This is a genomic window from Thalassomonas sp. RHCl1, from assembly GCF_947387555.1.
GTDB lineage: Bacteria > Pseudomonadota > Gammaproteobacteria > Enterobacterales > Alteromonadaceae > Thalassomonas.
In genome coordinates, this window is the sequence record NZ_CANDNZ010000002.1 from 576,714 (window position 1) to 692,056 (window position 115,343).

Below are 115,343 nucleotides of genomic sequence, written 5' to 3' on the forward strand. Positions count from 1 at the left end.
CTGTGGCAAGCAAATCTGTGTAGCAATCACTTGCTTCATCAAAGTGGCTGTCTATCACGCTTTTGATCACGGAAGACGGTGTCATTTTGGTTTATCCCATAATGTTTTTCTTGTTGTGAAACAGTGTATCTCCCAGGCGGCAGACATTCTTACCTTCAAATTTTACATCAAAGGAATAGAGCATAAATTCACATTTTCCCTTGGTGACGCCGCTGACAACGCCGCCGACGGATCCTGCTTCATCTCCCATGGAGGTGGAATAGTTTGCCCCCTTTACCATGGCCATCTGACCGTCAACTTTTACTTTTCTTGTACCTGAGCTGGTATCGGATGCCTTACCGGTATTGGGGTAGGGGATAGGTACGGGTCCTCCGGGAGTCGGGGTTTTACAGACATCGGGAAAGACCAGGCTCATGCCGCCGCTTTGCTTGTGTACTACCCCTCTGCCGTTGGCAAATACAGTAGTGGCCATGGCTTTGTTCCGAAATATTGGGACTCATGTATATCAATAGAAGAGATTTTTTGTTTATACCAGCGTAATTACAATAAATTTCCCGCACTTTGGCTATTGTTGTGGCGATAGCGCTTTGCCTTGATCAGCTTAACCCCAAAAAGTGCTGGGCCCTGGTTAGCGCAATGTCGATTTCATTTAACAGCAAGGGGTTTTTATGGCAGTTGATCTCTGTTTTCCACACTAAACAAAAGCGGTTGAGCTCTGGCTCTAGTAATAGGGTTTCCAGGACCAGTTCGGCTTGGGAAGTTTCACCGTTAAAGATCGCCTCTACCTTAAATTCACATGCGGGTAGTATAAAGGTGATCAAACCTTGTTTTGCCAGGTTGGTAAGTGCAACTTTTTCCCCGCCGCAAAGGGAGCCGGGGGGCAGGTTGCAGCCACAGGCACCACAGAGAAAAAATTTTCGCTTAAAATCCAGCGGCAACAAGGGGCTGCGCTGCTGCTGCCATTGACTGTCATAAGTGCCGCTATATTCTTTTCTCGGGGACCAATGGCCGGGAATATATCCCAGGCTCCAGGGCATTACAGTGTCTTGAAAATCGGCGATAAGTTTTTCCGGGTTTTCCAGGTTAGGTAAAGGCAGCCCCTGGAGCTCGCTTTTTTTCCTGCGTCCGCAAAACCCTTTTCCTATGGGGTTTTGCGGATAATAGACGGCAGATTGTGGTGACAGTTCTTGCTCGGGTAAAAAGTGATGACAACCGCCGTAGGCATTTTCATAAATTAAGGGCACGGAAAGTACCGGGACCGGTGTGCTGATATTGCCCTTATGCCAGTGGCGATCACCAAAGACACGGATATTTTTTGAAAACTTGCCTATGCTGATACCGCAGTCAAACTCAGGCTCGGCTTTGCCCGTGGGAGACCAGGCGCTGCCGTTGACTACGATATCCTGTCCGGGCTTGGCCAACAGGCATTCACTTGCATATAGCAGGCTGGAGGTTTGCGGGTCGCCGCTAAACTCATCGCTGAGGATTACCGGGAGTTGCTCTGGTGCCAGTATTACTTCAGGCAACAAGTTGAAGCTGGCCTTGATGCACAGTACGGCAATATCTTCCCCCTCAGGATTGGTAGTGATCAAAAGCTGAGTGGTAAAAGGAGTATGGTTGACCAGCTGTAACATAACCTGCCCGGTAAAACTGTGATGTAAAGGCGATCGAATCAGGTTAAGTTTAGCCGAGATTTTACCGAAAAAGCCTAAAAAATGAATTAGTTCATTTACCTGATTAGACTAGCGGATCTGTTATATTGTGCTAGATTTTTAAAGGGTGGTAAGTGCCACTTTTATACGTCAATTAAGGCTTGCGGCAATTCTGGCTTCTAAGGCCTGTATATCGGATATCAGGCCAAGTCGTTTTTCATGCATCTACCACCAGTGATTGAATAACTAGGCTGGAAAATCCATGGCTGTCACTTTAGAACTTAGCGTCGTTAATACCCAAAAGCCTCAAGTATCGGCGCAGGTGATTAATATAGGTGAAGACGGAGCGACCATAGGCAGGGGAGCAGGCAATACCTGTGTGCTTGAAGATGCAAAACGTTTTATTTCCTCCAGACATGCGCAGATAGATTATTTCCAGGGCAGCTTTTTCTTTACCGACATCAGTACTAATGGCTGCTGGTTAAAGGAAGCCGGCGAGGCTATAGGCAAAGGCAATAGAATAAAGCTTGATAATAGTACGGCGGTTATTATCGGTCCTTATGAACTGCATTTTCTGCTCAATGAAGATGGAAAGCCTGCTATCACTTCAAGTACTGTGCAGGAAGAACAGGCCAGCGATATTTCACGGGATGAAGGGCTGTTAATCGATAATGAGCTAGATCCTGTTCAGCAAATATTAAACGGTGTTAATCCTTTGGCCGAGACAACTCCCGGTGAGGGCGATGCTATTGCAGGGACAGGCTCTGGCTTGAGTGAACAAGCTTTTACCTCCCCCGGGATTAACCAACAAAATGACCTTCCGTTAAGTGATGGCGCCGATAGTGCCCTCGATGGCTATTTTAAGCCGGATAATGTCGCGGTGGAGAAAATTCCTACCGATTGGGATTTCAATGAAGCCGTTACAACTTCAAATGAGCAAGAAACATTTGAAGCGGCGCCTGAACCGGGTAAGGTTTTAAACAAACAGCAGGCTATTGCAGAGCTTGATGCTGAAAAAGCTCCTGTTGAAGGTGCAGCAGATTTTTCTGCGAATATAGGCGCTGAAGGCCAGGTTAATGAAGGTGATGACAGCTTTGATGCTGTTGCCGCTTTAAGTCGCCAATTGGGGCTGGCACTTCCTCCCGAATTGTTGCAAAACCCCGAACCCTTTGTTGATGACATTGCCGATGTTGTCAATGAAGCCACAGCCGGTATTATCAAGTTAATCAATGGCCGGGCTGTCTTTAAGCAAAGTTCAAGGCTGTCGATGACCACCATTCAGCCCAGATCCAATAATCCGCTGAAATTTTCCGTTGATAAGCAAGATGCATTAGAGCATTTATTTACCCGCAGAAAGCCCGCTTATCTTGGGGCGAAAGCAGCGGTCGGCCAGGCGATCACAGATTTGCAAATTCATGAAATGGCTTTTGTTGCCGGGCTACAGGCAGCCTTGCAACAGGTACTGCAGACCCTGTCGCCGCAGCAGATAGAAAAAACCGCTGCCGCATCTCCCAATAAATTGCGCAGCCTGTTGGCCAGCCCTAAATACTGGCAGCAGTATAAAACTACCCATCAGCAGCTTGAGAGCAAGATCACTGAAAACCTTAATGAATTTTTAGGGCAGGATTTTGCCCGGGCCTATGAGCAACAGGTGTTAAAACTTAATCAGGAACAGCAGGAGTCGAGCAAATAATGGCTATATTACCTAAACTCATTTCTTTTACCGCCTTATCTTGGCTGCTTTTAACCGCCTGCGTTTCTCCTGTGGATAAAGAAAGAGGCTTTGTTTATGAAATTGAAGCGGTCAAAAATATCAATCCCAACTTTTCCGGTGATCCGTCACCGGTACTGTTAAGGGTGTTTCAGCTTACCAATGATGCCAATTTCGCCAATTCCGGCTTCACTGATTTATTGGCAACAGACCTTGGCGGTTTGGGCAATGAGTTGATCCAAAGCAATGATTACCTGGTGCAGCCGGGCAGTACAGAGACCATTAAAATTGATATTTCCAAAAACACGAAATATTTTGGCCTGGTATCTGGCTTTATGGATATTGAAAATGCCTCCTGGCGGCAACTGGTGGCGGTACCGGAGGAAAAGATGTACATCTTTGGCAGGGGCAAGCTGTTGATCCGGGTAAATAAGTTAAGTATCAACGCCCAGATCCGGGAGTAAGGGTTATGCCCGGGCAAAAAAGAGTGGTCTGGAGCGAGGGCATGCTGATGCTGCCTCAGCACTTTCAGCAGCAAACCCGTTATTTTGAGCAGCTTATTCAAGGCCAGCAAAATTATGATCAATTCCCAAGGTGGGGAGTGGCAAACCTTGAAATTGACAGTGCCTTACTTAATGCCGGTAAAGTCAGTCTGGTAAAGGCATCGGGGTTTTTCCCCGACGGCAGTTTTTTTGAGATCCCGGACCGGGATAACTTGCCGCCGGCGCTGGAAATCACAGGTCAGGACCGCGGGCAGATCATTTATTTATGTTTGTATCTTTTTCACGCCAACAATACCGAAGTTAACCGCGACCGGGAAAAAGCCAGTTATTGCCGCTATTTGCTCGAAGAAATAGCGTTAAGGGACACCAGCTGCGATCACGCGGAAAAAAATCATGTTGAGGTCTGTGCGTTAAATATAAGGCTGCTCAGGGAAAAAGAGGACAGGGCCGAGTATCTCTCTATTCCGCTTGCCCGGGTGCAGGAAGTGAAAGGGGACGGCAAAGTGGTGCTTAGCCATGACTTTATTGCCTCTACCATCAATATTAAAAGCTGTGCGTATATCTGCAGTGCGTTGGAGGAGCTTGAAAGTGTTGTCCGCCACCGGGCCGAGGCAATTGCCAACCGGGTCTCGGTAGAAGGCAAGGCGGTAGCAAGTGAAGTATCTGATTTTTTGATGTTATTGTGCCTGAACCGTTATTTGCCCCGGCTAGTGCATGTCAGCTCTCAACCTTGTGTGCACCCTTATTTCCTCTACCTGCTTTTTATCGAGATCATTGGTGAATTCTCAACCTTTACCCATGCCGGTAAATTAGCGCCTGATTTGCCTGTGTATAACCATCAGCAGCTGAGTGAGTGTTTTTATGCGCTGATCAGTGAGCTAAAAGCTTCCTTTAGTGCCGTACTTGAACAAAAGTCCGTCAATATCGCACTAAAAGACGGCAAATATGGCGTTAGTGTCGGCGTACTGCCGGATAAGCGGCTATTAACCAACAGTGCTTTTGTGTTGGCGGTGAGTGCGGACATGGGCCTGGATGAGTTAAGGAAATTTTTCCCGGGCCAGGTCAAACTTGGCGCAGTAGAAGAAATTAAAGAGTTAGTGAATGTCCAGTTACCCGGGATCCAAATTACGCCACTGGCGGTGGCTCCCCGGCAAATCCCTTATCAAAAGGGGACAGTCTATTTTGAACTGGTGCAGCAGGGACAGTATTGGCAAAGCCTGGAAACATCAGGGGGACTTGCCATCCATGTCGGCAGCAAATTCCCCAACCTGAAATTAGAGCTGTGGGCGGTAAGGACCAGTTAACGTGTCTAACCATGATGATAACACCATAGGCATGCCGAACCCGGGGGGAAGACGGGGGACGAGCGAGGGCAGTGAAGAAACACAAATTGCCGGCGTTGATTTTGCCCGCCGTGTCAGGGCCAGGCTGGATGCAACACAGCCGCTGTGCCTTGACAGCCTGAAAAATCCTTTATTGGCTGCGGCGAATGATATTTTAATTTTTGTCGGCAGTGCTGCCGTTATTGCCCCGGGCACCACAGCGGAGCAGCTCAGGCAGGATATAGAAGATAAGTTACTGGCATTTGAATCCCTGGCGTTGCAGGCAGGGGAAAGCAGGGAAACGGCAGTGACGGCACGTTATCTCTTGTGTTGCCTGGTGGATGAGATTGTCTTGACTACCCCCTGGGGCAATGACAGTCATTGGGCGCAGCTGACTCTGCTGGCTAAACTGCACAATGAAACCTGGGGCGGTGAAAAGTTCTTTTTGTTAACGGGCAAGCTGCTGCAACAGCCGGGGCAAAACATTAACCTGTTGGAGCTGGTTTATGTCTGTTTGAGCCTGGGCTTTGCCGGCAAATACCGCATCGCTAAAGATAATGGCGCAACCCTGAGTAACATTAACCAGCAACTGGTGGCAGCTATCTCTGATGTACGTCGTGGGGAAAATACTCCTTTGTCTCCTGCCTGGCAGGGAGTCTCCGGAGCCGGTGGGCAAGCATTCAGGTATCAGTCCCCCTATCTGCTCTTTTCGCTGATGTTCATTATCCTGGCCATTGGCTATTTTTCATTTTTCTTTTTATTACGCGGCCAGGTTGAACCCGTATACCGGCATTTGTCGGATGTCGCCTGGCAAGAATTGATCAGTTGGGAAAAACAACAGGCTCCCGATAATAAGAGAGTTATAGAAGCTGGCAAGGAAACCGGGGAGTGGGGAAATAGCGACGTTGCACTGGATAATGTCAGGGAGCTGTTTGCACAGGATATCAGGCAGGGTCTGGTCAGCGTTGACGTGACGCAGGGGTTTGTCGTGATCCGTTTAAAGCACGCAGCACTGTTTGCCAGCGGCAGTTTGCAGCCGGACAGTCAGTTTCTACCGGATAAACTGGCTTTTAAAACTCTGCTTGACGGCTATCAGGGCTCGGTGCTGGTGGTAGGGCATACCGACTCCACCGGTAAAGCGGATTCAAACTGGAGTATCTCCCTAAGCCGGGCCAATGCCGTGAAAACCTGGCTGACATCCCTGATGGACCGGCCGGGGCGCATATATGCCCGGGGCGTTGCAGACAGTCAGCCGCTGGTGGCCGATACCAGTGATGAAAACAGAAGCCGCAATCGCAGGGTAGAAGTGATGTTACTGGCTAAGGGGTTGACACCATGGGACAGGTAAAATCAGCAATGAAAAAACTTTTCTCCCTGAGCTGGTTTAAACCTTTGGTACTGGTTATTTGTTTATCCGTGATCATCTGGTTTGCCGGACCCTATATTGCTTTTGCCGGTTACTATCCTTTATACCAGGCTTCACAGCGCTTTTTAGTGATTTTATTGATATTGCTGGTCTGGGCGGTGAGCAGCTTTTATCGCTACCATCAAGAGAAAAAAAAGGAGCAGCAGCTGAACCAGGCGCTGGCCGGTGACGGACAGGAGCAGGCAGATAAAGATGCCGAAGCCCTTGAGCTCAAAGAAAAGTTCCGCCAGGCTTTTACCCTGATCAATAAGAATACCGGCGGGCAGCAGCTGCTCAGCCGTTTACCCTGGTATATGATCATAGGCTCGCCGGGCTGCGGTAAAACCACCTTGCTGGCCAATTCAGGTTTAGAGTTTCCCCTGGCCGGCCAATTAGGTGAAACTGCGGTCAAAGGGGTTGGCGGCACAAAAAATTGTGACTGGTGGTTCAGCCGGGAGGCGGTATTGCTCGATACCGCCGGGCGTTATACCAGCCGGGATAGCCATAGTGAGCTTGACCGTGCCGCCTGGGAGCAGTTTCTGGCGCTCATTTGCAAGTTTCGCAAAAAGCCCATTAACGGTGTGCTGGTGGCCATCGGGGTTGATGAACTGTTAACGGCAAGCCCGGGGGGGCTTAATGAGCAGATAAATGCTGCCAGGCAAAGGGTGAGTGAGTTAAATGCCTGCTTTAAGGTGAAATTACCGGTCTATCTGCTGCTGACGAAAACAGATCTGTTGCCGGGGTTTAGCGAGTTTTTTGAAAGTTATGGCTATCGCGAGCGCGAGCAGGTATTCGGGTTGACCTTTACCGACACCGATACCGGGGTGATGGCGGAGTTCGAGCAGGCATTCGCGGCGCTGATGCATTCCTTGTGTCATCAGCAGTGGCGGCGGATGGAGCAGGAGCGTGACAGCGGGCGCAAGAAAAGCATTTATTTGTTTAGCCACCAGGTGGCGGCATTAAAAAATGCCTTGAAGGAGTTAGTCAGCGCGTTTTGCCATCAAGATGACTTTACCCGGGGAGGCATAGTCCGGGGCGTCTATTTCACCAGCGGTACCCAGCATGGTGCTCCCATAGACAATTTGCTGGCAAATGTCGCCACCAGTTTAGGGTTAAACGCTAAAAATACCCTGAGTTTTCCCCTTGAAGCGCGCAGTTACTTTATTAAAAATCTGTTGCAAGAGCTGGTTTTTAAAGAAGCCAATGCCTTTGGTGTGTTCACCGCCTATGAAAAACGCAAAAAACGCCTGTTAACCGGCGCTTTTTCCCTGGCCGGCGCCATGACTTTGTTATTGCTGGCTGGCTGGTATTTCAGTTATCAGGATAATAAAACCCTGATCCGGCAAACCGACCGGCAGCTGCTGAGTTGGCTGAAACAATATCAACACAGCGGTAAGGAGGCTATGGCAGTGCCGCAGGGCTTGCAGCCGTTAAATCAGCTGACGAATATGCTTGCCAGCTTAAAAGCGCAGCAGGGCGGTTTTCTTCAGTTGGGACTGGGTCAGGCAGGAGCGCTTAATGATGCCGTAAATGAAAGCTATCAGCGGCTGGCGAATGTGATCGTAATCCCCTGGGTAAAAACCTTATTCGAAAGGCAATTAACGCGCAGCAATGTCGACAGCGGGGTTATTTTTCAAAACCTTAAGGCTTATTTGATGCTGGATCGTGAGCAGGACAGGGATATCGATTTTTTAATGGCGCAGACAAGTATAAGCTGGCAGCAACAAAACCGGCTCTCAAAAGAACAGCTTAATTCACTGTTGAGTCATTTTCAGCAGTTGCTGCATGAACCCGGGCTAAGGGTTAATCTGGATCAGCAAGTGATCACCCGGGCACAAAACAAGCTGAAACAAAGCCAGTTAGCCGACTTATATTATCACCAGTTTAAACAGAGCTATCTTGGCAATACCAGCTTTATGCTTACCATGGAAGATATTGCCGGACCGGCGTGGCAGGATGTCTTTGCCGCGCCACCGCAGCCGGAAAAAGTATTATCTTTGTTTTATAGCCGGGAGTTTTTTGAAAAAGTGGAGCAAGAGCTGCTGGAGGCCTTTTTACATGACCATGGCCGCTATAGCTGGGTATTAGGGGAGCAGGAACAAGAGCCGGATCTTCGCCGGTTAAAGAGCGACATTATGGACCTTTATGCCCATGATTATATCAAGGCATGGAAAAGCTTATTGGGGCAATTACACATAGATGCCTTTACTGAACTTTCCAGAGGGATCCGAGCCCTTGAAAGTGCCAGCGGCAGTCATTCCCCCTTTATTTACCTGCTAAACACCCTTGAGTTAAATACCCGGTTGAGCAAACCCGGTTTGATGGATAAAACCCAGGAATTACTGGGCAAGGGCTTTTCCGGGGAAAGCCGGCTGCAGCGCTTAGCCGATCAGGGGGCTGGGCTTGGTAATGAAAAGCTCTCTCCAAAAGAGCGGGTGACACAGGCGTTTGCTACCATCAATGGCGTAAATGATGAAGCAAGTAAACTGGCTTACCAGGATAAATTGCTCAATGCTCTTTCGGAGCTTTTTGTCCATTTATCGCTGTTAAGTCAGCAAAGCGGCCAGGGCATTGTGTCTGAGACCAAACAAGAGCATAAACCGGTTAAGGGGTTAAGAACGTTTGCCGTCAGGCAAGCTATGCCGTTAAAGCGTTGGCTGGTGCAAATCAGCCAGGAAACTGAAAATGCTTTATGGTATGGCGCCAGCAAGGAAGTGGCCCGCGTCTGGCAACAATCTTATTTAACACAATGCCAAAAGATCACCGGCCAAGGTTATCCCTTTATGCCTTTGGCCAGGCAGGAGGTTTTACTGCAGGACTTTAGTGCGCTTTTTGCCCGCTCGGGGCTGTTGCAGCGTTTTTATGATAAATACCTGGATAAGCTGATTGATAATGTCAGTGCGCCCTGGCGCTGGAAAGGGGAAGTACCGGCAAAATTATTATATTCACAGCAGGCGTTGAGATTTTTTGAGCAGGCAAACCTGATCAGGCAAAGTTATTTTGATATCAGCGGCGACAATCCCTTTGTTGAACTGGAGTTTACCCCGGTATATCTGGACCCCAGAGTGAGGCGTTTCAGTTTGAATATTTCCGGTCAGCCGGTAACTTATCAGTTTGGTCCGCCGATCACTAAAAAGATCGCCTGGCCCGGCAGCAGGGGCGTTGAACACATTACCATGTCTTTTACCCGGCAAGATGGCAGCGAGGTGGTGCACAGGGAGGAAGGTACTTTCGGTTTATTTCGCCTGTTGGCAAGTAGCAAGGTCAAACCTCTGAAAAAAAATAGTTTTCAACTTACCTTTACCCTGGATGGCTATCAGGCTATTTATGCCGTGGCTTCCAGTCGCAGGGTACACCCCTTGGCGATTCCCGCCTTAGGTCAATTTGTCTGCCTGGAGCGCTTATGATCAAGGGCATAGGTTTTTATGGCAAATTACCGGCATTTGGTGATTTTATCCGCCGTAATCTAAGTGCGGTTTTTATTGAGCGCTGGGACAACTGGCAAATGCGCGCAATGGAAAGTGCCGGCTGGCAGCTGAAAGACAAGTGGCAAAAGCTGTATCTAAATGCGCCGGTTTGGCGATTTTACCTCAGTGAAGGTCTGTTGGATGACAATGCCTTTCTGGGGATCACTATGCCCAGTGTCGACAAGGTTGGCAGGTTATACCCATTTACCTTAGTGGCGGAGTTGGACGGGCAAGATAATCCCCTGGCTTTATTGTGCTGCCTAGACAGTGAACTGACTAGCCTTGAAGATTTCTTAATCGCCTTACTTGATGAGACAAGCATAGATCTTAAAGCATTACTGGAGCATTTGACCCGGGAAACCGAGGCAGCACTTAGCGGGCGGTTGATCCCTGAGGCATTGGTTTCACCCTTAACCGGTGGGGAACTTTTTAGCTGTGAACTCACTGATTTGCAGGATCTGACACCGGCAGTATCTGCTATGGCCTGTAATTTTATTAAGCATCAAACCGCTAAATATAGTTTTTGGTGGTCATGCGGCAGCCAGAGGCGCGCGCCGCAATTTAGGGTGTTTGACGATATGCCGCCAGCACAGGCCTATATCAGCTTTTTGGAAAGAGAAAGTTGATGTTGACGCAAAACTGGCAAAGTCAGGCCATCAGCCACCAGGGACGTGTTCGCAGTGAAAACCAGGATGCCTATCTTAGGGATGATAACAATCAGTTATGGTTAGTGGCAGATGGCATGGGGGGAGGAAGGGACGGAGCCTTAGCCAGTCAAATGCTTAAACAGACCTTTAAAGGTGTCCAGCTCAAAGAAACCTTGGTGGAGCGGGTTGAGCAACTGGAGCAGCTGGTCTTTAATGCTAATCTCAAAATTTATCACTATGCCAGGGAAAACTTTGCCGGAGCCTATATGGGCACGACTTTGGTGTTGCTTAACCGCTGGCGTAATCTCGGTATTCTTATTTGGGCGGGGGATTCCCGTTGTTACGGGCAAGATGCCCGGGAGCTATTCTGCCTGACCTGGGATCATAACCAGGCGACTGAGTTGATGAAGTCAGGGCAGCTTAGTGAAGATGACATGAAAAAAATGCCTAAAAGCAATGCCATTACCCGGGCAGTGGGGCTGGATGTCGAGCTGTGCCTGGAAATCAAACTGGTGGATATGACCGCCTGGCAGTTATTTTTATTATGCAGTGACGGTATTTATAGCGAAGTGAGTGACAGTTTGATGTTTAACTGTTTTTCAGCCGATATCAGCATCTTGGATAAACTGGATGACATACAGGAAAAGGTATTAAAATCCGGGGCCCATGACAATCTCACTCTGGTTTGTGTTTATCCGGACCAGCAGCGAGAGACAGAAGTTTCCACCGCCTATTTACACCCTTGGAACAAGGATATTGAGCAACTGCAATTTGATTATTATCTCGGCAATATTGCGTTGGTGCAGCTGTTAAATAAACGGGGGAAATTGCTTGATAATCTGGTTGAGCTATTACCTGAGCCTAGTGATACCACCCAGACATTGCCAACAGGAGATATTAAGGCCTTATACCAGCTATCAGAACAAATAAGAGATAAGCGGGATCCGGTATACTTTATTTTTGCCGGTATCATAGTGTTGATTTTACTTGTCTTTATTTATATATTTTTTGATTTTAGCGATAAAGTGTAAAGCCGGGCTCTGACCTAAGTTATCATTTGTTGCCCGCTAATATAAACAGGGCAGCTCTAACAGCAGGCATTGCAATAAGGATAATGCCGAGGGCTTTTTAGCTAACATATCTGCTTTCCCTGAATATGATTTATGTTGTTACTGTCTCTATCATTGTTTTTATTACAAGTTATCTGACATGGTCTTTTGCATGGTTTTGGCCCAGCTGTCGATTAAAGGTTTGACCTTATTTAAGGTCAGCGGGGTTTTATCGTTATCCAGGGTTGCACCTTTACCGCTTTTTACGGCTGCGGCCATTAATTCACCGGATAATGAATCCACTACTTCCGCTTCTACCTGAAGCTGAACCTCGACGTCACTCATGCCGCCTGAAGCGGCGGTGACAAGAAAGGCAATAGGTATGTATTGGTAGGCTGCCAGGGATTTATCCGTGACTTTAACACCGGTAATCGCCATTTTCATGCGCAGGGTCTTTTCCCCGGGTTCATTAACGACCTGGATATTTTTGGCTATGGCCTGTCGGAACCGGCGGTTAAAGTATTGGCTGATCTCGGTTAATACTTTTTTTGATATGGTATCGGTAGCCGGTGGGGCGGGGTAATAGGAAATAGGATCTAGTAATACCTTGGAATAGCCTCTGGCTTTGACTTGTTTGCTGATAAAACGCTGCAGCTGGGAATCATCATGTACATCAACCGGTTTTAACAGGGAATAATCACTTAAAAAACCGCTGAATTGATTGTTTTGGGCTGTTTGGCTTTGCTCTGTGCCGGTTGAGCCGCAACCCAACAATAGCAGTATTAATAACTGCGAAAAATACTTCATTGCTACGCTCCTGATAACCAAAAAACTAAGAAAATGATAAGTTGGCTTTAGCCTAGACGATGTTTTTGGGATTATCTAGGCGACTGATTTCTGCCCTGGGCTTTTACACTTCAACTTACCCCGGTGAGCATTTATTGAATAATGAGCACATTGGATATATCGATAAGAAACGCACTGGGACAAAAGCTACAGCGATGCACCGTATTCTTTGATGAAGGTGGTGAATTTTTCCGTGCGGAATTGATGAAAAATGGCGGTGTCAGAGGTTATTCTTGGCCAGTTTAATATTGTCATACCCATACTCAGGCTGGTGAGTTTATATGGAATGAAAGCCTTGGATTAATTGTCCAATGTCGTAACTTAATGATAGCTGCAGTTGCTGTTAAACCGTTTGGTCAAATAGGCTGCCCTGGCGATTATCCAGTTGGCTGACAAATTCGCTGCTGATGAAAGCATTGCGCCTTTGCGCCTGACTGGCTTGTGAGGATAGTTCGACAAAAGTCTCATTTGGGGCTGCTACTGCGTTGCTATTGCTTGTTGGTTGTTCCGTTTGAGCACTTTGAGAAGTCTGGGCGCTGTTTTGAATCTCTTGCTGGTTTTCATTAAATTGCTCGATAGCGTTTTCGGCAAGCTCTGCCTGTTGCTGCTGTCCCGCAAAATTGACAGCGGTTGATCTGACGTCATCGGCAGAGGCGTCGGTGGTATTAACTACTGCGGCAGCCTGTCGGGGAGAAATATTTAACTGCTCTTGTTCACTTTCATCCCGGCTTGCCTGAGTAAAAGTTTGTGCCTGCTGTCTCTGACTATTTTGTTCAAGACGGTCTACTGCCTGCTCCCGGCTGATATCGACGGAAACCGATCGGTTGTTGGTATTGAGTTCAACATTCGTCCTATTTTGCGATCTGTCGCCGTTGTCGACATTATCTTCGTTTGGACGCACGGAAACATTATTATTGTTGGCAGGAGTGTTGCCGTTGGTATTGTTATTGCCGTTATTTTGCAATCTGTTTGCGCTGGTTAACGGTGAAAAACTGCTGGAAATGGGGCCCATGAGAGTGTCCGCTGGCTGGTGTCACTTAAGCTAATTATACCCCAGGGTGTGGCTGAAAAATAGTCAGAATTGCCTGTTATTGATCAGACTCAAGGGATATTGTAAAAGAATATTAACATTAAAAACTTTTACTAACAGCAACAATAGCTTTCATATAAGCTGGATAATATGGGAAGCCCTTAATTAGCCATAGGAGTGCTGATGAGAAAAAGCGCGCAATTTTGTTTATTATTATGTTCACTTACCCTGACGGCTTGTCAGAGCACTAAATTTGAGTCGCCGCCGGCTACTCAGGTAGACACCAGTTTCTATCTTGATGAACAATTTCCGGATTATCACCTGGTAGATGTCGAGAGTGCTGAAGAGATTTTTGCTATCGATGATGAAATGCGGCTGATGGTCGCCGAGCAGGTGGCGCCCGAGCATAATTTTAAAAAACGCGCGATAAAATTACTGCGTCAAATCTTTAAAAAGGATAATTTAGGGCTGGCTTATCAAAGCGGCGCCAATGTCATTGCCACTGATGCCTACCATAAAAATATCGCCAACTGCTTATCGTTAACTATCATGTCTTATGCCCTTGCCCGTGAGGCGGAGCTTAATGTCACTTTCCAGGAAGTGCTGATCCCGGAATATTGGGTGCGTCACGGCGAGCATAATATGCTTACCGGTCATGTCAACCTGCGGTTGACGGCGGATAAGAGACCCAGTGAAACCATTATTTTCGGCGGCAATGATATTGAAGTCGACTTTGATCCCTTTGTGATGAAAAAATCATTTCCAAAAAGAGCCATTACCAGAAATACCGTGCTGGCGATGTTTTATAACAACAAAGGCGCCCAGGCGATGGTAAACTCCGATTACATCGGTGCTTATGCCTACCTAAAAGCGGCGACTTTGAGCGATCCCGGTTTTAGCACGGCCTGGGGTAACTTGGGGCTATTATACAGGTATAACGAGCAAAGGGAGCTCGCCAAACGGGCCTATCGCCATGCGATCAGTTTGAGCAAGCGTAACTTCACCGCCATGAGTAATTTGGCCTTATTGCTTAAAGGCGAAGGTCAGTTTGAGGAAGCGGAGAAGATTAAGCAGGGCATTGTCAGAAAACGTGAAAAAAATCCTTATTATCATGCCTTGCTGGCGGATGAGGCTTTCCATGACGGTGATGCCGATTTAGCCGTGCGCCTCTACAAAAAGGCCATCAGGCTCGACAACAAGGCCCATGAGTTTTATTTTGGCCTGGCAAAGGCGTATTATCAACAAGATAGGCTGGACTCGGCAAAACGGGCGATGAAAAAAGCCATCGCTTTAAACCGGGTGCCCAAGACAGAGCATGAATATTTGTCAAAATTAGACTTCTTAAAATCGGCAGGAAAAGAGAATCGATAACCTGAGCAAAATCTTATCGTTATGGCTGGCACTGGTATTTATTCCCGGTTATGTCATGGCGGTTCAATTGCCAGCTTCCCAGGCGCTGCTCTATAACCAGGAGCAGTTACTCTCGCATGTACAGACCCTGGCCTCGGATGAGTTTTCCGGGCGTGAAATGGCAACCCGGGGCAATGAAAAAGCCCGTGTCTATATCATTAATGCTTTAAAGCGGTTGGATGTGGCGCCGCTAGGTCAGGATTACCGCCAGGTATTTAACCACAAATCTGATGTGAGCGGCGCTAATGTGATAGGGGTTATCCCGGGAACAGAGTTTCCGCAGCAATATATTGTGCTTTCAGCCCATTTTGATCATATCGGCAAGGGGGCGAGAGTGATATATAACGGCGCCGATGATAATGCCTCAGGCACTGCGGCCTTATTGAGCATTGCCGAGCAGGTTAAACAGGCCCCTTTACGCTACAGCCTGATTTTATTGTTTAGCGACGGTGAGGAGCTTGGTCTGGTGGGCGCCCATGCTTTTATCGACGCATACCAAAATTTAATTGACGATATCAAGCTCAACATCAACCTGGATATGATCGCCGGTGATCGCGGCACAAAAAAATTAAGGTTTATCAGTAAAGGCATAGAAACCTTACTCGATGAGCAAGGGTTAAAGATGTGGTCTGCGCTAAGGGATTCGGCTGAGATCCAGGTGAAAAAAGGCTTTAAATCAGGCTCGAGCAGTATTACCCGCGGGGCAAGTTCGGTCAATAACCGTATCAGGTGGCGGGCTGCCAGTGATCATTATGTTTTTTATAAGGCGAAGATCCCCTTTGTTTATTTTGGCGTCGGCACCCATAAGAATTACCATACCGGCAATGACGATTTTAACGGTATCAACCAGACATTTTATTTAGGTGCGACCGCGTCGATTTGCCGGCAAATCTACCTGCTGGACCGGTTGATGATAAACTGACAGCACTTTTCCTGCGATATCTCAGTGTGATTTTTTAGGGAAATTCCATCCTCAGGCATTATCAAATGTTATCTATGGGGTTATAATTGCCCTTTGGTATTAAGCAAGCGCTTAAATAGGCGCCTCAACAAGGTTCTGTCATAAATGGATAAACATTTTATCACTGCCCAGCAGTTGCTGGAAGATTCGTTTCGTCTGGCGGCAAAAGTATATGAAGATGGTTTCCGTCCTCAGTTTATTGTCGGTATCTGGCGCGGCGGTGCGCCTATCGGTATCGCTGTGCAGGAATACTTTGATTTTAAAAAAGTTGAAACGGACCATATTGCGGTGCGAACTTCTTCTTACTACGGCATCAATCAACAGAGTAAAGAAATTAAAGTCCATGGTCTGCATTACATCATTGAAAATGCCAATGCCGATGACGGATTATTAATTGTCGATGACGTTTTTGATTCCGGCCGCAGCATCGAAGCTTTGATCAAACAGCTGAATTTGTTGACCCGTCGTAACATGCCGCAAGATGTGCGTATTGCCTGTCCCTGGTATAAGCCGAAAAACTCTAAAGTAGATTTGGTACCTGACTATTATATTCACGAATCAGAAGAATGGCTGGTGTTCCCGCACGAGCTTTCCGGATTAACACCGGATGAGATCATCGCAGGTAAAAAAGATCTGGGCAATATCCACCATTTATTGGTGTAGGGTGTTAAGCGCTGTGTTTATTTTGTGCTTGGTAAACGGCTTTACTCAGGCCTTAAGTTAAGCATTTATGTTAAACGTCGATTGTGTTGCCACATTCGGCGTTTTTTCTTTTACGGCCAGCGAGTTTGGCCTTTTCGGGCAATACATGGCAGCCGAAAGAGCAGGGGGCTAATATATGGTTAAACCGGCAAAGACGAAACTATGCCGTTATCCTTTTACTGTGGTGCCGGGTTATGGCGTGGCATCGGGCCGGGCAGACGATACTCCTTATCCCGAAGGGGCGATAGCCTTGCAAAAACCTTTTTTTTCGGCCTTAGGGTTAGATCTCAGCCGCTGTTTTAATGGGACCATCAATGCCGCCTTTGATTGCGCTCAGGTGAGCCTGAAGCGCTGGGATCAGCAATTTTCACGGGTAAACTGGTTTGCCGCCTTGCCTGCGGAAGATTTCAGGTTTGTCAGTTGTGCGTTGCTCAGACAAGACGCTTTTTCGGAAGAACGCTACCCGGCCTATATTTATCAGGTGGTTGCCAGCAGTAAAATTGGCCATGTTCAACCCGGCAATGTGTTAGAATTACTGGCGCCTGAAATTACCGGTTTAGCTTACGGTGATGTCATGGTGCTGGAGATAAAAGAAAATACTCTGATGTTTGCTTGATGTCATGTTATCAAGCCCGGGTATTGCAACCATGACTTTCCCGACAGCGCCTTAGCTATCAGGTGGTAAAAATTAAGGTGTAAGCAATGAAAAAAATTGATCTGTCTAGTTGGAACAGACGAAATCATTATGAATTTTATAAAGACTTTACCGATCCTTGTTTTAATCTCTGTGTCAGCGTTGATGTGTCAGATGCGGTGAAGTATGCCAGGCAACATCAACTCTCGGTTTTTCTGACGCTGCTGTATTTATCCAATAAAGCCAGCAATGCTGTTGAAGCATTTCGAAGACGTTTAGACAGCGAAAAAAATGTCTGGCAAGTGGATTGTATCCAGCCTTCTGCCACTGTGCTCAAAGCAGATGAGACCTTTAATTTTTGTGATTTTACTTATACCGAAGATCTGCAGGAGTTTGTGCGAAAAGGCAGGGAAAAAATGCAGCAGGCAAAATCAGAGCCGGCGTTAGCGAATGTCAGCAACCTGCCGGAGCAGATTTTCTATTCGGTGATCCCCTGGCTGGAGTTTACCAGTTATAAGCATGCCGCTAATGCCGGTTTTAATGATGTGCCGAAAATTGTCTTTGGCAAAATAACCGCTAAACAGAGTTCGCCAGCCGATGGAGAGCGCTTGATGATGCCGGTATCGGTTGAACTTAACCATGCGCTGGCGGACGGCTTGGATATCGCCAGATATATCGCCGCTTTTGAGAAAAACATCGCAAGTTTATCTTAATTTACTCTACTGGTTTCTTGCTTTACGCCGGGGAAAAAAACAGCACTTTTTCCGGCGCCAGGCCCCGTGTTTAACGGATTACACAAAATTACAAAACCTTACCCTGTGTTTACATGAACGTGCACGTAAATTGCTGATAGTTAGCCGTAATTAAATAAATCCTCAGATTTGGAGCTAACAAATGAATATTAACAGCACAAGCCCGTCACTGGTAACCAGCACACATTCCTACATGGATTATCAAAAAGCAACCCAGGAGCAAATTGAAAAGTTCCAGGCGACCATGCAGGAAAAAACACAGGATAAAACCCTGGATGTCAGCGATAAGGGCAAAATTCACAACTATATGTCAGGCCTGAGCGCGGAAGAAAGAACCGAGGCGAAAACCTTTCTCGATTCGGTGAAAAGCGCGAAAGAAAACGGCAGCTTCGATGCCGCAACCTTTGCGGGCCAGGCGCCTGAGTCCATTAAAAACATGGCCAGTGAGTTTGGCGTTAATTTAGAAGACATGATCGGCAAAGCGCCAAAAGATAACCCCTTGATGAATGCCCAGGGAACCTTTAAAGGCGGTACAAACCTCTACCAGCAGGTTTCAAGGTTAAATTCAGGGCAAGAGCAAACGGCATCGATCATGGATATCTTAGCCGATGAGCAGGTTTAAGGGGCAACTATCTACTGTTTTGCCATACGGCAATTTATTACCGCATGGCAATAAATTGCCGCATGGCCGGCGACCTTTGCCCCATACTTGAACTCAGGCGCTAATTCATCCATTATTAAGCAAGTAACTACCACTGACAAAGATTGCAAGGTTTTGTTATGAGCAAGGATGAATTTGAACGGATGAATTTATTATCGGAAAAGGCCCTCCATCAAACAGCAAGCTCAGTTGAAATGGAAGAATTTCATCAGTTACTCCAGCAGTGGAATGTGCCAAATGACATTAAACTGGCCGGTAATCTTATTGATAAAGATAAAGACGATTTTTTAAACTAGTCCAAAATAACTTTCATCAGCTCAACAAGCTGGCAGAGCTTGTTAAGCCGGGTTTTGTTATAGCCCGCTTAGGAGCAAAGATCAGGGCCGGAGAAAGTATCACTCGCTTTCGTGATCAAGCTGGGCTAGGATAAAACAACAAGCAGGGCAGCGTAAAAAGGTCCGGGTAAAATGCACACCGTCGTCGTATATTGCTTCTTTTAAATAAGTGTTTTTCAATAGGGTATCGCATGGCTACCGCAACCTTGTGGTTTTAGATTTCACTGTCAAATGTTTCCTTGGTTTATTAACTGCCAATCAGGCACTAATAAATCGTTAACAACAGGGAGTGTTTTGATGAATATTGAAGAGTTCGACCGGTTAAACAAACTATCTGAAAAGTTACTCACCCATACCGCGGCATCCATTGAGAAGGAAGAGTTTTATTTCTTGCTGAGCCAGTGGAATAATTCCAAGTATAATCTGCTGCGGGAAATCACCGAATTTAATCATGATGAAGATGCTTTTTATTAGCTGAGCCCGTTATCTGTGATGCTGCCAGGGTGAGCAATGAGCAAAAGATGAACTTACGCTCACCCGGCAGATCTTGGACGGTAACGCTGTTTGCCCGGTATTAACGTGACGCAAAGCGGTGATCGCCTGAATCCAGTACTTGCTGTAACTTGGGCAACAATTTGTGATGAGCGAAAACAGCCCTGAATCTTGCCGGGAACAGCGAGCTATTGAAATGAGCAAAATCGTTCACCCGGTTTAGGGGACGGGTGAGAAGCAGGCATGTTTTAATTAATTTTCAATAGTTTTCATCAGATATTTAGTACTCATGGCTTTCTCAGCTATAGTTATTTTAAGCTAGCGAAAAGGATATTTGATCATGGATAAACTCCCCCCGGCCCTCGTTCAAGTTTGGTTAACCATGGCACATACCGAACAAACCCATTTTCAGGATACCAAAGATAAAGCCATTAAAAAGCTGATCCATCATTTTGGCAATGTTGACATTGCCCAGATGTATGTGGATGAATTTAAAAAAAGAAATGAAGAAGTGGTTAAGCGCAATTAATCAGCAGGGCACTTGTTTGCCAATATCGGGGACGTTTTACCAGAAGTTTTCGTGTTAATATCCGGGCGATTTTCCCCGCCCGGATATTGAGTCGCTAAGGTTTAGCTTTGCTCGGTTAGCCACATATCAACAGGTTCATAATGGAATTTCTTATAAACCTTCTTCGTGGTATCCGGATTATCGGTTTTCTTGTCTATGTTATAGACGGTCCAGAATAACTCGTTTTTGTTGAATTCAAGCAGGGCATAACCGTGAATAGCGCTGTTGAAATCTTTAATATGCGGGTTGTTTACCTGAACGCCGCCATTTAACATGGCCTTAAATACCGAGCCGACATCAATATTTTGATTTACGGTATCCTGCAGGTTAGGGGATGAAATCGCCGGTGTCATCAGTTCAACCCCCACCAGGTTGGAGTAATCCCAGTTGTTGATATTACCGTAATCGACTTTCAGGTAAGAGGTGATACTGGTGTGCAGATCGCCGGTAAGTACCACGAAGTTGGACACATTATTGTCTTTCACGGCAGTCATGATTTTCTCACGCTCCCATTGGTACCCGTCCCAGGCATCATAGTTGGCATAAACCAGTTCAATACCCGCCACCGTACCGGCCAGTTGTGCCAGCAGGGTCTGGTTACCCCAGACTTTCCATTTGGCATTGGAAGTGGTTAAGCCGTTGATCAACCAGTCTCTTTGCTCATGGCCAAGCATGGTTTGCGAGCTTTTTTCATAATCGGTACACCAGAAGTTCTGCCAGGCGCTGCCGTCTTTACAAGGCTCCTTGGTACGGTAGGTACGGCTGTCGGTCATATAAAGATCGAGCAAATCGCCAAATTTGAACGAGCGGTACAGGCTTAAATATTCAAAGGCATGGCTGGCGCTTTCATTGACCTGAACCCGGGCCGGCACATATTCAATCCAGGCTTTTTGCGCGTCACGGCGCAGCTGGCGTAAATTCTCGGGATTATTACCGAAACGATCATCCGTAGTATAAGGATGATGAGGCACGCCCAAGGTATCACGGTCATAATCCCAGTAGGCATTGTCTGCGGTTTCATGATCGTCCCAGGTGATGATAAAGGTATGGTTTTCCATCGCCCGCTGCAGGTTAGGATCTTTACGGTATTCCTTATAGATATAGCGGTAATCCGCCAGATCCATGGCAACATTTTCACCGCTGGGTAAATTCATCGGGTGGACGATTTGCGACTCGAAACCTTCGTATTTGGCATATTCGTAGATGAAATCCCCCAGGTGGATCACAAACTGAATATCTTCATTGGCAATATGGTTGTAGGCATTATAAAAGCCTGTGGTGTAATCCTGACAGGTAACCACTGCCATTTTTATATTATCCAGTTCACCGTTGGCTAAGGTAAAGCAGCGGCCGGTGCGGCTGATAACATCGCCGTAAACAAAGCGATAGTAATAACGGTTACCGGCGCTTAAATGGCCTTCGATATCCATGTTAATGGTATAGTCGCGTTCGGCGCTGATATTTTCAGCCAGTACTTCTGCGGAAAAGACCACCTGGTTAAAGGCATCGTCGCTGGCAACCTGGACAAACAGGGATTGCCCCTGGACATAACTGGCCGGGTTGATATGGGTCCAGAGAATCACACCGGTTTCGCTGGGATCGCCGGAGGCAACAGATAAGTCAAACACTTGCCCTTGCTCATCAACCGTGAGTCCTTGCGGGGTAGCGCCTAACAAAAAGTCGGCATAAACAGGGCTGGTATTGCTGGCTAAGGTGCGAACGGCAAAGGGAGTTAATAAAGTTAAACCTAAAGCTTGTACAAAAGTACGGCGGGAGATTGACATAAAATCACTTTTTCCTTGTCAAAAAATTAAATAATAGGGATATCTAAAAAAGGGGCGGGATAATAATAGAATAAGGGGTAAAAAAACAGCTTTATTTGCGTTTTCTTTGTTGTTATTTGTAATCGTTCGGTTTTTGCTTTGTTTGATTAAAGTTATGGTTACTTTAAGCCGATTTGAAAGTCAGGCCTGAGAAAAAGTTCGAAGGTATCGCAATAAAAATTCATTGTAAAATAACAAAAATCCCCGCCGGGATGAGCGGCGGGGATTTTTAAAACAGCTGTTATTTAAAGCATACTAGAGGTTGTGCTTACCGCCGGCGGCGATGATCTTACGCGCCATTTCATCGGCGACCCGGCCGGTGGGTTTGTTTTGCTCATCGGCGGTGTTAAAGATTTCGAGCAGGGTATCGTAGATCTCTTCCACCTTACGGGTTGCCCGCTCTTTATCATAGTCTTCTTCGAAGGAAACATTGATAATGCCGCCGGCATTGATGACATAATCCGGCGCGTATAAGATGCCGCGGTCAACCAGCGCCTGGTCATGGCGGGGCTCTGCCAGCTGGTTATTGGCACAACCGGCAATGATGCCCGCCTTGATGCGGTCTATGGTGCTGTCGTTGATGGTGGCGCCTAAGGCACAGGGGGCATATATGTCGGCGTCTTGATCGTAAATGTCATTTAAGCCGACAACTTCGGCATTAAATTCTGTCGCCACTTTATCCAGCGCCTCCTGGTTCAGGTCGGTAACTACCAATTTGGCGCCGGCCTGATGCAAATGCTCGCATAAATAATAGCCGACGCTGCCCAAGCCCTGGATAGCGACCTTTAACCCGGTTAAATCATCGGTTTTAAGCTTATGTTTAACGGCGGCTTTGATGCCAAGGAAAGTGCCTAAGGCCGTGAACGGGGCCGGGTTGCCGCTTTTTCCTTCGGTGCCGGTAACATAAGGGGTTACCGTATTGGCAATGGCGATATCGTCTGTGGTGATATTCACATCTTCTGCGCTGACATAACGTCCGCCCAGGCCGTTGAGGGCATTGCCGAAGGCCTTAAACAGCGCTTCTGATTTTATTTGCTTAGCGTCACCGATAATCACAGACTTTCCGCCGCCCATGGCTAAGCCCGCCATGGCATTTTTATATGTCATGCCGCGGGAAAGACGTAATACGTCGATGACCGCTTCCTCGTCGCTGGCGTAGTCCCACATGCGACAACCGCCAACGGCAGCACCTAACTTAGTACTGTGTACGGCGATGATCGCTTTTAAACCTGTTGCTTTATCACTGCAAAATACCACTTGTTCGTGGTCATCGAAATCTACTAAATCAAAAATTGCCACTGTTATTTCTCCGCGAATAATGAGGCTAGTTCAATTGCTGTTTTTATAAATGAACTATGGTTGTAATATTTCGCTGCGCACAATAGCATTTCACTTATATCCAGGCTACTAAACTGTTAAAATATCTTTCATTAAAAGTGTGAAGTTATGAATACAAGCTCTGACTTTACGTGTATCTTAGTTAATTGATGTGAAATAAATAGAAGTAAAAAATGACCAATCAAGTAAATATGAACGAAGAACAGCAAAGTCAATGGGTGCGTGACCAATACCAGGTAGCGACCAAATATCTGGCAGATAAAGGTTTAATTACCGAATCTGTTGCCGTAGAAGAAAGCCGTTACCTGGTGCCGCTACTGGCGGTTTGGAAACTGAAATTACTCGATGGCACCAAAACCTGGGTGATCAGCGGTGACCTGCCCACAGACCATTCCAATGCCGATGTGGCCCCGGATGCCCGAGATGCTATCCGTCACTTTTCCCTGAAATGGCAGTTGCAGGCGGAGAACCTGTTTAAAGCCGGTGAAGCTGAGCAAAATAAGTTTGCTGAAATGCTGGTCAACAGGGCGGAAGGCTTATACCGTCTTTATGAAGATGAAAAAATCTGGGAGACAAAACAAGGCTAAATTACTTGGTAAAACTTGCCCTGTAATCTTCCTGCCGCCAGATTTGGCAGAGGTAAGCACCCGTGCCGGCTGCTGCCGGCATTTTTATGTGCTTTAACGATTAGCTTTTTGTCATAGCAGCTCTTATCTGCTGTTTGACTGATGTCTCAGTCCAGTTGGAATATGTTATGACTTAGATGCTAATGGCTAAGATAGTAATGGGCACTGCTGACATCTTCAATCGGGCATGCCATTCTTTGCCTGGGAATACCGGCTTCCATAAATACCGTACCCACGACATTAAAATGATGCTTGCGAAAGTATTCGACCGAATCCAGCGGACTATGGATAAACACTTCGGTCAGTTTGAGCTCTTTGGCGACTTTAAGTAAACCGTCGAGCACCAGCTTGTCGACATCCTTATTGCGAAAGTGCATCAATACTGCCACCCGGCTGATCTCCCCCGTGGGCAGGATCCTCCCTGTGGCAATCGGCTCTTGCGTTCCATCGTCACAGACGAGCATGTGATAGGCCAAAGGATCCTTTCGATCAAATTCGATCTTTCGCGGGATCCGCCATTCACAAACAAAGACTTTTTCTCGGACATTTTTCAAGAGTGGGGCTGCCTGCTCCCATTGGACACGGCAAAAACTATACGACATCGGACATTATTCTATAAACCAATAACCCTTGTTTAAAACACTAGTTAACAATTGAGCGTTAAGCAAACAGCTGGTGAAACTTTTTATTTCTTGTGTTGTCAAAGGCAAACTTTGCGCCAATTTTATCGCTAAAGCGAAAGTTTTTTCCTCGAGTTTCCAGGCTTCACCGTTGATGTAAAGGCAAGGGTAAGGTTCGGATATAATAAGAGATTTAATGCCTGATACCGGAGTGAAGCGGATTTCTTCTTCCGACAGGATATCATCGAGCTGCTCTGTAGTGATCGGGGTTACCGGCACCAAGATTTCCATGGCATGGTGGCACTGAGTCAGGAAGCTGGCGATGAAATTATTAAACAGGGTCTCATCATTAAGCTGGGCCTGCATAAAGTTTTTGATTTGTGCAATATCTTTACTTTCCAGGTGCTCCGGGTTTTCGGTAAGCTGACGGTTTGGATCATCCAGTCGCCGGGTACCTGCGTCAAGGTCGAGCAGTTTATCGGCAAAGGCTGACCACAACTCCTGATTATTGGGGGCTTGAAAACCAACGGAATAATTCAGGGAGTTTTCCAGGGCAACACCGTTGTGGGGGTGATTTGGCGGTATATAAAGCAGATCACCCGGCTCGGTGACTTCATCGATCACCGGGGTAAAATCCGATACCTGCTTCAGATCCGGATGGGGTAATAGCTGTTTTAAACTTTCATCCGGTAAGCCTACCTGCCAGCGTCTTTTACCTTGCCCCTGGATAATGAAGACATCATATTGATCCAGGTGAGGGCCAACACCGCCACCCGGGGTGGAAAAGCTGACCATGACATCATCGATGCGCCAGTTGGGAATAAAGCGAAACGGGGTGAGCAAGTCATGGGTCTTTGCCGACCAGTTATTGGTGGCCTGCACCAGCAAGGTCCAGTCCTGCTCGCCGAACTGTTCGAAGGCGCTAAAAGGACCGTGCGCGACCTGCCAGTCTTCCTTGTTTTGCTGGCTGATGATGCGGGATTCAATTTCTTCTTCCATGGCAAAGCCTGCCAGTTCGTCGGCATCGACGGGATCGCTAAAATTGCTAAAGGCATTTTTGATCAATAAAGGTTTTTTTTGCCAGTATTCTTTTAAAAATTGCTCAGGGGTTAGATCCTGCCAGTTGATTTGCATCATGATATTTTCGCTTCGCTGATTATTTCGGGATTTATCAAGTGTAGTAAAGGAGAAAAAGAAGGCTGTTGCCTTCTTTTTCCGGTCGAAACCCGGGTAGAGCAGGTTTCGTTGAGCTGTTGTATGACTTGTTACTCTATCCGTATTACAGGATAACTAGTCAAGTTCAGCGATAAAGGATACCGCGCGGCCAATATAACCGGCCGGTGTCAGCGCTGATAATTCAGCCTTAACCGTCTCAGGTAAGTCCAGGGCATTGATAAAGGCATGCATAGAAGCCTGATCAACACGCTTGCCGCGGGTGAGTTCTTTTAACTTCTCGTACGGCTTTTCAATGCCGTAGCGGCGCATCACGGTCTGGATCGGCTCCGCCAGTACTTCCCAGTTATTATCAAGCTCGGTCAGTAAACTGTCTTCGTTGACTTGTAACTTGCTGATCCCCTTACGGGTAGCCTGATAGGCGATCAGCGAGTGGGCAAAACCTACGCCTAAGTTACGTAATACCGTGGAGTCGGTCAGATCGCGTTGCCAGCGGGAAATCGGTAGTTTCTGCGCTAAGTGCGTCAATAACGCATTTGCGATGCCCAGGTTGCCTTCCGAGTTTTCAAAATCAATCGGGTTGACTTTATGGGGCATAGTAGATGAGCCGATCTCTCCGGCGACGGTTTTTTGTTTGAAGTGACCCAGGGCAATATAACCCCAGATGTCGCGGTCAAAGTCGATTAAAATGGTATTGAAACGGGCGATGGCATCGAACATTTCCGCGATGTAATCATGGGGTTCGATTTGCGTGGTATAGGCGTTCCAGCTCAGTCCCAGTGAAGTAACAAATTCATTGGCAAATTGATGCCAGTTCACTTCCGGGTAGGCGGAGAGATGGGCGTTATAGTTACCGACGGCGCCGTTGATCTTACCCAGTAAAGCAATCTCGGCGATTTGCTGGCGCTGGCGCTTTAAGCGCACATAGACATTGGCCATTTCCTTGCCTAAGGTGCTGGGGGAGGCCGGTTGTCCGTGGGTGCGGCACATCATGGGAATCGCCTGGTATTCAACTGCCAGTGCTTTGATGTCGGCTAAAATGGCATCGATTTCCGGTAACAGTACCTGCTCGCGGCACTCTTTTAACATTAAGCCGTGGGAGAGGTTGTTGATGTCTTCCGAGGTACAGGCAAAATGAATGAACTCGGTCACGGCATTTAATTCTTCATTGCCGGCCACCTGCTCCTTGAGGAAATACTCAACGGCTTTAACATCGTGGTTGGTGGTGGCTTCTATGGTTTTAACCCGTTGTGCGTCTTCTTCTGAAAAATTGGCAACAATGGCATCCAGTACCGCATTGGCCTGGGCGCTAAAGGCCGGTACTTCTGCTATCTCAGCCGTGGCGGCCAGCTTTTGCAACCAGCGTACTTCGACGGTAACGCGATATTTTACTAAGCCAAACTCACTGAAAATAGGGCGTAACGCTTTAACTTTACTGCCATAACGACCATCTACCGGTGAAATTGCGCTTAACGCTGAAAGTTCCATAAAATGTTCCCGTGTTAAAATTAATAGTTAAGAAAGTTAAATTTGCTCAAGTAATTCTTGTCCGCACGCAAGCAGCTTGGTACGGCCAAAAAGGATATTTCTTCGTTTACCACCCACCTGGCGCCACAGTACCGTGGCGCGGATCCCGGCCAAAAGCAGTGCCCGGATCTTATGCTGGTTGATCGGCTGTTTTAATATTTCCGGTTCGCCGGCGACCTGGATACGGGCGCCGAGGGGGCTGACGATGTCGCTGTAAATACTGGCCAGGCTTGACAGTAAAGTGTCGCTGGTGATCTCATAGTGATCCAGCTGGCGTTGCGCCTGTTCGATACGACGGGCCAGCTGCTGCATGTTTTCCGGCTTTTTCGTCAGGCGCCGCTCAAGGTTAAGCAGGCCGACGATATAGCGGGTTAATTCCGGGTCTTTATGCTTTGACTGGTTCCCCAGGTGGTTGGTTAATACCGTCAAACCTGTTTTCAAATTGCCGATTCGTCCGCCATAAACCGCCAGGGTGTTTTCCGGTGAGGTAATGGTAATGCTTTTTAACAGCGTCACCAGCTCCTCTTCGTCAATTTGTCCGGTACGTGATAATTGCTGTACCAAGTGCGATACCTGGCATATTGCCGCGAACGTTAACGTTTGTTCTTTCATCATGAATAATAGTGCTACTTAACGGATAAGGATATCGATAATGCCGCCGCCGAGGCAGACTTCATCCTGGTAAAAAACCACGGATTGTCCCGGGGTAACCGAACTTTGCTCTTGCTCGAACATGACTTCGAAATTACCGTCCGATAAAGGCTTGATGGTGCAGGGCACATCTTGCTGGCGATAACGGGTTTTTACCGTGCAGCTTAATGTATGTTCAGGCACTTGACGCGATACCCAATGTAATTGGTTGGCGATCAGTCCTTTGGAAAAAAGCCGCGGATGATTGCTGCCTTGCCCGACGATCAGCACATTGCGTTTGAGATCTTTTTCAACCACGTACCAGGGGGCTTCGCCGGCATTGGCCAGGCCGCCGATGCGCAGGCCTTTGCGTTGTCCCAGGGTATGGTACATCAAACCGTCGTGCTGGCCGATTACTTCCCCTTCGGGGGTTTCGATATCGCCTGGCTGTGCCGGTAAGAACTTCGCCAGGAAGTCTTTAAATTTACGCTCGCCGATAAAACAGATGCCGGTGCTGTCTTTTTTATCATGGGTGATCAAGTCGGCTTTTTCCGCCAGGGCCCGGACCTCGGGTTTTTCGATGTTACCCACAGGGAATAAAGTGCGGCCCACTTGTTCATGGCTTAAGGTATAAAGGAAATAACTTTGATCTTTATTGTTGTCCTTGCCGCGGATCATGGTCCACTTATTATCGCGAAATTCACGGCTGACATAATGGCCGGTGGCGATATAATCGGCGCCGAGATCTTCACAGGCAAATTCTAAAAAGGCCTTAAACTTGATCTCTTTATTACACATAATGTCCGGGTTGGGGGTGCGGCCGGCTTTATATTCTGCCAAAAAGTATTCGAAAACATTGTCCCAGTATTCGGTGGCAAAATTAATGGTGTGCAGTTTTATGCCCAGCTTATCGCAAACGGCCTGGGCGTCGCGTAAGTCTTCGGCGGCCGCGCAATATTCGTCATTATCATCTTCTTCCCAGTTCTTCATGAACAAGCCTTCGACCTGGTAGCCTTGTTCTTTTAATAAATAGGCGGAGACGGAAGAGTCAACACCGCCGGACATACCGACGATGACTTTAGTTTGCTCAGGTGATTTATCCGAGCTGCTTGAATTAGTAGTCATTAACATACTGCGAATCAGGAAAAAAGGCGCGAAATTATAGCATGCGCCTTTAACAGGTTATAGATTAAATATCGCTTTTTCATTGGAAAATGTTATTTAGCTGACTGCGGCCTCCTTTGAGCCGGTTTTTTCCGCTTGATTGTCTTTAAAAAGCTGTGAAAGAAAAGCGGGGCCCATTGAAGAAAGAAACAGCAAGTCAACGTTTTACAACACCTTATATTCCCCCGAGGCAATGTTGTCTATGGTCCACTGGCCGATGCGGTAGCGAATGAGCCTTAAGGTGGGAAAGCCTATGTTGGCGGTCATGCGTCGTACCTGGCGGTTTCTGCCTTCATTGATGGTGATGCTGAGCCAGCTGGTGGGGATGTTGGCCCGCTCACGTATCGGCGGAACCCGGGGCCAGAGCTCGGGCTCTTTCATCAGTTGCACTTTAGCGGGCAGGGTCAGGCCGTCTTTTAAGGTCACGCCGCAGCGTAACTTATCAAGATCCGACTCTTGCGGGCTGCCTTCTACCTGCACCCAGTAGGTTTTATCGGTTTTTTTCTTTGGGTCGGTGAGCTGGTGCTGAAACTTACCGTCATTGGTGAGCAATAATAAGCCCTCGCTGTCTCTGTCCAGGCGGCCGGCGGCATAGACCTCTTTAATATCGATAAAATCTTTTAATGTCTGCCGTTTCTGATCGTCGGTAAACTGGCTCAATACATCAAATGGTTTGTTAAATAAAACAATTTTTCTATTTTTTACAGGTGGTCTGACCTTTCTCGGTTTTCCCCGTCCAGGGCCTGTTTTTGCTTTGTTAGTGTTAAATGTCACGTTTTCTTGCCTTGAAAAAATACCAAGTGATTATTGCCAGCTATTTTAATGCGCTTTGAATTCCTATACTATGCGCGCGCAAAATAAATTTTTACGCTTAGGTCAAAATCAAGCCAGAGTGGCTTGGAACACTCTTTTCCCTAAGTGCTTGGCAATTGAAAGTAGGAAACTAAATGACAACTGATACCTCGAAAATTATTTATACAATTACCGACGAAGCACCTGCGTTAGCAACACAATCTTTATTGCCAATCATTAAAGCGTTTGCGGCAACCTCTAATGTTGAGGTCGATACCCGGGACATTTCTTTAGCCGGCCGTATTATCGCCAATTTCCCGAAATATCTAAGCGAAGATCAGCGTATCGATGATGCCCTGGCAGAGCTTGGCGTATTGGCGACAAAACCTGAAGCCAACATTATTAAATTACCTAACATCAGTGCTTCCGTGCCTCAGCTGCACGCTGCCATTAAAGAGCTGCAAGGTAAAGGTTACCCTCTGCCGGACTACCCGGAAGAGCCGCAAAACGATGCCGAAAAGTCAATCAAATATACCTACGATAAAATCAAGGGCAGTGCGGTTAACCCGGTATTGCGTGAAGGTAACTCAGACAGACGTGCACCGGCTTCGGTTAAGCAGTTTGTGAAAAAGAACCCCCATTCCATGGGTGAATGGTTGGCAAGCTCTAAGTCTCATGTTGCCAGCATGTCTGACGGCGACTTCTTTAGCAGTGAACAATCGGTCACGGTTGAAAAAGCCACCGACGTGAAAATTGAATTTACCGGTGAAGACGGCGCGGTAAAAGTATTAAAAGAACATGTGGCGCTTCTGGATAAAGAAGTTATCGATGCTGCTGTGCTGAGTAAAACAGCGCTGGTAGAATTTTACCAGCAGGAAATCAAGAGCGCCAAACAAGAAGACGTGCTGCTTTCCCTGCACTTGAAAGCGACCATGATGAAGGTTTCCGACCCTATCATCTTCGGTCATGCTGTAAAAGTATACTACCAGGATGTTTTTGCAAAACATGCCGATATCTTCGAGCAGTTAGGTGTAGATGCCAATAACGGTATCGGTGACGTTTACGCGAAAATTGGCCGTTTACCGGAAGCTAAAAAAGCGGAAATTGAAGCTGACTTGCAGGCGGTTTACCAGGATAACCCGGCACTTGCCATGGTGGATTCCGATAAAGGCATTACCAATTTGCATGTACCAAGTGATGTCATCGTTGATGCTTCTATGCCGGCGGCCTTGCGCTCTTCCGGTCAGATGTGGGGACCGGACGGTCAGTTAAAAGATACCAAGGCGATGATCCCGGATCGCTGTTATGCCGGTGTTTACCAGGCGGTTATTGATTTTTGTAAGAAAAACGGTGCCTTCGATCCAACCACTATGGGTACGGTCCCTAATGTTGGTTTGATGGCGCAAAAAGCCGAAGAGTACGGCTCACACGATAAAACCTTCACTATGACAGGTAAAGGCCAAGTGCGCGTTATCGACAACGAAGGTAATGTGTTGCTTGAGCATGCGGTTGAAGAAGGCGATATCTGGAGAATGTGCCAGGTAAAAGATGCGCCGATTCAGGACTGGGTGAAACTTGCGGTAAACCGTGCCCGTGCCACCGGTGTGCCGGCGGTATTTTGGTTAAACGAAGACCGTGCCCACGACAAGCAGTTAATTGCTAAAGTTAATGCCTATCTGCCAAACCATGATACTACGGGTCTGGATATCCGTATTCTGTCGCCGGTAAAAGCGACTGAATTCTCGTTAGAGCGCATTGTTAAAGGTGAAGATACAATTTCTGTTACCGGTAACGTTTTGCGTGACTACCTGACGGATTTATTCCCGATTTTAGAACTGGGCACCAGTGCAAAAATGCTGTCAATCGTGCCCCTGATGAACGGCGGTGGCTTATTTGAAACCGGCGCCGGTGGCTCTGCGCCAAAACACGTGCAGCAGTTCGATAAAGAAAACCACCTGCGTTGGGATTCTTTAGGGGAGTTCTTAGCTTTAGCGGCTTCACTTGAGCACTTAAGTGTTGGCAGCGGCAATGCCAAGGCGAAAGTATTGGCTGATACTTTAGATCAAGCTACGGCCAAGTTCCTGGAAAGCAACAAATCACCGTCACGTAAAGTGGGTGAGCTTGATAACCGTGGCAGTCACTTCTATCTGGCTCTTTATTGGGCACAGGCACTTGCCGAGCAAGATGCTGACGAAGATCTGAAAATGAACTTCTTCGCTGTTGCCAAGGCGCTGACCAAACACGAAGATAAAATCGTTGCCGAATTAAATGCCGCCCAAGGCACTGCGCCTGAGGTGAACGGTTATTACAAGCCTGAACAGGACTTGGTAGAAAAAGCCATGCGTCCGAGCGAGACCTTTAACTTTATTCTGGATATTTTATTATAATTCCTCAATAGAAAGTTGTTTGAAGGGCTAAGTAGCAATACTTGGCCCTTTTTATATGCAGGAGTAGATACTCCTAAAAATGAATGGGCTGTTTATTACCGTCAGATAGGCCATCTTGATATTAAGATAAACAAGCTTTTTACGTGCGCTGAGTCGATAAAATATTTGCAGTCTGCAAATTAATATGCGATGAAATTCCTATTAAGCTAAGTTTATCAGCCATCTTTCCTGTCAAATTAATTTACACTTCACCTTTCTCCCTATTATTCATAATATTTATATTTATTATCACTAAAAAATGATTAGTGTAATTACTCCTTTTGCTTTAATTTAGCATAAGACACTTTACAGGTTGCAAAACAAGTAATAATAACTAAGGTTTATTAAATACTTACCCTGAATTCATTCAATCGGCTCTAAGCCTGTATCTTGTTTGATTTAGTTCTGGAATTATCCCTTTATGACTGGAGAGTCCTATATGTCTAGTAACATCGTAATACCCAGCTCAGGCGAAAAAATCACTTTTGATAATGGAAAATTAATAGTACCGGCTAATCCTATCATCCCCTTTATAGAAGGCGATGGCATCGGGGTTGATGTTACGCCGCCAATGATCAAGGTGGTCAATGCCGCAGTAGAAAAATCTTATGGCTCGTCGAGAAGCATCCACTGGATGGAAGTGTATGCCGGGGAAAAGGCAACGCAAATGTATGACTCAGAAACCTGGCTGCCGGACGAAACCCTGGAGATGTTCCGTGAATATAAGGTGGGTATTAAAGGGCCGTTAACAACGCCTGTCGGCGGCGGTATGCGCTCATTAAATGTGGCCTTAAGACAAATTTTGGATCTGTATGTTTGTCAGCGCCCGGTACAGTGGTTTACCGGGGTACCGAGTCCGGTGAAGCATCCGGGGGAAGTGGATATGGTGATCTTCCGTGAAAACTCAGAAGATATCTATGCCGGCATTGAATACAAGGGCGGCAGTGAAGAAGCGCAAAAAGTCATTGATTTCTTAACCAAAGAAATGGGGGTGACAAAAATTCGTTTTACCGATGATTGCGGCATCGGGGTAAAACCTGTTTCTAAAGAAGGCACCCAACGTTTGGTACGTCAAGCCATTCAATATGCCATAGACAATAACCGGGATTCGGTCACCTTAGTGCACAAAGGTAACATTATGAAGTTTACCGAAGGGGCATTTAAGGATTGGGGCTATCAGCTGGCAAGAGAAGAGTTCGGCGCCGAATTGCTCGATGGCGGCCCCTGGTGTAGCCTGATAAACCCCAACACAGGCAAAGAGATCATCATCAAGGATGTGATTGCCGATGCCATGTTGCAGCAAATCCTGTTGCGCCCGGCGGAATATAGCGTGATCGCGACCTTAAACCTTAACGGCGATTATTTATCGGATGCGCTGGCGGCACAAGTAGGCGGCATAGGGATTGCGCCCGGGGCTAACTTAAATGATGAAGTGGCCATTTTTGAGGCCACCCACGGGACGGCGCCTAAATATGCCGGCCAAAACAAGGTCAACCCGGGCTCGGTGATTTTATCTGCTGAGATGATGCTGCGCCATATGGGCTGGTATGAAGCGGCAGATTTATTACTTAAGGGCATGTCCGGGGCCATTGCGGCTAAAACCGTTACCTATGACTTTGAGCGCCTGATGGATGATGCCACCTTAGTGACTTGTTCGGAATTTGGCGACTGTATTATTGAGCATATGTAATTATTATTTATTCTAAGCAATAAATCAGGCCAGGGACTTTTCCCTGGCTTTTTTATACATGGATGTAAAGGTGCAGTGGATATATGAAGCGATACTGTGAAGAGCAGACATAAAAAAACACAGCATAAATGCTGTGTTTTTTATAGATTATCTTTTGATACTACATAAGATAACTATATCTGAAGTCGGCTTATTCGCTTTCTTCAGGATCTTGCGGTTTAATGCTAGCTGCGTGGTGTCCTTTCGGTCCTTCATTCAGCTCGTAATTAACATCTTGTCCAGCTTTCAACGTGCGGTATCCATCCATTTGAATTGTTGAGTAGTGAGCAAAAATGTCTTCTCCGCCATTATCTGGACGAATAAAGCCAAAACCTTTCGCATTATTAAACCATTTAACTGTACCGTGAGCCATACATCAACTTCCTTCTAAATCCTTCAGTAATTAGGTATGCTTCCCTAAAAGCATTTGCACAATGAGCGCGGTGACTAATAATCAGTCACTTATTGAATCGTAGATAAATTGATGTAATAGTCAAGTTGTTTTTGAAATTTATTTATTTTTTTGTGCTGACTTTTTAAAAAACTTTGCAGCAAAATTAATTCGTAGAGACTAATATAATCTTATGAGTAGTAGGAAAGAACTAACCCAAAACCAAGAAGTCATGGAAGAGGTGGTTAAGGAGAGAGAAAAGCTCGAAAAACCGCCCATGTACACTGTTGTCTTGTTAAATGATGATTACACGCCGATGGACTTCGTAGTTGAAATTTTGCGTAGATTTTTTAATATGGATTCAGATACAGCAACTGAGACCATGTTAACAATTCACTATAAAGGTAAAGCTCGATGTGGCATATATACTGCAGAGGTAGCAGAAACCAAAGTTGAACAAGTTATTCGTTATGCTTTCGAACATCAGCACCCGTTACAGTGTTCGATGGAAAAAGTATAGACTCGCAAGATTTTGATATGGAGTAACATATGCTGAATAAAGATTTAGAAATATCACTAAATTTAGCTTTTCGTCAGGCCAAAGAATCCCGCCATGAATTTATGACAGTAGAGCACTTGTTGCTTGCATTATTGGATAACCCCTCGGCAACCGAAGCATTAAGGGCTTGCGGAGCGGATATGATTAAGTTACGGAAAAGTCTGCTCGATTTTATCGGCGAGACAACCCCTATGATCCCCAGCGATGAAGAAGAACGAGAAACCCAGCCGACATTAGGCTTTCAGCGGGTATTACAAAGAGCGGTGTTTCATGTCCAGTCTTCAGGTAAAAGTGAAGTTAATGGTTCAAATGTCTTGGTGGCCATTTTTAGCGAGCAGGAATCCCAGGCCGCCTATATCCTGAAAAAGTCCGATATCAGCCGCTTGGATATCGTCAACTATATTTCCCACGGCATTGCAAAAGTTGATCAGGCCGATAGCCATAATACCGAAGAGCAGGAGCGCCAGGCAGAAGAAGAACCGCGTGTTATCGAGAACTTTGCAGTCAACCTTAATGAAGAAGCGACAAAGGGCAATATAGACCCGCTTATTGGCCGTGATGATGAATTAGAACGTACCTTGCAGGTATTAAGTCGTCGCCGTAAGAATAACCCGCTGTTTGTCGGCGAAGCAGGTGTCGGTAAAACGGCAATTGCCGAAGGGCTGGCTAACTTGATCGTCTCTGAAAAAGTGCCGGATTTTTTAACAGATGCCACTATCTACTCCCTGGATATGGGGGCCTTGTTAGCAGGAACTAAATATCGCGGAGATTTTGAAAAGCGTTTTAAAGCCCTGCTGAAAGAATTGGAAAATGACAAAAGTGCCATTTTGTTTATCGATGAAATCCATACCATTATTGGCGCCGGTGCGGCTTCCGGTGGTATGATGGATGCCTCCAATTTGATCAAACCGCTATTATCCGGCGGTAAACTGCGTTGTCTTGGCTCAACCACTTACCAGGAATACCAGAGTATTTTTGAGAAAGACCGTGCCCTGGCCAGACGTTTCCAAAAAATTGATATTGCCGAGCCAAGCATCGACGATACCACTAAGATTTTAGTGGGTTTAAAAGATAAATATGAATCCCACCACGGTATACGCTATACCAATAAAGCCCTTAAAGCAGCAGCTTCGTTATCGGCTAAATATATCAATGAACGTTTCCTGCCGGATAAAGCGATAGATGTTATTGATGAAGCTGGTGCAAAGCAGCAGTTGATTGCACCATCAAAGCGCAAAAAAGTGATCAATAATACTGATATCGAAACCATAGTGGCTAAAATGGCCCGTATACCGGAAAAATCTGTTTCCCTGACGGAAAAAGATAGCCTGAAGAACCTGGATCGGAATTTGAAACTTGTGGTCTTTGGTCAGGACAGTGCAATTGATGAATTAACCTCAGTGATCCGCCTCTCCCGTGCCGGTTTAGGCAGCGAGTTAAAACCTGTGGGCTCATTCCTGTTTGCCGGCCCTACCGGGGTGGGTAAAACGGAAATTACCCAACAACTGGCAAAAATATTAGGCGTTGAGTTATTACGTTTTGATATGTCCGAGTACATGGAAAAACATGCCGTCAGCCGTTTGATCGGGGCGCCTCCTGGTTATGTGGGTTATGAGCAGGGCGGTTTGCTGACCGATGCAGTGATCAAACATCCTCACGCTGTGGTGCTGTTGGATGAAATCGAAAAAGCCCATGAAGATGTTTATAATATTTTACTGCAGGTGATGGATCACGGTACCTTAACGGACAATAACGGCCGTAAAGCGGATTTCAGAAATGTTATTTTAGTTTTAACCACCAATGCCGGTGTTGCCGAAACCACCCGCCAATCCATAGGTTTTAAACAGCAGGATCACAGCGTTGATGCCATGAAGGAAATCAACAGCGTCTTTTCTCCTGAGTTTAGAAACCGTTTGGATAACATTGTTTGGTTTAATCATCTCACCACAGCTATTATCCAGCAGGTTATTGATAAATTTATCGTCGAGCTGCAGGCGCAATTGGATGAAAAAGGTGTTTCTTTAGAATTAACTAAAGAAGCGAAGAACTGGCTGGCGAAACACGGCTATGACAAAGCCATGGGGGCACGGCCAATGGCCAGGGTCATTCAGGAGCATGTGAAAAAACCGCTTGCCAATGAGTTACTCTTTGGCGAACTAACTCAAGGGGGAGTTGCCAGAGCCGGAGTCAAGAAAGATAAGCTGGTCTTTAGCTTTGAACAGAAAAGAGAGTTAGTTGAGCATTAAGCACAAAGGATCTTTTAATAAAGCCGGGTATTTCACCCGGCTTTGTTTTTCTAAATACCGGAAAAGCTGTGAATTTATGTTATAGGTAATAAAAGTTGCGCAATAAAAAGCCCTGTCGAGCAGGGCTTTTACTTTTTAATCTTTAACCCGTCAGGTTTTATCTAGCACGGAAAATAATGCGGCCTTTTGATAAATCATATGGCGTTAATTCAACGGTAACTTTGTCACCAGTTAAAATACGGATATAATTTTTGCGCATTTTACCGGAAATATGTGCAGTTACTACGTGGCCATTTTCTAATTCAACACGGAACATAGTGTTAGGTAATGTATCTAACACGGTACCTTGCATTTCAATATTTTCTTCTTTCGCCATTGGGCGCTAAACCTCTAATGTTGTGCATAAATAAAAAGCTGCGCAGATGATGCCCAATTGCACGGCTAATGTAAAGGCATACAGGCTATTTATTTACGATTAACCAGTTATTTTCCGTTAATTTTTCATATGGAAAGTATCTATCCTTATAATTCATTTTTTGGCACTTATCTATTTGGTAGCCTAAATACAAATAGGGCAGGTTGATTTCTGCACAAATCCTGATCTGATTGAGGATAGAAAGTATGCCTAAAGCCGATTTTCTATAGTCAGGATGGTAAAAGGTATAGACAGCCGACAAGGCATTTTCCAGTTTATCGGTGACCGCAACACTGATTAATTCTTCTTTATCCCAGGTTTCTATGAACAGCTGCTCTGATATCTTACAGGAAAGAAAATTTTTAAATTGCTGGTAGCTGGCGGGGTACATGGCACCGTCGGCATGTACGGTATTGATATATTTCTCATATAAGGGGTAATACTCGTCCTTTAGTTCGGTTGATTTCTTCAATACGAAGTGACTATTTCGCTTGAGTAATCGCTTCTGGCTCCTGGATGGGGAAAAAGAACCCACCAGTACCCGGATTGACTGACAGGCATTACAACTGGGGCAGTGGGGACGGTAAATCTGGTTACCGCTGCGCCGAAAGCCCTGGGTCATTAGCCAAGTGTAACTGTCGTTATTCTGGAATCTGTCGTCAACGGCGATTAATAGCCTTTCTTGCTCTTCGGGTAAATAATTACAGGGAAAAGTTTTGGTAATACCGAGTTTGAAATCTGAGCTACTCATAGTTACATCAAGGTGCGCTGCTGCCAAAAATCGTGGGCAATTACCTTATTTATAGCAGTTTCTTTTAATTCAACAAAGGCTTGGCGGGAAATTTCAACGGCGCCCATTTCCTGTAAAAAAGGGTTGAGGATTTGGCAATCGATAAAGGTAACCTTGATTTCTTTCAATAACTTCGCAAGCGATAACAGGGCGACTTTTGAGGCATTGCTGCGTTTGTAAAACATCGACTCTCCTGAGAAAAAGCCATTGATGGCAACACCGTAAAGGCCGCCGACCAATTCATTTTCCTGCCAGACTTCTATCGAATGGGCATAACCTTGCTGATGCAGAGCGATATAGGCAGCCTTCATCTGAGGAGTGATCCAGGTACCTTCTTTTCTGAAAGGGGCGTGGGCGCAAAGTTCGAGCACCCGGGTAAAGTCCCGGTTTAAGGTCACGGTAAAGGTTTGCCGGTTGAGAACTTTTCTTAAGGTCCGGTTGACCTTGATATCTTCTACCGGAATGATAGCACGGGGATCCGGTGACCACCACATAATAGGATCGCCTTCATTAAACCAGGGGAAAATCCCGTGAGTATAGGCATTTACCAGGCGCTTTAGTGATAAGTCCCCGCCAAAGGCAAGTAATCCGTTGGGATCGGTTAATGCTTGGTTAAGCGGGGGAAACGCCAGAATTTCCGGATGGAGCTGAGGGATCATCTGGCGCTGAACTTACTTATTAGCAGTAGCGTTTTTCGCATCTAAATAACGCTCGGCATCAAGCGCAGCCATACAACCGGCACCGGCAGAGGTGATGGCCTGGCGATAGATATGGTCGGCAACATCACCGGCCGCGAAAATACCTTCAACACTGGTCTGGGTTGCATTGCCGTTCGTACCGCTTTCTATGGTCAGGTAGCCGTCTTTCATGTCTAACTGATCTATGAAGATATCGGTATTGGGTTTATGGCCGATAGCAATAAAAGCGCCGGAGACTTCAAGTTCTTCGGTAGCATCAGATTTAGTATCTTTTAAGCGGACACCGGTGACGCCCATGTTATCCCCTAATACTTCATCTAAGGTACGGTTTAAGTGAAGTACGATATTGCCGTTTTCCACTTTATCCATCAGGCGCTTGGTCAGGATTTTTTCTGAGCGGAAGGTATCACGACGGTGAATTAAATGAACTTCTGAAGCAATATTAGCCAGGTAAAGCGCTTCTTCAACAGCGGTATTACCACCACCGACAACGGCAACTTTTTGATTGCGGTAGAAAAAGCCGTCACAGGTAGCACAGGCGGAAACACCGCGGCCCATAAAGGCTTCTTCAGATGGCAAGCCTAAGTACTGAGCTGAAGCGCCGGTGGCAATAATGAGTGCATCACAGGTATATTCGCCGGAGTCGCCTTTTAGTTTAAACGGGCGTTCTTTGACATCAACTTCATTGATATGATCAAAAATGATCTCGGTATCAAATTTTTCGGCATGTTTTTGCATGCGCTCCATTAATACCGGGCCGGTTAAATCATCAGCATCGCCGGGCCAGTTTTCCACTTCAGTGGTTGTGGTTAATTGTCCGCCTTGTTGCATCCCGGTGATCATTACCGGATTTAAATTTGCTCGTGCGGCATAGACTGCTGCGGTATAACCTGCAGGGCCAGAGCCCAAAATCAATAAAGGGCAATGTCTTGCTTCGCTCATGATTACTCCAAAAAATATAATTTATCAAACTCAATTGATTGGGATTCTAAGGAAATAACTCAAGGGGGTAAAATAAATTTTAATTAAAAAAAAAGTGCGCTTTTTCCAAAGCGCACTTTTTATTTTACACTCATGTTTAAAATATGAGCTTTTTAGAGTATTTTCAAAGCCTTTAGTTGATCAGAGCAACTGCCGGATCAACATATTCAAAGCCTAAATTCTCGGCAACACTTTGACAGGTAACTTGACCGTCGATAACGTTAAGACCGTTTAACAGGTGTTTGTTATCCAGTAATGCCTGTACATGGCCTTTATTGGCGATTTGCAGGATATAAGGCAAGGTTGCGTTATTTAATGCAAAAGTAGAAGTGCGAGGTACGGCACCCGGCATATTGGCAACACAATAGTGAACGACATCATCAACAATATAAGTTGGCTCGGCATGGGTTGTCGCTTTTGAAGTCTCGATACAACCACCCTGGTCGATGGCAACATCGACAATTGCCGCGCCCGGTTTCATGCTCTTGATATGCTCTTTGGTAACCAGTTTAGGTGCAGCTGCACCAGGAATAAGCACGCCACCGATCACTAAGTCGGCATCCAGTACATGTTTTTCCAGGGCATCGGCAGTAGAGTATATCGCTTTTACTTTATTACCAAACTGGGCGTCTAATTTACGTAATACATTGGTGTTACGATCTAATACGACAACATCGGCGCCCATACCAACTGCCATTTGTGCGGCATTGTTACCAACCATACCGCCGCCGATAATCACAACTTTGGCCGGCTCAACACCCGGAACACCACCAAGCAGCATGCCGCGGCCGGCATTTGATTTTTCCAGTGCCTGGGCGCCTGCCTGGATAGACATACGACCGGCAACTTCAGACATCGGCGCCAATAATGGCAGGCCGCCGAAATCATCGGTTACGGTTTCATAGGCGATACAGATAGCTTTGCTTTTGATCAAATCTTCTGTTTGCGGCAGATCCGGGGCCAGGTGCAAATAAGTGAATAATATCTGACCTTCCCTTAACATGGCGCGTTCTACCGCTTGTGGTTCTTTTACTTTAACGATCATTTCCGCCTGGGCAAAAACGTCGCTGGCCTGGTTGATGATGCTGGCACCGGCATCAACATAGTCCTGATCGGTAAAGCCGATACCAATACCTGCATTTGTCTCAACAATGACTTCGTGACCGTGATTAATCAGCTCACGGACACTCGCCGGAACCATACCTACGCGATATTCGTGATTTTTAATTTCTTTTGGTACACCAATGATCATATTTGAATACTCTCTGTTTGTTATCTAGTTGCTTCTATCACTTAGTCTGATGACTAAGTTTTATAGCTTGTTGTATATATCTCTAGTATAAAACGCTTTTGGCAGAGTAACATGTCGTAATTATCTTGTTCTTAGAATATAATCCTGTAAAAGGGCTAATTAATAGATAAATGTATAATGAGTGACAGTAAAGGGAAAAAACTTGACCGTATTGACCGTAATATTTTATTTGAACTGCAACGGGATGGTCGCTTGTCCAATATCGAACTCTCCAGAAGGGTAGGGCTGAGTCCGACCCCTTGTCTGGAGAGGGTCAAACGCCTTGAAAATGAAAATTATATTACCGGCTACCGGGCGACCCTCAACCCCCATAAACTGGACGCGGCTTTATTGGTCATCGTTGAGATCACCTTAACCAAAACCAGTCCGGATGTTTTTGATGACTTTTCCAAAGCCGTAGACGAACTTGATGTTATTCAGGAGTGCCACCTGGTTTCCGGTAACTTTGACTTTTTGTTAAAAACCCGGGTGAAAGATATGCTGGCATATCGGGAGTTGCTCGGTGATACCCTATTAAGGTTGCCTGCGGTCAGCGAAAGCAGAACCTATGTGGTGATGGAAGAGGTGAAATCCTCGAATCTGATCGCAATTAAACGTTAAAACGTTTTCACAGGGCCAATAATTTGGTATTTTAAGGTCAAAATAATGAAAATTTTCCAATGGTTGCAATATTGTCTTCACAATCTCCTAAATTAAGCGGTGTCCAGCGGTTACTCGAAGCCGGTTTATTATTCTCATGTGTCTTTGCCATGTTTACCATGTTGGCATTAGTAAGCTTTGACCCGGCTGATCCCGGCTGGGCGCAAACCGGTTACCAAACCCCGGTACGAAACCTTGGCGGCGCGGTTGGCGCTTATTTGTCTGATCTGTTGCTGAACCTTTTTGGCTGGATAGCTTTTACTTTACCTATAGTGATCGCTATTACCGGTTGGCTGCTGTTTCAAAAATTCCATCGCCTGATGCAGTTAGACTATTTAACCCTGGGATTAAAGTGTATCGGCTTTTTCATGCTTTATATCGGCATTACTTCCCTTGCCAGTATGAATTTTGATGATGTCTTTTACTTTTCTGCCGGCGGCATCCTAGGGGATGTCTTGAGTAACAATTTCTTGCCTTATTTTTCTTTTATTGGCAGCACTTTGATTTTTTTGATGTTTGCCTGTGCGGGTTTTGTGTTGTTAACCGGTTTTTCCTGGCTTAAAGCGGTTGATTATATCGGCCAGTATACCATTGCCGGCGCCCTGTATTTATTTGAATTACCGGCAAAGCTTAAAGAGCAGTTTTCTTCCTCCCCTGAAAAAGTCAGTAAACAGAGTGATACTGCTTTGCTCTGCGAGCAGTTAGAGCTAGCTGAGGACAAGAATGACAACACCAAAGAGGAAAGTAATGCTGTTGCGGAAGAGGCAACTGAGGCTGCTCCCGGTTTTGATGAGTTAAACGAACCTTTACCTGAAGTAAATATTCCCATTGAACTTGATGATGTGCCCTTTACCTATAACGGTGAAGATCAGCCGCAAGAACCTTATGTTAATATCGACGAGTTGATGAACGGTCCGTTGGAAATGAATGTTCAGGAGCATGTGGATGATGAAGAAATTGCCGCGGCATTTGAACCGGTTGAATCCATAGACTTGCCGCCGGCCCTGGTTGATGAACAGCCGTCGCAGTTCCCGCCGGTATCTGAAGTGCTTGCCCAAGCCGCGGAAGCTAAAAATGCTCCGCCGGCAAATAAATATGAAGGCATGCCGTCGATTGAACTGCTTGATCGTCCTGATAAAGCAGAAAACCCTATCAATCAGGAAGAGCTGGATCAGGTCAGTCGTTTGGTAGAAGCAAAATTACTGGACTTTGGCATCCAGGTACAGGTGGTTTCGGTATTCCCCGGCCCTGTGATCACACGTTTTGAGCTGGATTTGGCTCCCGGGGTAAAAGTCAGCAAAATTTCTAACCTGTCCAAAGATTTGGCGCGGGCACTCTCGGCTATCAGTGTGCGTGTGGTGGAAGTGATCCCAGGTAAGTCGGTGATCGGTTTGGAATTACCGAACAAGTTCAGGGAAATTGTCCGATTAAGCGAAGTGATTTCCTGCGATGCCTTTGCCAACTCAACTTCGCCGTTGACTATGGTGCTGGGTAAAGATATTGCCGGTGACCCTATCGTCGTTGATTTAGGTAAAATGCCGCACTTATTGGTCGCCGGTACCACGGGTTCTGGTAAGTCGGTGGGGGTCAATACCATGATCGTCAGCCTGCTTTATAAGTCGACCCCGGAAGATGTCCGCTTGATTATGATCGACCCGAAGATGCTGGAATTGTCGGTTTACGAAGGTATTCCCCATTTGCTGGCGGAAGTTGTTACCGATATGAAAGAAGCAGCCAATGCGCTGCGCTGGTGTGTCGGGGAAATGGAGCGTCGTTATAAGCTGATGTCGGCGGTCGGGGTACGTAACCTTAAAGGTTATAACCAGAAGGTATTAAAGGCTATTGAAGACGGCTCGCCCCTGGTTGACCCGTTATGGAAGCCGGGTGACAGCATGGAAACCATGCCACCACAACTGGAAAAACTGCCCAGCATTGTGGTCATTGTCGATGAATTTGCCGATATGATGATGATAGTGGGTAAAAAAGTTGAAGAACTTATTGCCCGTATCGCACAAAAAGCACGGGCAGCGGGTATTCACTTGGTACTGGCAACCCAGCGTCCTTCGGTGGATGTTATTACCGGTTTGATTAAAGCCAATATTCCTACCCGTATGGCGTTCCAGGTATCTTCACGTATTGACTCAAGAACGATTTTAGATCAGCAGGGCGCCGAACAATTGCTGGGACAGGGGGATATGCTTTATCTGCCGCCGGGCTCAGGCGTACCTACCCGGGTCCACGGTGCTTTTGTTGACGATCATGAAGTCCATGCCGTGGTGAAAGACTGGCAGTCGCGTGGTGAGCCAAATTATCTTGATGAAATCCTTTCCGGCGATAGTGAGCAGGAAGTCTTGCTACCGGGCGAGCAAAGTGAAGGTGAAGAGTCAGAATTAGATGCCCTGTACGATGAAGCCCTGGCTTTTGTTACCGAGACCCGCAGGGTGTCAATCTCCAGTGTCCAGCGTAAATTCCGTATCGGTTATAACCGGGCGGCGCGCATTGTTGAAGAAATGGAAATGCAGGGGGTCGTCTCTACACCCGGCCATAATGGTGCCAGGGAAGTACTGGCGCCACCACCAGTAAAAAATACGGTTGATGAAATTGAATAAAAAAATCTTAGTAAAAAACATAACGTTGGCATTAGCTCTGTTGCTGCCAACAACGTCAGGACTGGCCCATGTCAACGGTCATGATGATCTTGGTAATAAGCCAGTTTCTACAGCCTATAAAACAAACGCTAAAGCCATGGAAGTTACCAAGGCAAATGATAGTGATGAGCAGGCGAAAAAAGCGCTGTTAGCTAAGCTCAATAATATCAAACATTTTAGTGCAAAATTTTCCCAGCAAGTGGTTGATGCCGATGGCAACCCACTGCAAAATGGCGCCGGTACTTTAGTGGTCAGCAAGCCCAATTTAGTTCATTGGCAAACCACTGAGCCGGATGAATCGCTGATTGTTTCTGACGGTGAAACCCTGTGGTTTTATGATCCCTTTGTCGAGCAAGCCACCGCCTATGCTTTGGAAAGTGCCATCGCCAATACTCCGATTTTACTGTTAACCAGCCAGGATGAATCTATGTGGCAAAATTACCGTATCAGTAAAATTAACGAGGTCACCTTTATTGTCCATGCCCTGGACAGCAACAGTCAGGTAAAAACACTGGAGCTGAGTTTTGAGCAGGACAAACTTGCCGGTTTTGTTATCTTAGATGCCAGCGGCCAGCTCAGCCGTTTTGCCTTGTCGGGCAGTGATTTTAGCTCAGAGCCGAAAAAAGAACTGTTTGAATTTACTTTACCCCCGGGTGCCTATTTAGATGACCAACGCTAACGGTACTTTAGATCTGGGATTTGAAGAAAATGACGAGTTCAAACCTTTAGCCGCCAGATTACGTCCGCAAACCCTGGAGCATTATGTTGGCCAACAACATATTTTGGCGCCGGGTATGCCGCTGCGCCTGGCGATAGAGCAGGGTAACTGTCATTCTTTGATTTTCTGGGGACCACCGGGTACGGGCAAAACTACCCTGGCGGAGATCATTGCCGGGCATGCCAATGCTGATATCGAACGGGTATCAGCTGTTACATCAGGTATTAAGGAAATTCGCCAGGCGATAGATAACGCCAAGCAAAGAGCCATACATCAGCAGCGGCGCACGGTATTGTTTGTTGATGAAGTGCACAGGTTCAATAAAAGCCAGCAGGATGCGTTTTTACCCCATATCGAAGACGGCACTATCATTTTTATCGGCGCCACCACGGAAAACCCGGCTTTTGAATTAAACCAGGCGGTGTTATCTAGGGCGCGGGTCTATACCTTAACCCGGCTTGCCAGTGAAGAGCTAGAGTTGGTGCTCAACCGGGCCTTATCCCTGGAGCAGGAGAAGGTGCAAATCAGCTTGGATGATGATGCCAGGCAAAGCCTGTTAAAGCGCAGCGACGGTGATGCCAGGCGGCTTTTAAACCTGTTGGAAAACTGTATTGAAATTGCCGTACCGGCACCTGGCTCTGACAATGAAAAAAATGTCAAGGTGATCACCGCCGAGCTCATTGCCCAGGTGGCAGGCAGTAAAATCGCCTTATACGATAAAGGCGGCGATGCTTTTTATGACATGATCAGCGCCTTTCACAAATCGGTACGCGGCTCAGATCCCGATGCGGCCCTGTATTGGTACGCCCGTATTATTACCGGCGGCGGCGATGCTCTGTATGTTGCCCGGCGGTTATTGGCGATCGCCAGTGAAGATATCGGTAATGCCGACCCAAGAGCCATACAGCTGGCCCTTAATGCCTGGGATACCTACCATAGGGTAGGACCGGCAGAAGGGGAGCGCGCGATCGCCCAGGCCTGTGTTTATTTGGCCCTGGCACCAAAAAGCAATGCTGTCTATATGGCCTTTAACCAGGCCAAGGCACTGGCAAAGCAAACGGCAGACTTGGATGTGCCGGCCCATTTGAAAAATGCTACCAGCAGTATCACCAAAGAGTTGGGGCACGGCGCAGAATACCGTTATGCCCATGATGAGGCGCAGGCCTTTGCTGCCGGTGAAAATTATTTTCCAGAAGTGATCGCCGATACCCGTTTATATCAGCCGAGTGATCGCGGGCTGGAAATTAAATTGAAAGAAAAACGTCAATACCTGGATTCCCTCAACAGGCAAAGCCATGACCAACGCTATAAATAGTACCACTTTATACCTTTTTGTTGCCCTCGGTGGTGCCTGCGGGGCCTGTTTGCGTTTTTTTATTTCACAATTAGTGTTAAATTGGCTCGGAAAAGGATTCCCTTTTGCCACTTTGATGGTTAATATTTCCGGCTCCTTTATTATGGGATTTTTATACGGGCTAATTGAACAAGGTATTTTAGAAGTTTCTGTTTACAGAACCCTGATAGGCATAGGGTTTTTAGGGGCGTTCACCACCTTTTCAACATTTTCTCTCGACTCTCTGCTGCTGATACAGCAGGGGGAATTATTAAAAGCCATGGTAAACATTTTGCTCAATGTCGGGCTATGCATTTTAGCGGCCGCCTTGGGAATGTTTATCGTTACTAACAATTAAAACGTGATATATCATGCTAGATCCAAAACTGCTAAGAACAGACTTAGAAAATATCGCCACTGCTTTGGCGAAACGCGGCTTTAAACTCGATACCGAGCAATTGTCCGCTTTAGAAGAACAGCGCAAAGGCATCCAGGTAAAAACCCAGGAACTACAGAATCAACGTAATACCCGCTCGAAATCCATTGGCCAGGCCAAAGCCCGCGGTGAAGATATTCAGCCGTTACTGGCAGAAGTGAGCCAGTTAGGTGATGATCTTAAGGCTGCTGAAGAAGAGCAAAATAAGGTATTGGCAGACATTAATGCTATCGCCTCGGCTATTCCTAATCTGATGGATGAGTCAGTGCCGCACGGGGACAGTGAAGACGACAATGTTGAAATCAAGCGTTGGGGTACTCCACGTGAGTTTGACTTTGAAGTAAAAGATCACGTTGACCTCGGCGCTGCCCTGGATAAAGGCCTGGACTTTGAAAGCGGCGCCAAACTTGCCGGCACCCGTTTCGCGGTGATGCGCGGGCAGGTGGCTAAATTGCACCGTGCCTTAGCCCAGTTTATGCTGGATGTGCACACCGAAGAGCACGGCTATCAGGAAATGTATGTGCCTTACCTGGTGAACCAGGACTCTTTATACGGTACCGGTCAGCTGCCTAAATTTGGTGATGACTTATTCAATACCGAGCTGGCTAACAAGCAGTTCTCCCTGATCCCGACCGCAGAAGTACCGTTGACCAACCTGGTACGTGACGAAATCGTTGAAGAAGCTGAGCTACCGATCAAGATGGCGGCCCACAGCCCGTGTTTTCGTAGTGAAGCCGGTTCTTATGGCCGGGATATCCGGGGCCTGATCCGCCAGCATCAGTTCGATAAAGTGGAAATGGTACAGCTGGTTAAGCCTGAAAACTCTATGGCTGCACTGGAAGAGCTTACCGGTCATGCGGAAAAAATTCTGGAAAAACTGGAATTACCGTACCGTACCGTAGTGTTATGTACCGGCGATATCGGCTTTAGCTCAACTAAAACTTTCGATTTGGAAGTGTGGTTACCGGCGCAAAATACCTACCGGGAAATCTCTTCCTGTTCAAACATGGGAGATTTCCAGGCAAGACGTATGCAGGCCAGGTTCCGTAACAGTGAAACCAATAAGCCAGAGTTGCTGCATACCTTAAACGGCTCAGGTTTAGCTGTAGGTCGTACCTTAGTGGCGATACTGGAAAACTACCAGCAAGCCGACGGCAGTATTAAAGTACCTACGGTATTACAGCCTTATATGAAGGGCTTAACTCAGCTGGGTTAACCTTGCCAGTTTGTTACCTGCGTTTACGGCAATCGCAATAAAATCAATCCGTTGCAATTTATAAAATTGCAACGGATTTTTTTTGAATATTTTTTCTCTCAAACGGGTCATATAGCCATAACAACAGCTTAGGCTTAATTTGTATTTTTCAGGGGAATATAACGTGCTGCGTAGTCTCGCCATTCAATTTGTTGTCTTTTTTGCTATTTTCCAGGGGGCTTCCATGCTCAGGGAAACCAGTATGCTGCCAAGGTCTACCGAGTTGTCGGAGCAGGCGCCGGTATTACCGACTTTGATGGATGAAACCATTAGCTTGAAATCGCAAGGCAAAAAAACCGTACTCTATTTTTTTGCCCCCTGGTGTACCATTTGTCACGCAAGTATCAGTAATTTGCAAAACATCTATCAGGATAATGACGATCTGGATGTGATTGCGGTCGCCCTGGATTACGCCAATGCCCAGGAAATAGCTGAATTTAGCGCCCAGCATCGGCTGGATTTTCCCATTGCCCTGGGTAATGAGCAGGTTAAAGCTCAGTTTAAAGTGCAGGGTTATCCCAGTTATTATGTAATTGATGAGCAAAATATGATCACCGCCAAATCCATGGGGTATTCATCCGAGCTGGGGCTGTATTTAAGGGCGCTTTAGTTATGGATTTAGCTGTTTGCATTGACTCTTTGATCCAGGTCTTCTGATCTGCATCCTGTTTGTGTACACTATCACTTTCTTTTCGGATAAAAGTATAAAAACTATGCAAATAACCGCCAATTTTGACAGTGGTAATATCAAAGTCATCGACGCAACTTCCCCAGGTAATGTTCAGCTGGAGATCAACAAAGACAACCAGTCGGAATTTTATCAGTGGTTTCATTTTAAACTTCATAACAATGATCATGTTGAGCATGTTATTCATTTAATCAATGCCGGCAAGTCAGCCTATGTCGAAGGCTGGGACGATTACCAGGCTGTAGCCTCCTATGATCGCGAGCATTGGTTCAGGGTACCGACCGAATTTGACGGTGAAAAACTGACCATTACCTTCACTCCTGAATTTGATTCTGTGTATTTTGCTTATTTCGCCCCTTATAGCTATGAGCGTCACCAGGATCTGATCCAAAGCGCACAAATGGATATCGATTGTCAGATGTTGTTATTGGGTCAGACCATCGATGGTCGCGATATGACCATGCTGAAAATCGGTGAAGAAGGCAAAGGCAAAAAGAAAATCTGGCTAACCGCCAGACAACATCCGGGCGAAACCATGGCTGAATGGTTTATGGAAGGTTTCCTGGATCGCCTGCTTGACGAAGACGACGGCGTTGCCCGTGCTTTACTCGACAAAGCCGTATTTTATGTCGTGCCTAATATGAACCCGGACGGCAGCTACCGCGGCCACCTGCGCACCAATGCCGTGGGCGCCAACCTTAACCGCGAATGGTTAGAACCGACCATGGAACGCAGCCCGGAAGTTTACCTGGTTCGCGAGCAGATGCTGGAAATTGGCGTAGATATGTTCCTGGACATTCACGGTGATGAAGCTCTGCCATATAACTTTGTTGCCGGTTGTGAAGGTAACCCCTCGTATGATGAACGTAATAAAGCTCTGGAAGAGCAGTTCAAGAAAATGCTTATCGCCATCACCCCTGAATTCCAGGATGAAGTGGGCTATGACAAAGACGAGCCGGGTAAAGCTAATATGACGGTAGCTACCAACTGGGTAGGGGAGCAGTTCGACTGTTTAGCCTTTACTATTGAGATGCCGTTTAAGGATAATGCCTTATTGCCGGATCACATTGTCGGGTGGTCTGATGAGCGCAGTAGCTTGCTTGGTCGTGACGTACTTACCACTATCTATCATGTAGTTGATGATCTTCGCTAATTGCCATGTAATTAAGTCTTATAGAAAGCCAGCTTGAACACTGGCTTTTTTTTAACCAGTTTTCTTTCAATGCCTTACGACAGGTTATTGACAGCGTTTAATAGATAGCTGAGTTTTAAATAATTAATCTCAATAGCATCAGCTATTTGTGGGTGTAATGTTAACAATTTTGTGTGCTTGGTATTCTTTGTGCTTATTTATCAACAGGATAAATTTAGGAAGTACCTCAGATGAAAGCACAAATTAGAAACATTATAAAAACAGGCTTGTTACTTACGGCCTTTACAGTCGTAAGTCAGGCGAATGCCGGTTTATTTCTTCGAGATGGCGGTATGGTGTATGACGATGTTTTGGATATAACCTGGCTGCAGGATGCCAATTATGCAAAAACATCTGGTTATGATGATAATGGCTTAATGAGCTGGGAGCAGGCTAATACCTGGGTCGATAATTTGGTTTATGGTGGTTATGATGACTGGCGGCTATTTAATGTTTCATTTGATTTTAGTCACTGTATAAACAATAGCCTTGCCTGGAGTAATGACAGCACTTGTCAAGATGCGGAATCTGTTCACCTTTTTTATGAAGATTTTGGCTTAACTCCAGGGCAAACATATGGACAGACTACAGGAGAAGGGCGGGATAACTATAATTTGTTTACAAATATAGGAAACAGTTATTACTGGTCCGGAACTCAAAATTTAGATACCGGTGCGATAAGTGTTTTTGCTCCTTTTATTGGTTTTGATGCAATAAATTATCCAGCCGGACAATCATATGCTTGGGCTGTTTTGTTGGCTTTTATTCCTTTTACCTAGCAAATATATAAATTGCAGATAACCTTTAATAGATTTTACGGGAAAAATATAAACAAGATGAAAAAACGGGGCCGACAACTTCTCTGCATCTAACCTTTTCAACTAGAAAACAGAGCAGCCCAAAGTGTTGGAATCTACCTGGTCATAATATCGAAGTGTCCTGCAAATACTAATAAATTCCTGTGATTATCACTATCAACCAGTTCTATGGATAATCTTTTGTCACATTATCATTGACCCCTAGAAGTGCTGCGAGTATGGCTTAGTATTTAGTGTTGTCATTATTGTTTGCGCTTTAACCGCTTAAAGCAGGGGTATAGAGCTAGAGGCAACAAATCCCGGCCAGAGCTCAGATAAAAATGCCCTGCGGCGGTTTTCTTGAGAAAATTTATGATAAGCTAATGCCAACCTATAAAAACGATATTCACAATAACAAAAAATTTAATCACAAATATGTTGGGAGTTACATGTGCAAGAGTTAGTTAACACAATAAATGGGGTGATCTGGAGTAATGCGCTCATTTATTTATGTTTAGGGGCAGGGTTGTTCTTCTCTGTTTTAACCCGTTTTGTCCAAATTCGCCATTTTAAAGAAATGGTCCGTTTACTGCTGTCAGGCAAAAGCTCTGAGCAGGGCATATCCTCTTTCCAGGCCTTATCGGTATCTTTGTCCGGTCGTGTCGGTACCGGTAATATCGCCGGTGTTGCCGCAGCCATTGGTTTTGGTGGCCCGGGGGCGGTATTTTGGATGTGGATTGTTGCCTTCTTCGGTGCGGCAACTGCCTACATTGAATCCACCAACGCGCAAATCTTCAAAGAAGAAACCGATGGTCAGTACCGTGGCGGCCCGGCTTACTATATTGAGAAAGCCATGGGGCAGAAATGGTATGCCTGGATCTTTGCCCTTGCCACTATTGTTGCCTGCGGCATGCTTTTGCCTATGGTACAGTCTAACGGCATCGGCTCAGCCATTGAAAGCGCCTTTGGCGGCGGTGGCACTATCAGTACTTTCCTCGGCGATATCAGCTACGCCAAAGTGATCACTGCTACTGCTATCGTGATGCTGCTGGGATTCATTATTTTTGGCGGCGTTAAGCGTATCGCCCATTTTACTCAGGTAGTTGTTCCGTTTATGGCGCTGGCCTATATCATCATCGCCATGGTGATCATCTTCTTACATATCGACCAGTTGCCGGGTATTGTGATGCTTATCGTCGGTGATGCCTTTACGCCAATGGCGGGTGTCGGCGCCGCTATCGGTTGGGGGGTAAAACGCGGCGTTTACTCCAATGAGGCCGGACAGGGTACAGGTCCTCATGCCGCAGCCGCTGCTGAAGTCGACCATCCTGCGCAGCAGGGCTTGGTACAGGCCTTTTCCGTGTATATCGATACCTTGTTTGTCTGTTCAGCGACTGCTTTTATGATTTTAATCACAGGGGCTTACAATGTTCACGGTGTTGGTGATGCCTTTATCGTACAAAACCTGGCGGCCGATGTTGCGGCTAACAGCCCGGTTTATACCCAGATGGCGGTTGACAGCATTTTTAGCGGCATTGGTAAACCTTTCATTGCTGTTGCCTTGTTCTTCTTTGCCTTCACCACAATTTTGGCCTACTACTTTATTGCGGAAAATAATGTTTATTATATCCGCCGCACCCTGAAGGTACCTGCGCTGAACTTTTTGCTGAAAGTGATCATCATGACCGCGACCTTTTACGGCACGGTAAAAGCGGCCGATATTGCCTGGGGCATGGGGGATATCGGGGTTGGTATGATGGCCTGGTTGAATATTATCGGCATCATCATCATCTTCTTTATGTCGAAACCGGCGATTAAAGCGTTAAAAGATTATGAGCAGCAAAGAAAGGCTGGAGTCGATAAAATCACCTTTGATCCGGAAAAGCTTGGTATCAAAAATGCCGACCTGTGGATGAAAAAGAAAAATTCAGCACCGGTGAGTGACAGTGCATCAACCGTCAGCAGTGATCTGGTTGAAGAAAAAGCATAACAGAGCGATTAATAGCAAAAAATGCTTTAGCGCACAATTTAATTGATATTTTTCAAAATAAATTGACATAAAACGCCCGCAAGGGCGTTTTTTTTAGGTAAAATATTAACTCATTTTTTATGTGAGATAGTTATGGCCGTTATTAATTGTCCGAGTTGTAATAAGAAAATATCAGATAAAGCAAAGACCTGTTCGTATTGCGATATTGATCTGAGTAACCAGGAGCAGCTTAATTCCATCAAGCGTATTAACCGTATTAAAAAGTCGCAAACATTGATGAATTATTCATTTATTGCCATGCTACTTTTCTGTGGCGGTTTCCTGTTTATGTTCTGGCAGGATGTCCGCCCGGGCAGCTGGCAACATACGGCGGCCATGAGCAGTACGGCTGTTGGTTTTATTCTTTATATTTTCATCCGCATACGATTAATTATTTTAAAACGAAATACTAAGTAACCTATGGAATTATTACAGTTAGTTGACAATCTTAGTCATGAAATGTACCTCAGGCTTAAATGCGCGGCAGAAACGGGCAAGTGGCCTGAAGGCACACCGGTAGACAGTGCCCAGCAGGAATCGGCTTTACAAATTTCTATGGCGTATCAGTCCCGTCGCTTAAATGCTACAGAATTTATGAGTGTCGGCAACGATGGCCAGATAGTGACGAAAACAAAGCGTGAATTAAAAAAAGAGTTCAATCAATCCGAGTCTGAGAGCAGCTCAGACGATAACACGATAGCCAGGTTTTCCGATTTATGATTTTTTCCAAACTATTTAAAGCAAACAAGGCCAGATGGCAGCACAAGGACAGTACTATCAGGATCACGGCGATCAGTGAAGATTTAACTGCTGCAAATAGCCAAGATCAGGAAATTCTCCTCCAGTTGCTTAATGAAGATGAACATGAGCTGGTACGCCGTGCCGCCCTGATTAAACTCGCCGACTTTACTCATTGGTTGAGTGCCAGTCAGAATAATTCCAATGCCAAAGTGAAAGAATTTGCCCGTCAGCAAATAAGTTTAATGCTGCAAGACCAGCATGAGCTGAAATTATCGAGCGAGACTAAAGTAACTTTTCTCAGGGAGCAGGCAACGGTGGCCATGCTTGAGCCCTGGCTGCATAAGGAAAGCGATGCAGAGCTAATCATTGAACTTTATAAAAAGATCAATAAACCCCAGTTAATGCAACAGCTGTTTGTGCAAAAGCAAAATCCCCAGGTACAACTATTCTTTGTTGGACAAACCGGGGAAACCGCAGTATTGGAAAAATTTCTGAAAAAGGCGGTCAATGATGAGGTCGGTCAATTAATCACGGATAAAATCAACCAGATCACTGAACTGGCACAAAAGCCGGCTAAAGTGAAAAAACAGGTGCAGTTATTATTATCCAAACTATTAGCGTTAAAAGATATTACCGATTACGAGCAGGTGCTCAGTAAGCGGGAGCTGCTGCAAAATGAATGGCAGCTAGCGCAGGATGAACTTGCTTGTTTGACCGAGGAGGAGCAGGCCAGCTTTGCTGAAAAATATCAAAGCATCACTAACCAGCTGGTGAAAATTTTTGCCCCGAAAGAAGAAGCCTACCAGCAGTCGCTGATCGAAAAAGAGCTGCAAAAAAATAAACAAATTGCCAAAGATAGCTTTGATCAGGAAATTAATGACTTAAGCCAAACGCTAACCACAGCGGTTTTTGAAAATAGCGTACTCGATGAAAGTGAGTTTGCCAATAAGCTGACCACATTAAATGACAAGATTGCCGCTTCGATACTGAACGAGCAAGAGATTGCTGCTTATCAAAAAACTATCCGTCAGCAGCAGGCCAAACTGACTAAGCTGCCCGTGATCGCCCAGTCGGTGAGTGATGCCACCCATTTAATTTCCCGGATCTCCCAGCTGGCCTTACCGCAAACAATAGAAGAACTTAATGAGCGTCAGCCTATCTTCGATGCCTGGCTGCAGGAATGGAAAACTACGGAGAAGCAGGCGGACGGTGTTTTACCTGAATCTATCAAGGCCGCCTACCAGGAATTATCCCAGCACTGGCGCAGCGGTTTAAAACCTTTGCAGCAAGAGCAGCAAGGGCTTTTCCGGCAGGTGCAAAAGAAGATGCCCGAGCTGAAACGTTTATTGGCCAGCGGTAAATATAAGGCTTCTTTTGGCGTATTTAAACGCATTAAAGGCAATTTCGAGCGTCTGTCAGCCAGTCAGCAGCACAGGCTGCAAAGAGACTTTGATCAGGTCAGTGAAAAAATCGCCGAGCTTAGCGACTGGGAGCACTATATTGCCACCCCGAGAAAACAGCAATTGCTCGATGAAGTGAAGCAACTGATCGAACAACCGATAGATAACCCCAATGAGCTGGCAGCGAAAATCAAGCAGTACCGCAAAGTATGGAATTCACTGGGCCATGCCGACGAAGAGCTTGACAAAGATTTAAACCATGATTTTAACCAGGCGGTAGAGCAGGCCTTTGCGCCGTGCCGTTTATATTTTGCCGAGCAGGAAAACCTGCGTGAGCAAAACCTGGTTAAAAGAATAGAGATCATTGAGCAGGCAAAAGCCATGTCCGCTGAACTGGAAAAAACGCCGGTTGATTTTAAACACTTGGATGCCCAGCTAAATAAACTCAATCATCAATGGCAGGGTACCGGGGAAGTCGACCGGGCGAAATATAAAGGTCTATTACACGATTATACCCAGGCACTACAGCCATTAAAGTCGGCAATACGTGAGTTCCACCATAATAATGTCGCCGAAAAAACCGCCCTGATTGAAAAAGCCCGGGACCAGCTTGCGGCAACAGAAGAGGGCGGTGATATCAATGCCGCGATTGAGCAGGTTAAAGGGATTCAGGCTAAGTGGCGCAATGTCGGCTATGCCGGCCCCCGTGAAGAAAACAAATTATGGCAACGTTTTCGAGCCGTTAATGACGAGTTGTTTAAGAAACGCGACTTGCTGAAAAATGAGCAACAGCAGGCGCAATCTGCCCAGCAGGCTGAATTTGAGGCGCAACTGCAAAGCTTAACGGCGGAGTTTGAGCAGGCACAAGAGCTGTCGGCTTTGTCTGTGCTTAAAGAGAAAACTCAGGCCTTGTTGGAGCAAGTGGTGTCAATTAAGCCGGTGATCAAGGCGGTGGCAAATGCGGTTGAAGGGCAAATTAAAGCTATAGATGCCGCGATTGAGCAGCACAAATCAGACAAAGAAAAACAGACCTGGTTAACCCTGTTTAATACTTTATCGGAGATAGCTTCTGATAAGATCACTTCGGCTGATGAGTTAAACGGCTTATCTGCTTTTTGGCAGAAAAAAGTACAGGATGTCCTGGCTGCCACCGATGTGGTGGACAGGAAAGAGAAAACCCTGGAGCTGGAAATATTGGCTGGGGTTGAATCACCGGCAGAGCTGGCCCAGGATCGGATGCAGGCGCAAGTGCGTTTAATGCAGGAGCAGATGTCTTCCGGCGGTGCTGTGGACTTACAGCAAAACTTTATCAACTGGCTGCAACTCGGACGTTTAACCGAGCAGGATCTGGACTTGCTTGCCCGGATCAAAGGTATCTATTGCCAGTAGCTTTTTAGTGGTAGCTGAAATAAGAAAAGCCCGCCAAAACCTGGTTTTGGCGGGCTTTTTATTCCCTGAATATTTATCAGGATAAAGTCAGGCGATCAGGCAACAGTTTCCCCCATGACTTTATCGGCCAATGCCACAAATTCAGGGCTCTCTTTAAGTAAATTGACCAGCGGCAAAAACAAGGGTTCGGGAAGTTCGTTAATCCCGCGCCACTGCCACTGCTTGCATTTATTCGGCTCTTTAATTTCTGCCTCACCGCTGTCACTTTTTGCCACCACAAAAAGGGTGACATAATGTTTATCTTCCTGTTCGAAGATATCATTGGTAAATCCGAGTTTTTTGATTTCATCCAATACCAAGCCGGTTTCTTCTAATACTTCACGTCTTGCACATGCTTCTACGTCTTCACCCATTTCCAGATGCCCGCCGGGAGTCGCCCAGGTATTAGCACCATGAGAGCCTATCCGCTCTCCTAACAAAATTTTGTTATTGCGTAAAATAATGACACCAACACCTACTCGTACTGCTTTATTCATTTTTAATTATGTTTCCTTATTATGTTTGAGCGCTTAAATAACGTATGCCAGGCATAGCCCTTATCCCGGCGCTTACAGGGGGAAGTTTTTTTCCGCTGACTATACTGATTTATTTACTATGCGGCAAGGTCAAGTGGACAGGGTTTTATCTATGGTTAAGTGAAAGAAAAGTGCCTTGCGAGCAACATTTGAACCCGGGATGAAAATAGCTGACCGACAGCTTTTCTTTAGGTTCTTGGAAAGCGGAGGAAAGCACAGACGATGACTTGCCTTTAACAAACTCAGAAAGCCTGTAGAGCACAGTTGATAAATATCATGAAATTGTTAAAGTCTGCTTAGTTTTTTCTTTTTGAAAATGAGCGTATGAGTGAGCAACTGCCGATCACTATCGGAACCGCCGAAGAGTTAATCTGCCAATTGCCGGGGTTAACGGCCGCGGTCAATAAACTGGAGGCACAATTCAATTTTCAAACCATGACGGCGGGCTGGTATGGCGATGAAGATAAAATTTTGCAAACCCATCTGTCATTGGTATCGGCCGGGGAGTTTTCCGTTTTACAACAGCAGAGACAGCCTGGCGAACGTTTTGACTTTGCCGATGATGTGCTCAGCTATCACAACAGTGATTTACATCAGATTTTGTGTATTATCGCCCTGACCAGCAAAGAGCTGGCTTTATTTTCTCAGCGCCGCGAATTGGTTGCAGCTTATCTTCAGGCTAAAATACATAAAGTGTTAAATCTTATCGCCACACAAGAGAAATTATTTCCGATTTAATTCTCCTGTTCTAATACTAATTATCGCCACTGCGTCCGATACAAGTGTTGGCGGGTCTGGTATTATAAAGAAAATAATGAAATATGCGTTGGCTTCTCGCCAACCACTGGATAAATATGAATAAATCAACGTTAGCCAAGCAATTAAGTCAGGTTCAGGAAAATGAAGTTTACTTTGGTCCCCAGGGCTTTGTGATTGCGAGCAGCGAAAGTGAACTGGAAAATGCCCAGCAAGGTTATAGTGTCGATGATGAAGGCCTGGCGCTGTCGGTAGAAGAGCTCGGCGGATGGGAACCTCACTGGTTGGTCATTGCACAAGATACTGAATTGGGAGATCCCTACTTTGTTGATGTTAATGATCCTCAATTTCCGGTCTATACTGGCGTTTACGGGGAAGGGGTTTGGGAGTCGACTCAGGTTGCCTCTTCATTGGCGGCTTTCTTACAATGCCTGTCTCTGCTGAGCAAAAGCGGTAACCAGCAAGGGCCGCAATTTGTTCCCGATGAGAACAGTCTCACAGATCCCGGGCAACTGGCACAGTTACAGCAGGATATTGTTGCGCTTTGTGGTTGTGAAGGTTTCTGGGCCTTATTTTTTGATTGTTATCTCGACTGGCTCAGCGATGAAGATGATGAATTTGACCTGTGATCTTTACAGGTGAAGCTACCAGGGCTCGGGATAAAAGTTTGAAATTGGATAAGAATTAACTTAACCTGAGTCCAAGTTTGGAGGGAGAGTGTGAGTCGTTTCTTGCCGCCGATGTTTTATAAATGCCGGGAGTGTGCCGTTTGACTCACCAGCGCCGGCCTGTCTGAAGGCCGGATAATTGAAGGGATATCAATATGAAAAATGCATTTCAGCTGGCCGCCTGTGCCGGCATTATCACCCTTATCCTGGCAGGTTGCCAGTCAAGCCCGTCTCATGAGAGCCAGCGAAGTGCTTCCGTTAATAAGCATGCAGAAAATAACCAAAAGCGATGGACGTCTTTTGGCGCCTTTGCCGGTAGTGTTATAGGTAAAGAGCTTGGCAAATATCTTGATGAGCAAGATGCTGAACATATGACGCAGGCGACCAGTGCTGCACTGGCTTTGGGTGAGGGACAAAGTTGGGTAAATCCGCAAAATAACACCCGTGGAGAAGCCCGGGTGATCAGCACGGAAAAAAAAGCGGATTCCATTAAAATTCCCGTACTTAAGAAAAGGATTGCTCAGGTACCACCGTTAGATCTTATCGGGCAAACCTACCATGCCATGAAAAAATCAAATGTCCGCGGCGGACCAGGTACCAGTTACCGCATCGTTTCCGGCGTGGTTTCAGGGGAAGCCGTTAATGTCATAGGGAAAGTCAGGGACAGTAACTGGTACTTGATCAGTAAGGATGGCATCGGCAGGGGCTTTATTTACGCGCCTTTACTCAAAGCGGCCCCGGCTGAAAAAATGTTAGACTCGGGTATTGCTGTTGCACAGGCAGATATAGAAGAAAAAGAAGTGAGCTCGAACCGGATTTGCCGCACGGTAGAGCAATTTGTATCATTTGCCGACGGCTCTTCCCGTAAAGATACCGTACAAGCGTGCCAAAGCCCCAGTGGCTGGCAGGTAAAAGCTTAAAGTTAAATAGGTTATTTCACAGTGTTATGCTGCTGTGAAATAACTCCCATTTCTTTTTTACGGTGGCGAGCCGCTCAGGCAAGCCACCCTAGTTCCCAAGCAAACTTTGAGATATTTCACCTGAAAAGAGCAAATATTTTCGAAGCGCCCAAAAGCCGACTATAATTTTACCACATTCGCAGGCTAATTCTGCCGGGGTTTTCAGGACTTTGCTCGTCTTTTGCCCTGTTTTTCCCGCTTAAAGCAATTAGCCGGCTTGTTGCGTGCTTATTATCGCCTGAGTAAATACCTGATGATTAATGAGCCTTCCTTTGGTGTTCGGATAAGACATCAGGAGTAACAAGTGAGTGCACCAGTATAGGAACAGCGTTGTTTTTAGTTTTAGTTTAAGCGAGAAGCAAGTGCTACATTCAAGAAGGGAACAGCATGGCACATCAACAAATTAATTATTCTGATTTCTTTTCATCAATCACCAACCCTTTAAAAGAGACTGTCGATAGCAACGATGCGTCCGGGATCATAAAATCTGTCACAGGCATGCAGTACTCGGAAATTAACGGTTATGGACAAAACGTCGTAACAGGCCCGTCGCAGGTTAATATTGCCACAGGTACGGTGCAGCTGGTGTTTAAAGACAGGATCAACAGTTTTGTCCTGGACGTGCAAAAAGTGCGGGGTGGGGTGTACTTGTACGGTTTTAATATCGGATTGCCGCACCAGATAGAAGGTAATATGATGTGCCGCCACGGACAGGTATGCAATGCTGAATCAGGCCCTATGGGGCGGGCGTTATTGGTTTGGCAGGGGATCAGTACCAATACGGTTACCTTTCATCTTTTTGATCCGGACCGCTGTGCCGATCAATCCTCTCATGCTTCTCTGGCCCTGGTCAGGTATCAATATACCAGCGTACAGGAAAATCCCTTAGTCACTCACATCGATGATGCCAGTCATAGACAAAATCATGCCCGAGTCGGGTCTTCTGTCTGTATCCTGGCGGATCATATCGTACCCGGGGTTCAGGACACGCTGAAATACCACTGGCATGTCTTAGAGCAGCCTCAGGGATCTGTGCTCTCATACCCGGTCAGTGAAACGAATCATATTACTTTCACGCCAAGAGTAGCGGGTAATTACCTGCTTGAACTTGTGATCAAAAACGCCAGTGACAGCTTTATGCCGTTGCAGTTGCATTACCAGGTTGAGCCGGCAGTTGAGCGGCCAAGTGCTTCGCTATTGGCCCGGCAAACGGCGCTTGTAGGTAAACCCCTTAAGATAGATTCGGCCATTACCAGCGAAACGGGTAATGAGGCCTTAACCTATTTCTGGACACTGGACAGGCCTGATGGTTCAAGTGCGGAGCTCGATAGTCCCCGCGCACTTACTCCAAGTTTTACCCCGGATGTTGCCGGCACTTACACTGCCCAATTGATTGTCAACGATGGCAAGGCCAATTCATTACCGGCCAGGGCTACCTGGATTGCCAGGCCTGTTCCCGTCAGGGACCCGTTAGCACATTTGGGAGAGGATCAATACCTTTACACAGGAGACACGGTCCTGCTTAATGGCCGAAAATCACATGATTTGTCTTCTGATAACCTTGAATATCGCTGGGTAATAGCTCAGAAACCACCGGGATCACAGGCAATACTGGAAGGTGTCAGCCTGGCTACGCCACTGTTTACCCCGGATGTTGATGGCAGCTATATCATAGAGCTGATAGCCTCTGATGAGCATAGCTGTTCAACGCCGCTGCGTACCATCTATATTGCATCAAACCCGGATCAGCACCCGGTGGCAAAAATTAGCCCTGGATATACGGCATTAAGGCATACCCGGATTGAGCTCAGCAGCGAAGGCAGCACAGAGCTTGATGATAATATCCGTTATTGCTGGACCTTAAGAACTCCCGCCGAATCGCAAATTGTATTAAGTGGAGACAGTGTCACTAAGCCGAGCTTCACCCCGGATGTAGAAGGTACCTACACCGTTACTTTAGTGGTAAATGACGGCCACAAGGAATCTTTTCCTGCGGTATCGGCCTGGACCGTTGAAGCAGCTCCCGAGGCGACCCCAGTTAAGGGCCTTGAATTAAAAGTTAACTATGGCAGCGCTAGCCCGCACAGGGTTGATGATAGCAACAGTGCTCAGGAATCACTGGTATTGATCAACCGGGAAGATAAGGAACTTGATATCAGCGCCCTGGTAGTCAAAGTTTTAACGGCGCCGGTAAAGGCGAGAAAAACCAGTTGTTATAGTTTTGACCAGGGAGTGAAGCTTAAGGCCGGGGAAGCCATACAAGTTGAAGTATATCCCAGTGATGATGCCCGGGTACGCAGCTTTAATTCCAAAGTCCCCTTGTTTGATGAACAACGTCCTTGTATTGTCGAAGCCAGCCTCAAAGGGAAAACCTTGGCCAGTTATGTGATGAATACGCCAAGTTATCAGGTGGATACCGGTGATACTTTAGGGGATATTGCGGCAAGGCTTTATAACAACCGCGAACGTTGGCAGGAGATTGCCGCCATGAACGGTGTTGAAGATCCTGACCGCCTGGCTACTGGTATGATATTGAAGCTGCCACAGTAATTTAAACATCAAAATCAGGCCAAAAGTGATCTAAGTCTCACTTTTGGCCTGAATCATTTTGCTGAAAATTTATTGTTCATATATTTTTGGCTATGCGCCTGCTCAAATTATAAGAACGGAAATCTTGATAAAAAATTAATTATGTTTTGTCACTTTTAAACATACCTTGGCCATACTTCGTTTTTTCAGTATCATCTGTTGTTTTTAACGTGTTGGGGTTGTTTTTTCTTTTTCCTCTTTTCTTTCTTTTCGCCGGTGCTGTTGGTGCTTCATTTGTTGAGCCATTTTCACTTTCTTCTTTTGCCCGTTTTTTAGATTCTTCTTCTAATTTTTTAGCCTGTTCATCAGCTTGTTCATTAGCTGTTTTTATCAGTTTATTAATTTCCTCTAAGTGTTCATTTTTTCCCTTTTCTCCCGGTAATCCTATGCTGATATCGCCTACTCCAGCTTTTAATTCGTCCAAGCATGAACGTATCGCTTCCCAATTTTCAGTCTTTTTATAGTCGAAATTGATGATAATACCCGTATTTGGGTCATGGATTGTCAGATGACCTTCGTCTGTTTTCATTAGAGTCATAACATGCCGACTACCATCAAGTGAAAATAGGGTGCCTTCTGGCAAGGTGTCTGATATTTTGCCCAGATACTCCATAAGTTTAGAGTTTTTAGTATTAATCTTTTCCGAATAATCAAAATGAGTGATTTTTTTGGATTGTTCAATAATGCTATTCTTTATGTTTATCGTTTGTTTTTCAGACTCATCTATACTTTTCTTTTGTTTTTCAGTTTCTTCTTTCGGTATCTCTTTTTGAACGTCTAACCAATTTTTGATTGATTGCTTAAAATTGTCTCGGGTATTTTTTGCAGAAATAACTCCTGTTGTTATGTCTGTGATCACCATTCCTTGACATACCCCTTGAATAGGGTTTTTTTTATCGTTTGGGTTTAGAAACATCTCATCGCCTTCTTGATCAACTAAATCAAATAGCATATTGTGCTGAGGTAGAGGAGTATAGTCTTTACCAAAATGTCGAGTTAATTCGGCATCAGACTCCTTTATAGAGTAGAGCATTACTAGCGTGCTGTTTAAAAGAGACTTATCTATCTTATCTCTAAATTTTGTACGAATTGAGGAAGACAATTCCTTCATTTTTTTATCAAAGCTTGCTTTTGTTTCATTAGCATTAGCTACTTCTTTTTTTTCTTCTTTCTCTTCGTCAAGAGGGTTAATATTATCTTGCTGTGCTTTTACAGTTCCTCTTGTCCCGTTTGTTTCTTTTTTCTGTTGCTTAAAAGTGTTTGATTTATCAGTTTGATTCGTATCCTCTACTGATTGTTGGATCGCTGAATCAGGCAGTTTAATCACCGACGGGTTATTCGGGTTATAACTATTCTCTGATGAGTTATTATTATTTGCGGGTGTCGATTGCGCTGGTGCTTGCGGTGGAGTTTGGATTTTGACCTGAGTTGCCATTATAACTTACCTTGATTACTTGTTAATTCATACATGAAAATGCTTCTTTTACCCAATATGGATGATTTTGATTTTTGCAGCTTGTTAGCTTAATCTCTGCAATAAATAATAAATGTTGAAGCGTTCAAGTTATAAGAAACTCCTCTTTACTTTTTGTTTCTGAAACATGGACTACCGGGTAGGATCCAGGTCAGGGTTTTCTTCCGGTTCATCTGCCAGGCCTTGCACCCACAACAGGACTTCGGCTACAGGTTCGATAAATTCTGGCGGGATATATTGGTTTTCCTCGGCTGCCGCCAGCAGGCCGCGGGCCAAGGGGCGGTTTTCCAGAATAGGGATGCCTGCCTCACGTGCCATTTTCTTGATGTCCTGGGCCATCATATCTGTGCCTTTTATTGTCAGCAGCGGCAGTGGGGTTTCATCTTTGTCGTAATAAAGGCCGATGGCGACATGGGTCGGGTTGGCAATGATCACCGAGGATTTTTTTACTTTTTCCGGTGGCGGACCGTTTAACAGTTCTTTATGCAGCTGTTTTCTCTGTCCCTTGATTTGCGGATCGCCCTCGCTTTCTTTGTATTCTTTTTTCACTTCATCCATCGACATTTTCAGTTGCTTGATATGCTGGCTTTTCTGGAAGAAGTAGTCAAAGGCGGCGATGACGATAAAGGCCACGGCGGTATAGGCGATCAGCTCTTTGAGCATAGTGCCCAATAAGGGAAAAACGCAGGCCTTGCCGCAGTTGCTCAGGTTTAACAGGTCAGGCAGGTACTTGATCATGGAAATATAAATCAGCGCCGATAACAGGGCGATTTTTAATACCGACTTGAGAAATTCCACCAGGTTTTTGACCGCAAATATTTTCTTAAAGCCGGAGACCGGGCTGATTTTGTTCAGCTCCGGGGTGATGGACTTGGCGGACATCATAGGGCCTACCTGGATAACATTGGCGGCGATACCGGTAATAAAAGTTACCGCGATGATCGGCAGTACCAGGGAAAACAGTGCGTCCAGGCTGGCAGAGGTCATTACTTCCAGTGCTTTTGCAAAAGGTAGCTGATAGAGCTGGCTCGGCAGCAAGATGATTTCTTGTATGGTGCTGACGATAGTATCTGCCAGTGCCATAATCACCGAGCAAATAGTGATCAAAGTAGCGGCGGAGACCACCTCCTTACTTTGGGCAACCTGGCCGTCTTTTTTGGCATCGCGCAGTTTTTTCGGGGTTGGTTGTTCGGTTTTTTCACTCACTTGCTATGCTTCCTTGCGCTTTGTTAGATCAGGGTCTGTAAGGTGGTGATCAGCTCATCACCGAATTTCATATAGGTGCTGAAATGGCCGACCAGCAGCTGCATATAAATGATCAGCACCAGTACCGCTACCGCACTTTTCACCGGCATTGCCAGGAAGAACACATTAAGCTGCGGGGCAAAGCGGCTGATCAGGCCCAGGCCGAATTCGGCGAAAAACATCGCGATCACCACCGGACCGGCAAATAACACCATAAAACTGAAAATATAATCGAGCTGCTCTAAAAAGAACCTGGCATTGTCGAGTTTAATGCGCGGGATCATTTCAAAGATTGGCCACACGGCAAAACTGTTGTATACGGCTCCTAAAAACAATAAAAAGCTGCCGCCGACAAAAAACAGGGTCACGCACACCTGCACCAAAATAATGCCCAAAGGAGAGGCCTGGGAGCCTGACATGGGGTTCATGGCGCTGGCCATGGAAGCCCCGCGCTGGTTATCGATCAACAGGCCGACCGACTCTACCGCCCAGAAGGGGACAGTGGCTAAAAAACCGAGCAGCAAGCCGATGAAAATCTCTTTGAAGATCACAAAAACTGCAAAAAAGCCGGTTAAATCTGCCTGTGCCTTCTGGCCCATGACCAGGGGCAATACCAGCAGGGATAAGCTAAAGGCGACACCGTTGCGGGTGAGCCTGCCGCCGAGCATGGCCTTGGAAAAAAAGGGCAAGATGGCAAAAGCGGCGAGAATGCGGGGAGTGCCGAAAAAAAAGGCACTGAGCACGGCTTTGATTTCTATGAACTCTTCCATATCAGATTCTTGCCAGGGTAGGCAGATAGTTAAAAATACGCTGGGTATAATAAAACAGCTCAGATCCTACCCAATCGGCGGTGAAATACAGGGTCAGGGTAACCGTAACAAGCTTGATGGCAAAGGATAAGGTTTGCTCCTGGATTTGCGTTAACGCCTGAAACAAACTTACCAGGGTACCGACCACAGAGGCGACAACGATAGGCGGCAGGGACAGCATCAGTACCAGCAATAAGGCTTCTGTGGTGAGTTTAATAATATCGGCTTCTACCATGGGAAAGGTCCTGTTAATTAAAGAATATTTATCAGCTATTGATAACTTAATACTAAGCTGTGTAATAAATTGGCCCAGCCGTCGACTAGTACAAACAGCAGTAACTTAAAGGGTAAAGAGATGGTCATGGGTGAAACCATCATCATGCCCAATGCCAACAATACGTTGGAAATGATCAGGTCAATAACGATAAAAGGTAAGTAAATCAAAAAGCCGATTTGAAAGGCGCTGGTGAGTTCACTGACCACAAAGGTCGGGATGATTATCAGCAAGTCATCTTCGGTGACTTTTTCAGAAATATCTTCCGGCCACAGCTCTCCGGCGGTTTCCAGGAAAAAGGCGGCTTCATCTTCGCTGGCGTGCTTTTTTAAAAATACTTTCAGCGGCACCATGCTTTGCTCTACCACAGATTTTATGCCTTCACTGCTTTCCAGGCTGGCGGGATTTTGCTCGACAATATCGGCTATCTGATAGCCAATGGGTGCCATAATAAAAATCGACATAATAATCGACAACCCGTATAAGGCGATATTGGGGGGGATTTGCTGTACCCCGAGGGCGTTACGGATCAGCGACAGCACCACGGCTATTTTCACGAACGAGGTCAGCATCACCGCGGCAAAGGGCACTAAGGCCAATAGCGACAGGCCGGCAATCAGGTAAATAGGATCAGGTAAATTGTTCATGGCTGTGCTTACTCTTGTGTTGCCTGTTCGGCGGGCATTTCTTGTATTGCGGCTTCGCTGCTTTTTTCAGATTCAGGCTCAGCTGCGGGCAAAGCTTCATCTGGCTGCGGTTGGCCAAGGCTTTCTGCGCTCTCATTTTCTGGGGTGATTGTGCTATTTAAACGGGTAATTTTTGCCCCGAGTTTGCCCGCCACAGAAACCAGCGAGCAGGTGCCAATCAACTGGCCGTTGGCCCTGATTTGAATGGCTTGTTCAGCATTGCTCTGGCTGTCAAAGGCAAAGACATGACCGGTTGATAACTGGTTTAACTCTCCTAAAGGCAGGGTTAAATTGCCGGCTTCAAAGGTTAAGGTTACCGGGATTTCATCCATGGCGATTTGTTCGTTATTCATGTCATTGTTTCCATTTGCATTCGTTAAAATTTCTTGCACGGTTAAGCCGTTATTCTCTGCCAGTGCCAGGCACTGGAGCTGCTCACTGATGTTTACCAGTAATACGGGATTTTCTTCCCGGTAATAACAGGTATCGAAAAACACCACGTCCTGATGTTGTAGCCGGGCCAGTTGGTGCATGTTCAGCCTGGTTTGCGCCAATATCAGCCCACAGCTATGGGGCAGTTGCTGCCAGGGGATTAGGCTGCTTTGGCTGGCTGTTGCCACTAAAGGCATTAATTGCTGATATAGCGCTTGCGGTAAATCAAGACAAAAGCTGCCCTGGCCCTGTGGAGAGGTGATTTGCCCGAACAGGCGGAAAATACCGGGGGCAGGGGCTGCTTTTGCCGATTTTTGTTTAGTGATCACCGGTGCTTTATCAAGCGTGGGACTCATGTTTGTTGACTGCTGCAATCGTTGTAAAAAAGGCGCCAGTGCTGCCTGTAGCGTTGCAATGCGCAGCGTTTCCGGTAAGAACAGTAAGGCCTCTTCCGGTAGGTAGTCTTTCACCAGCAGCGCCGTCATTGGCTGATCACAGCTCAAAGTCAGCGACTGGCCGGACAGGGAAAAGCTCAGGGACAAAAAGTTAAAAAAGCTGGCATCATCACTGACAAAGCGGCCGTTAAATGTGTGTTTTTCCAGGTTAAAGCTAAAGGGCCGTAACCGGGCAAGGGCATTGTTGACCTTGACTTGTTCCCGGGTAAATTCGGGTAAATCCAGCGCTTTAATTTCAGCTTGCTGCCGGGCTGATGTTTTTACAGTAAGTTCTGTCATGATCGTTAAGCCTGCTCAAGTTCGGTTTCTTGCGGCTGGCGGTTGCGATGAAGCTGAATTTCCTGTTTGATTTCCAGATTGATCTTGCTGCCCGGCAGTTTTTTCTCCAACGCTTTACGCAGCTGAGGCAGCTCTTTTTGCAGCTGATCGGCCACTGCTAAACTGCCCACCATAAAGCTGACGCTCAAGGCTCCCTGTGCATCCCGGCTCAGTGCGATATTAGCGCCGTTAAGGTGCTCAACCGGTAAGCTGATATTGATGGAACTGTTTTGCAGGTTAGGTAAGTTGCTTTGTACCTTGTTAACCACATACTCGGTCCAGGCCTGGGTATTTGTTTTAGGCGTCACCTGTAACTCAGGCGACTTGGCCAGGCTTTGTTGAAATAATCGGGACTGGATATCAAGCGGCATTACATCCTGGCCGGACTTTGTATCATCAGAAAGGTTTCTGGTATTAAAGTGCTCGGTTTTTTCTCCTTTTTCAGCTCGCTCAAGCAAAGCGCGCAGTTTCTTCTCATCTGTGCTATTTACCTGGTTCAGTTTTTTATGGCTGGCGTCATTACCAGAACGCACTTCACCGGCATTTTGGCTAAAAGAAGATAATTTATCGGCTTGTTTTATCATCATTATCCATCGACATTTAAGTGGCTTGATAAGTTAGTAACAGGGATTGATATTCGGTTGTTAAAAACTACGATTTATTTTTGAAATGGCGTTGAAGGGGCTTTTTAAGAACAGTTAACAAAAGGCGACAAAAATAACATTTGTCGGCGCTTTTAAAAGTAAGTAACGGCGGGTTGCTAAAAGTTGCAAGATTTTTTGCGAATATTTCAGATGAGTCAAAACTATTAGTTCTAATCGTGATCTTTTTAAGTGTAATAATCTGATCTAAAAAGAAAATCGACAAGTTGCGCTAAATAAAGGGGCAGGGTGACGAATAAAGGTAACGAGCCAACACCGGATGACAGGTGACTTGCATCTATGGGGAATGACTTTCACCAGATCTGGAGTGAGCAGGCCTGTTCAAGGATTATCTTCATGGTGCGGATAAGGTGCAACAACTTGCGAAAGGCTGTCTAGCTAAACTTAATCGCAGCGGCTATTTGTTTAATGTTTTCCCCGGTATCTAAAGTGATTTCCTTCACCATGTTACGCTCTGCCATCAAAGGCGACTTAGCTGCCTCGGAGACTGTTAGTACCGGCTCAACGCAGGCATCTAACGGCGCGAATAGGGCAAGCCAGTCCCGAAGTGTTCTCTGGCGAATCACCTCGCTGATATCCTGTTTGAGCAGAGACTGCTGTGTGTTATCAGAGGAGAAAGCCCGCTCTAACCAGTCGGCCTGTCCCAGCGTTTGAAAAAATAGCCGGGCAAATTTGGGCTCTAAACTACCTACGGATAAATAACGCCCATCCAGGGTTTGATAATAGCCGTAAAAACTGCCGCCGTTTAGTAAGGTTCCACCTAAGTCAGGGTCTACACCAAGGCCGACGGCGCCAGCGCCGAATATCCCGGTGAGGGCAAAAGCAGCATCTGTCATGCTGATGTCAAGATGTTGTCCTAATCCTGTGGTGGAGCGCTGGATCACGGCTGCTAAAATGGCCATTACCGCATGGTGGGAGCCACCGGCAATGTCGGCGATTTGCGTGCCGCTTAATACCGGGCCGGTTTCTTTGGTACCGCTAAAGCTTGCCAAGCCGCTTAAGGCGAGATAGTTAATGTCGTGTCCGGCCTTATCTTTATACGGGCCGGTTTGGCCGTAGCCGCTGATGGAGCAATAAATTAATTTAGGATTAACTGCACTTAAGGTGTCAAAGTCCAGGCCAAGTTTAGCCATGACCCCGGGGCGAAACTGCTCAACCAGGATGTCATACTCTGCTACCAGGGATTTGATTTGTGCAATAGCTGTCGGCTGTTTTAAGTCCAGCGTGCGTGATTGTTTATTACGTTGCAGGGTTAAATAGGCATAAGAGCTGTCTTTGAAAGCGGGTTTGACACTTTTCACCATATCCTGTCTGTCCGGCGGATCGATACGCAGTACTTCGGCGCCCATATCAGCCAGTAAGCCGGTGGCGTAGGGGCCGGGCAACAGGCTGGAAAAATCCAGTACCTTTAAGCCTGTTAATGGTTTACTCATAAATTTAACCTTTTGCCGAACTTAACAATGAATCCTGCCAAGGAGTATAAAGGCGGCTTTAACCTTTACCATGATGTATTGACTCAGATTGTTGACATAAAGTTGCAAAAGAGTCTCTACTTTCTTGCCTGCAAGCTATTGCCGGGCAATGGTTTTTCTATATCTATTTATTGGCGGATAGGCTAACCTGTTAGAAGAAGCGCTTTGCGCACTTGTCCGTTTTTGCCTTCTTTTCAGTCTTGTGATAATTTTGATATTTACTGTGGTAAAAGCTTGTTTTATATATGTAATTGTTAACAGCAAACGTTTTTTATGAGGTTGTGTATTTGATGGCGCTTTTCAATCCCGGTGATGATGCCTTTGAACAGCTTATAAATGAAATGCCGGTGGGACTGCTGCTGGTGGATCAGCAAGGAAACATTGTTTTTATTAACGGCAAACTGCAAGCTTTATTGGGATATAGCCAAGAAGAGATTTTCGGCAAAACCGTCGATATCCTGCTCCCGGAGCGCTACCGGGGGGAGCATGGCGAAATGTTAGCCAATTACCTGAAAGCGCCCACTTCCAGGGCTATGGATCAGGGGCGGGTATTGTTGGCCGTGAATAAAAAAGGCCATGAAATACAATTTAAAATCGGCCTGACACCTGTCTCGTTTGGCGGTGAAGCTTATGTGCTTGCTTCCATGATAGAGGTGAGTAATGAGATCATTAAAATAGCGGCCAATAACGATCCTTTAACCGGTTTGCCCAATCGGAATTTCTTTTATGAATTAAGTGAAAACATTCGCAGCGAAGCGATACGTAACGGGGTACGGCTATCCTTACTCTTTATTGATCTGGATGACTTTAAGGCGGTGAATGATCAATACGGCCATGATATCGGCGATTTGGTACTTTGCCAGGTGGCCGAGTGCATAAATCACAGTGTCCGTAGGAATGATATTATCGGCCGGCTCGGCGGTGATGAGTTTGTCCTGTGTCTTTACGGGGTCGCTAATGACCAGGCGTTAAACAGTATTGCCAAAGGATTAATCGATAAAATTTCTGCCATAGACTCAGTAAAGGGCCATGTGATCAATATCAGTGCCAGCATAGGCGTTGCCTGTACCAATAACCCGGGTAATATTGTGCTGACCGACATGATCAAGCTGGCGGATAAATTGATGTACCAGGCCAAAGACAAGGGCAAGGGTAAGGTGATTTGGATTGAATGTTAATTTCCCCTTCTGTTTACGTGTGAAAGTTTAATAAAAATGTTAATTTATTGGAAAAACTAATAGCCGTTTAACGGTGCGTCGCATAAGCCATAGGCAACTGACGTTTACTGTTGATAATAATAACAAGGATATCCCCGATGAAACTTCCCCCGTTTATTGTTTTTTCCGTGATCACGACACTGTTGCCCGGTTGTGCGCTTCTGCCGACTCCGGCCAATGATGCCGCAGCTGTTGATATGTCATTTTTGGTGGAGCCCGGACAACTGTTACCGCTGACCAAGCTTAATGACATCGCCGGAGAGCAAGTCGTCCTTAATACCCCGGGGCGTAAAAAACTGGTGATTTTATTTGCTACCTGGTGTTCGGACTCGCAACGGGCAATGAAAGCCTTGCACCAATCTCCGTTGATCCAGGATAAATCGCTTGATATCGTTGCTATTGCCCGTGAACAACAAAGCACTGAAGTGGCAAGCTGGGCTGCGGAAAATGATATTAAAGTGACACTGGTTGCCGATACCGACCGCAGTATTTACAGGCAATTTGCCCATGCCGGTATTCCCCGCTTTATTATGGTTGATGAGCAAAACCGCATTGTTAAAACCGTATTAGCCGAAGGGGAGCAACAGATAGAGCATATCCGTTGGTAAAGTAACATAAGCTTAAAGGAGCTATATCAATGCTGGAACAATGGCAACAATTACTGGCGACGTCTTTTTCGGTGTTTTTGGATGATATTTATCTGCAGGCGCTGGCGGCCCTGGTCGGCTTTTGTTTTATTGGCCTGTTGTTTGACCGCATGCTTGCCTTGTGGCTGAAGTTTTTTTCTGGGAAACAGCCATCGGCAAGTGAGCAGCATATGCTGGAGTATTTCCGCCGACCGGTATTTTATTCCCTGATATTAACCGGACTGGCCAGCGCCTCCTTATTGCTGGCTTTAGCGGAAAATATTCAGTCGCTGATCTTTTCCGTGTTATATACCCTGGCGATTATTATCTGGGCGCGGTTATTGTTAAAAATCAGCAAAAAAACGCTGCAAAGTTTTTCCAGCCATCCGGAAAAGGTCAAGGTATTAACCCCGAAAACCTTGCCTTTGTTTGAAAATATCGCCTTTATCCTGATCATAGTGATCGCCGTTTATTATATTTTCATTAACTGGAATATCGATATGACCGCCTGGCTGGCTTCTGCCGGCATAGTGGGTATTGCCGTTGGTTTTGCGGCAAAAGATACTTTAGCGAATTTGTTTTCCGGTGTTTTTATTATGGCAGACGCCCCGTACAAAATAGGCGATTTCGTCGTGTTGGACGGCGGCGAGCGCGGAGAAATCACTCAAATCGGTATCCGCAGCACCCGTTTGCTTACCCGGGATGATGTCGAAGTGACTGTGCCCAACTCTGTTATGGGCAATACCAAGATCATTAATGAATCCGGCGGCCGCCATGAAAAATTCCGTATCCGGGTCCAGGTTGGCGTAGCCTACGGCAGCGATATTGATAAAGTCAGGGATATCCTGATGCAAGTAGGGATGGATGAAGAGACGACCTGTGATTCCCCCGAGCCGCGGGTGCGCTTTCGTCAGTTTGGGCCGTCAAGCCTGGACTTTGAACTCTGCTGCTGGATTGAACAACCTGTGCTTAGAGGGCGGATCCTGGATAAACTAAATACCGCAGTTTATAAGGCCTTTATCAAAGAAGGGATCGAAATCCCTTATGCCAAGCAGGATCTCTACATCAAAGAAATGCCCGGCTCAGGCTGTTCCGGCGAGTAAAAAATCACCGGGACGGGGGAAGTCCAAAGCATTTTTAATATTAATAATGCCCCTGGCAGGGCATTATTGATATTAAAAAGAATCTATCACCGACAAAAGCTTACGTTTATTGCCTACAAAAGCACTGGTTAGCGTCATTAAAGCCCGGGCCTTGGCCATGCCTGTTGTATCTCCCGTCAAGAATATCCCCGTAGCAGTCACGCCCGAAAGCTAAATGATATGTTTTAATTAATTTTTGATTTCTAAGAGAAATTAACTTTGCTCAGTCAGGGGACCGTTTTATCGGCGGCATGGAAATTTGGTAAAAATTCTTATTTTGTTTATGACTTTTTTGCCTGTGACTACTACATTTAAATTTACTGCAACAATAAATCAAACCTAAAGCAAGGTTAATTGAAGTAGTTGGTCAATATCTAGGGAGAGGAAATTGAAAAACATCAATTTTAGCGGTTTATTCTGGAAACTTGCCATTCCTGTTATTTCATTATTTGTCATTACTATCCTGATGCTGAGTTTTTATATCCCTCAGGAAATACAAAAAAGGGCGGTTGAAGGAGCGACGATGGCTTCCAAGCAAACCGCGACACAATATAAAACGTTGCGAAAATATTATGTTGAAAATGTAGTTGCTAAAGTTAAAGCCAACTCCGATATGAAACCCGGTATCAACCATAAAGCAGAGCCGAAAACATTTCCCCTGCCGGCAACCATGATCCATGACTTAAGTGCTTTGCTCAAAAACGAAGGAACGACGGTTAATTTATACAGCGCTTATCCTTTTCCCAACCGGAAATCCCGGGTACTGGATCCCTTTCAGAATGAGGCCTGGGATTATCTTACTAAAAATCCCGATGGTGTTTATGTTGCTGAAGCCGAGAAAAATGGCAAAAACCTGGTGCGGGTGGCAATTGCCGATACTATGACAGGCGAGGGCTGTGTTGCCTGCCATAATTCCCACCCGGATACTCCGCGCACCGGCTGGAAAATTGGCGATGTCCGCGGCATTTTGGAAATTAACAGCGATATCACTCTGCAAGTGGCCGGCAGCCAGGCGACCGGCAGTCATATCATGTGGATTCTGTTGGCGACCATGATCATTATTATCCTAGCCATCAATTTTGTTTACCGCTCGGTTATAGCGAAAAAAATTACCTTATTAGATACCAGTATTACCGCACTGGCAGAGGGCAGCAGCGATTTGACTCAGCGGCTTGACGACAGCGGCCAGGATGAAATCTCCCAACTGGCCGGCGGCTTTAACCAGTTCCTGGAAAACCATCGTTTATTTATTAAAAAGATCGCCCAGTCGGCAGAGCAGCTGTCGGAGTCTTCTACCGAATTAAGCACTATTACTTCACAGGCAAAAGAAGACTCGGAGCATCAGAAGACCCAGATCTCTATGGTTGCGGCGGCTATTAACGAAATGTCGGCCTCGATCCAGGAAGTTGCCGCCAACACTACAGCTGCCGATCAATCCGCCGGCACCGCCCGGGATGAAACCCTAGTCAGCCAGAAAGTTTTTAAAGAAAATATAGAGATCACCAATACCCTTTCAGGAGAAATTGAACAGGCAGCCAAGGTTATCCAGTCATTGAAAGTGGATAGCGAAAGTATAGGCTCGGTACTGGATGTGATCCGCGGCATTTCAGAACAAACCAATTTATTGGCGTTAAACGCCGCGATAGAAGCCGCACGGGCCGGTGAACATGGCCGGGGCTTTGCCGTGGTGGCGGATGAAGTACGCAGTTTGGCCAGCAGAACGCAGGAGTCAACGGTTGAAATCAATACCATGATAGAAAAACTGCGCCAGGGGGCCGACAGTGCGGTATCTGTGATGGATAAAGGCATAGCAACGGTAAACGCCAGCGTAGAGCAGGCCTCGCAAACCGGTAATACCCTTGATTCTATCACCCAGTCGGTGACCAATATTTTCGACCTCAATAGCCAGATAGCAACCGCAGTAGAGCAGCAAACCCTGGCAGCGGAAGACATTAATCAAAATGTGGTTACTGTCGATGGTTATGCGCAGCGCAGTGATGATGTTTCGGCCAATATCGCTTCGGCCAATGAGGAATTAAACCAGCTGGCGGTCAATCTGGCTTCTATGGTCAGCCGCTTTAAGCTGGATTAACCCTTAACCCTTTACAGCTAACAAAGATTAAGGGCAAATAGTGTGGCTTGCCCTTAACCCATCGCCACCGGCGCCTGGACCTTAAAATCGTCCAGCGCCTGATCTTCTATTAAATTCGCCAGCTTTTGCTGTTTGGCCGACTCTACCCGGGTCAGCTCGGCATATTTCTGACATTGCTTTTGGGCATAGGCATAGGCGTTCTCTGCCTGCTGCAAGGCCTGGATTTGTTGTTCAAGCGCTTGTTGTGCCTGTTCGATGTCCTGCTCAAGTTTGACCTGTTTGATTTTATAGCCGGAGATTTCATGGTTAAAATCACTGAGCTCATCCATTTTCATCTCACTGCCGATAATTTCCTGATAACGCCGCTTGATTTCCTCTTGCTGCCAGATCATATATTGCTCCAGCTCAGTGCGGCACCGGGTTAGATGCTGCTCGGCATCGAGCTTTTGCTGTTTAGCCTTGGCCAGCTCTGTAGAGGCTTTTTGCTCACGAATGATCTTGATTTGCTGCAGCTTATGTATCATAGGGTTTTACTTTTATCCTGGCAGAAAAGGTATTCAGGCTTATTTGCCGGTCAGTTGCTGTATGGTCGATTCAAAGGCAAATTGTTCATTGACCCCTTGCTGTAAAAAGGCATTAATCGCATCAATTTTGCCGATGGCTTCATCCGTGGTTTTGTCACTGCCGGTCTTGTATTCGCCGATTTTGATCAGCAATTCATTGTCTTTATAGCTGGACAATAAAGAACGCATCTTCACCGCTGCCTTGGCATGCTCAGGTGTGGTGATGGCGTTCATGACCCGGCTGGCGCTGGCTAGAACATCAATGGCGGGATAATGGCCGGCGGCGGCAAGATCGCGCGACAGGATGATATGCCCGTCGAGAATCGAACGGGTTTCATCCGCCACCGGCTCGGTCATATCATCACCTTCTACCAGTACGGTATAAAGGGCGGTGATCGAACCGATATGGTTATTACCGGTGCGTTCCATTAACCTGGGCAGGGTGGCAAAGACCGACGGCGGATAACCCCGGCGTGTCGGCGGCTCACCGGCGGCCAGGCCGATTTCCCTCAAGGCACGGGCAAAACGGGTGACCGAGTCCATCAGCAACAATACTTTTTGTCCCTTATCGCGAAAATACTCGGCAATGGCGGTGGCAACATAGGCTGCCTTGGCGCGCTCCATCGAAGATCTGTCTGAGGTGGCTACCACTAATATTGCCTTTTTTTGCGACTCGGGGTCGAGTTCATGTTCGATAAACTCCCTGACTTCCCGGCCACGTTCACCAATGAGGGCGATCACAATCACATCCACCTGGGCGCCTTTTACCAGCATACCCAATAAGGTACTTTTACCGCCACCGGCGGCGGCGAAAATGCCCTGACGCTGTCCTTCACCGCAGGTGAGCAGGCCGTCGAGGGCCTTGACCCCAAGCGGCAGCGGCTTGTCGATAATCTTCCGGCGAAAAGGATCCGGGGCATCGGCATACACAGGGTAATAGCAGTCGACTTCGAGCTCGCCTTTATCTTCGGTATCAAGCGGGTTGCCCATACCATCGAGCACCCGGCCCAATAATCCCGGGCCCACAGGTACCTGGTGGCTTTTTCCGGTGGGATAAACCAGGGTTGACGTGGAGATGCCCTGCATTTCACCTATGGGGGTGAGCAGGGCTTCTTTTTGTGAAAAACCGACCACTTCCGCCATCAGTTCGTCCGGATGATCCGGTGCCTTTAAACGGCAAAGCTCCCCCAGTTTAACGCCGGGGACTGCGGCTTTTATGATGGTGCCCAATACCTGGGTAACCCGGCCCCGTATCTCGAGGATAGGTGCTTGTTGCAGCTTTTTAGCTAAGTTTTCGGTGAGCTGGTTAAGCTCATGGCTGGGCTTTTGTAGGGGAATAGCCGAAGCTGATGTTGTCGTCATAACACGTCCTGGTTGCTTTGCCTGCATGCTTTGCGGGTTTTCGTTGTTTTACTTGTTTTATTTGAGTAATAGGTAGGTAACCGGGCGGGGGGAAAAGTTGTAGAGAAAGAAAATATTTAAAGGAAAAAGATCGCTTATCATTAAAGCGATCTTTTTATTACGGCACTGCTATTTCATTTCTTGTTGCACCTGGGGCTGCCAGGGAGAGAGTACCCCGGTTTTACTGTCGTAAACATAAATGGCCCGTGAAGACAGGCCGACATATAACTTGTCATTATGTTCACTCAGGAATAAAGCCGCGGTATTGTCTACCGCAAAACCGCCAATTTCCTGGTACTTTGCGGTTTTAACATCATAGCTCCATAAATAGGAACTACTTTTCTTATCAGCGTTATCATAATGATACAAAGTGAAATATAACTTACCGTTATACTCGGTGAGCAGGTTGCCGGAATAGCTGTCTGAGGTTTTCCCTTTAAAACCGGGCACGATACTGGCGCTATTGGTCACAACATCATATTTATATAAACCGCGGCCATACTCTGTGTGGTTGGCGGTAAAATAAAGGCCATCGGCGTAATGTACGAATTGTCCGGGTACGGACGAGCCCTGGCTGGTGGGATCTAAATCTGCCAGCATACTGATTTTCCCGCTTTTATCCTGGAGACAAAGCTCCTGATCGTAACCGCCGTTATCCGGGTTCTGGCAGCTGCCGTAAATCTCCCCCATATAGCTCACTTGTGAGCTTTGTGCGCTCAAGGTTTCGCTGTTAATGGAATAGGGGACTTCCCGGCCGCTGACGGTGTTGTTTTTACGATCATAGATGTAATGGTGGCTGCGGTAGCCGTCAAAGTCGAGAAAGGTAAAACTTAAGGTATCGTTGTAACTTTCATCAAAATCAAGCCGGCCCTTAGCGACCTCTGCCGGTAGTGGGGTAATGGCAGTCAGCGCTTGGCTGAAGGGATCATAAGACCATAGTTTGCGGTCGCTGCCATTGAGTTTTGCCCCGAAGAACAGTTTATGATCATAGACTTTAAAATCGCTGATACTGGCAATTTCATCTTCGTTGGCTAATTCGATATCGTGGGCCAGCAACGAATCGCTCAGGGCATCGTATGAATACAGGGTTCTGTGCCAGTAACCGAGATCATTTTTCACTTTTGCCCAGAAAAACAGCCTGCCGGCAAATTTTACCGGTTTGGAGACATTTTGCAGCTGCTCGCCGTTTGATGTCGGATTGACCTTTATCAGCTTATTGGCATTGTCGTCGTAATAGTAAAGTACGCTTCTGCGGTTGCTGGTATTGTAGTTATCGACGGTAAAATAGAGTCTGCCGGCATACTCCAGCGGGCTACTCCACCACCTGAAACCTTTAACACTCGGGGTGTGTTCTGGAATGCCGGCCAGGGCTAAGTTATCGAGTAAGTAATACAAAGCTAAACAGCCAACTATAAACACACTGAAATTCATAATTTTAGTCCTTTATCTTATTCAAAATACCGGGGCCTCCCGGTTTTCCTGTTCTCGAAGCTTTAAAAGCGCGCATTGTAACAAGCTGTTTACTTAAATGCTCTGATAAATATTTACTTAAAAGGAAATAAATCACAACTTTTTTAATTTATCGGTTCCTCAGGTTAGGCAAGAACAAAAAACGTGTAAACGGCGCCTTAAAAGTAAGCAAAATAACCCGCTAACTAAAACTTATCCCGTTTCATGTTTGATTTTAATTTTAACGGATGAGATTCGATGGATTCACAATTACAAAGCATTCAGTCGCAGAATCTGCAAAACCACGCTAGCCATGCAGCTCACGCCCAGGGCGGCGGGGCGAAAATCAGCCACCAGGGCATGAATTTACAGATCAAGTCGGCTGCTGCCTCAATTGCTGATATTGCCGAAGAAATCGGCTCGGCATTTTCTGAAAAAGCAAAGGAGAAATCGCTGGATAAGCGCAGTGCCCTGCATGAAGTCAGGAAAACTGAGGCGATGGAAAGGGCCGAGAACTACCTGAAAAATGTTTCCGATGTCGAAAAGCAGGAAAAATTAAAAAATTACCTGCAAGACATGGATAAGCACACCAGTGCACAGGGGTTAAAAGAATGGTTATCCGGCTTTAGCTCAGATCACAGCGAGCAATATAGTGCGCTGGAAGTGATCAAACAAAATGCCGCTAAAACCGGTAATAAGGCATTGGAAAGCCAGGCATTGGCCTTGCAGCAGGCGTTAACGGAAAAACACGGCGAGCACATCCGCGCCGGCTTTAATGTTGTCGATACCGCAGCGCAATTTAATGGCAAAGACGGCGCCGGGCAGTCGCTGGCGTCTTCCCGCGAGCTGGTCAGCGGCTATCAGGATACGGTGCTGGACTACGGCGGGGTCGCCAGTACTTTTAGCAAAATTATTGAAGAGCATGGCGAAGAAAAATTCCCGATGGCGCTGGACTTTTTACGCCAGGCATTGGGGGCCGACTTGTCGGCACAAAACTCTTCAGTAGCCAAAGAACGCCTTGAAGCCATTATTGGTGATATTAAAGACATTTTTACCCTGAAGACCTTGCTTGATATGAGTAACGGCCTGGTCAGACGGCTGCAAAGTGATTATGGCGAGGCCCAGGCAAAAATCGGCCAGGAACTGATGGGTGGCATGCTTAAACTTACCGAGGCCAAATGGGTATCGCAACGGGATTTATCTTCCCTGGCCCAGGACATGGATATCAAGCAGTTGGCAACGGAAATATATTTTGGTCACAGGATCAGCGCCATCTTTGCCAAACTGCCGCCGACGGTGTTTGCCGATGATAACACCCGTAACGCGTTACTGGAAACGGCGATGTCATATGTCCATGAACTTGTTGATAGAGAGGAAGAATAACCGTGACTGAATTTTCAACGGACAAAAACCTGACCTGGTCCATGCTTGAGCAATATCTGCAAACCCTGGGTTTTGAAGATGTTTCGGCATTTCGTGGCGAGGTAATTGAACTTGACGTCAGCGGCAACAAGCGGCTGATTTTTGAGGTACTTGAGCGCGGCTTGTTGATTAGTGTGATCAAGGAGGTTGCCGCCTATCAGTTAGCTGAGGTGGTAAAGCCTGCCATGGCCTTGTGCCATTACCGGGAGTTTTTGCCTGTACCAATTTGTGTTGGCCTGGGAAGAAATGAACAGCTGGCTTTTTCCTGCCTGTTGTCCATCGGCGGCGATTTTCTTGAAGTGATTAATCCGGCGGTAGATATCTTATTGTCGATGCATGACAAGCTGGATATCGCGTAACCATGTCGGCAGCAATTAATTGCCTGAATAACAGCGGCAGAGGGAGCAAGGGATGAAAGCGGATTTATTCTCTTTAGATGTCGGTCTGGCCAGCGTTGAACGCTTTCATGCCGACCAGGAAATGGATTTATTTCCCCGGGATAAAGGCTTAAACGGCCTGGGGGAAATTCCTAAGGTTCACCTGGAAGATGTTTTTGGCCTGAGTAACCTTGACCATGAACTGCTTGCCTCGTTAAAACCAAGTACGGCCAGCAGTGAGTTAGACAGCCCGGCGGGGCATATGCGCGCCATGGAAGAAACCCTGGCGCTATTTAAAGACCAGCAGCAAAGCGGCTCTTTGCTGGATAAACAAATGCTGGAGTCTGCCACTGAGCTGGTGGAAGAAAATATTACCAACAGCCGGTTATTAATGAGCTACCGCTTGCTGTTGGTCAAAGTATAAAAAGGAAGGTGATGATGAAACTCTTTAGTACCGATTCCATTTGCTACGGATGGTTGTGTAAGCAAAGCTACCTGTATTTGCAGTATGGCAAGTACGACTCGGCCTTAGTGTTATTGCAGGCCCTGCACGGGTTGCTGGTAAATGATACCCAGGTGTTAAAAATGCTTTGTTATGCCAGCACCCGGGCAAAACGTTTTGACCTTGCCCAGGCCTATCTGGCCAAGCTTGCCAACAACCCGGCATTCGAGCCGGCAAAGTGGCCACAATATTATTTGCTTTATAGCCAGGTTTTACACGCGGTCAACGAAAACTCCCGGGCTCAGGCGATGTTAGCGCATTACCAGGAAGAAATGAGCCAGGAAGAAAAGAGTCAGCAGCAAATAAATGCACCGGAAAAAGAGCAGCCCAGTGCTGTCAACTAATCCTCCCAGTTAACTTGCTATAGAGAAATAAATTATGAACCTAGGCTCTGTGCTTAAAGTCGCCAATACCATAGGAGAGCGCAAAGATTTAATGCTGGCTTTCCTGCTTATCGGCGTTGTTTTTATGATGATCTTACCTATGCCTACCGGGTTGGTGGATGTGCTGATCGCCGTTAATATCGGGATCTCTATCATTATGCTGATGCTGGCAGTGTATATCAGCTCGCCGCTGGAATTTTCCTCTTTTCCCGCGGTGCTGTTATTAACCACCTTGTTTCGTCTGGCGTTGTCTATTACCACCACCCGTTTGATTTTATTGCAGGCGGATGCCGGGATGATAGTAACCGCCTTTGGTAATTTCGTGGTCGGCGGTAACCTGGTGGTGGGGATAGTAATCTTCCTGATCATTACCATAGTACAGTTTATGGTGATCACCAAAGGTTCGGAGCGGGTGGCCGAGGTCAGTGCCCGATTTTCCCTGGATGCCATGCCGGGTAAACAAATGAGTATCGACGGCGATATGCGCGCCGGTGTTATCGACATGGATGAAGCGAGCGCAAGGCGCGGCGTGGTTGAAAAAGAAAGCCAGTTGTATGGTTCAATGGACGGCGCGATGAAGTTCGTTAAAGGGGATGCCATTGCCGGTTTGATCATTATCGTGGTGAATATTTTAGGCGGGATCAGTATCGGTGTTGCCCAAAGAGGCATGTCTGCCGGTGACGCGCTGGAGCTATATGCGATTTTAACCGTAGGCGACGGCTTGATTTCTCAAATTCCGGCGCTGCTTATCTCCATCACCGCAGGTTTTATCGTTACCCGGGTAACCCAGGAAGAGTCCCAGGATCTGGGTAATGATATCGGCGGACAAATTATTTCCAAACCCAATGCCCTGATGATAGGGGCGGTGATCATGATGATCTTTGGTGTCGTGCCCGGCTTCCCGCTGGTGACCTTTTTCACCCTGGCGGCCATTTTTGGCGCCACCGGTTTCTGGTTATCACGCAAAGAAAAGTCAGGGGAAGAAAGTTTTGACAGCAGCGGCAATGCCACTATGGCGCCTTCGGGGCAAAAGCCGGTGAAAAAAGATTTATCCGCCCAGGAAGAATTTGCCTTAACCATGCCGCTATTGGTGGATGTTGCCGCCAATACCGAAGCCTTTATTGACCGTAATCAGCTTAATGACGACCTGCTTAAGGTCCGCCGGGCGCTTTATCTGGATTTAGGTGTGCCGTTTCCCGGCATGCACTTAAGGTTTAACCAGAGCTTACCGGATAATGAATACCGCATCATGTTGCATGAAGTGCCTATTGCCAGCGGCAGCTTACGTGAGTCATCCGTGTTGGTGATAGGCCAGCGCAAGCAGCTTGATTTGTTGGGGCTGAATTATGATATGGACGATAAAATCCTCAGTCCCCAGGTCTGTTACTGGGTGGCGGAGCAGGATACCGATAAGCTTGACGGTATTGGCCTGTCTTACTTACATATTACCCAGATCCTGACTTATCACCTGTCCCATGTATTGAAGAGGTATTCGGAAGAGTTTGTCGGTATCCAGGAAACCCGTTATCTGTTGGAGAAAATGGAAGAAAACTTTGGTGAGCTGGTCAGGGAAGCACAACGTATCGTGCCGCTGCAAAAAATTACCGATGTCCTGCAGCGCTTGGTGTCCGAAGGGGTGTCCATCCGTAACCTGCGTCTTATCCTCGAATCCATCGTTGAATGGGGACCGAAAGAAAAGGATGTGGTGACTTTAGTGGAATATATCCGCTCAAACTTGAAACGGCAGATCAGCTACAAATACAGCAACGGGCAAAATATGCTGCCGGTGTATCTGCTGGAAAATCAGCTGGAAGAGACCATACGCGGGGCGATCAGACAGACTTCTTCCGGGGCATATCTGGCGCTTGATCCGAAAGTCACCAACCAGTTTATCCAGTCGGTGAAACGTAATGTCGGCAATATCAATGAAATGAGTGTCAAACCCGTGCTATTGGCTTCTATGGATATCCGTCGTTATATTCGCAAGCTGCTGGAGTTGGAGTTATATGATCTGTCCATCTTGTCCCACCAGGATCTTACTAAAGAGATCACCATCCAGCCCCTGGGGCGCATAGACATTTAGGGGGAAATAGCAGACAGGGGGTAGCCAAAGTTTCCGGTTATCTCCTGTTTGTTTTGTTTACCTGAACCTTGTGTGGAGAAAATCAACAAGGCAACAGTTGAATATGCCCCAGATTGTGTCCGTCTGGTTTTGCATATCAAGCCATTTTCTTTTATTCGAAGTGCCTCTCTTTAAAAAAATCTGCAAAAGTCGGTAAATAATTTAGGAGTAAACGCCATTAAAGGGCTGCTTATCTCTGGATTTGCTCTTTGCTTAATCGCTTGTACTCGATATTTTTCCGCTTTTTTACCGTTAATTTCGCCGGAAACAAAAAATTTTTGCCTGTTTCTTAAAATAAATGATCAAAATGACAAAAAATTTTTACGGGGAACATTGACGATTATTCACTTTCATTGCGCATTTTCATCGAAAATAGCAACAAATGTGCAAATGCCTGTATCTGTCAGCGCTTTTTTGTTACTAACCTATGAAACCATCATAAAAATAGGTACTTACGACTAATTATCCGGGTTCTGTCCCGGATACCCGGGCGGGCAGAATTCTGCGGTCGTTCAAATAGTGAACGATATCTGTACTCAGACTATTCTGGTCATGCCAGCGGATGTCTTATTCTCGGCATTTTCCTGCATTTTTCTTGCAAATTTCCTCCATATTCTTCCTTTTTTCCTCCACTTTCTTCCTAAGTCTTTACGTATTGCTTACACATTTGTTTTAGATACTTTCTCCGACTGAGGGACTTCACCACGAAGTGCCTATTAATAACAGAGCCAAGGTATGAGGGAACAAGAGTTAAGTTCCGCACCGGGTTCAAGGAAAATAAACGGAGTTTAATTATGTTGAATCAAGCCCCCAAAAATCTTGAAAATGAAAACGAATTAATCGAACTATCTAAAGCCGGTAATGCCAATGCATTAAATGAATTAATGGCGCACTACCAAACCCGCATCTACAGCTTCATCATGGCCAAAGGCATCAAGTGCCATCACGATATAGAAGATCTGGTTCAGGATACCTTTATCCAGATTTATAAAAGCATCCGCAGCTTCGAGTTTCGCTCCAAGTTCTCCAGCTGGGTGTTGGGCATCGCCCTGAATATCGTGCGCAACCATGTAAACCGCTCGGTTCAGTACAAGTACAACTTTGTTGATGTCGCCGACACCGTTTTACAAGATGAAAACACCAACAGTGAACCTGAGCAGGCGCTGATGTCCAAGCAAAGCCTGGCAACCGTCAATGCCCAGATCCAAACCTTACCGGAACATTTAAGCGAATGTCTGCAACTGACCTGTGTTCAGGGGATCAGCTATTCCCTGGCGGCCAATAAACTGGCCTTGTCTGTGGCTAACCTGAAAACGCGTTTGTTCCGTGCCCGCAAAGAACTTAAGCATAAGATCTGCGAGTCACTTTCGATGACGAAACAGCCGGATCTACATACTTCGATATTTTCTATTTAACCCTGCTGATGGCGCCAAAAGAGCAAAGCAGCAGGCTCTGAGTGATGACTACAGAGCAAGACTTATTTAACCGATAAGCCTGACCTTTATAAGAAATAGCAAAACAGAAAATTGAACAAAAATGGAGTTTAGCCATGCTTAACCAAACCAATCCAGCAAATGAATCAGAACTGATCAAAAAATCTAAAGACGGCAATGGCAGTGCACTAGAGCAATTATTACGTCACTATAAATCCAGAATACACAGCTTCATTCTTTCCAAAGGCATTAAGTGTCACCATGATGTTGAGGATCTGGTGCAGGATACCTTTATCCAGATATATAAGAGCATTACCAGCTTTGAGTTTCGCTCCAAGTTTTCCAGTTGGGTGCTGGGCATTGCCCTGAATATCGTGCGCAACCATTTAAACCGCTCGGCCCAGTACAAATACAATTTTGTCGATGCCTCAGATACGCCATTAGTTGATGACAATGTCGGCAATGAACCCGACCGCGACCTGGCGGCAAAAAGTGCCTATCAAGACGTGAACAAACAAATACAAAAGCTGCCGACGCAGTTAAGCGAGTGTTTGCAGATGATTTGCATCGACGGCCTAAGTTACGCCGATACCGCCAATACCCTGGCCATTTCGGTTTCCAGTCTTAAAAGCCGGATTTTCAGGGCACGTAAAGAGCTGAGCTATTGTTAGTAAAATCAGGTGCCTGGCGGCATAGCGAATGTCGCCGGTGAAAATATTTGTTCGTTAAGCGCTTATTTAGCAAAAAATAAAAACTTTTTTACGCAGCCGTTACTAACTAGTTAATAGCCATATTTGGACAGCTAATTTCTCTGACAAGCAAGGGCTTAACAAGAGAGTTGCAATGCAGCAATAAAATGGATTCATTATGATTTTAGACAACTTCGTCGACACCCTTTGTGAAAAGTACAATTTCGCCCGCTTTAACAGCCAGATTGCCGATCTGGGACAGGAGGCTTATACCCTGATCTGTGATGATCTTAACCTGCGCTATTTTGAAGCCTCGGGTAAATTCCATTTAACGGCAAAAGTTGTTGAATTACCCGATGATGAGCGTGAGCAAAGCGAGCTGTTGCAGCGTTACCTGAAGATGGCGTTAACCTATATCAAACGCTACCCGGTTGCCATTGCGATTGAGGGCAGCGAACTTATTGCCTTTTACCAGTTATCGGTGAGAAATATCGAATATGGCCAGTTTGAGTCGGTAGTGGAAGAGTTTCTTAATGCCGTAGCCTTTTTTCAACAATCAGAATCGGATGAAGTGGAAATCTCCCGTCCGGCGATGATGATCCACCCGTAATTTTCCGGCACAGAAGGATCTATAATGACTTTTTTACGTTACAGCTTAATCTTACTTATTTTGTTCGCTTTGCCGGCCCTGAGCTCCCAGCCAGACTGGAAAGGACAGAAATACGGTTATATGGCCAGCGGCGAAACCTTAAAGGAAATTTTGCGGGAGTTTGCCTCCAGTTATGGGATTCCCGCCAATGTCAGCGATTCGCTGGATATGCCCATTAACGGTAATTTTCCGGAAAACACGGCGGAGAACATCTTAAAGCAGTTATCTGCCATCAGTAATATGACCTGGTACTACGACGGCCATATGCTGCACTTTTACCGTACCGACGAGTCGGAAAGTGCCGTAGTGCAGTTAAAATATATCAGCACCCAAGATTTATACCAGACCATGCGGGTGTTGCCCTGGTGGCAGCTCAATGCCCAGTGGACCGCGCTGGAGCAGCAAAAATTGATCTTTGTCGCCGGTGCGCCGAAATTCGTGGAAATGGTGGTCAAAGTAGCGGCCATGCTGGATAAGGAAGTGCGCAAGCAGCACGAAGATAAGTTCGTGATCTCCACCTTTCGCCTGCAATATGCCAGTGCCATCGATTACACCTATAACTACCGTGGCCAGGAAAAGCAGGTCCCCGGGGTATTAAGCCTGTTAACCAATACCATCTCAGGCAACCAGACCGGGCAGGTGACGCAGGTGAGAACGCCAATGCCGACCATGCAGGGCCGCTTGCCGCTATCACCGGCTAAGGCCGGCAATAAAGGGCAAAACAGCCCGGATAGCCAAGCTCTCCCTTTTGCGGAAGAAGAGCCGACAGGCCCCGGCGGCATCAAGCCTTTTATTAAAGCCGACCACCGCCTTAATGCCATTGTCATCGGGGACACCCAGGCCAACGTCGAGACCTACGGCGAATTGATCAAGTCCCTGGATGTACCGCTGGATCAAATAGAAGTGAATGTCACTATGGTTAACATTCAAAGCGACGATTTAAGCGAGCTCGGAGTGGACTGGCAATATACCAGTAATGATTATGCCGTGAATGTCGGTGATATCTCAAGTACAGGCAGCCTGGCAAGCGGCGAGCTGCAACTCATCGCCGGTGCTGCAGGTAACCTGGTCAGCAAGATCCGGGCGCTGGCCACGGAAGGTAAGGCAAAAATTACCTCTCAGCCCTCGGTATTGACCCTGGACAACTATGAAGCGGTGCTTGATAACAGCAATACCTTTTATGTGCGTTTATCCGGTGAAGACGTTGTCGATCTCTTTCCGGTCACTGTCGGCACCCTGGTACGGGTAACCCCGCATATTCAAAGGACACTTGACGGTGAAGCGGTGCGCATGGATATCCAGATTGAAGACGGTCAGCAAACGGAGCAGAGCGTTGATGGTATTCCGGTGATCAGCAATACCCTGATCAATACCCAGGCGGTGATCGGCAAAAACCAGAGCCTGCTTATTGGTGGTTATTACTTTGACTCAGAAGGGGAGTCGGTAAGCAAGGTACCTTTACTGCACAGAATTCCACTGCTGGGCAATCTGTTTAAAAGTACCTCGAAAACCTCGGTGAAAATGCTCAGGCTGTTTTTAATTTCACCACATGTGGTCCAGGCATCGGATATCGCCATGGATAAGCAGGGGGCGCAGCTAAATACCCCGTCCAATTTTAAACTAATCAAGTAACGGAGTACCCAAGATGGCGTTAGCATCTCCACAAGAGCATGGTTTATCCGCCAGCGGCATTGGCCATGACGACCTGACTGCTCAGGCACCGGTCTCACTGGATCAAGAGCTGGAGCAAAAGCAGGAGCAGGAACAAGTAGCAGGCGAGAGCGGACAATTCCTGGCGAAATGGACGCTGAAGATTTTATCCGGCGTGCATTTAGGGGCCGAAATTCCCCTCTACCACGGCAGTACCCGTTTAGGTAAAGGCGAAGATAACGATATCGTGTTATCCGGCGACAATCTGCCAGAGCATCTGCTGACCCTGGTGTGCAGCGAGGATGAGGTTTTTGTCGAAGGCTTAAGCGACCAGCAGGCCAACTACCTGGCGGGTAAAGCCCTCTCGTTAGAAAAACAGGTGGTTAAACCCTTTGAAGTACTCACCCTAGGTTTACTGCACCTGGTCTATGGTCCTAAAAATGAAGCCTGGCCCGAGGTGGCGTTGCCGCAGCTGCAACAAGAGCAGCCAGAGCAAGAGCCGGAATCTGTTGAAGATGAGCAAAATGTTGAAGTTCCCGAGCAAGTGCAACAAGAGCAAGTTAGCCCCGAGAGCAACAAAACACGCTCTAAAATAGCTTTACCTTCGCTGGTGCTGGGCCTGACCCTTGCCTGCGGCGGTATGTTTCTGGGTTTTTCATCCCCCGGCAGCAGTGAACCGGCGCCGCTGAGTTTGGCAGAGCAAGGCCAGCAAGCGCAGCAAAGCTTGCAGCAGCAATTAACAGCAGCTGGCCTGGAGCAGCTTCACTTTAAAAAGCAAAACTTATCCCAGGGTAAAGCCCTGGTGCTGCAAGGCTATGTTGCCGATAACAAGCAGCAGGAACAATTACAGCAACTTATTGCCGGGGCCGATTATCCGGTAAAAATGAATATTCGGGTTTTGTCGCAACTTTTTAATAACCTCAGTTACTTACTTAAGGTACTGGGTTATCCGAACCTGACAGTGCATTACGGTGAGCAGGCGGGAGATTTTGTTATCGGCGGTTACCTGAGTGATAACAGCCGTTGGGAAAACCTTAAAAGTAAGCTGGAGCGGGATGTCGCCGGGTTAGGTCACATCAGCGCCAATTTTGACACCCTGGCATCCAGGGCCACCTGGCTGAGAAACCGTTTATCGCAAGATGGTTTGGATAACCTGGCACTGGCAAAACAAGCGTCCGCCATTGTCGTTAGCGGTGAAATTGCCGCCGGTTCGCTGGCCAGTTGGCAGCAGATAGAGCAGGAATTTAAACAGCGTTACCTGGGGTTACCCAAACTGGAATTTTCGGCGCAAAGAATAGAGAAAACCTTACAGGAGATCAAAGGCGTGAGCCTGGGCGCCGTGCCTTACATCACAACCGCCGACGGCAAACGGGTGATCACCGGCGGTAAACTGGCTGGCGGTTACCTGATTGAGTCCATAGGGCCGGACCGGGTGGTACTGAGTAAAGCAGGCAAGGCGATGATTTATCTTATCGGAGGGCAACACAATGAATAACTGGCTGAAAATACCGATGGAACATGAGATCAGTAAAGATTTTAACGGCCAGTTTATCGGCCGGCAAAAGCAGGTTTTTATGGACCGGGAAAGAAAGCTGAAACAGCAAATGGCCTGTGGCGGCACTGCCGAGCAATTTCGGCAACTGGAACTGGAAAAGCAGGCGTTAGCGGCGGCACTGGAAGTGATCGACAGTGTCTGGAACAAATTGCACCAGTAAAACTTTATATCAACCAAGGAGAATATTATGAGCACCTTTAATACCGAAGCCATCACCAACAGCATGGGAAAATTGTTTGAAGAAAAAGATGCCAAGGTCAGGGAGACATCTGAGTTGGATCTCACCGATACCGGCAACTTGCTTAAATTCCAGCAAGCCATTGGTGAGTGGGGCAATGCCACCAGTTTAGCCAGTACCACCATGAAATCCTTAAGCGATGCCGTCAGCGGCGTTATCCAGAAAATGTAGGAGCGGTTATGAATAACATCAGCGGGGTAGCACTGACTGGCGGGACAAAAACGAAAGAAATGTCCCAGTCACAAGTGCTGAAATCTTTAGCCGAAACCGGTTTGTTGGCGGTAACCCATGGTGAAATTGAGCAGGCGCAAACCATTTTTAATTACCTGCTTAATGTCCGCCCCGGTGCCTTTATCACCGATCTGGGCTTTGCCTTTATTGCCCTGAAGAAGAAGCAGTTTGCCACGGCGACCACTTTATTGCAGCGCCATAGCCAGAGCGAGCAGGACGGTGATTTTGCCCATGCCTTTCTTGCCCTGGTGTGTTATCTCAATAATGAAATGGCCCAGGGGCTGGCCTACAGCCGGCAGGCACAAGAGAGCAATAACCCGGCTGCCGCGCAGCTGGCCCGGGAATTGGCCGCAGAGATCGAATCAGCAGGAGAGAATCAGCATGACTACTGAAGCAATTAGCGCCGTCAAGGCAATAGAGCAGCTTGGCGTACAGGAAGCACAGGGCCCGGCACTGCCGCCGCCGGGAGACGTGGCGCGGATGGAAGCGGCCATGAACAATGGTCAGCAGCAACACCAGTACAAGGTCAATGAGGTGATGGAGCTCGAAGAAATGAGCAGCAAACCTTCGCCTGATGAGCAGGGCAGTAATATCGGCGATAAGGTGCTTGATGGCTTAGAGAAAATTAAAAATGTCCATGAGGCGGAAGTTGAAAGCATCAACGTGTCGCTGGCTACTCCTGATCTCGATGTCCAGAGCCTGCTGGGGCTGCAACTAAAGTTATCCCGGTTGAGCCTGCAGCAGGATATGATCGCAAAAACCGCAAGTAAAAGCACGCAGAACCTGGATTCTCTGCTGAAAACCCAATAAGGAGTCAGGTGTGAACAAGTTAATCAAATGTCTGCTGGTTTTTACGCTCTTACTGAGCTTAACCGCCTGTAAAAGCGTACTCTATTCAAATCTCAGTGAAAAGGAAGCCAACAAGATGCTGGCGATCTTACTGGAGGCGAATATTGCCGCCCAGAAAACCGATGTTAAGGATGAAATGGTGTCCTTGATGGTGGAAGACGGACAAATGAGCCGCGCCATTGAGCTGTTAAAACGCGCTGGTTTACCCGGTCGTAAATTTGCCGATATTGTCGATGTTTTCCCGGAAGACGGTTTGATTTCAACCCCGACCGCCGAGCGTGCCCGCTTTATGTTTGCACTGTCGCAGGGGATCTCCCATACCCTGTCGCAAATCGACGGCGTGATCGATGCCCGGGTACATGTGGTGATCCCGAAAGAAAGCTCAAAACGCAGCAAGAAGCAGGATCCTTCAACCGCCTCGGTGTTCATCAAACACCTGTCGGATGTCGCCCTGGATAATTCTATTCCGCAAATTAAATTACTGGTCAGCAGCTCGGTTGAAGGCCTGGAGTATGACAATGTCAACGTAGTGCTGTTTCCCACCGCCGAAGCCAGTTCTAGCGCCGGGCAGGTAGTATTGGAGCAGGTATTGTCGGTGAATGTCGCACAAAGCTCGGTTTCAAGGTTTTGGCAAATCACCTTAACCCTATTGCTGCTGCTAACGGCTTCCGTTGCCTTTAACCTCTATACCTGGTTTAAGCAGCACAAAGACCAGCAAGCGCAAAAATCAACGGCATTGACTGCGGCGACAGCAGAGTAGGGCAAGAGTATGGAAAACCTGACCATTAAGGATGAATACAGCTTTAAATTAATGCTCCAGAGCAATGTTGATCCCCTGGCTCAGATACATAACTCCTGGTTGAGCCATTTACCCCATGGCGAACTTTGCCTGAAACTGGCTACCAGGAAAGAGGCCAGGGGCAAGTTGCAGGAGTATTTGCAAAGTCATTATGCCTGGATGGGAAAATATGATTTTGAAGCCATCCGCTGGCCGGGGCAACTGGCGATTTTACCGGCACAGCAATTACAGCAAGTCTTGCTTTATTTAGGGATCTGGTACTGCTCACAAGAAATCCGGCACCTGATCAATGCCCGGGATGTGGCAAAAATTCGCGCCGCCGTAGGAGAGAACGGCTACCAGTTTGCCATTAAACTGGCGCCTTTTATCTCCGGTCAGGAAAAGGGCACGGAGCAGGTGAAAGAAGCTCGCCGGTTACAAGGGCAGAAACTGCTGTCGGGATTGCTAAAAGAAAAGAAGTTGCCCTCGTTAAGAAATGCCAGTGCCAAGCCGGCCATCAACGGCGAACAAGACAGTGTCGAAAAGGGGATAGCGCAAACCTTGCAGCACATAGGATTAAAGCTGATATTTGCCCAGCTGAGTTCATTGGCTGAGCCGTTAAAAATGCGGTTATTTAGCAAGTTACCCTATTGCTGGTACCTGGAGCGGCAACAATTGCAATCGGATCCCCTGATGGCTATCGATGAAAATGCCGATGCCTTGTTAATTAAACGAATTATAGTGGAGTGCTTACCCCAATGTTCAAATATGCTGCAATAGCACAAGATGCCAATATCAGCGAAAATCAGACGTTCGCAGATGAGCAAATTCTTAAGGCACAAACGTTTGCGCACCTGACCCGGGCTGATGATATTATTCGCCAGGCACAGCAACAAAGTGACCAGATTCTTGCTGAGGCTAAAGAAGTGTACCGCCAGCAACACCAACTGGGTTACCAAGAGGGCTTGGCTGAGGGAAAAAAAGAGCTGGCGGCGCTACACCTTGATGCCACGGTAAAAGTGCAGGAGTTTCTGCATAAGGTCAATGATGAACTGGTGGCATTGGTGATGGTTGCCCTGCGCCGTATTATCGATGATTTAGCCCCACAAGAGGTGACGACACAAGTGATCAGGCAAACCCTGAAAACCATTACCGATGAAAAAAATATCACCTTAAGGGTGGCCCCTGAATTAGCGCAACAAATGGAAGAGCAACTGGCGGAAATTGTCGCCGACTACCCGGGACTGGGCTACCTCCATATCGAAGCCGACCATGCCTTAAGCGAACAACAAGGTTGTATTCTGGAAACAGAAACCGGTGTGGTAGATGCCCTGGTTGATACCCAGCTGGAAGTTATCAGCAAGACATTAGCCAGTCATTACCGCACTTAACCTGCCTGTTTATTATCTATCAAGCCGGAGTTACATCTCCGGCTTTTTACTGCTTGGCGGGCGTATCCGTTATTAAATTTTCGTGATTGGGGCGGTTTTACCGGCGTAATAAAGGAGCTGAATATGTCTCCGGTACTGTCATGGTATATGAGTGGTGTCAGCACATTTTACATAAATAGCGGCCATAAAAATAACTTAAGCGTCAGCCCATTGTTTTCTCTTGATTTTGGATTTTCGGTATGCTCTATGCTGCCTTTTCCGCGCTGTAACGAGTTAAACCAAATTCCTGGTTTAGCAAAATTCATGTGTTAAAGGAAAGGTAATGAAAAATATTGCATTGATGAAGAATTTGATTGCGATAATTCTTGCTAGTACGCTTTCTTTTGGAGCTAACGCAACCTTTATGACAATCGAAGCTGACGGCGGTTTCGTAATGAAAGATGCCGGAGAGTATACGCTACTTGACGGGAGTGCAGACCCTGATCAGACCGACGGCGTTAAACATGCCGGGGTTCGCTGGGGTGGCGACGGGGCATTCAGCTCTCTAATCCTGGAAAACTTTATGCCGGATATAGATCTGCTGGATACCCCCTATATGATCTCAAAATTAACCCACAATAACTTTGTGATCAGTGCGGAGTTCCTGCCCTGGTTAACGGAAGCGGAGATTTTAGGGGATCTTATGTTTACCAGCACCAATACCGGCGGTATTGCCACGGCCTTTGGCAGTTCGATTATTGCCGATGCCTTTACCGCCGATGCCAGCAGTGAATTTGGTATTGGCTTTAAAGAAACCTTCAACCAGTCACTTCCTGCTAACTGTAGTGCCGAGGATGAAGACGGTGTTCCCGGTGGTCCCAGCCATGTTTTCCTGTCGGCCTGTGACGACTACTTTGATTACACCGTTGACAATACGGCGCCTTTACCGGATACCCTGCCGTTTTCGATACCGTTTTATATCGATGGTACCAGCTACGCGTTAGAAATTTATATTTCTTTTGATGCCGACGGCAGTACTATGCTGCCACCGGGTCGTATCTGGACCGAGGAGGAACTGTCGACTGACCTTTATACTTTTGTTCGCCTAACGGCAATCCCTGAACCTTCGACTTTGGCTATATTTGGACTGTCTTTATTGGGATTAGTATTCTCAAAAAGAAGAGCAGGCAAATGATGCTATCAGCTAAATGATGCTGTTGAACCTCTGATCTTTTCAGAGGTTTAAAGCCACTTATTCCCCTCTATATTTTTATTCATTTCTTTTCATGTAATTACACGCTTCGTACAGTAAGTCATACAGTGCCATCAACTTGCGCCAATATTAAATGCAGCCCCAGCCTGATTTCTTCGCTATTTTGTACTATCACTAGAGGGTAAATAATTTATCAGCGGAGGTGTACTTAAAAACGTAAAAGAGAATCAGCAAATAAACCAGGCGCTGCCCCTAAGTGCGGACACACTCAGAGACAGCTAACCACAACAGATAAACAGAGGTATCTATCATGGCTAAACCTAATGATATGCCAGAGTTTCACTCGGTTAAAGTTTCTTTAACAGAAAATATACCTGCCACCATCACCCGGCTCCCTCCTACAGCCAATGCCTGCAATGCTACGCCGTTAAGGAATAAGGGAGGATGCGGTCATGTCTGAGTCCAAATTACCGCTTACGGAAGAGGCCATCAAAAGGGACAAACTGTCGAGCGATTTCATTAACCTGTGTGACGACTTTGGCAAATTCAGTGAAGAATGCGCCTTTTTGTTCGACGCATTTGCTGCCGTTGGCCGCGAGCCAGAATGCATCACCGAGCACACCAGTGAAGGCATCAGGCATTTGTGCTATTGGCTCAAATATCAGGTCATAGGTTACCGGGAGAGAATAGACGAGATGCAGGACTGCTGGCGGGCACTTAAACGCAAGCAATAATCTTGGCTAAAACCTTGACTAAAGCTTAAACGGAGCAAGCAACGGACGGGTTAACGGTAATAAGAGCTTCAGCTATGCCATGACCCGTTCGATATAACATCTAATCCCCCGTATATCGAACCTTTCATACCCACCTTTACCGTGCTGAAAAATCACTACCGATACTCAGCACAAAAACAGCCAATAAAGGCTATGCGGCAACAATGCCCCCCCATCTAGGGGGGATGTTAGCTGTTCAAACAAGGCTATACTTGGCGCCGTTATTGAGACTTACCCGGTTTATTGAAAATAACCTTATGTTTTACCGACTATTATCCTGTTATTCACACCAAAGAAATTAAGGAAAGTTTAATGAAATCAAAATTATTGCACGCAGGATTACTCTTATCCGCCAGCTGTTTTTTTAATGTCGCTTCTGCGGGAATGCTGACTTCTATCGACTTGATCACAGACAACGGCAGCTGGCCGGCGATAGCGCCGGGGTTTGAGAGCGGTTCCGCCTATGACGGTTTTACCTTGACGGTCGAAGGCACAGCCGGCGAAGTAATGTCGGACATTAATCTGGAATTTAACTTCAGCGGCTTGTTTGATGATTCACTGGCGATCGATCTCAATGGTGACGGCATTATCGATTATGCCCTGGACTTTTATAACATTCATGATCAGTCACCGGGTTACACCCCCTGGGGCAGCGATCGCGATGTTGCCAATACCGTCACCAGGTTGACTATCGGTGCAAGTGGCTCATCAGCGACGGTTTCGGTTTACGACACTGAAATTACCCTGGACAGCACTAACTATGCAAGCTTTGATAACCTCGGTGCGATCACCCTGGAAGATCTGGGCTTTGGCGCCGGCGGTACTATTTTGGACGGCGGCTCTGTGACCACCAGCGAAATGCGCTTTGGCTATATTAATATTGCAGGCCCGGGCAGCGGTACGCCGGAGATCACTTCGGCAAGTTTCTCGCAGCCTGCTGATGTGCCGGAGCCGTCTTCACTGGCTATCTTGGCGCTGGCCATGGCGGGCCTGGGCGTACGCCGCCTGAAAAAATAACTCGCTTCGCCAAAGCACCTGTCTCAGCGACGGGTGCTTTGAGATAACACTGCTTCCCTTAGCCTGCAATTACCCAAATGGCCGTTATTTTGGCTGATTCCGCACTATTCGTTCTGGTAAATTGTCTTTATTATCAGCAGTAAACACTCTGGATAACTAACAATCAGGAAAGATAAAATGGAAGCAAGCGCAATTTTACAGCCGGTATTCGTACTGGGCTTACTGACGGTCGCGATGACCCTTTGGATGTTTTTCACCCGGGTCCCGGCGATGAAGAAACTCAAAATTCATCCGCAAAAAGGCCAGGACACGGCAAAGCTGAAGGAGTTATTGCCAAAAGAAGTGAACCGGGTCTCAAACAACTACAATCACCTGTTTGAGCAACCGACGCTGTTTTATGCAGTGGCGATTTCTATCGCGGCCTTGGGCCATGTTGACAGTTTTTATGTTACCTGTGCCTGGAGTTATACCGTTTTGCGTATTGGCCATTCCCTGGTGCAGGCGACAATCGACCGTGTGATGGTACGTTTTGTCCTTTTTATCCTTTCCTGGCTGGTGTTGACTGTGATGGTGGTGCGGGAAGCGATTGCCGTTTTTAGCTAAATTTACCGTCGGGTAAAGCGACTGATTTTTCCTCTGTCGCTGTTTGTGCATTGCTAAACAGCGACATCATTAGATGGCATTGGTGCCGGAATAAATACACTACTCATAAAATTCTCACTATTTTTGTAACCTTTTGCTCTCCCCGGTTACTTACTTCCTGATAATAACGAAAACAAATTTGGGTAAGTAAGATGCAGGTAAATCAAGCGCAACTGGAAATTATTAAACTATTTGCCAAACAGCTCGGCTATGAGAACAGTGCCGATGTCGATGATAAAGGTTTTGCTTTGGTGATAGACAATAAGGTGCAGATTAATATTCTAAATCAGGAGGAGCGCTGTCACCTGATTGCTTATTTAGCGCCGATTAAAGAGGAAAATCGCATTGAGCTTTACGAAACCCTGCTGCTGGCTAACCATAACCAGGATGAATTAGCCGGTGCCAGCTTAGGCATCTGTCCGAAGAAAAAGGCGGTGGCGTTAAGTTTTTGTCTTGAAAGTGAAGGACTTGACCTTAGCCGGCTACAGCAGGCTTTTGACAACTTACTGGATCACAGCCTGCTCTGGCATACCCTGTTAAACGCCAACGAAGCACAACCCTTGCCGGGTGAGGAACAACCTCTGTCTTCCCATGCGATTTTAGTGTAAGGAGGCAGCTCATGGATGTTATCAACCGTAGTATGTTAAATACGCCTCCTTCGGCTATTACCGGCCAGGGAAAGGGCACAGATACCATAGAAGTGGCCAAGCAAAAGAATTATGGCGGCCATGACGTGAAAACCCAGAAAGTTTCAGACGAACTGTTTAAAGGCATGGCCCGGGGGGAGAGGGCCAATATGTACTCCAGAACCATAGTACCCCTGGTCGGCAACCGCACCGATGATATTATGAAGTCCGGCGGCTTCAGTAATTTCTTGTTTACCATGTCTGACGGTAAGGCTTATGAGGCCGCAAATGCCAAAGAGTACGGCATTAGCTCAAAACTTTCCACCGAAGGGCAGGCCATCGGATCTTTGCGTACCGGCGGCGGCACCTGCGGCAATATCAGTTCCCTGGTATTCCTCTATCGCGCCGCAGAAGGGCATGATCTGCAATTGCAACGTTTTGGCTGGGAAGACCCGGAGAATCCGGACATCAACCATGCGTTTACCGTTGAAGGGCCCGATAAGTATGGTATGTGCGCCATTTATGATTCATACGGCTCCGAGCCGAGTGTGCATTTAATGCCGTATAGTACTTTGGTTAAGTCATTGGATGCGCAAAACTACAGAGTACTTGATCAGCGGGATCCGAATCCTGATGGTGATCCGGCAATAGACCATATGCTGCGAACAGAAACGGCAAAAGGATTATATTCAGGTGCCCAGCATTTTCAGGACTTTTCCCAATTTGACGGCGGTTATGAGCGCCATTGCCTGAAGATGGTCGCAACTTCGGGACACATGTATGATGTTGCGCACTTTCGCGAAGATGATGCTCCTGTTTTGTATATTAACGAAAGTACCCAGGAAGCTTCGACTTTCTCAAAGATGAGTCAGCCACTTTATGCCTTGTTGCATACCGATGGCGTATACACAGACAATGCCGCTAAAATTGAAGAGGCTGCCAATGCCAAGCATGATGTTAACCAACTGGCACAACATGTCATGGATCACGAGTTGATCGTTGGTGATGATGTTGTCCTGAGGCAACCTTCGCTATTGTCTGAAGACAGTGATATGAGTAACAGATCCGACTGGGGCGGTTTGAGCTTTGCCGATTACCGCCATGAAGCCCATGCCTTTATTAATGCGGGCCAAACCGAGCAATTACGCGATTTGGTGGAAAATGAATATTATACCGATGAGCTGTTGTCATCCGATCAGGAAAGCCAAAAACTTGAACTGCTCACCCGTATCAGAAGCGCGCTGGCCGATCCAGGTGTCGAGATTTTAAACCAGGATCCGCGACTTGCTGATGACGTCAGTGCCGATGATGCCAGTATAGCAAGTCAGGATGCTGCTCATGAGGATGAGTTTGTTGGTGATGATGTTATTTTACCAAGGCAGTCCTCCCGTTTGTCTGAAGATAGCAATATGAGTGTGAGATCCGACTGGGGCGGGTTAACTTTTGCCGATTACCGTCATGAAATACATGCGCTTATTAATGCTGACGATGCTGAAGGTTTACGTAATATGCTCGCCTATGCCTATATTGACGGTGACTTGTCCGCGGATCAGGGACCCCAAAAAGATGAGTTGCTTACCCTTGTCCGCACTAAACTGGACGATCAAAGCATAGAGTTTTTAACCGAAGATCCTGAACAGTAACGCTTTATTGGAATGTAACCGGATCATGCGGCAAGCTTGTGCCTGCCGCAGCCGGAGAATTCCTGTCGGCTGCGGCTAATTAATTTTGTGTTTTTGATTATCCCTTGCTATGTCTGTGCCTTATCTACTGTTTTTGCTGTTCTCCTGATGAGATAAACCCCAAGCCGCCTGCACAATATTCAGTACAGCTGGTGCTAAAGCACAGATAATAACCTCCCTAAGTTTCTTTTAGCTCGCCGCTGCCGGATTGCCCCAAAATTTGATTTGAGACCAGAAAACAGGAGGTGATAAAACACGCATTAACTGTGCTAAGTACATAAAACAGGAGTTTTTTGTCATGATTACCAGGAATTTTTCAACCGTCTAAACCGAAAGAGGTAAAGATGATGGATAAGCTCAATACTGAAGAAAACGCCCTGATTCAGGACACGCTGATGACCAAGTTAAATGAAGCTGCGGATCCCAGCCAGGAGTGCTTCTCCGTTGATGACATTGATGTCATTATGAGGCAATTTCATAACACTTTGGGGGATGAAAAGGAAAAGCTCAGGAAAAAGGATCAGGCATTTGTAAACGGCATTGATGCCTTTAGAGCCTTTATTGCCAGGCAAGGATATATGCCACAAAATACTGCCCTTGCTTTTAGGGCTATTGCCGGACTATTGACCATAGTCGAAAATATTTTGTGGGAATTAAAAGGGGAAAAAGGCGAACCGCCTAAACCTCAACGTCCTCCCAGACCTTGATTTCAGCTCTGCTTGTTTTGGCTGCTCTGTACTTGAGGGCAGCTTTTTATCTTTTACCTAAAATATCAACTGCCTTGTTTAATGATCACTGACGAAAGCTTGTATTGCCGGGGCAACTCGATTATTGTCTCGCTATCCATTCCAGTATCAAAAAATGTGCGAAATTACCGGCGCATTTTACTCAAGGAAACTTTGTGCACAGCGACGTTGTCATTCCACATTTGCCAGAAGCCGTTCCCCAGGCTGAGATCGCAGATATTTATGTTAATCAGGGCCAGCAGGTTAAGGTTGGCGATCATTTATTTGATGTCGAAACTGACAAAGTGGTACTTGAAGTGGTTGCTGATGTCACTGGTATTATCGATGAGTTTAACATCAGCCAAGGTGATAGCGTCACTTCCGGGCAAGTGGTCATGAAAATAAGGCCGCAACGTGATGGTGAGGTGCCTGTTGAAGCAAAAAATAGCGTTTATCCTGAACAAAGGGAAAATACTGATCCCCTGGATGTGGTCGTGCCGATATTGCCTGAATCAGTGGCTCATGGCGTAATATCGACAATTCATGTTCATCCCGGGCAGCAGGTGCAAAGGGAGCAGTGTTTATTTGATGTTGAAACCGACAAGGTAGTACTTGAAGTGGTAGCCGAAACGAACGGTATTGTCAGTGACTTTACGATTGCACCAGGTCACTGGGTGAACTCAGGGCAAGTGGTGATGCAGTTAATGCCACAAATGTTCGAGACGTCCCCTGAACCTGCCGGACAGATACAGCAAGTGGCCGCGATGAAAGGTGAAGCCAATCCTGTAGTTAATACACAAGAAAGCGCCGGCAAAGGCGTGTTTACTGCCGGCAGTTTACTTTTTGGTATTATCGGCCTTGTGCTTGGCGTGTTGGTCACGGCTGTTTTACTGGGCTGATCCGCTAGCCTTGTTTTGCCTGCTTTACGGTAAAGACTTCGGAATCGGGATGAAAGGCGATCCAGGCAAACCAAAATGCCTGAAAGCCGGGAATTTCTTTGCCAGAAACTCCGGTGATGCGGCCAGAGCGCGAAGCCAGGTCAAATTCTACCACTAGGGTGTGTCCGGCCAGGAAATCCGTTATTTTACTGCGACCGGTTTGTTTCTGATATAACGCCAGCTCCTTAAACGGATAGGCCTTGGCCTTGCCGTTTATTTCCACTGTCAGCACCACTTCTTTACTGTGATAACGCTTATCGTGATGGGCGACAGGAAAATAAATGGCTTCAGACTGGTTGTAACCTGCATAGGGGGTTTGTTGATAGTTGCGGCTATAGCCGGTTTGCTGCGATAAAACCCGGGTATCCGGGTGTCGTTTTAGCCAGTGCTGCCAGCTGGTGTGCAGGGCAGGCAGGCGGGTGAGTGTTTTGTCTTTCATAGGGCCGCTGATGGCTTGGGAGAGGATCTGCGACCACAGAGACTCGCTTTGCCTATCATAGAGCAAAACATCGCTGTTATAAAGCAAGCCGGAAACACCAAATTCCAGCAATTGCCCGTCAACTCTGGCGTTATAGACTATGCCGGTGCCGCATAAAGGGCAGAAGGTCACGACAATATCTTTTCCTGCCAGTGTGTCATTAACAATTTCATGGTGGTTTAAAATGGCAATGGGATAGGCTTTTGCCTGACCGGCAATATTCACGCCCAATATCCGGGATTGAGGCAGCAGAAAACCGGCTTTATCGGCGTCGACAAATTTAGGATGACTCAGGGCAGGGATACCGTCACGGGGTGGACCGCCATGATGTATTTGCTCACTCGGCACAGAGGTTTGGCTTAAATCGAAACCGTTGCTGGCAGAGCCAAAACCGGGTATCGCTCCCTGAATGGAGATGAAGACATCTGCCAGCAGAAAAACCGCGGCTAAAGTGAGTGGAATAAGCGGCAGTACCTGCCTGGTTGACAGTTTTGCATACCAGCGGGCAAATAATTTTTGCATCATGCCAGCCCCCTTTTTCAAGCAGACCGGTAGTAACAGAGAATGCTTGCTGAATATTGAAAATATCTCCGCAGACAAGTGTAGATAAAATCATCGAAAAGTGACGTTTTATCTGCCAGAAGGTAAAAGTCTTGCCGTTTAATCGACATAAATAGCGAAAATCTTAAATTTTATTTCCTTTCATTAATAACAAAATGCCACCTTGGCATTTTGCCTAAAAATCAGTGCCTTATGATTATTGGCTTAAATTTGTTTACGTATTTATTGCCAATGCAACCATCATTTACTGCTTTTTTTAAGGTAAAAATAGCAAGAAGTTTACAACCATTTTTTTTTATTGGTTACAAAGTTTATGACCGCCTGATGAGAAGGCATCGGGCAAACTTTTTAAAAAATGAAATGGAGAATGGATATGCAGAATCAACCAGTAGCAGGTGGCGTAGGAACAGAAGCAACGAGCAGTGCACATATGAGCCGTGAAGCCACGATATCATTAGTGATGCGGGTATTGGGTGAGCGCGATACTATCCTTGATGACGGTGTTCGTGAACAAGCGGCCAGCATTGAAGCGGCCAACCAACAAATTGTTGCTGCCAATAAAATGTCCCAGTTGACCAATATCGGCGCCAATAATGCGGGTTTAACGGTTGGCGAAATGGATGACTTTTCCGATGCCGACTACCCGGATTTTACCAGCTCTAAATTAAGCAACGGTGATGATTTTATTGATTTCGGTGACGGCACAGGTGTTGTTATTGAAAGATCCGGTGATAACCGCTCCTGGAAACTGGTGGAATATGATCAGTCTGCGGCAAAAGATGGCAATGGCGACCCGGTTTTTACCAACTCAACCCGAGTTTGGGGTGACCCGCATGTTGATGAAGGTGGCGGTGATGCACGTTGGGACTTCAACGAACAGTCCACTTTTATTACCCCGACCGGTGTCAAGATCACGGTTGAAACGGCTCCTTATGGTACTAGCGGTGCTACGGTTACTGACAACCTTTATATTTCCCGCGGCGACGACCAGGCGGTGGTTACCGGCTTAGAGAATAACTCACAAGGCGGTGGCCAGGGTGATGATACTTTGGCTGTGGCCAACGACGGTAGCTTATTTACCGATGCCACTAAAAACGACGGCACGATCTTTGTTACCACTAGTGGTGATATGAGTGACTGGTCCGAACTGAACGGTGCGGATCTTTCTGGTGGTAAAGTTGCTCAAACGGAAGTCACTGCAGAGATCACCACCTTACCGTTGACGGATAAAAACAAGGAAATGCTTACCAAAGCTGGCCTTGATCCGGCTGATTATACCGAAGGTGGCGCCCTGGTATTAACCTCTACCGAAATGGCGTCAGTAAAAACGGCGATGGAAAGCTTATTTACCATAGAAGCAACGCCTGAAAATATCGCTTTATTAGAAGAAATGGGAGCCGATATTTCAACCTTGCAATACGGCAATGCCCTGGTCTTTACCCCGGCAGAGAAAGAAAACCTGGCGCAAATGTCTTCTGATTATGTTGACAGCCTCACCAGCCGCTCGCAAACCGAGTTGATTGCCTTGCAATCGTTAATGAATAAATACGATGAAAACGTCAAGCAACAAACCAACATGCTGAGTACGGCACATGGTGAAAACGACTCTATTATCGGCAACACCCGTATCTAATCCTTGAGCTAAAACGTATTTATAAAGGAAAAAATCATGGCGAATGAAATGTCCAAACAAACCGCACTGGAAGCTTTTCTTAAGGAAAGTAAAGACACCCTGGCACAAGCCCGAGGGCTGCTGAAACAAAAAGAAGATCTGTATCAACGCTATGGTATTACCAAGGCGATGTTGTCGGACACTTCAGAGTTAACGGCCCATGAAAAGGAACAATTAGAGAAAAAATCGGAGGCTTTTCGGGATGAAATTGCCCAGGCCCAGCGCGATGCCCGCGACCGGGCCAAGTACCGGGATATGCCGGTGCGTGCGGCGAAAAAAGCCAGGCACCGTGCTTTTATCTAATGATTTGAGACCTAAATACATCAAGATTCATTAATAAACCGCTTAACCATGACAGCGTTAAGCGGAAAAGAAAAGGAAATTAATTATGGCTAATCCAGTCAACAGCACGAATACCTTAGGGACTGTAGAGCACAAGTTGTCTCTGGAAACGGTAATGATGAAAGCGTTAAGTGGACGTTCAGAGATTCTCGATGATCAGATCCGCGAGCAGGCAAAAATGATCGCCGATAAAAATGCCCTGTTAAAAGAGTTCAATACTTTTTTGCAGGAAGGGCGCAGCGAACAGGCTAAGGGAAAAACTACCGAGATGTCTCCGGAGTTCACTGCCTTTATCAAGGCCAACAACGTTGATGTGCCTAATGACGATAATGATAACAAATACAGCAAGGATGAGTGGACGGCGGTGATTGAAAATATGCAAACCGAAATCGACAGCTTAACCAGTACTTCGCAAACGGATCTGATTGACCTGCAGGCGATTATGAACAAGTACGATGAAGTGATCAAACAGCAAACCAACTTCTTAAGTACTTCTCACGGGGAAAAAGACTCCATTATCGGCAATACCCGTATTTAACCTTAAGTGCACAATTTTTCAGCGGTATTTGTGCACCTTTATTTTTATCAGGCACCTTTGTCGGGCTATTACCAACTGATGGAATAGCCCGGGGCCTGAGACTCAACAGACAGCAAGTGACAACAGCAGGAGTCATCATGAATTTTACACAAGAGAAAATAGACCACACTCTGGCATTAGGTGAGCAAGTATTTGACTTTATCGGTAAAGGCGGCGCTTTACGCGAGCTGAAAAATGTCGATGAAAAAACCATGGAAGCCATCTATTACGTGGCCTACAACCTTTATCAAAATGCCAAATATGAAGACGCACTTAAAGTCTTCAAGTTCCTGGGGTTATACGACCACCTGGAAAAGAAATACCTTATGGGCATCGGCGGCTGCCAGCAAATGTTGCAGCAATATAAAGACGCTATCAACTCCTATTCCATGGCGGCTTTATTGGATATCAGCAACCCGTTGCCGCCGCTGCATGCCGCCGAATGCTATCTGGCATTGGGGGATTTTGAAAATGCCGCCAGCGGCTTTAGTGCGGCACTGGAATTTGCCGGCAACCAGGGCGGCTATGAAGAAGTAAAAGACAAGGCCACTAAGATGCTGGCACTTGTTAAAAACAAATTATCTTAAGGAGTAGAGAGCATGAGCGATGTAACGGTAAATACGTCAACGACGCCGCAAAATAATACCAATACGGGCAATGTCAATGTAAACAATACCAATGCGGACAATACCAATATTTCCCCCGGCTCGGCTTTAGGTCAGCAAATTGTCACCATATTGACCGATGGCCAGGGCACGGCTCAAAGCGATGCCGAGGCCATTGCCAATGCGGTCAAGCTGGCCGCACCTCAGCTGGGAGACATGAGCATGAATGACCTTATGCTTATGCTGACCTCATTGAACCAGGAGGTGACCGAAGAGCAGGCGGTCAATGCCAAGGAAAATATTAAAAACAACCAGCTGACCACCCAGCAGCATCATGACGAGCGCATCAAAAAAATTGAAGATGCCCTCAAGGCGATAGAAAAAGCCAAAGAAAGTAGCGGTATCGGCAAGGTTTTTGGCTGGATAGCCAGTGCCGCCATGATAGTGGCCGGGGCAGCGTTGATCGCCACCGGTGTCGGCGCCGTTGCGGGTACCTTGATGATAGCAGCGGGCGCCATCATGCTGACCTCACAAATCTCGGGGGAAACCGGTGACTGGATGAATGAGGGCCTGGCGGAAGTATTTATGGCGATTGACCCCGATATGTCCAAAGAAGACGCCATGATGGCGGCGCAAATCACTGTATTGGCGACGGTTATGGTGCTTTCACTTGCCTCCGGTGGTGCGGCCATGATGGGCCCTGCGGCAACAGGCACGCTAGCCATTATGGCGGCTAAAGTGGCTGCTATCAGTGGCGTAGTCGGCGGCGCGGCAACCGTTGGCCAGGGGGGAGCAGGTCTTGCGACTACGGCTTATACCAAAGAAGCGGCCGATGCCCGCGCCGATGCCGCCGAGCAACAAATGTTTATCAATGAGCTGATGATGAAACTGGGTGATTACCAGGACAAGCTGGAAGAAATCATGCAGCAATATGCCCAGGGGATCAAAATTGCTATGGAAACCCTGACCGCCAGTACCGAGCTTAGCAGCACCATCATGAACAACACAGCGGTTTAAGCCCTGTTGATTTAACACTTTTACAAAATATTAAGGAAGAAATTATGGCTACAGTTACACCCAATGCACAAGTAACAGATTATTTAAACAGCGACTACCAGGTGACCTTTACCGCAGCAGACGGCAGCGGCACCACCAACGGCATCCAGGGAAAAGATATCGGCACGGTCCAGAATATCCAGCTGGTGGATGACGACCTGGTGGTACAAACCGACAAGGGTACCATTACTATCCATGATGTGCCGCAACTGGCGCCGCCTAAGCTTGAAGCCGGCAGCGATGAATCGCAGGACCGCGTAGTGGGACGCGACTTTATGGCGGATTTTAATGAAATCATGAAGTTATTCCTGGAAACGGTACGTGAGCAAAGAGATGTTAACCGGGAAATGCGTAACGGCGACCGCCAGATGATGGTGGTAAAAAGTGAAGAAGCCATTTCCGCCATGCGTGATAAAGCTGCGAAAGACTTTATGGTGGGCATGATCACTAACGCCGTGACTATCGTCAGTGGCGCGCTTTCCATGGCCGGCGGTATTAAAACCTTGAAAGGCTTAAGCACGCCGTCTACCGGTGCAACAGCGGCGCCTAAAGCCCCTACGCCAACCAATACCACCAGCAGTACTTCCGGCGGTACAGTGAAAACTTCAAATGGTCTGGCCGAAGGCATGAGTGAAGGTTCTACCACGGCGTCAACGGCGAGCAGCACTTCGAGTAACGCCAGTAAAGCCGGTCCGAAAATGACTGAAGCACAGGCACAGGCAACGACGGCGAAATATACCGCTGCCGGTAAGATCCTCGAAGGCGCCGCCGGAACAACCGGTTCAACCATTACCTTTGTTTCTACTGAAGATCAGGAAGAGCAGCAAAGGGCGGAAACCGAGTCTGGCTTGTACCGCTCCAAATCTGAAGATCAAAACCAGTACTTCAGGGATTCAAAACAGATCATCAACGATGCCATGAATATGATCAAGGCCATCAACGATGCCAGACACCAGACCAACAGTGAAATCGTCGGCAGCCGCGTGTAATTGCGATTGGTTTGGAAATGTGACAAAGGTGGGGCAACCCACCTGAGTCTGTTTTGTCGATTCTTTAACGCTTATTGAAAAGAATGCAGGGTAAATATGGAACCGCTAGATAAATTCAAATTATTGATGGCAGATATTGGTGAAGTGCTCAAGGCGAGTTCGGTGGTGCAGTTTGAAAATGGCTATTGGCTCATTGAATACGGTGACAGCGAACTGGTTTGGGTTTATTACCATCAGCAAGATGACAGTTTTACCCTTAGCGGCGAAGCCGGGGCCATAGAAAAACAAGATCAGCTGGAGCTGTATAAGTTTTTCCTGACCTTTAATGCCCTGGGCCAGGAGCAAAGGTCGGTGAAAACTGCTTTAAGCGGCAATGGCGACAGTTGTTTATTACTCGGGGATTACAGTGCGACCTCGTTAAATACCTTAGAGTTTTCTGCGATCTTTTTTAACTTTGCTGAACAAATGATCCACTGGCGCTATCTGCTTAAAAGCTGGCCGACGGCAACGAGTCAGGATAAGCAAAAGCTGGTGGACAATATCTCTTTTATGAACCCAAACATGATCCGGGCATAAGCCTGTACTTTAGGAGCCGAGATGGACAGTTTATGTACCTATGTTAACACCCATGTTAACGATGCCCCCGGGAAAGATATTCGCCTAAGTGCCACCAAGAATGAAAGTACTGGCCAGGTACAATTACATGGCGAATCAAAGCCATCGTACTTTGCCATGAAAAATGCCGAGAAAAAGGAAAGTTTTGATCTGGCCTTGCGTTCGGTGAGGGAAGCGATTCATCAGATAGATCTTCCCGGGGTTAATAATGAAGAAATAAAAGACGTGCTGTTTTCGATATTAAATAAGAAAATGGAAGACAGCTGGTATAAAGGCGGCCATAAAAACAGTCTGAGTATGGAAGCCTTGCATTCGATAACCGCTGCGTATGAAAGTATGACGAATCCCGATGCGGTAGAGCAGAAAGTGCAAGAAACGAAAGTCAGTTTCGCTAATACTCCGGTGAGTTTTGTGGATGAGCCTGATAGCACGAAAAGCAAGCAGGTTGCTACAACTTATTCCGAGTGCCTGGATCGCCTTAACGTCAGCTCAGCCTTGATCAGTTCAAAACTCGAAGCATTAGAAAAAATCACCGTTGATAGCAATGATTACCGGGCCCAGGCTTTACATGACGGCACCCTGGATAAACTTGAGCAGCAGCTGGACAATATTGATAATCTCAAAGATCAGGTTAACCGCAAGATCTCTGAACAGGGGGCTAAGCCCAACGAACCTATGGATCAGGAAATTATTGAGCGGCTAAATGCCTTACTTGATACTACTGATGAACTGGTCAGCAAGAAGATCGACCTGAGCAGGTTCGGGGCTGTACAAACATCGGAAGACGACGAACTTGAGATAGTTTACAGGGAGGATCTGGATGAAAATATTGACAGCGTTTATCAAAATGAAGATGACGAGGCTGATATTGTTTATGATGATCAAGATATTGCCGCCGCTTTTGAGGAGGATATGGCTGCTATTGTCCAGGAGTCGCAGGAACTGCTCGATGATTATGATGATATTCTCGACAGCATGATGGATATCTTCGAAAACAGATAAATAAGGCTTTATATCAATACAGTCCCGTATTTAATCTAATTGCCTGTTTTATATGGAACCTTTTAAACGGCCTTTGAATTTGAGCACAAATCAATTCAGGGCCGTTTTTCAATTTCTTAGCAGGTATTTTCAAACTCCTGTATCCAGCAGGCAGAGCTATCAAGTTTGCATGGAACTAAGCCACAGTTTTGCTATTTTTTTGCGACCAAATTCCCGCTGCTGTTACCTACCTAAAAACAACAAGCGAGAATGTTATGCAATTAACCCAATTTCAGTCAACAAATTGCCCGTCATATGCCTTACTCGAATGGTTAATGACAGCTGGCATTGATTGCTCAGTGATGAGGATCAATGACCTGAATAATGGTGAGCGTCAATTAGTGGCTACGCGTACGATTCATGCAGGAGAGAAGCTGTTAACTTTACCCCGGTCTCATTTGATGAGTGTCGGATTAGCCCGACAATCCGATATCGGAGAAAAGCTGGCACAAGCCGGGGGCAAGGAGGGGCATGCCTTACTGTCAGCTTATCTGTTGCAAGAAAACAACAGGGAAAACTCCTTTTGGGCACCTTATCTGGAGATGTTGCCGACACACTTTAACCACATTCCGTTATTTTATTCCACCGACATGCTCAGTCAGTTACAGGGTTCCCCCGTTATTGAAATGATACTGATGAGGCGTTTTACCCTGGAGCAGGATTATCACCGGCTCAGGGAACTTCCTGAAATGAAAGACGTGACTCTTGTTCAATATATGTGGGCACGAACGGCGATCAACAGTCGTTGCTTTACCCTCAATGGTGAAGTGGTGCTGGCCCCCTTGCTCGATATGGCCAATCACATGTCCAGCCCCAATAGCCTTTGGCAGCAAAATAAGGAAAAAAATGCCTTAGTGCTGGTCAGTCAGGATAACATTGCTGCCGGTGAAGAGATTACCGTCAGTTACGGCCGTAAAAGTAACCGCCGCCTTTTTGCCAGCTATGGCTTTGTCCACGATGATAGCCGTTTTAACAGCGCCAGGATCACCGTATCTCTGGATGTCGCAGATCCCCTGATAGCAGAAAAAATGGCCTTGATGGAGATAGAAAACTATGCCCTGGACATAGATATCGGCCCGGGTGAGCCGGAAGGGTTTTTAAAAGCACTGATGTTTTTACGAATAAGTACATCAAAGTGTCTGCAATCAGAGTTGGCCTGTTACCAAAAACCTCGCACCAAGCTTGATGAAATTTTGGTGTTGCAGGCATTTTTGCAAACTTGTCAGCAAATGCTGGCCCTGTATGACAGCAATGAAGTTACCCAAGTGCCTCACCGCGGAGGACAAAATATAGCTGATTGTAAAAAATTTCTTGCCCAGGAAAAGCAAACCCTTAAGCACTATGTTTCGTTTGTCTCGACCGCATTAACCTTTCTGACTCACGGCAAGCGTATTGATTATATTCAGCAGGAATTAGAAACCCGCTATCAGAGAGATTTATTGGCATTATTTGAGGAACAGCAAATTGATAACGTCAGCAGATATTAATATTGAACCTTTAAAACCGGCACATTGGTCGAAAATTTTACGCATCCGGTTATATCCCTTACAGCAGGCATTTGTGCCGTCACCGATGAAAGTGCAAAGCCAATATATTTTCGACCGTAAAGATAACAAACCGCCATTTGAAGTCTTTGTGATCAGCATAGCCGATCAGGTGGCGGGCTTTTTTACCCTGGTCAAGGATGTTGATGATTATCTCTGGTTTGGCGGTTTCCAGGTCGATACTGCTTTTCAAAACTCAGGGGTCGGCAGGGCGGTTTTTGAAAGGTTATATGCTTTTATTATCAAGTCTCCGGAATTTGCCGGGATCAGTTTGAATGTGCAATACCATAATAAAGCCGTTATTCGCTTTTACCAGCGTATGGGCTTTGCCCTGGTGGCCATGATGAAGCCGGCGGATGAACCTTTATGGTTGATGAAAATAAGCCGGGAAAATATTGCCCAAAAGAGCAAGAGCTAACAGCCTTAACGCCTGCTTACACTATCGCTTTTTGGCTTTAAGTTACGGGCGTTTTACTTTATACCGGGATAGTCATACTTGCTCTACCTGGCATTCAAAGCATTGCTGTTGCCGGGTAGCGCCCGGCAAAAGTCACATCACGATCTTACTCCTTGAGCCCCAGTCTCATTAGCTGCCTATTACTGCTATTCACTTCCTTTACTTTCAACAAAATTGCCTGCCTGGCGAGATACCGAGTTTTTACAATAAATACAGTGCTTTAGAAATTAGAGCCATCAATCAGGTATGTGATACTTATGTGATAAAAATGAGATTGAAACGTTAGAAAACCGTGATCGAATCGTTATTAATGTGTGAGTTATTTTTGGCGGCATTTGGTTAACTTATTTCGTGCTTATATTTAAAAGGAACGATTATGAGTACAAATAAATTAACCCAAATAGAAAGTGTAAATGAAAGCAAACCGAGTCCTTACCTGATCAAAAGCACCAGTGCTAAGGGACTTACATCTGAATCAACCTATCAAAAAGCAGCAGTTCAAAGGCAGGCATTTTTACCTGAACCCTTACAGGAATTACCTTTGTCAGATCGGATCCTGTTCGAGTTTTTCGGTCAGGGGGGGGTAGAAGCTCCGGATTATCACTTAATCCATCAGGCCTTCGAACAATATGCCCGTCTTAATCCAGACGATATTGCCGTCACCCACCTGGGCAGCAGCATTTCTTATGGTCAGTTAAATCAAAAAGCAGAGTTATTGGCGAAAAAGCTGATGACCCTGGGGGTGAAACCCGGCGATAAGGTGGGACTGTTTTTAACCCGCTCTATAGCCATGGTTGTGGGCATATTGGCGGTGTTGAAACTTGGTGCAGCTTATGTGCCGCAGCATTTAGGGGTGACCAAGGACCAGCAATTATTGCATATCATTAAGGTTGCCAAGATCAAGGTCATTTTAACCTTGTCCGATCTTGCCCATTTACTGCCGCCAAGACATGCATGCCGGCTGGTATGGGCGGATGAAGTGATCACCGGGCAAGCCTATCAGCATTTCTCCTTGCCGGATCTGAGCCGCTACCGGGACGGCAGTTTATTGAGTTTTGTGTTGTTTACCTCAGGCACTACCGGCCAACCCAACGGGGTCTGCGTCAGCCACCGCAATCTGTGCAATATTGTATTAACACCGCCCGGCAACTTGATGACAAAGCCCCGGCAAAAAGTGGCGCAAGTGCTTAGCATCGCTTTTGATATGGCGGCCTGGGAAATTTTCACCAGCCTGGCGCATGGCGCAACCTTATGTATTCGCGGCAAAAAAATCAGCGATATTGACCCGGATGTTGAAACCATTATCGCCACCCCGTCGATCTTATCCGCGCTTAACCCTGGCGATTTTAGCAAGATTAAATGCGTGGCGGTGGCGGGGGAGCCATGCCCTAAACCCCTGGCGGATTTATGGTCCAGCTATTGCCGCTTTTATAACTCCTGCGGCCCGACCGAAACCACTATTGTCAATACCATGCAAGATTACCAGGAGGGGCTTAAGTCGTTAACCATCGGCAGTCCGACCCCCAATAATACCGTCTATGTGCTCGATGAAAATGAGCAGCCGTGCCGGATCGGGGAAACCGGTGTGATGTGGGCCGGGGGAGAGTGCGTGACCCAGGGGTATCTGGGCAATGATGTCCTGACCGGACAGAGATATAAAAGTGACCCCTTTCGCGGCAACGGCGCCATGATGTTCAGGACCGGCGATCTCGGACGTTGGAATGCCGACGGCGAGCTCGAGCACCTGGGACGCATTGATGATCAGGTGAAGATCAAAGGTTTTCGGGTAGAGCTAGACTCGGTTTCGGCCTGCCTGGAAAAAGTGGTGGGTTGTCGCCAGGCGGTCACGTTAAAGCTGGATAAGGAAAGCCTGATCGCCTTTGTCACCCCGGCAGAGCTTAATATGGATGAGCTACAACAAGCCGCTGAGCAGGGCCTGCCTTATTACGCGGTTCCCAAGACTATCATGCCCCTGGCTGAGCTGCCAATGACCCCGAGGGGAAAGGTGGATAAACGCGCTTTACTGGCCGGTTATCTGGCCAACAAGCCCGAACCAAATGAGCCTTTGCAGGCACAAGGGGTTTCCCCGGCGGAGGTCAGTTATGAATAACTCAATGGCATTGGCGCTGCCGGAGCAGCAGTCCCTGGTAAAGCGGTTTTTGAAATATCCGTTTCTGGCCCATTACCAGCGTTTATTTTTACTGGTGAGCGCCGTTAATCTCTACTTTTTATTTAACGGCGTATTTACCGAGCACTGGTGGCATGAAAATGGTTTTGCCCTGGAAACCATCAGCGAGCTGATGCTGATAAACCTGACGGTGGCGATTTTGATCCGCCAGCAATATGTGATCAATGCCTTGTTTTGGCTCGCTACGCGTGCCCCTACCAGCTGGCCGCTGAGCATTCGCTGGCACTTAGCCAAGGTCTACCATTTTGGTGGTTTGCACAGTGGCTGTGCGACCTTCGCTACCGCCTGGTTTTTCATTTATAACGCCTCGCTCTGGTTTTATTCGTTGCAGGGCATAAACCTGGTGCCGGACTTTTTACTGGCGCTGTCGACGGCATTGTCAGCGGCTTTAGTGCTGATAGCACTTTGTGCCTTGCCTGCCATACGCCGCGATTATCACAACCTGTTTGAAATCGTCCACAGGTTTGGCGGTTGGAGCGTGTTAGCGGGTTTCTGGTTGCATACCTGGTTGTCTGTTGTTCCGCCAAGTGGTGAGCTAGCCCCGGTATTGCAAAGCCCGGCATTCTACCTGCTTTGCCTGGTCACCATCAGCATAATCTTGCCCTGGCTCAGGCTAAAAAAAGTGCCTGTGTCGATCTCCCGGCCATCTTCCCACGTGGTATTGGCCAAGTTTGATTATGGGGTAACACCCTTTGCCGGTTCATCGACCGCAATCAGCCGCAGCCCCTTAACCCAGTGGCATTCGTTCGCCAATGTGCCGAGCCCGAATGAACCCGGATTCAGGCTGACTATTTCACGTGCCGGTGACTGGACCGGTGAACTTATCGACGATATGCCTTCACACCTTTGGGTGCGGGGCATACCAACCGCCGGGGTCGCCAATATCGAGGTGTTATTTAAACGCGTTGTTTATATTGCCACCGGCAGTGGTATCGGTCCTTGTTTGCCGCATTTATTAGCTGCCAAGGTGCCTGCCTTACTGGTATGGGCAACCCGTGATCCGCGTAAAACCTACGGTGATGAACTGGTCGATGAAATTATGTCGGTACAGCCCGATGCCGTGATCTGGAATACCAAAGAAAAAGGTAAGCCGGATATGGTGGCCCTGGCTTATCGCGCCTACCGGCAATTTAATGCCGAGGCGGTGATCTGTATCTCCAATCAGGCACTCACCAATGAAGTGGTTTATGGCATGGAAAGCCGCGGCATTCCCGCTTACGGCGCTATCTGGGACTCGTGAGCCCAACAGTCAGTGTTAAGGCGGTAATGCCTTATCAATCAATAATTAAAGGAACTTATTATGAATAACATCAATGTAAAAAGCAGCGAAAGCACCAAAAATGAAGCCTTAGAGGCAAGTGCCAATGTCCGGGTGGAAATCACCGGTAAGGTCGCCTTGCTCACCCTCAATCGCGATCAGGCCCTTAATGCTTTAAACAGCGCATTAATGCAGGAGTTGATCGAAAAAATGCAGCAGCTTGAAGCCAGGGAAGATATCGGCTGCTTCGTGATCACAGGCAATAGCCGGGTCTTTTGCGCCGGTGCCGATATCAAGGAAATGCAAAGTAAATCCTGCCAGCAAATGATAGCTGAAGATTATTTCAGTCCCTGGGAGCAGTTCACTGCCATCAAAACCCCGAAGATAGCTGCGGTTTGCGGTTATGCCCTGGGAGGGGGCTGTGAGCTGGCCATGATGTGCGATCTGATTTATGCCGGGGAAAGTGCGGTGTTTGCACAGCCGGAAATTAACCTCGGGGTTATCCCCGGTATCGGCGGCACGCAAAGGCTGACCCACAGCATAGGCAAAGCGAAAGCCATGGATTTGATCTTAACCGGGCGTTATATGCCGGCCAGTGAAGCAGAGCAGTCAGGCCTGGTGGCCCGGGTGTTTACCGATGAAAGCCTGTTGGAAGAAGCCTTATTTGCGGCGCAAAGCATCAGCGAGAAAGGGCGCTTAAGTGTGGCTTTGGCAAAAGAGGCGATAGAGCAGTCGATGGAATTGCCGCTAACGCAGGGACTCTTGTTCGAGCGCCGGGTTTTTCATTCCCTGTTCGCCAGTGAAGATCAGCAAGAGGGCATGGCAGCGTTTATTGAAAAGCGTCGGCCCAGCTTCACTCAGCTTTAACGTTTTCAGCAGACAAAATTTATCAATTAATTTTAAAAGGAACTTTCCTATGTACCAAATGATTAAAAATACAACGAAAAAAGCAATTAAAACCAACACAGTCCAAATCATCAGCAAGCTATTGGTTACCGGGCTGCTCTTTAACGCTACTCCTGCTTTTGCCGAGCAGGATAGCGGCTTTGTGAATGTCTCGGTCAATTACTGGGACTGGAGCCAGGGCACACAGGAGCGCTCCGGCAAAAAAAGTTTCAGTTATGTCGGCGCTGAAGCCGGTGGCGGATACGACTGGGGAGATGTCTATGGGTTTCTTTATCTGCAAAACCCGGCTAAGGGGGATTTTAAAGCAGATCAGGCAGGCCAGCACGGGGCGGATCAATTTCGCATCGAGGCTAAAACCACAGTGAATATCAATATTTCTGACTCCAACTGGAACTGGTACGGAGATATTTTTAATTTCAGCGATTCTGCCGGTGGCTATGAGCAAAACCTGATCGCCGGACTCAGTTATGAACTAAATACCGACAGCGGCTTTTGGATGCGGCCGTTTTTAGGGGCACATTATGTTCATAATAGCGATATAGGTGCCGGCTTTAACGGTGTCATGACCGGCTGGGCTTTAGGTTACACCACCTTTATCAATGATCATAAATTGACCTTTTTCAACTGGAATGAAATCGAGTTATTGCGCGCCGACGAATATGCCGATATTAACG

Annotated in this window: 114 protein-coding genes (2 of these 114 cut by a window edge); 82 read left to right on the forward strand and 32 right to left on the reverse strand. The window is 46.7% G+C overall.

Annotated elements, in window-relative coordinates; genetic code table 11:
• The 3 genes from QL234_RS08450 to QL234_RS08460 form a co-directional block, all read right to left on the reverse strand.
• Positions 1-85, reverse strand: partial view of a hypothetical protein gene (locus tag QL234_RS08450; RefSeq protein WP_281557385.1) — the beginning only. It extends 971 nt beyond the left edge of the window; the window shows 85 of its 1,056 coding nt (coding positions 1-85); its start codon is at positions 83-85; its stop codon lies beyond the left edge, outside the window.
• Between the two features lie 6 nt (positions 86-91).
• Positions 92-472 (reverse strand): DUF4150 domain-containing protein, encoded by a 381-nt coding sequence (locus QL234_RS08455; RefSeq protein WP_281557386.1) that lies wholly within the window; start codon positions 470-472, stop codon positions 92-94.
• Positions 473-596: 124 nt separating this feature from the next.
• Positions 597-1,634 carry a DUF2169 domain-containing protein gene (locus tag QL234_RS08460; protein ID WP_281557387.1) on the reverse strand — a complete coding sequence of 346 codons (1,038 nt, stop codon included), beginning with the start codon at positions 1,632-1,634 and terminating at the stop codon, positions 597-599.
• Between the two features lie 280 nt (positions 1,635-1,914).
• Between QL234_RS08460 and tagH the strand changes: the two genes are divergently transcribed.
• From tagH to QL234_RS08495, 7 genes are read left to right on the forward strand one after another with little or no spacing between them, the layout of a single operon-like run.
• Positions 1,915-3,345: a type VI secretion system-associated FHA domain protein TagH gene (tagH, locus tag QL234_RS08465; RefSeq protein WP_281557388.1), complete on the forward strand. Its 1,431-nt coding sequence runs from the start codon at positions 1,915-1,917 to the stop codon at positions 3,343-3,345.
• Positions 3,345-3,827, forward strand: coding sequence for a type VI secretion system lipoprotein TssJ (gene tssJ / locus QL234_RS08470; protein ID WP_281557389.1), 483 nt, complete (start codon positions 3,345-3,347; stop codon positions 3,825-3,827). Before tagH ends, tssJ begins: the two co-directional genes overlap by 1 nt.
• A gap of 5 nt (positions 3,828-3,832) precedes the next feature.
• Positions 3,833-5,170, forward strand: a complete 1,338-nt coding sequence (gene tssK, locus QL234_RS08475) for a type VI secretion system baseplate subunit TssK (protein WP_281557390.1) — start codon at positions 3,833-3,835, stop codon at positions 5,168-5,170.
• Position 5,171: 1 nt separating this feature from the next.
• Positions 5,172-6,536, forward strand: a complete 1,365-nt coding sequence (gene icmH, locus QL234_RS08480; RefSeq protein ID WP_281557391.1) for a type IVB secretion system protein IcmH/DotU — start codon at positions 5,172-5,174, stop codon at positions 6,534-6,536.
• 8 nt (positions 6,537-6,544) lie between these two features.
• A complete protein-coding gene (gene tssM, locus QL234_RS08485) occupies positions 6,545-10,000 on the forward strand; it encodes a type VI secretion system membrane subunit TssM (protein ID WP_281557392.1) in 3,456 nt (1,151 codons plus the stop codon).
• Positions 9,997-10,686 (forward strand): type VI secretion system-associated protein TagF, encoded by a 690-nt coding sequence (tagF, locus tag QL234_RS08490; protein ID WP_281557393.1) that lies wholly within the window; start codon positions 9,997-9,999, stop codon positions 10,684-10,686. The genes tssM and tagF overlap by 4 nt, the downstream gene beginning before the upstream one ends.
• Positions 10,686-11,738, forward strand: coding sequence for a protein phosphatase 2C domain-containing protein (locus QL234_RS08495; protein ID WP_281557394.1), 1,053 nt, complete (start codon positions 10,686-10,688; stop codon positions 11,736-11,738). Before tagF ends, QL234_RS08495 begins: the two co-directional genes overlap by 1 nt.
• Positions 11,739-11,900: 162 nt before the next feature.
• On the opposite strand, the gene QL234_RS08500 is transcribed toward QL234_RS08495, so the two are convergent.
• Positions 11,901-12,563, reverse strand: coding sequence for a DUF3313 domain-containing protein (locus QL234_RS08500; RefSeq protein ID WP_281557395.1), 663 nt, complete (start codon positions 12,561-12,563; stop codon positions 11,901-11,903).
• A 382-nt stretch (positions 12,564-12,945) separates the two neighbouring features.
• Positions 12,946-13,614, reverse strand: a complete 669-nt coding sequence (locus tag QL234_RS08505) for a hypothetical protein (protein ID WP_281557396.1) — start codon at positions 13,612-13,614, stop codon at positions 12,946-12,948.
• A gap of 201 nt (positions 13,615-13,815) precedes the next feature.
• On the opposite strand from QL234_RS08505, the gene QL234_RS08510 reads away from it, so the two are divergent.
• The 9 genes from QL234_RS08510 (at position 13,816) to QL234_RS08550 (ending at position 20,108) form a co-directional block, all read left to right on the forward strand.
• Positions 13,816-15,003 (forward strand): tetratricopeptide repeat protein, encoded by a 1,188-nt coding sequence (locus QL234_RS08510; RefSeq protein WP_281557397.1) that lies wholly within the window; start codon positions 13,816-13,818, stop codon positions 15,001-15,003.
• 55 nt (positions 15,004-15,058) lie between these two features.
• A complete protein-coding gene (locus tag QL234_RS08515) occupies positions 15,059-15,964 on the forward strand; it encodes a M28 family peptidase (RefSeq protein WP_281557398.1) in 906 nt (301 codons plus the stop codon).
• A 144-nt stretch (positions 15,965-16,108) separates the two neighbouring features.
• On the forward strand, positions 16,109-16,666 hold the full coding sequence (locus QL234_RS08520; RefSeq protein WP_044834622.1) for a phosphoribosyltransferase family protein: 558 nt from the start codon (positions 16,109-16,111) through the stop codon (positions 16,664-16,666).
• Positions 16,667-16,841: 175 nt separating this feature from the next.
• On the forward strand, positions 16,842-17,321 hold the full coding sequence (locus QL234_RS08525; protein ID WP_281557399.1) for a hypothetical protein: 480 nt from the start codon (positions 16,842-16,844) through the stop codon (positions 17,319-17,321).
• Positions 17,322-17,407: 86 nt separating this feature from the next.
• The gene (locus tag QL234_RS08530) at positions 17,408-18,052 is read left to right on the forward strand and encodes a CatA-like O-acetyltransferase (protein ID WP_281557400.1); all 645 of its coding nucleotides are present in this window, start codon (positions 17,408-17,410) and stop codon (positions 18,050-18,052) included.
• Positions 18,053-18,233: 181 nt separating this feature from the next.
• A complete protein-coding gene (locus tag QL234_RS08535) occupies positions 18,234-18,713 on the forward strand; it encodes a hypothetical protein (RefSeq protein ID WP_281557401.1) in 480 nt (159 codons plus the stop codon).
• A 158-nt stretch (positions 18,714-18,871) separates the two neighbouring features.
• Positions 18,872-19,048, forward strand: coding sequence for a hypothetical protein (locus QL234_RS08540; protein WP_160298341.1), 177 nt, complete (start codon positions 18,872-18,874; stop codon positions 19,046-19,048).
• A 336-nt stretch (positions 19,049-19,384) separates the two neighbouring features.
• Positions 19,385-19,561: a hypothetical protein gene (locus tag QL234_RS08545; RefSeq protein ID WP_281557402.1), complete on the forward strand. Its 177-nt coding sequence runs from the start codon at positions 19,385-19,387 to the stop codon at positions 19,559-19,561.
• 358 nt (positions 19,562-19,919) lie between these two features.
• Positions 19,920-20,108 carry a hypothetical protein gene (locus QL234_RS08550; protein ID WP_044834617.1) on the forward strand — a complete coding sequence of 63 codons (189 nt, stop codon included), beginning with the start codon at positions 19,920-19,922 and terminating at the stop codon, positions 20,106-20,108.
• A 101-nt stretch (positions 20,109-20,209) separates the two neighbouring features.
• Here the strand turns inward: QL234_RS08550 and QL234_RS08555 are convergent, their stop codons facing one another.
• Positions 20,210-21,931 (reverse strand): alkaline phosphatase D family protein, encoded by a 1,722-nt coding sequence (locus tag QL234_RS08555; protein ID WP_281557403.1) that lies wholly within the window; start codon positions 21,929-21,931, stop codon positions 20,210-20,212.
• A 294-nt stretch (positions 21,932-22,225) separates the two neighbouring features.
• Complete coding sequence (locus QL234_RS08560; RefSeq protein WP_281557404.1) at positions 22,226-23,269, reverse strand: amino acid dehydrogenase; 1,044 nt, start codon at positions 23,267-23,269, stop codon at positions 22,226-22,228.
• 212 nt (positions 23,270-23,481) lie between these two features.
• Here QL234_RS08560 and QL234_RS08565 point away from each other — a divergent pair, with 212 nt between their 5' ends.
• Complete coding sequence (locus QL234_RS08565; protein WP_281557405.1) at positions 23,482-23,895, forward strand: DUF4826 family protein; 414 nt, start codon at positions 23,482-23,484, stop codon at positions 23,893-23,895.
• A 179-nt stretch (positions 23,896-24,074) separates the two neighbouring features.
• On the opposite strand, the gene QL234_RS08570 is transcribed toward QL234_RS08565, so the two are convergent.
• From QL234_RS08570 to QL234_RS08595, 6 genes are all read right to left on the reverse strand, one after another.
• Positions 24,075-24,488: a GNAT family N-acetyltransferase gene (locus QL234_RS08570; protein ID WP_281557406.1), complete on the reverse strand. Its 414-nt coding sequence runs from the start codon at positions 24,486-24,488 to the stop codon at positions 24,075-24,077.
• A gap of 54 nt (positions 24,489-24,542) precedes the next feature.
• Positions 24,543-25,691, reverse strand: coding sequence for a cupin domain-containing protein (locus QL234_RS08575; RefSeq protein ID WP_281557407.1), 1,149 nt, complete (start codon positions 25,689-25,691; stop codon positions 24,543-24,545).
• Positions 25,692-25,844: 153 nt separating this feature from the next.
• Complete coding sequence (gene purB, locus QL234_RS08580; protein ID WP_281557408.1) at positions 25,845-27,215, reverse strand: adenylosuccinate lyase; 1,371 nt, start codon at positions 27,213-27,215, stop codon at positions 25,845-25,847.
• Positions 27,216-27,251: 36 nt separating this feature from the next.
• A complete protein-coding gene (hflD, locus tag QL234_RS08585; protein WP_348650705.1) occupies positions 27,252-27,869 on the reverse strand; it encodes a high frequency lysogenization protein HflD in 618 nt (205 codons plus the stop codon).
• A 15-nt stretch (positions 27,870-27,884) separates the two neighbouring features.
• Positions 27,885-29,009 carry a tRNA 2-thiouridine(34) synthase MnmA gene (gene mnmA / locus QL234_RS08590; RefSeq protein ID WP_281557409.1) on the reverse strand — a complete coding sequence of 375 codons (1,125 nt, stop codon included), beginning with the start codon at positions 29,007-29,009 and terminating at the stop codon, positions 27,885-27,887.
• 204 nt (positions 29,010-29,213) lie between these two features.
• A complete protein-coding gene (locus tag QL234_RS08595; protein ID WP_281557410.1) occupies positions 29,214-29,822 on the reverse strand; it encodes a pseudouridine synthase in 609 nt (202 codons plus the stop codon).
• A gap of 173 nt (positions 29,823-29,995) precedes the next feature.
• Between QL234_RS08595 and QL234_RS08600 the strand changes: the two genes are divergently transcribed.
• Together QL234_RS08600 and icd are read left to right on the forward strand one after the other, a co-directional pair.
• Positions 29,996-32,227, forward strand: a complete 2,232-nt coding sequence (locus QL234_RS08600) for an NADP-dependent isocitrate dehydrogenase (RefSeq protein ID WP_281557411.1) — start codon at positions 29,996-29,998, stop codon at positions 32,225-32,227.
• A gap of 478 nt (positions 32,228-32,705) precedes the next feature.
• The gene (icd, locus tag QL234_RS08605; RefSeq protein WP_281557412.1) at positions 32,706-33,956 is read left to right on the forward strand and encodes an NADP-dependent isocitrate dehydrogenase; all 1,251 of its coding nucleotides are present in this window, start codon (positions 32,706-32,708) and stop codon (positions 33,954-33,956) included.
• A 190-nt stretch (positions 33,957-34,146) separates the two neighbouring features.
• Here icd and cspD read toward each other — a convergent pair whose 3' ends face one another.
• A complete protein-coding gene (gene cspD, locus QL234_RS08610) occupies positions 34,147-34,368 on the reverse strand; it encodes a cold shock domain-containing protein CspD (protein WP_044834605.1) in 222 nt (73 codons plus the stop codon).
• A 211-nt stretch (positions 34,369-34,579) separates the two neighbouring features.
• Here cspD and clpS point away from each other — a divergent pair, with 211 nt between their 5' ends.
• Positions 34,580-34,906, forward strand: a complete 327-nt coding sequence (clpS, locus tag QL234_RS08615) for an ATP-dependent Clp protease adapter ClpS (RefSeq protein ID WP_044834604.1) — start codon at positions 34,580-34,582, stop codon at positions 34,904-34,906.
• A gap of 29 nt (positions 34,907-34,935) precedes the next feature.
• Positions 34,936-37,191, forward strand: coding sequence for an ATP-dependent Clp protease ATP-binding subunit ClpA (clpA, locus tag QL234_RS08620; protein ID WP_281557413.1), 2,256 nt, complete (start codon positions 34,936-34,938; stop codon positions 37,189-37,191).
• 157 nt (positions 37,192-37,348) lie between these two features.
• Here the strand turns inward: clpA and infA are convergent, their stop codons facing one another.
• The 5 genes from infA to ald form a co-directional block, all read right to left on the reverse strand.
• A complete protein-coding gene (gene infA, locus QL234_RS08625) occupies positions 37,349-37,567 on the reverse strand; it encodes a translation initiation factor IF-1 (RefSeq protein ID WP_011043571.1) in 219 nt (72 codons plus the stop codon).
• Between the two features lie 85 nt (positions 37,568-37,652).
• Complete coding sequence (locus tag QL234_RS08630; RefSeq protein ID WP_281557414.1) at positions 37,653-38,357, reverse strand: arginyltransferase; 705 nt, start codon at positions 38,355-38,357, stop codon at positions 37,653-37,655.
• 2 nt (positions 38,358-38,359) lie between these two features.
• Positions 38,360-39,055 (reverse strand): leucyl/phenylalanyl-tRNA--protein transferase, encoded by a 696-nt coding sequence (gene aat, locus QL234_RS08635; protein ID WP_281557415.1) that lies wholly within the window; start codon positions 39,053-39,055, stop codon positions 38,360-38,362.
• Between the two features lie 12 nt (positions 39,056-39,067).
• Positions 39,068-40,036, reverse strand: a complete 969-nt coding sequence (gene trxB / locus QL234_RS08640) for a thioredoxin-disulfide reductase (protein ID WP_281557416.1) — start codon at positions 40,034-40,036, stop codon at positions 39,068-39,070.
• A gap of 172 nt (positions 40,037-40,208) precedes the next feature.
• Positions 40,209-41,327 carry an alanine dehydrogenase gene (gene ald / locus QL234_RS08645; protein ID WP_281557417.1) on the reverse strand — a complete coding sequence of 373 codons (1,119 nt, stop codon included), beginning with the start codon at positions 41,325-41,327 and terminating at the stop codon, positions 40,209-40,211.
• A 177-nt stretch (positions 41,328-41,504) separates the two neighbouring features.
• On the opposite strand from ald, the gene lrp reads away from it, so the two are divergent.
• The 13 genes from lrp (at position 41,505) to QL234_RS08710 (ending at position 56,652) form a co-directional block, all read left to right on the forward strand.
• A complete protein-coding gene (gene lrp, locus QL234_RS08650) occupies positions 41,505-41,987 on the forward strand; it encodes a leucine-responsive transcriptional regulator Lrp (protein ID WP_044834598.1) in 483 nt (160 codons plus the stop codon).
• A 71-nt stretch (positions 41,988-42,058) separates the two neighbouring features.
• A complete protein-coding gene (locus QL234_RS08655; RefSeq protein ID WP_281557418.1) occupies positions 42,059-44,635 on the forward strand; it encodes a DNA translocase FtsK in 2,577 nt (858 codons plus the stop codon).
• On the forward strand, positions 44,628-45,353 hold the full coding sequence (gene lolA / locus QL234_RS08660) for an outer membrane lipoprotein chaperone LolA (protein ID WP_281557419.1): 726 nt from the start codon (positions 44,628-44,630) through the stop codon (positions 45,351-45,353). The genes QL234_RS08655 and lolA overlap by 8 nt, the downstream gene beginning before the upstream one ends.
• Positions 45,340-46,707: a replication-associated recombination protein A gene (locus QL234_RS08665; RefSeq protein ID WP_281557420.1), complete on the forward strand. Its 1,368-nt coding sequence runs from the start codon at positions 45,340-45,342 to the stop codon at positions 46,705-46,707. The genes lolA and QL234_RS08665 overlap by 14 nt, the downstream gene beginning before the upstream one ends.
• Positions 46,688-47,083: a fluoride efflux transporter CrcB gene (gene crcB / locus QL234_RS08670; RefSeq protein ID WP_281557421.1), complete on the forward strand. Its 396-nt coding sequence runs from the start codon at positions 46,688-46,690 to the stop codon at positions 47,081-47,083. The genes QL234_RS08665 and crcB overlap by 20 nt, the downstream gene beginning before the upstream one ends.
• A gap of 13 nt (positions 47,084-47,096) precedes the next feature.
• Complete coding sequence (serS, locus tag QL234_RS08675) at positions 47,097-48,377, forward strand: serine--tRNA ligase (RefSeq protein ID WP_281557422.1); 1,281 nt, start codon at positions 47,097-47,099, stop codon at positions 48,375-48,377.
• Between the two features lie 163 nt (positions 48,378-48,540).
• A complete protein-coding gene (locus QL234_RS08680) occupies positions 48,541-49,026 on the forward strand; it encodes a TlpA disulfide reductase family protein (RefSeq protein WP_281557423.1) in 486 nt (161 codons plus the stop codon).
• Between the two features lie 103 nt (positions 49,027-49,129).
• Positions 49,130-50,257 carry a M14-type cytosolic carboxypeptidase gene (locus QL234_RS08685; RefSeq protein WP_281557424.1) on the forward strand — a complete coding sequence of 376 codons (1,128 nt, stop codon included), beginning with the start codon at positions 49,130-49,132 and terminating at the stop codon, positions 50,255-50,257.
• Between the two features lie 230 nt (positions 50,258-50,487).
• Complete coding sequence (locus QL234_RS08690) at positions 50,488-51,075, forward strand: hypothetical protein (RefSeq protein ID WP_281557425.1); 588 nt, start codon at positions 50,488-50,490, stop codon at positions 51,073-51,075.
• A gap of 469 nt (positions 51,076-51,544) precedes the next feature.
• On the forward strand, positions 51,545-53,083 hold the full coding sequence (locus QL234_RS08695) for an alanine/glycine:cation symporter family protein (RefSeq protein ID WP_281557426.1): 1,539 nt from the start codon (positions 51,545-51,547) through the stop codon (positions 53,081-53,083).
• Between the two features lie 132 nt (positions 53,084-53,215).
• Positions 53,216-53,539 carry a hypothetical protein gene (locus tag QL234_RS08700; protein WP_281557427.1) on the forward strand — a complete coding sequence of 108 codons (324 nt, stop codon included), beginning with the start codon at positions 53,216-53,218 and terminating at the stop codon, positions 53,537-53,539.
• 3 nt (positions 53,540-53,542) lie between these two features.
• Positions 53,543-53,842, forward strand: a complete 300-nt coding sequence (locus tag QL234_RS08705; protein ID WP_281557428.1) for a DUF1315 family protein — start codon at positions 53,543-53,545, stop codon at positions 53,840-53,842.
• Entirely contained in the window at positions 53,839-56,652 is a 2,814-nt protein-coding gene (locus QL234_RS08710) for a DUF349 domain-containing protein (RefSeq protein ID WP_281557429.1), read from the forward strand. Before QL234_RS08705 ends, QL234_RS08710 begins: the two co-directional genes overlap by 4 nt.
• 95 nt (positions 56,653-56,747) lie before the next feature.
• Here the strand turns inward: QL234_RS08710 and QL234_RS08715 are convergent, their stop codons facing one another.
• On the reverse strand, positions 56,748-57,188 hold the full coding sequence (locus QL234_RS08715; protein ID WP_281557430.1) for an NUDIX hydrolase: 441 nt from the start codon (positions 57,186-57,188) through the stop codon (positions 56,748-56,750).
• A 363-nt stretch (positions 57,189-57,551) separates the two neighbouring features.
• On the opposite strand from QL234_RS08715, the gene QL234_RS08720 reads away from it, so the two are divergent.
• From QL234_RS08720 to QL234_RS08735, 4 genes are all read left to right on the forward strand, one after another.
• Positions 57,552-57,965: a hypothetical protein gene (locus QL234_RS08720; RefSeq protein ID WP_281557431.1), complete on the forward strand. Its 414-nt coding sequence runs from the start codon at positions 57,552-57,554 to the stop codon at positions 57,963-57,965.
• 116 nt (positions 57,966-58,081) lie between these two features.
• Entirely contained in the window at positions 58,082-58,612 is a 531-nt protein-coding gene (locus QL234_RS08725; protein WP_281557432.1) for an SMI1/KNR4 family protein, read from the forward strand.
• A 194-nt stretch (positions 58,613-58,806) separates the two neighbouring features.
• Positions 58,807-59,571, forward strand: coding sequence for an SH3 domain-containing protein (locus QL234_RS08730; protein WP_281557433.1), 765 nt, complete (start codon positions 58,807-58,809; stop codon positions 59,569-59,571).
• Positions 59,572-59,997: 426 nt separating this feature from the next.
• The gene (locus QL234_RS08735; protein WP_281557434.1) at positions 59,998-62,160 is read left to right on the forward strand and encodes a LysM peptidoglycan-binding domain-containing protein; all 2,163 of its coding nucleotides are present in this window, start codon (positions 59,998-60,000) and stop codon (positions 62,158-62,160) included.
• 139 nt (positions 62,161-62,299) lie between these two features.
• On the opposite strand, the gene QL234_RS08740 is transcribed toward QL234_RS08735, so the two are convergent.
• The 8 genes from QL234_RS08740 to QL234_RS08775 all read right to left on the reverse strand — a co-directional run bounded on the left by QL234_RS08740 (position 62,300) and on the right by QL234_RS08775 (position 69,987).
• Entirely contained in the window at positions 62,300-63,634 is a 1,335-nt protein-coding gene (locus QL234_RS08740; protein WP_281557435.1) for a hypothetical protein, read from the reverse strand.
• 171 nt (positions 63,635-63,805) lie between these two features.
• Positions 63,806-64,879, reverse strand: a complete 1,074-nt coding sequence (gene sctU, locus QL234_RS08745; RefSeq protein WP_281557436.1) for a type III secretion system export apparatus subunit SctU — start codon at positions 64,877-64,879, stop codon at positions 63,806-63,808.
• Between the two features lie 23 nt (positions 64,880-64,902).
• The gene (gene sctT, locus QL234_RS08750) at positions 64,903-65,688 is read right to left on the reverse strand and encodes a type III secretion system export apparatus subunit SctT (RefSeq protein ID WP_281557437.1); all 786 of its coding nucleotides are present in this window, start codon (positions 65,686-65,688) and stop codon (positions 64,903-64,905) included.
• A gap of 1 nt (position 65,689) precedes the next feature.
• Positions 65,690-65,962 carry a type III secretion system export apparatus subunit SctS gene (sctS, locus tag QL234_RS08755; RefSeq protein ID WP_281557438.1) on the reverse strand — a complete coding sequence of 91 codons (273 nt, stop codon included), beginning with the start codon at positions 65,960-65,962 and terminating at the stop codon, positions 65,690-65,692.
• A gap of 35 nt (positions 65,963-65,997) precedes the next feature.
• Positions 65,998-66,648 carry a type III secretion system export apparatus subunit SctR gene (sctR, locus tag QL234_RS08760; RefSeq protein WP_281557439.1) on the reverse strand — a complete coding sequence of 217 codons (651 nt, stop codon included), beginning with the start codon at positions 66,646-66,648 and terminating at the stop codon, positions 65,998-66,000.
• Between the two features lie 8 nt (positions 66,649-66,656).
• The gene (sctQ, locus tag QL234_RS08765; RefSeq protein ID WP_281557440.1) at positions 66,657-67,853 is read right to left on the reverse strand and encodes a type III secretion system cytoplasmic ring protein SctQ; all 1,197 of its coding nucleotides are present in this window, start codon (positions 67,851-67,853) and stop codon (positions 66,657-66,659) included.
• Between the two features lie 5 nt (positions 67,854-67,858).
• Positions 67,859-68,479, reverse strand: a complete 621-nt coding sequence (locus tag QL234_RS08770) for a hypothetical protein (protein ID WP_281557441.1) — start codon at positions 68,477-68,479, stop codon at positions 67,859-67,861.
• 449 nt (positions 68,480-68,928) lie between these two features.
• Positions 68,929-69,987, reverse strand: a complete 1,059-nt coding sequence (locus QL234_RS08775) for a CaiB/BaiF CoA-transferase family protein (protein ID WP_281557442.1) — start codon at positions 69,985-69,987, stop codon at positions 68,929-68,931.
• 329 nt (positions 69,988-70,316) lie between these two features.
• Here QL234_RS08775 and QL234_RS08780 point away from each other — a divergent pair, with 329 nt between their 5' ends.
• The 4 genes from QL234_RS08780 (at position 70,317) to QL234_RS08795 (ending at position 75,103) form a co-directional block, all read left to right on the forward strand.
• A complete protein-coding gene (locus QL234_RS08780; protein WP_281557443.1) occupies positions 70,317-71,204 on the forward strand; it encodes a sensor domain-containing diguanylate cyclase in 888 nt (295 codons plus the stop codon).
• A gap of 137 nt (positions 71,205-71,341) precedes the next feature.
• Positions 71,342-71,851 (forward strand): TlpA disulfide reductase family protein, encoded by a 510-nt coding sequence (locus QL234_RS08785; protein WP_281557444.1) that lies wholly within the window; start codon positions 71,342-71,344, stop codon positions 71,849-71,851.
• A 29-nt stretch (positions 71,852-71,880) separates the two neighbouring features.
• Positions 71,881-72,972 (forward strand): mechanosensitive ion channel family protein, encoded by a 1,092-nt coding sequence (locus tag QL234_RS08790; RefSeq protein ID WP_281557445.1) that lies wholly within the window; start codon positions 71,881-71,883, stop codon positions 72,970-72,972.
• A 427-nt stretch (positions 72,973-73,399) separates the two neighbouring features.
• Positions 73,400-75,103 (forward strand): methyl-accepting chemotaxis protein, encoded by a 1,704-nt coding sequence (locus tag QL234_RS08795; RefSeq protein ID WP_281557446.1) that lies wholly within the window; start codon positions 73,400-73,402, stop codon positions 75,101-75,103.
• Positions 75,104-75,156: 53 nt separating this feature from the next.
• Here QL234_RS08795 and QL234_RS08800 read toward each other — a convergent pair whose 3' ends face one another.
• The 3 genes from QL234_RS08800 to QL234_RS08810 form a co-directional block, all read right to left on the reverse strand.
• Positions 75,157-75,627 carry a YscO family type III secretion system apparatus protein gene (locus tag QL234_RS08800; protein WP_281557447.1) on the reverse strand — a complete coding sequence of 157 codons (471 nt, stop codon included), beginning with the start codon at positions 75,625-75,627 and terminating at the stop codon, positions 75,157-75,159.
• A 39-nt stretch (positions 75,628-75,666) separates the two neighbouring features.
• The gene (gene sctN, locus QL234_RS08805) at positions 75,667-77,028 is read right to left on the reverse strand and encodes a type III secretion system ATPase SctN (protein ID WP_281557448.1); all 1,362 of its coding nucleotides are present in this window, start codon (positions 77,026-77,028) and stop codon (positions 75,667-75,669) included.
• Positions 77,029-77,196: 168 nt separating this feature from the next.
• Positions 77,197-78,498, reverse strand: a complete 1,302-nt coding sequence (locus tag QL234_RS08810) for a hypothetical protein (RefSeq protein ID WP_281557449.1) — start codon at positions 78,496-78,498, stop codon at positions 77,197-77,199.
• 276 nt (positions 78,499-78,774) lie between these two features.
• On the opposite strand from QL234_RS08810, the gene sctW reads away from it, so the two are divergent.
• The 26 genes from sctW (at position 78,775) to QL234_RS08940 (ending at position 100,341) form a co-directional block, all read left to right on the forward strand.
• Positions 78,775-79,899 (forward strand): type III secretion system gatekeeper subunit SctW, encoded by a 1,125-nt coding sequence (gene sctW, locus QL234_RS08815; protein WP_281557450.1) that lies wholly within the window; start codon positions 78,775-78,777, stop codon positions 79,897-79,899.
• Positions 79,900-79,901: 2 nt separating this feature from the next.
• Positions 79,902-80,297, forward strand: coding sequence for a hypothetical protein (locus tag QL234_RS08820; protein WP_044834571.1), 396 nt, complete (start codon positions 79,902-79,904; stop codon positions 80,295-80,297).
• Between the two features lie 52 nt (positions 80,298-80,349).
• Positions 80,350-80,739: a hypothetical protein gene (locus QL234_RS08825; protein WP_044834570.1), complete on the forward strand. Its 390-nt coding sequence runs from the start codon at positions 80,350-80,352 to the stop codon at positions 80,737-80,739.
• An 11-nt stretch (positions 80,740-80,750) separates the two neighbouring features.
• Complete coding sequence (locus QL234_RS08830) at positions 80,751-81,161, forward strand: hypothetical protein (RefSeq protein WP_281557451.1); 411 nt, start codon at positions 80,751-80,753, stop codon at positions 81,159-81,161.
• Between the two features lie 34 nt (positions 81,162-81,195).
• Positions 81,196-83,283: a type III secretion system export apparatus subunit SctV gene (gene sctV, locus QL234_RS08835; protein ID WP_281557452.1), complete on the forward strand. Its 2,088-nt coding sequence runs from the start codon at positions 81,196-81,198 to the stop codon at positions 83,281-83,283.
• A gap of 833 nt (positions 83,284-84,116) precedes the next feature.
• On the forward strand, positions 84,117-84,737 hold the full coding sequence (locus tag QL234_RS08840; RefSeq protein WP_281557453.1) for an RNA polymerase sigma factor: 621 nt from the start codon (positions 84,117-84,119) through the stop codon (positions 84,735-84,737).
• A gap of 134 nt (positions 84,738-84,871) precedes the next feature.
• The gene (locus QL234_RS08845; protein WP_281557454.1) at positions 84,872-85,426 is read left to right on the forward strand and encodes an RNA polymerase sigma factor; all 555 of its coding nucleotides are present in this window, start codon (positions 84,872-84,874) and stop codon (positions 85,424-85,426) included.
• Positions 85,427-85,622: 196 nt separating this feature from the next.
• Positions 85,623-86,054, forward strand: a complete 432-nt coding sequence (locus tag QL234_RS08850) for a hypothetical protein (RefSeq protein WP_281557455.1) — start codon at positions 85,623-85,625, stop codon at positions 86,052-86,054.
• A 24-nt stretch (positions 86,055-86,078) separates the two neighbouring features.
• The gene (gene sctC / locus QL234_RS08855) at positions 86,079-87,725 is read left to right on the forward strand and encodes a type III secretion system outer membrane ring subunit SctC (protein ID WP_281557456.1); all 1,647 of its coding nucleotides are present in this window, start codon (positions 86,079-86,081) and stop codon (positions 87,723-87,725) included.
• A gap of 13 nt (positions 87,726-87,738) precedes the next feature.
• Complete coding sequence (sctD, locus tag QL234_RS08860; protein ID WP_281557457.1) at positions 87,739-89,238, forward strand: type III secretion system inner membrane ring subunit SctD; 1,500 nt, start codon at positions 87,739-87,741, stop codon at positions 89,236-89,238.
• Positions 89,231-89,458, forward strand: a complete 228-nt coding sequence (locus QL234_RS08865) for an EscE/YscE/SsaE family type III secretion system needle protein co-chaperone (RefSeq protein ID WP_044834562.1) — start codon at positions 89,231-89,233, stop codon at positions 89,456-89,458. The genes sctD and QL234_RS08865 overlap by 8 nt, the downstream gene beginning before the upstream one ends.
• A gap of 27 nt (positions 89,459-89,485) precedes the next feature.
• Complete coding sequence (locus QL234_RS08870; protein WP_044834561.1) at positions 89,486-89,707, forward strand: EscF/YscF/HrpA family type III secretion system needle major subunit; 222 nt, start codon at positions 89,486-89,488, stop codon at positions 89,705-89,707.
• Between the two features lie 8 nt (positions 89,708-89,715).
• Positions 89,716-90,159, forward strand: a complete 444-nt coding sequence (locus tag QL234_RS08875; protein ID WP_281557458.1) for an HrpB1 family type III secretion system apparatus protein — start codon at positions 89,716-89,718, stop codon at positions 90,157-90,159.
• Positions 90,149-90,577 carry a type III secretion system inner rod subunit SctI gene (gene sctI / locus QL234_RS08880; protein ID WP_053043257.1) on the forward strand — a complete coding sequence of 143 codons (429 nt, stop codon included), beginning with the start codon at positions 90,149-90,151 and terminating at the stop codon, positions 90,575-90,577. Before QL234_RS08875 ends, sctI begins: the two co-directional genes overlap by 11 nt.
• A gap of 10 nt (positions 90,578-90,587) precedes the next feature.
• Positions 90,588-91,376, forward strand: coding sequence for a type III secretion inner membrane ring lipoprotein SctJ (sctJ, locus tag QL234_RS08885; RefSeq protein WP_281557459.1), 789 nt, complete (start codon positions 90,588-90,590; stop codon positions 91,374-91,376).
• A gap of 9 nt (positions 91,377-91,385) precedes the next feature.
• Entirely contained in the window at positions 91,386-92,174 is a 789-nt protein-coding gene (locus QL234_RS08890) for a SctK family type III secretion system sorting platform protein (RefSeq protein WP_281557460.1), read from the forward strand.
• A complete protein-coding gene (locus QL234_RS08895; RefSeq protein ID WP_281557461.1) occupies positions 92,153-92,785 on the forward strand; it encodes an HrpE/YscL family type III secretion apparatus protein in 633 nt (210 codons plus the stop codon). The genes QL234_RS08890 and QL234_RS08895 overlap by 22 nt, the downstream gene beginning before the upstream one ends.
• A gap of 322 nt (positions 92,786-93,107) precedes the next feature.
• Entirely contained in the window at positions 93,108-93,959 is an 852-nt protein-coding gene (locus QL234_RS08900; RefSeq protein ID WP_281557462.1) for a PEP-CTERM sorting domain-containing protein, read from the forward strand.
• Between the two features lie 328 nt (positions 93,960-94,287).
• Entirely contained in the window at positions 94,288-94,437 is a 150-nt protein-coding gene (locus QL234_RS08905; RefSeq protein WP_281557463.1) for a hypothetical protein, read from the forward strand.
• Positions 94,430-94,711 carry a hypothetical protein gene (locus QL234_RS08910; protein ID WP_281557464.1) on the forward strand — a complete coding sequence of 94 codons (282 nt, stop codon included), beginning with the start codon at positions 94,430-94,432 and terminating at the stop codon, positions 94,709-94,711. Before QL234_RS08905 ends, QL234_RS08910 begins: the two co-directional genes overlap by 8 nt.
• A 351-nt stretch (positions 94,712-95,062) precedes the next feature.
• Complete coding sequence (locus QL234_RS08915; RefSeq protein WP_281557465.1) at positions 95,063-95,767, forward strand: PEP-CTERM sorting domain-containing protein; 705 nt, start codon at positions 95,063-95,065, stop codon at positions 95,765-95,767.
• 177 nt (positions 95,768-95,944) lie between these two features.
• On the forward strand, positions 95,945-96,370 hold the full coding sequence (locus QL234_RS08920) for an MAPEG family protein (protein WP_281557466.1): 426 nt from the start codon (positions 95,945-95,947) through the stop codon (positions 96,368-96,370).
• A 191-nt stretch (positions 96,371-96,561) separates the two neighbouring features.
• On the forward strand, positions 96,562-97,017 hold the full coding sequence (locus QL234_RS08925) for a CesT family type III secretion system chaperone (RefSeq protein WP_281557467.1): 456 nt from the start codon (positions 96,562-96,564) through the stop codon (positions 97,015-97,017).
• Between the two features lie 11 nt (positions 97,018-97,028).
• Positions 97,029-98,678: a hypothetical protein gene (locus QL234_RS08930; protein ID WP_281557468.1), complete on the forward strand. Its 1,650-nt coding sequence runs from the start codon at positions 97,029-97,031 to the stop codon at positions 98,676-98,678.
• A 383-nt stretch (positions 98,679-99,061) separates the two neighbouring features.
• Entirely contained in the window at positions 99,062-99,424 is a 363-nt protein-coding gene (locus QL234_RS08935; protein WP_281557469.1) for a hypothetical protein, read from the forward strand.
• A 194-nt stretch (positions 99,425-99,618) separates the two neighbouring features.
• The gene (locus tag QL234_RS08940; protein WP_281557470.1) at positions 99,619-100,341 is read left to right on the forward strand and encodes a biotin/lipoyl-containing protein; all 723 of its coding nucleotides are present in this window, start codon (positions 99,619-99,621) and stop codon (positions 100,339-100,341) included.
• A 4-nt stretch (positions 100,342-100,345) separates the two neighbouring features.
• Here QL234_RS08940 and QL234_RS08945 read toward each other — a convergent pair whose 3' ends face one another.
• Positions 100,346-101,383, reverse strand: coding sequence for a DUF3179 domain-containing protein (locus QL234_RS08945; RefSeq protein WP_281557471.1), 1,038 nt, complete (start codon positions 101,381-101,383; stop codon positions 100,346-100,348).
• Positions 101,384-101,792: 409 nt separating this feature from the next.
• Here QL234_RS08945 and QL234_RS08950 point away from each other — a divergent pair, with 409 nt between their 5' ends.
• The 14 genes from QL234_RS08950 to QL234_RS09015 all read left to right on the forward strand — a co-directional run.
• On the forward strand, positions 101,793-103,052 hold the full coding sequence (locus QL234_RS08950) for a DUF1521 domain-containing protein (protein ID WP_281557472.1): 1,260 nt from the start codon (positions 101,793-101,795) through the stop codon (positions 103,050-103,052).
• 36 nt (positions 103,053-103,088) lie between these two features.
• Positions 103,089-103,394, forward strand: a complete 306-nt coding sequence (locus tag QL234_RS08955) for a hypothetical protein (protein WP_044834549.1) — start codon at positions 103,089-103,091, stop codon at positions 103,392-103,394.
• 85 nt (positions 103,395-103,479) lie between these two features.
• Entirely contained in the window at positions 103,480-103,971 is a 492-nt protein-coding gene (locus tag QL234_RS08960; RefSeq protein ID WP_152646726.1) for a hypothetical protein, read from the forward strand.
• A gap of 137 nt (positions 103,972-104,108) precedes the next feature.
• Positions 104,109-104,597, forward strand: coding sequence for a SycD/LcrH family type III secretion system chaperone (locus QL234_RS08965; RefSeq protein WP_044834547.1), 489 nt, complete (start codon positions 104,109-104,111; stop codon positions 104,595-104,597).
• A 12-nt stretch (positions 104,598-104,609) separates the two neighbouring features.
• Positions 104,610-105,632, forward strand: coding sequence for a type III secretion system translocon subunit SctE (sctE, locus tag QL234_RS08970; RefSeq protein ID WP_281557473.1), 1,023 nt, complete (start codon positions 104,610-104,612; stop codon positions 105,630-105,632).
• Between the two features lie 44 nt (positions 105,633-105,676).
• On the forward strand, positions 105,677-106,660 hold the full coding sequence (locus QL234_RS08975; RefSeq protein WP_281557474.1) for a hypothetical protein: 984 nt from the start codon (positions 105,677-105,679) through the stop codon (positions 106,658-106,660).
• Positions 106,661-106,756: 96 nt separating this feature from the next.
• Entirely contained in the window at positions 106,757-107,236 is a 480-nt protein-coding gene (locus QL234_RS08980; protein WP_281557475.1) for a type III secretion system chaperone, read from the forward strand.
• A 21-nt stretch (positions 107,237-107,257) separates the two neighbouring features.
• Entirely contained in the window at positions 107,258-108,277 is a 1,020-nt protein-coding gene (locus QL234_RS08985; RefSeq protein ID WP_281557476.1) for a hypothetical protein, read from the forward strand.
• A 254-nt stretch (positions 108,278-108,531) separates the two neighbouring features.
• On the forward strand, positions 108,532-109,803 hold the full coding sequence (locus tag QL234_RS08990) for an SET domain-containing protein (RefSeq protein WP_281557477.1): 1,272 nt from the start codon (positions 108,532-108,534) through the stop codon (positions 109,801-109,803).
• Positions 109,781-110,278 (forward strand): GNAT family N-acetyltransferase, encoded by a 498-nt coding sequence (locus tag QL234_RS08995; RefSeq protein ID WP_281557478.1) that lies wholly within the window; start codon positions 109,781-109,783, stop codon positions 110,276-110,278. Before QL234_RS08990 ends, QL234_RS08995 begins: the two co-directional genes overlap by 23 nt.
• 415 nt (positions 110,279-110,693) lie before the next feature.
• On the forward strand, positions 110,694-112,427 hold the full coding sequence (locus tag QL234_RS09000; protein WP_281557479.1) for an AMP-binding protein: 1,734 nt from the start codon (positions 110,694-110,696) through the stop codon (positions 112,425-112,427).
• Positions 112,420-113,745: a hypothetical protein gene (locus QL234_RS09005; protein WP_281557480.1), complete on the forward strand. Its 1,326-nt coding sequence runs from the start codon at positions 112,420-112,422 to the stop codon at positions 113,743-113,745. The genes QL234_RS09000 and QL234_RS09005 overlap by 8 nt, the downstream gene beginning before the upstream one ends.
• Positions 113,746-113,805: 60 nt before the next feature.
• Entirely contained in the window at positions 113,806-114,630 is an 825-nt protein-coding gene (locus QL234_RS09010; protein ID WP_281557481.1) for an enoyl-CoA hydratase-related protein, read from the forward strand.
• Positions 114,631-114,679: 49 nt separating this feature from the next.
• Positions 114,680-115,343, forward strand: partial view of an outer membrane protein OmpK gene (locus tag QL234_RS09015; protein WP_281557482.1) — the 5' portion only. The gene runs 152 nt beyond the window's last position; only the first 664 of its 816 coding nucleotides appear in the window; the start codon lies at positions 114,680-114,682; its stop codon lies beyond the right edge, outside the window.

Coding starts and splice junctions, on each gene's coding strand:
- QL234_RS08705 (WP_281557428.1), top strand. CDS start 53,543: ATGGAATTATTACAGTTAGTTGACAATCTTAGTCATGAAATGTACCTC.
- QL234_RS08865 (WP_044834562.1), top strand. CDS start 89,231: ATGAATAACTGGCTGAAAATACCGATGGAACATGAGATCAGTAAAGAT.
- QL234_RS08985 (WP_281557476.1), top strand. CDS start 107,258: ATGGACAGTTTATGTACCTATGTTAACACCCATGTTAACGATGCCCCC.
- QL234_RS08730 (WP_281557433.1), top strand. CDS start 58,807: ATGAAAAATGCATTTCAGCTGGCCGCCTGTGCCGGCATTATCACCCTT.
- QL234_RS08520 (WP_044834622.1), top strand. CDS start 16,109: ATGGATAAACATTTTATCACTGCCCAGCAGTTGCTGGAAGATTCGTTT.
- aat (WP_281557415.1), bottom strand. CDS start 39,055: ATGATCCCTCAGCTCCATCCGGAAATTCTGGCGTTTCCCCCGCTTAAC.
- tssJ (WP_281557389.1), top strand. CDS start 3,345: ATGGCTATATTACCTAAACTCATTTCTTTTACCGCCTTATCTTGGCTG.
- QL234_RS08775 (WP_281557442.1), bottom strand. CDS start 69,987: ATGAGTAAACCATTAACAGGCTTAAAGGTACTGGATTTTTCCAGCCTG.
- QL234_RS08830 (WP_281557451.1), top strand. CDS start 80,751: ATGATGAAACTCTTTAGTACCGATTCCATTTGCTACGGATGGTTGTGT.
- QL234_RS08895 (WP_281557461.1), top strand. CDS start 92,153: ATGTTCAAATATGCTGCAATAGCACAAGATGCCAATATCAGCGAAAAT.
- purB (WP_281557408.1), bottom strand. CDS start 27,215: ATGGAACTTTCAGCGTTAAGCGCAATTTCACCGGTAGATGGTCGTTAT.
- QL234_RS08980 (WP_281557475.1), top strand. CDS start 106,757: ATGGAACCGCTAGATAAATTCAAATTATTGATGGCAGATATTGGTGAA.
- QL234_RS08735 (WP_281557434.1), top strand. CDS start 59,998: ATGGCACATCAACAAATTAATTATTCTGATTTCTTTTCATCAATCACC.
- QL234_RS08630 (WP_281557414.1), bottom strand. CDS start 38,357: ATGAGTAGCTCAGATTTCAAACTCGGTATTACCAAAACTTTTCCCTGT.
- sctQ (WP_281557440.1), bottom strand. CDS start 67,853: ATGACAGAACTTACTGTAAAAACATCAGCCCGGCAGCAAGCTGAAATT.
- QL234_RS08800 (WP_281557447.1), bottom strand. CDS start 75,627: ATGATACATAAGCTGCAGCAAATCAAGATCATTCGTGAGCAAAAAGCC.
- tssM (WP_281557392.1), top strand. CDS start 6,545: ATGAAAAAACTTTTCTCCCTGAGCTGGTTTAAACCTTTGGTACTGGTT.
- QL234_RS08905 (WP_281557463.1), top strand. CDS start 94,288: ATGGCTAAACCTAATGATATGCCAGAGTTTCACTCGGTTAAAGTTTCT.
- QL234_RS08870 (WP_044834561.1), top strand. CDS start 89,486: ATGAGCACCTTTAATACCGAAGCCATCACCAACAGCATGGGAAAATTG.
- QL234_RS08720 (WP_281557431.1), top strand. CDS start 57,552: ATGAGTGAGCAACTGCCGATCACTATCGGAACCGCCGAAGAGTTAATC.
- QL234_RS08545 (WP_281557402.1), top strand. CDS start 19,385: ATGAATATTGAAGAGTTCGACCGGTTAAACAAACTATCTGAAAAGTTA.
- QL234_RS08710 (WP_281557429.1), top strand. CDS start 53,839: ATGATTTTTTCCAAACTATTTAAAGCAAACAAGGCCAGATGGCAGCAC.
- QL234_RS08455 (WP_281557386.1), bottom strand. CDS start 472: ATGGCCACTACTGTATTTGCCAACGGCAGAGGGGTAGTACACAAGCAA.
- QL234_RS09010 (WP_281557481.1), top strand. CDS start 113,806: ATGAATAACATCAATGTAAAAAGCAGCGAAAGCACCAAAAATGAAGCC.
- QL234_RS08600 (WP_281557411.1), top strand. CDS start 29,996: ATGACAACTGATACCTCGAAAATTATTTATACAATTACCGACGAAGCA.
- QL234_RS08900 (WP_281557462.1), top strand. CDS start 93,108: ATGAAAAATATTGCATTGATGAAGAATTTGATTGCGATAATTCTTGCT.
- crcB (WP_281557421.1), top strand. CDS start 46,688: ATGACCAACGCTATAAATAGTACCACTTTATACCTTTTTGTTGCCCTC.
- QL234_RS08925 (WP_281557467.1), top strand. CDS start 96,562: ATGCAGGTAAATCAAGCGCAACTGGAAATTATTAAACTATTTGCCAAA.
- QL234_RS08575 (WP_281557407.1), bottom strand. CDS start 25,691: ATGATGCAAATCAACTGGCAGGATCTAACCCCTGAGCAATTTTTAAAA.
- QL234_RS08810 (WP_281557449.1), bottom strand. CDS start 78,498: ATGAATTTCAGTGTGTTTATAGTTGGCTGTTTAGCTTTGTATTACTTA.
- sctS (WP_281557438.1), bottom strand. CDS start 65,962: ATGGTAGAAGCCGATATTATTAAACTCACCACAGAAGCCTTATTGCTG.
- QL234_RS08690 (WP_281557425.1), top strand. CDS start 50,488: ATGAAAGCACAAATTAGAAACATTATAAAAACAGGCTTGTTACTTACG.
- QL234_RS08785 (WP_281557444.1), top strand. CDS start 71,342: ATGAAACTTCCCCCGTTTATTGTTTTTTCCGTGATCACGACACTGTTG.
- QL234_RS08685 (WP_281557424.1), top strand. CDS start 49,130: ATGCAAATAACCGCCAATTTTGACAGTGGTAATATCAAAGTCATCGAC.
- QL234_RS08825 (WP_044834570.1), top strand. CDS start 80,350: ATGAAAGCGGATTTATTCTCTTTAGATGTCGGTCTGGCCAGCGTTGAA.
- sctW (WP_281557450.1), top strand. CDS start 78,775: ATGGATTCACAATTACAAAGCATTCAGTCGCAGAATCTGCAAAACCAC.
- QL234_RS08840 (WP_281557453.1), top strand. CDS start 84,117: ATGTTGAATCAAGCCCCCAAAAATCTTGAAAATGAAAACGAATTAATC.
- QL234_RS08770 (WP_281557441.1), bottom strand. CDS start 68,479: ATGATGATAAAACAAGCCGATAAATTATCTTCTTTTAGCCAAAATGCC.
- trxB (WP_281557416.1), bottom strand. CDS start 40,036: ATGAGCGAAGCAAGACATTGCCCTTTATTGATTTTGGGCTCTGGCCCT.
- sctC (WP_281557456.1), top strand. CDS start 86,079: ATGACTTTTTTACGTTACAGCTTAATCTTACTTATTTTGTTCGCTTTG.
- QL234_RS08565 (WP_281557405.1), top strand. CDS start 23,482: ATGACCAATCAAGTAAATATGAACGAAGAACAGCAAAGTCAATGGGTG.
- QL234_RS08930 (WP_281557468.1), top strand. CDS start 97,029: ATGGATGTTATCAACCGTAGTATGTTAAATACGCCTCCTTCGGCTATT.
- QL234_RS08555 (WP_281557403.1), bottom strand. CDS start 21,931: ATGTCAATCTCCCGCCGTACTTTTGTACAAGCTTTAGGTTTAACTTTA.
- mnmA (WP_281557409.1), bottom strand. CDS start 29,009: ATGACTACTAATTCAAGCAGCTCGGATAAATCACCTGAGCAAACTAAA.
- QL234_RS08715 (WP_281557430.1), bottom strand. CDS start 57,188: ATGAATAAAGCAGTACGAGTAGGTGTTGGTGTCATTATTTTACGCAAT.
- QL234_RS08890 (WP_281557460.1), top strand. CDS start 91,386: ATGGAAAACCTGACCATTAAGGATGAATACAGCTTTAAATTAATGCTC.
- QL234_RS08935 (WP_281557469.1), top strand. CDS start 99,062: ATGATGGATAAGCTCAATACTGAAGAAAACGCCCTGATTCAGGACACG.
- QL234_RS09000 (WP_281557479.1), top strand. CDS start 110,694: ATGAGTACAAATAAATTAACCCAAATAGAAAGTGTAAATGAAAGCAAA.
- QL234_RS08510 (WP_281557397.1), top strand. CDS start 13,816: ATGAGAAAAAGCGCGCAATTTTGTTTATTATTATGTTCACTTACCCTG.
- QL234_RS09005 (WP_281557480.1), top strand. CDS start 112,420: ATGAATAACTCAATGGCATTGGCGCTGCCGGAGCAGCAGTCCCTGGTA.
- QL234_RS08535 (WP_281557401.1), top strand. CDS start 18,234: ATGAATATTAACAGCACAAGCCCGTCACTGGTAACCAGCACACATTCC.
- tagF (WP_281557393.1), top strand. CDS start 9,997: ATGATCAAGGGCATAGGTTTTTATGGCAAATTACCGGCATTTGGTGAT.
- QL234_RS08915 (WP_281557465.1), top strand. CDS start 95,063: ATGAAATCAAAATTATTGCACGCAGGATTACTCTTATCCGCCAGCTGT.
- QL234_RS08945 (WP_281557471.1), bottom strand. CDS start 101,383: ATGATGCAAAAATTATTTGCCCGCTGGTATGCAAAACTGTCAACCAGG.
- clpS (WP_044834604.1), top strand. CDS start 34,580: ATGAGTAGTAGGAAAGAACTAACCCAAAACCAAGAAGTCATGGAAGAG.
- QL234_RS08875 (WP_281557458.1), top strand. CDS start 89,716: ATGAATAACATCAGCGGGGTAGCACTGACTGGCGGGACAAAAACGAAA.
- QL234_RS08500 (WP_281557395.1), bottom strand. CDS start 12,563: ATGAAGTATTTTTCGCAGTTATTAATACTGCTATTGTTGGGTTGCGGC.
- sctV (WP_281557452.1), top strand. CDS start 81,196: ATGAACCTAGGCTCTGTGCTTAAAGTCGCCAATACCATAGGAGAGCGC.
- QL234_RS08460 (WP_281557387.1), bottom strand. CDS start 1,634: ATGTTACAGCTGGTCAACCATACTCCTTTTACCACTCAGCTTTTGATC.
- hflD (WP_348650705.1), bottom strand. CDS start 27,869: ATGATGAAAGAACAAACGTTAACGTTCGCGGCAATATGCCAGGTATCG.
- QL234_RS08495 (WP_281557394.1), top strand. CDS start 10,686: ATGTTGACGCAAAACTGGCAAAGTCAGGCCATCAGCCACCAGGGACGT.
- QL234_RS08550 (WP_044834617.1), top strand. CDS start 19,920: ATGGATAAACTCCCCCCGGCCCTCGTTCAAGTTTGGTTAACCATGGCA.
- cspD (WP_044834605.1), bottom strand. CDS start 34,368: ATGGCTCACGGTACAGTTAAATGGTTTAATAATGCGAAAGGTTTTGGC.
- sctE (WP_281557473.1), top strand. CDS start 104,610: ATGAGCGATGTAACGGTAAATACGTCAACGACGCCGCAAAATAATACC.
- QL234_RS08530 (WP_281557400.1), top strand. CDS start 17,408: ATGAAAAAAATTGATCTGTCTAGTTGGAACAGACGAAATCATTATGAA.
- sctT (WP_281557437.1), bottom strand. CDS start 65,688: ATGGAAGAGTTCATAGAAATCAAAGCCGTGCTCAGTGCCTTTTTTTTC.
- QL234_RS08740 (WP_281557435.1), bottom strand. CDS start 63,634: ATGGCAACTCAGGTCAAAATCCAAACTCCACCGCAAGCACCAGCGCAA.
- QL234_RS08845 (WP_281557454.1), top strand. CDS start 84,872: ATGCTTAACCAAACCAATCCAGCAAATGAATCAGAACTGATCAAAAAA.
- QL234_RS08950 (WP_281557472.1), top strand. CDS start 101,793: ATGCAGAATCAACCAGTAGCAGGTGGCGTAGGAACAGAAGCAACGAGC.
- sctI (WP_053043257.1), top strand. CDS start 90,149: ATGACTACTGAAGCAATTAGCGCCGTCAAGGCAATAGAGCAGCTTGGC.
- QL234_RS08910 (WP_281557464.1), top strand. CDS start 94,430: ATGTCTGAGTCCAAATTACCGCTTACGGAAGAGGCCATCAAAAGGGAC.
- ald (WP_281557417.1), bottom strand. CDS start 41,327: ATGATCATTGGTGTACCAAAAGAAATTAAAAATCACGAATATCGCGTA.
- tssK (WP_281557390.1), top strand. CDS start 3,833: ATGCCCGGGCAAAAAAGAGTGGTCTGGAGCGAGGGCATGCTGATGCTG.
- lrp (WP_044834598.1), top strand. CDS start 41,505: ATGAGTGACAGTAAAGGGAAAAAACTTGACCGTATTGACCGTAATATT.
- QL234_RS08990 (WP_281557477.1), top strand. CDS start 108,532: ATGCAATTAACCCAATTTCAGTCAACAAATTGCCCGTCATATGCCTTA.
- QL234_RS08955 (WP_044834549.1), top strand. CDS start 103,089: ATGGCGAATGAAATGTCCAAACAAACCGCACTGGAAGCTTTTCTTAAG.
- QL234_RS08790 (WP_281557445.1), top strand. CDS start 71,881: ATGCTGGAACAATGGCAACAATTACTGGCGACGTCTTTTTCGGTGTTT.
- QL234_RS08515 (WP_281557398.1), top strand. CDS start 15,059: ATGGCGGTTCAATTGCCAGCTTCCCAGGCGCTGCTCTATAACCAGGAG.
- QL234_RS08965 (WP_044834547.1), top strand. CDS start 104,109: ATGAATTTTACACAAGAGAAAATAGACCACACTCTGGCATTAGGTGAG.
- QL234_RS08920 (WP_281557466.1), top strand. CDS start 95,945: ATGGAAGCAAGCGCAATTTTACAGCCGGTATTCGTACTGGGCTTACTG.
- sctD (WP_281557457.1), top strand. CDS start 87,739: ATGGCGTTAGCATCTCCACAAGAGCATGGTTTATCCGCCAGCGGCATT.
- QL234_RS08725 (WP_281557432.1), top strand. CDS start 58,082: ATGAATAAATCAACGTTAGCCAAGCAATTAAGTCAGGTTCAGGAAAAT.
- sctN (WP_281557448.1), bottom strand. CDS start 77,028: ATGACGACAACATCAGCTTCGGCTATTCCCCTACAAAAGCCCAGCCAT.
- QL234_RS08780 (WP_281557443.1), top strand. CDS start 70,317: ATGGCGCTTTTCAATCCCGGTGATGATGCCTTTGAACAGCTTATAAAT.
- QL234_RS08665 (WP_281557420.1), top strand. CDS start 45,340: ATGACCAACGCTAACGGTACTTTAGATCTGGGATTTGAAGAAAATGAC.
- infA (WP_011043571.1), bottom strand. CDS start 37,567: ATGGCGAAAGAAGAAAATATTGAAATGCAAGGTACCGTGTTAGATACA.
- tagH (WP_281557388.1), top strand. CDS start 1,915: ATGGCTGTCACTTTAGAACTTAGCGTCGTTAATACCCAAAAGCCTCAA.
- QL234_RS08700 (WP_281557427.1), top strand. CDS start 53,216: ATGGCCGTTATTAATTGTCCGAGTTGTAATAAGAAAATATCAGATAAA.
- QL234_RS08850 (WP_281557455.1), top strand. CDS start 85,623: ATGATTTTAGACAACTTCGTCGACACCCTTTGTGAAAAGTACAATTTC.
- QL234_RS08540 (WP_160298341.1), top strand. CDS start 18,872: ATGAGCAAGGATGAATTTGAACGGATGAATTTATTATCGGAAAAGGCC.
- sctR (WP_281557439.1), bottom strand. CDS start 66,648: ATGAACAATTTACCTGATCCTATTTACCTGATTGCCGGCCTGTCGCTA.
- serS (WP_281557422.1), top strand. CDS start 47,097: ATGCTAGATCCAAAACTGCTAAGAACAGACTTAGAAAATATCGCCACT.
- QL234_RS08975 (WP_281557474.1), top strand. CDS start 105,677: ATGGCTACAGTTACACCCAATGCACAAGTAACAGATTATTTAAACAGC.
- icd (WP_281557412.1), top strand. CDS start 32,706: ATGTCTAGTAACATCGTAATACCCAGCTCAGGCGAAAAAATCACTTTT.
- QL234_RS08505 (WP_281557396.1), bottom strand. CDS start 13,614: ATGGGCCCCATTTCCAGCAGTTTTTCACCGTTAACCAGCGCAAACAGA.
- QL234_RS08960 (WP_152646726.1), top strand. CDS start 103,480: ATGGCTAATCCAGTCAACAGCACGAATACCTTAGGGACTGTAGAGCAC.
- QL234_RS08525 (WP_281557399.1), top strand. CDS start 16,842: ATGGTTAAACCGGCAAAGACGAAACTATGCCGTTATCCTTTTACTGTG.
- clpA (WP_281557413.1), top strand. CDS start 34,936: ATGCTGAATAAAGATTTAGAAATATCACTAAATTTAGCTTTTCGTCAG.